General features: G+C 58.9%; 86 protein-coding genes and 1 tRNA gene. 19 read left to right on the forward strand and 68 right to left on the reverse strand.

Annotated features, from left to right (window positions below; all coding sequences use genetic code 11):
* Positions 1-206 precede the first annotated feature (206 nt).
* From FD02_RS09885 to FD02_RS09905, 5 genes are all read right to left on the reverse strand, one after another.
* Entirely contained in the window at positions 207-455 is a 249-nt protein-coding gene (locus FD02_RS09885) for a type B 50S ribosomal protein L31 (RefSeq protein ID WP_054721434.1), read from the reverse strand.
* Between the two features lie 76 nt (positions 456-531).
* Positions 532-1,824, reverse strand: coding sequence for a UDP-N-acetylglucosamine 1-carboxyvinyltransferase (locus FD02_RS09890; RefSeq protein ID WP_056952035.1), 1,293 nt, complete (start codon positions 1,822-1,824; stop codon positions 532-534).
* Positions 1,825-2,026: 202 nt separating this feature from the next.
* Positions 2,027-3,625, reverse strand: coding sequence for a CTP synthase (locus tag FD02_RS09895; protein WP_054721432.1), 1,599 nt, complete (start codon positions 3,623-3,625; stop codon positions 2,027-2,029).
* Positions 3,626-3,791: 166 nt separating this feature from the next.
* On the reverse strand, positions 3,792-4,406 hold the full coding sequence (gene rpoE, locus FD02_RS09900; RefSeq protein ID WP_156408293.1) for a DNA-directed RNA polymerase subunit delta: 615 nt from the start codon (positions 4,404-4,406) through the stop codon (positions 3,792-3,794).
* A gap of 48 nt (positions 4,407-4,454) precedes the next feature.
* Positions 4,455-4,901, reverse strand: coding sequence for a YwiB family protein (locus tag FD02_RS09905; RefSeq protein ID WP_054721425.1), 447 nt, complete (start codon positions 4,899-4,901; stop codon positions 4,455-4,457).
* Between the two features lie 122 nt (positions 4,902-5,023).
* On the opposite strand from FD02_RS09905, the gene FD02_RS09910 reads away from it, so the two are divergent.
* Positions 5,024-6,355, forward strand: a complete 1,332-nt coding sequence (locus FD02_RS09910) for an HD domain-containing protein (protein ID WP_056952037.1) — start codon at positions 5,024-5,026, stop codon at positions 6,353-6,355.
* Between the two features lie 10 nt (positions 6,356-6,365).
* Here FD02_RS09910 and FD02_RS09915 read toward each other — a convergent pair whose 3' ends face one another.
* Positions 6,366-6,809, reverse strand: a complete 444-nt coding sequence (locus FD02_RS09915; protein ID WP_054721423.1) for an NUDIX hydrolase — start codon at positions 6,807-6,809, stop codon at positions 6,366-6,368.
* A gap of 67 nt (positions 6,810-6,876) precedes the next feature.
* Between FD02_RS09915 and FD02_RS09920 the strand changes: the two genes are divergently transcribed.
* Positions 6,877-7,929, forward strand: coding sequence for a YdcF family protein (locus tag FD02_RS09920; protein WP_054721421.1), 1,053 nt, complete (start codon positions 6,877-6,879; stop codon positions 7,927-7,929).
* Between the two features lie 39 nt (positions 7,930-7,968).
* On the opposite strand, the gene FD02_RS11395 is transcribed toward FD02_RS09920, so the two are convergent.
* The gene (locus FD02_RS11395) at positions 7,969-8,370 is read right to left on the reverse strand and encodes a type II toxin-antitoxin system HicB family antitoxin (protein ID WP_054721419.1); all 402 of its coding nucleotides are present in this window, start codon (positions 8,368-8,370) and stop codon (positions 7,969-7,971) included.
* Positions 8,371-8,494: 124 nt separating this feature from the next.
* Between FD02_RS11395 and mscL the strand changes: the two genes are divergently transcribed.
* Entirely contained in the window at positions 8,495-8,860 is a 366-nt protein-coding gene (gene mscL / locus FD02_RS09930; protein WP_056952039.1) for a large-conductance mechanosensitive channel protein MscL, read from the forward strand.
* Positions 8,861-8,902: 42 nt separating this feature from the next.
* On the opposite strand, the gene FD02_RS09935 is transcribed toward mscL, so the two are convergent.
* Positions 8,903-9,877 carry a ribose-phosphate diphosphokinase gene (locus FD02_RS09935; protein ID WP_056952041.1) on the reverse strand — a complete coding sequence of 325 codons (975 nt, stop codon included), beginning with the start codon at positions 9,875-9,877 and terminating at the stop codon, positions 8,903-8,905.
* 240 nt (positions 9,878-10,117) lie between these two features.
* On the opposite strand from FD02_RS09935, the gene FD02_RS09940 reads away from it, so the two are divergent.
* Both FD02_RS09940 and FD02_RS09945 read left to right on the forward strand, forming a co-directional pair.
* Positions 10,118-11,053 carry a helix-turn-helix domain-containing protein gene (locus tag FD02_RS09940; RefSeq protein WP_054721417.1) on the forward strand — a complete coding sequence of 312 codons (936 nt, stop codon included), beginning with the start codon at positions 10,118-10,120 and terminating at the stop codon, positions 11,051-11,053.
* A gap of 16 nt (positions 11,054-11,069) precedes the next feature.
* Entirely contained in the window at positions 11,070-11,975 is a 906-nt protein-coding gene (locus tag FD02_RS09945) for a helix-turn-helix domain-containing protein (protein ID WP_056952044.1), read from the forward strand.
* A 43-nt stretch (positions 11,976-12,018) separates the two neighbouring features.
* Here the strand turns inward: FD02_RS09945 and glmU are convergent, their stop codons facing one another.
* From glmU to purR, 3 genes are all read right to left on the reverse strand, one after another.
* A complete protein-coding gene (glmU, locus tag FD02_RS09950) occupies positions 12,019-13,425 on the reverse strand; it encodes a bifunctional UDP-N-acetylglucosamine diphosphorylase/glucosamine-1-phosphate N-acetyltransferase GlmU (RefSeq protein ID WP_056952046.1) in 1,407 nt (468 codons plus the stop codon).
* Positions 13,426-13,513: 88 nt separating this feature from the next.
* Positions 13,514-14,653 carry a VanZ family protein gene (locus FD02_RS09955; RefSeq protein WP_056952048.1) on the reverse strand — a complete coding sequence of 380 codons (1,140 nt, stop codon included), beginning with the start codon at positions 14,651-14,653 and terminating at the stop codon, positions 13,514-13,516.
* The gene (gene purR, locus FD02_RS09960; protein WP_056952050.1) at positions 14,650-15,498 is read right to left on the reverse strand and encodes a pur operon repressor; all 849 of its coding nucleotides are present in this window, start codon (positions 15,496-15,498) and stop codon (positions 14,650-14,652) included. The genes FD02_RS09955 and purR overlap by 4 nt, the downstream gene beginning before the upstream one ends.
* 216 nt (positions 15,499-15,714) lie before the next feature.
* On the opposite strand from purR, the gene FD02_RS09965 reads away from it, so the two are divergent.
* The gene (locus FD02_RS09965) at positions 15,715-16,365 is read left to right on the forward strand and encodes an ABC transporter ATP-binding protein (protein ID WP_056952051.1); all 651 of its coding nucleotides are present in this window, start codon (positions 15,715-15,717) and stop codon (positions 16,363-16,365) included.
* Positions 16,362-17,120 (forward strand): ABC transporter permease, encoded by a 759-nt coding sequence (locus FD02_RS09970; protein WP_054721411.1) that lies wholly within the window; start codon positions 16,362-16,364, stop codon positions 17,118-17,120. The genes FD02_RS09965 and FD02_RS09970 overlap by 4 nt, the downstream gene beginning before the upstream one ends.
* A gap of 34 nt (positions 17,121-17,154) precedes the next feature.
* Here the strand turns inward: FD02_RS09970 and FD02_RS09975 are convergent, their stop codons facing one another.
* From FD02_RS09975 to FD02_RS10000, 6 genes are all read right to left on the reverse strand, one after another.
* Positions 17,155-18,030 (reverse strand): cation diffusion facilitator family transporter, encoded by an 876-nt coding sequence (locus tag FD02_RS09975; RefSeq protein ID WP_056952053.1) that lies wholly within the window; start codon positions 18,028-18,030, stop codon positions 17,155-17,157.
* 28 nt (positions 18,031-18,058) lie between these two features.
* Positions 18,059-18,907 carry a 4-(cytidine 5'-diphospho)-2-C-methyl-D-erythritol kinase gene (ispE, locus tag FD02_RS09980; protein WP_054721409.1) on the reverse strand — a complete coding sequence of 283 codons (849 nt, stop codon included), beginning with the start codon at positions 18,905-18,907 and terminating at the stop codon, positions 18,059-18,061.
* A 122-nt stretch (positions 18,908-19,029) separates the two neighbouring features.
* Entirely contained in the window at positions 19,030-19,284 is a 255-nt protein-coding gene (locus FD02_RS09985) for a Veg family protein (protein WP_054721407.1), read from the reverse strand.
* Positions 19,285-19,400: 116 nt separating this feature from the next.
* A complete protein-coding gene (gene rsmA, locus FD02_RS09990) occupies positions 19,401-20,297 on the reverse strand; it encodes a 16S rRNA (adenine(1518)-N(6)/adenine(1519)-N(6))-dimethyltransferase RsmA (RefSeq protein WP_054721406.1) in 897 nt (298 codons plus the stop codon).
* A complete protein-coding gene (gene rnmV, locus FD02_RS09995) occupies positions 20,294-20,848 on the reverse strand; it encodes a ribonuclease M5 (RefSeq protein ID WP_056952055.1) in 555 nt (184 codons plus the stop codon). Before rnmV ends, rsmA begins: the two co-directional genes overlap by 4 nt.
* Positions 20,835-21,620 carry a TatD family hydrolase gene (locus FD02_RS10000; protein ID WP_056952058.1) on the reverse strand — a complete coding sequence of 262 codons (786 nt, stop codon included), beginning with the start codon at positions 21,618-21,620 and terminating at the stop codon, positions 20,835-20,837. The genes rnmV and FD02_RS10000 overlap by 14 nt, the downstream gene beginning before the upstream one ends.
* Before the next feature lie 192 nt (positions 21,621-21,812).
* On the opposite strand from FD02_RS10000, the gene FD02_RS10005 reads away from it, so the two are divergent.
* Positions 21,813-22,583: a DeoR/GlpR family DNA-binding transcription regulator gene (locus FD02_RS10005; RefSeq protein ID WP_056952060.1), complete on the forward strand. Its 771-nt coding sequence runs from the start codon at positions 21,813-21,815 to the stop codon at positions 22,581-22,583.
* A gap of 13 nt (positions 22,584-22,596) precedes the next feature.
* Positions 22,597-23,784: an aminotransferase class I/II-fold pyridoxal phosphate-dependent enzyme gene (locus FD02_RS10010; protein ID WP_056952062.1), complete on the forward strand. Its 1,188-nt coding sequence runs from the start codon at positions 22,597-22,599 to the stop codon at positions 23,782-23,784.
* Between the two features lie 49 nt (positions 23,785-23,833).
* Here FD02_RS10010 and metG read toward each other — a convergent pair whose 3' ends face one another.
* The 3 genes from metG to FD02_RS10025 form a co-directional block, all read right to left on the reverse strand.
* Positions 23,834-25,864: a methionine--tRNA ligase gene (gene metG, locus FD02_RS10015; protein WP_268871602.1), complete on the reverse strand. Its 2,031-nt coding sequence runs from the start codon at positions 25,862-25,864 to the stop codon at positions 23,834-23,836.
* Between the two features lie 471 nt (positions 25,865-26,335).
* Entirely contained in the window at positions 26,336-27,166 is an 831-nt protein-coding gene (locus FD02_RS10020) for a DUF72 domain-containing protein (RefSeq protein WP_056952066.1), read from the reverse strand.
* On the reverse strand, positions 27,159-27,635 hold the full coding sequence (locus tag FD02_RS10025) for an NUDIX hydrolase (RefSeq protein ID WP_056952068.1): 477 nt from the start codon (positions 27,633-27,635) through the stop codon (positions 27,159-27,161). Before FD02_RS10025 ends, FD02_RS10020 begins: the two co-directional genes overlap by 8 nt.
* Positions 27,636-27,773: 138 nt before the next feature.
* Between FD02_RS10025 and FD02_RS10030 the strand changes: the two genes are divergently transcribed.
* On the forward strand, positions 27,774-28,922 hold the full coding sequence (locus FD02_RS10030) for an ABC transporter ATP-binding protein (protein WP_056952070.1): 1,149 nt from the start codon (positions 27,774-27,776) through the stop codon (positions 28,920-28,922).
* A gap of 85 nt (positions 28,923-29,007) precedes the next feature.
* On the opposite strand, the gene FD02_RS10035 is transcribed toward FD02_RS10030, so the two are convergent.
* From FD02_RS10035 to FD02_RS10050, 4 genes are read right to left on the reverse strand one after another with little or no spacing between them, the layout of a single operon-like run.
* Positions 29,008-29,595 (reverse strand): TMEM175 family protein, encoded by a 588-nt coding sequence (locus tag FD02_RS10035; RefSeq protein WP_054723530.1) that lies wholly within the window; start codon positions 29,593-29,595, stop codon positions 29,008-29,010.
* Positions 29,595-30,296, reverse strand: a complete 702-nt coding sequence (locus FD02_RS10040) for an NAD-dependent protein deacylase (RefSeq protein ID WP_054723531.1) — start codon at positions 30,294-30,296, stop codon at positions 29,595-29,597. The genes FD02_RS10035 and FD02_RS10040 overlap by 1 nt, the downstream gene beginning before the upstream one ends.
* A 9-nt stretch (positions 30,297-30,305) precedes the next feature.
* Positions 30,306-31,253 (reverse strand): hypothetical protein, encoded by a 948-nt coding sequence (locus tag FD02_RS10045; RefSeq protein ID WP_056952072.1) that lies wholly within the window; start codon positions 31,251-31,253, stop codon positions 30,306-30,308.
* A gap of 10 nt (positions 31,254-31,263) precedes the next feature.
* On the reverse strand, positions 31,264-32,037 hold the full coding sequence (locus FD02_RS10050) for a PHP domain-containing protein (RefSeq protein ID WP_056952074.1): 774 nt from the start codon (positions 32,035-32,037) through the stop codon (positions 31,264-31,266).
* 90 nt (positions 32,038-32,127) lie between these two features.
* On the opposite strand from FD02_RS10050, the gene FD02_RS10055 reads away from it, so the two are divergent.
* Both FD02_RS10055 and FD02_RS10060 read left to right on the forward strand, forming a co-directional pair.
* On the forward strand, positions 32,128-32,637 hold the full coding sequence (locus tag FD02_RS10055) for a YbhB/YbcL family Raf kinase inhibitor-like protein (RefSeq protein ID WP_054723532.1): 510 nt from the start codon (positions 32,128-32,130) through the stop codon (positions 32,635-32,637).
* A 56-nt stretch (positions 32,638-32,693) separates the two neighbouring features.
* Positions 32,694-33,233, forward strand: a complete 540-nt coding sequence (locus FD02_RS10060; protein WP_054723533.1) for a dihydrofolate reductase family protein — start codon at positions 32,694-32,696, stop codon at positions 33,231-33,233.
* Between the two features lie 32 nt (positions 33,234-33,265).
* Here the strand turns inward: FD02_RS10060 and FD02_RS10065 are convergent, their stop codons facing one another.
* From FD02_RS10065 to FD02_RS10125, 14 genes are all read right to left on the reverse strand, one after another.
* The gene (locus FD02_RS10065; protein ID WP_056952076.1) at positions 33,266-34,276 is read right to left on the reverse strand and encodes a glycosyltransferase family 2 protein; all 1,011 of its coding nucleotides are present in this window, start codon (positions 34,274-34,276) and stop codon (positions 33,266-33,268) included.
* 15 nt (positions 34,277-34,291) lie between these two features.
* Complete coding sequence (locus tag FD02_RS10070) at positions 34,292-35,266, reverse strand: DUF1002 domain-containing protein (protein ID WP_056952078.1); 975 nt, start codon at positions 35,264-35,266, stop codon at positions 34,292-34,294.
* 90 nt (positions 35,267-35,356) lie between these two features.
* Positions 35,357-36,286 (reverse strand): Ppx/GppA family phosphatase, encoded by a 930-nt coding sequence (locus FD02_RS10075; protein ID WP_054723543.1) that lies wholly within the window; start codon positions 36,284-36,286, stop codon positions 35,357-35,359.
* Positions 36,287-36,661: 375 nt separating this feature from the next.
* The gene (locus FD02_RS10080) at positions 36,662-38,809 is read right to left on the reverse strand and encodes an RNA degradosome polyphosphate kinase (RefSeq protein WP_056952080.1); all 2,148 of its coding nucleotides are present in this window, start codon (positions 38,807-38,809) and stop codon (positions 36,662-36,664) included.
* Positions 38,806-40,335 carry a Ppx/GppA phosphatase family protein gene (locus tag FD02_RS10085; protein WP_056952082.1) on the reverse strand — a complete coding sequence of 510 codons (1,530 nt, stop codon included), beginning with the start codon at positions 40,333-40,335 and terminating at the stop codon, positions 38,806-38,808. The genes FD02_RS10080 and FD02_RS10085 overlap by 4 nt, the downstream gene beginning before the upstream one ends.
* Positions 40,280-40,813: a hypothetical protein gene (locus FD02_RS11560; RefSeq protein ID WP_235806712.1), complete on the reverse strand. Its 534-nt coding sequence runs from the start codon at positions 40,811-40,813 to the stop codon at positions 40,280-40,282. Before FD02_RS11560 ends, FD02_RS10085 begins: the two co-directional genes overlap by 56 nt.
* 51 nt (positions 40,814-40,864) lie before the next feature.
* Positions 40,865-42,253, reverse strand: coding sequence for an MATE family efflux transporter (locus tag FD02_RS10090; protein WP_056952084.1), 1,389 nt, complete (start codon positions 42,251-42,253; stop codon positions 40,865-40,867).
* 151 nt (positions 42,254-42,404) lie between these two features.
* On the reverse strand, positions 42,405-42,746 hold the full coding sequence (locus FD02_RS10095; RefSeq protein WP_056952086.1) for a DUF2200 domain-containing protein: 342 nt from the start codon (positions 42,744-42,746) through the stop codon (positions 42,405-42,407).
* A gap of 15 nt (positions 42,747-42,761) precedes the next feature.
* Positions 42,762-43,631 (reverse strand): TPM domain-containing protein, encoded by an 870-nt coding sequence (locus FD02_RS10100; protein WP_056952087.1) that lies wholly within the window; start codon positions 43,629-43,631, stop codon positions 42,762-42,764.
* Between the two features lie 15 nt (positions 43,632-43,646).
* Positions 43,647-44,228, reverse strand: coding sequence for a LemA family protein (locus tag FD02_RS10105; RefSeq protein WP_056952090.1), 582 nt, complete (start codon positions 44,226-44,228; stop codon positions 43,647-43,649).
* Between the two features lie 231 nt (positions 44,229-44,459).
* Positions 44,460-45,479 (reverse strand): tryptophan--tRNA ligase, encoded by a 1,020-nt coding sequence (gene trpS, locus FD02_RS10110; protein WP_054723664.1) that lies wholly within the window; start codon positions 45,477-45,479, stop codon positions 44,460-44,462.
* A 290-nt stretch (positions 45,480-45,769) separates the two neighbouring features.
* The gene (locus FD02_RS10115) at positions 45,770-47,095 is read right to left on the reverse strand and encodes a dihydrolipoyl dehydrogenase family protein (protein WP_056952092.1); all 1,326 of its coding nucleotides are present in this window, start codon (positions 47,093-47,095) and stop codon (positions 45,770-45,772) included.
* Between the two features lie 38 nt (positions 47,096-47,133).
* Positions 47,134-48,075 (reverse strand): ABC transporter ATP-binding protein, encoded by a 942-nt coding sequence (locus FD02_RS10120; protein WP_054723503.1) that lies wholly within the window; start codon positions 48,073-48,075, stop codon positions 47,134-47,136.
* Positions 48,068-49,600 (reverse strand): ABC transporter permease/substrate-binding protein, encoded by a 1,533-nt coding sequence (locus FD02_RS10125; protein ID WP_056952094.1) that lies wholly within the window; start codon positions 49,598-49,600, stop codon positions 48,068-48,070. The genes FD02_RS10120 and FD02_RS10125 overlap by 8 nt, the downstream gene beginning before the upstream one ends.
* Positions 49,601-49,821: 221 nt before the next feature.
* On the opposite strand from FD02_RS10125, the gene helD reads away from it, so the two are divergent.
* The gene (helD, locus tag FD02_RS10130; RefSeq protein WP_056952096.1) at positions 49,822-52,104 is read left to right on the forward strand and encodes an RNA polymerase recycling motor HelD; all 2,283 of its coding nucleotides are present in this window, start codon (positions 49,822-49,824) and stop codon (positions 52,102-52,104) included.
* A 37-nt stretch (positions 52,105-52,141) separates the two neighbouring features.
* Here helD and FD02_RS10135 read toward each other — a convergent pair whose 3' ends face one another.
* The 3 genes from FD02_RS10135 to FD02_RS10145 all read right to left on the reverse strand — a co-directional run bounded on the left by FD02_RS10135 (position 52,142) and on the right by FD02_RS10145 (position 53,607).
* Positions 52,142-52,819, reverse strand: coding sequence for a type II CAAX endopeptidase family protein (locus tag FD02_RS10135; RefSeq protein WP_056952099.1), 678 nt, complete (start codon positions 52,817-52,819; stop codon positions 52,142-52,144).
* A gap of 35 nt (positions 52,820-52,854) precedes the next feature.
* A tRNA-Thr gene (locus FD02_RS10140) sits at positions 52,855-52,927 on the reverse strand.
* Positions 52,928-52,968: 41 nt separating this feature from the next.
* Positions 52,969-53,607, reverse strand: coding sequence for an HD domain-containing protein (locus FD02_RS10145; RefSeq protein WP_191980329.1), 639 nt, complete (start codon positions 53,605-53,607; stop codon positions 52,969-52,971).
* A 63-nt stretch (positions 53,608-53,670) separates the two neighbouring features.
* Between FD02_RS10145 and FD02_RS10150 the strand changes: the two genes are divergently transcribed.
* On the forward strand, positions 53,671-56,178 hold the full coding sequence (locus FD02_RS10150; protein WP_056952103.1) for an excinuclease ABC subunit UvrA: 2,508 nt from the start codon (positions 53,671-53,673) through the stop codon (positions 56,176-56,178).
* 44 nt (positions 56,179-56,222) lie between these two features.
* On the opposite strand, the gene nagA is transcribed toward FD02_RS10150, so the two are convergent.
* The 6 genes from nagA to FD02_RS10180 form a co-directional block, all read right to left on the reverse strand.
* Positions 56,223-57,383 (reverse strand): N-acetylglucosamine-6-phosphate deacetylase, encoded by a 1,161-nt coding sequence (nagA, locus tag FD02_RS10155; protein WP_056952105.1) that lies wholly within the window; start codon positions 57,381-57,383, stop codon positions 56,223-56,225.
* Between the two features lie 74 nt (positions 57,384-57,457).
* On the reverse strand, positions 57,458-58,024 hold the full coding sequence (locus FD02_RS10160; protein WP_082603387.1) for a GNAT family N-acetyltransferase: 567 nt from the start codon (positions 58,022-58,024) through the stop codon (positions 57,458-57,460).
* Entirely contained in the window at positions 58,021-59,046 is a 1,026-nt protein-coding gene (locus FD02_RS10165) for a zinc ribbon domain-containing protein (protein WP_082603388.1), read from the reverse strand. The genes FD02_RS10160 and FD02_RS10165 overlap by 4 nt, the downstream gene beginning before the upstream one ends.
* An 11-nt stretch (positions 59,047-59,057) precedes the next feature.
* Positions 59,058-59,753 (reverse strand): DUF4767 domain-containing protein, encoded by a 696-nt coding sequence (locus FD02_RS10170; RefSeq protein WP_056952109.1) that lies wholly within the window; start codon positions 59,751-59,753, stop codon positions 59,058-59,060.
* 17 nt (positions 59,754-59,770) lie between these two features.
* Entirely contained in the window at positions 59,771-60,733 is a 963-nt protein-coding gene (locus FD02_RS10175; RefSeq protein WP_056952111.1) for a serine hydrolase, read from the reverse strand.
* Positions 60,734-60,792: 59 nt separating this feature from the next.
* Positions 60,793-61,668: a metal ABC transporter solute-binding protein, Zn/Mn family gene (locus tag FD02_RS10180; protein ID WP_056952113.1), complete on the reverse strand. Its 876-nt coding sequence runs from the start codon at positions 61,666-61,668 to the stop codon at positions 60,793-60,795.
* 181 nt (positions 61,669-61,849) lie between these two features.
* On the opposite strand from FD02_RS10180, the gene FD02_RS10185 reads away from it, so the two are divergent.
* Together FD02_RS10185 and FD02_RS10190 are read left to right on the forward strand one after the other, a co-directional pair.
* Positions 61,850-63,859 carry a hypothetical protein gene (locus FD02_RS10185; RefSeq protein WP_056952115.1) on the forward strand — a complete coding sequence of 670 codons (2,010 nt, stop codon included), beginning with the start codon at positions 61,850-61,852 and terminating at the stop codon, positions 63,857-63,859.
* 51 nt (positions 63,860-63,910) lie between these two features.
* Positions 63,911-64,843: a DHH family phosphoesterase gene (locus FD02_RS10190; RefSeq protein WP_056952117.1), complete on the forward strand. Its 933-nt coding sequence runs from the start codon at positions 63,911-63,913 to the stop codon at positions 64,841-64,843.
* A 40-nt stretch (positions 64,844-64,883) separates the two neighbouring features.
* Here the strand turns inward: FD02_RS10190 and FD02_RS10195 are convergent, their stop codons facing one another.
* Positions 64,884-65,756 carry a helix-turn-helix transcriptional regulator gene (locus FD02_RS10195; protein WP_056952119.1) on the reverse strand — a complete coding sequence of 291 codons (873 nt, stop codon included), beginning with the start codon at positions 65,754-65,756 and terminating at the stop codon, positions 64,884-64,886.
* Between the two features lie 108 nt (positions 65,757-65,864).
* Between FD02_RS10195 and FD02_RS10200 the strand changes: the two genes are divergently transcribed.
* Entirely contained in the window at positions 65,865-67,802 is a 1,938-nt protein-coding gene (locus FD02_RS10200; protein ID WP_056952120.1) for a glycoside hydrolase family 127 protein, read from the forward strand.
* A gap of 50 nt (positions 67,803-67,852) precedes the next feature.
* Here the strand turns inward: FD02_RS10200 and FD02_RS10205 are convergent, their stop codons facing one another.
* The 17 genes from FD02_RS10205 to FD02_RS10280 form a co-directional block, all read right to left on the reverse strand.
* A complete protein-coding gene (locus FD02_RS10205; RefSeq protein WP_054722097.1) occupies positions 67,853-68,803 on the reverse strand; it encodes a beta-galactosidase small subunit in 951 nt (316 codons plus the stop codon).
* Positions 68,784-70,676, reverse strand: a complete 1,893-nt coding sequence (locus FD02_RS10210; RefSeq protein WP_056952122.1) for a glycoside hydrolase family 2 TIM barrel-domain containing protein — start codon at positions 70,674-70,676, stop codon at positions 68,784-68,786. Before FD02_RS10210 ends, FD02_RS10205 begins: the two co-directional genes overlap by 20 nt.
* Positions 70,677-71,103: 427 nt before the next feature.
* Positions 71,104-72,546 carry a glycoside hydrolase family 43 protein gene (locus tag FD02_RS10215; protein WP_225352416.1) on the reverse strand — a complete coding sequence of 481 codons (1,443 nt, stop codon included), beginning with the start codon at positions 72,544-72,546 and terminating at the stop codon, positions 71,104-71,106.
* Entirely contained in the window at positions 72,546-73,814 is a 1,269-nt protein-coding gene (locus FD02_RS10220; protein WP_056952124.1) for a glycoside hydrolase family 27 protein, read from the reverse strand. Before FD02_RS10220 ends, FD02_RS10215 begins: the two co-directional genes overlap by 1 nt.
* The gene (locus FD02_RS10225) at positions 73,811-75,421 is read right to left on the reverse strand and encodes a xylulokinase (protein ID WP_054722095.1); all 1,611 of its coding nucleotides are present in this window, start codon (positions 75,419-75,421) and stop codon (positions 73,811-73,813) included. The genes FD02_RS10220 and FD02_RS10225 overlap by 4 nt, the downstream gene beginning before the upstream one ends.
* An 87-nt stretch (positions 75,422-75,508) precedes the next feature.
* Complete coding sequence (araA, locus tag FD02_RS10230) at positions 75,509-76,933, reverse strand: L-arabinose isomerase (protein ID WP_056952126.1); 1,425 nt, start codon at positions 76,931-76,933, stop codon at positions 75,509-75,511.
* A gap of 108 nt (positions 76,934-77,041) precedes the next feature.
* On the reverse strand, positions 77,042-77,254 hold the full coding sequence (locus tag FD02_RS10235) for a hypothetical protein (protein WP_054722093.1): 213 nt from the start codon (positions 77,252-77,254) through the stop codon (positions 77,042-77,044).
* Positions 77,255-77,261: 7 nt separating this feature from the next.
* Positions 77,262-77,921: a hypothetical protein gene (locus FD02_RS10240; RefSeq protein WP_056952128.1), complete on the reverse strand. Its 660-nt coding sequence runs from the start codon at positions 77,919-77,921 to the stop codon at positions 77,262-77,264.
* A 27-nt stretch (positions 77,922-77,948) separates the two neighbouring features.
* Complete coding sequence (locus FD02_RS10245; protein ID WP_056952130.1) at positions 77,949-78,797, reverse strand: carbohydrate ABC transporter permease; 849 nt, start codon at positions 78,795-78,797, stop codon at positions 77,949-77,951.
* Between the two features lie 10 nt (positions 78,798-78,807).
* A complete protein-coding gene (locus FD02_RS10250) occupies positions 78,808-79,692 on the reverse strand; it encodes a carbohydrate ABC transporter permease (protein ID WP_056952132.1) in 885 nt (294 codons plus the stop codon).
* An 80-nt stretch (positions 79,693-79,772) separates the two neighbouring features.
* Positions 79,773-81,098, reverse strand: coding sequence for an ABC transporter substrate-binding protein (locus tag FD02_RS10255; protein ID WP_054722085.1), 1,326 nt, complete (start codon positions 81,096-81,098; stop codon positions 79,773-79,775).
* 33 nt (positions 81,099-81,131) lie between these two features.
* Entirely contained in the window at positions 81,132-82,616 is a 1,485-nt protein-coding gene (arfA, locus tag FD02_RS10260; protein ID WP_054722084.1) for an arabinosylfuranosidase ArfA, read from the reverse strand.
* Between the two features lie 100 nt (positions 82,617-82,716).
* A complete protein-coding gene (locus tag FD02_RS11565; RefSeq protein ID WP_082603390.1) occupies positions 82,717-82,971 on the reverse strand; it encodes a DUF6171 family protein in 255 nt (84 codons plus the stop codon).
* Entirely contained in the window at positions 82,964-84,418 is a 1,455-nt protein-coding gene (locus tag FD02_RS10265; protein ID WP_056952134.1) for an alpha-N-arabinofuranosidase, read from the reverse strand. Before FD02_RS10265 ends, FD02_RS11565 begins: the two co-directional genes overlap by 8 nt.
* 9 nt (positions 84,419-84,427) lie before the next feature.
* Positions 84,428-85,375, reverse strand: a complete 948-nt coding sequence (locus FD02_RS10270) for a glycoside hydrolase family 43 protein (RefSeq protein WP_056952136.1) — start codon at positions 85,373-85,375, stop codon at positions 84,428-84,430.
* A 172-nt stretch (positions 85,376-85,547) separates the two neighbouring features.
* The gene (locus FD02_RS10275) at positions 85,548-86,630 is read right to left on the reverse strand and encodes a GntR family transcriptional regulator (RefSeq protein ID WP_054722081.1); all 1,083 of its coding nucleotides are present in this window, start codon (positions 86,628-86,630) and stop codon (positions 85,548-85,550) included.
* A gap of 189 nt (positions 86,631-86,819) precedes the next feature.
* Entirely contained in the window at positions 86,820-87,788 is a 969-nt protein-coding gene (locus tag FD02_RS10280) for an aldo/keto reductase family protein (protein WP_056952138.1), read from the reverse strand.
* Between the two features lie 100 nt (positions 87,789-87,888).
* Between FD02_RS10280 and FD02_RS10285 the strand changes: the two genes are divergently transcribed.
* The gene (locus tag FD02_RS10285; protein WP_054722079.1) at positions 87,889-88,335 is read left to right on the forward strand and encodes a MerR family transcriptional regulator; all 447 of its coding nucleotides are present in this window, start codon (positions 87,889-87,891) and stop codon (positions 88,333-88,335) included.
* Positions 88,336-88,412: 77 nt separating this feature from the next.
* Positions 88,413-89,132, forward strand: a complete 720-nt coding sequence (locus FD02_RS10290) for an L-ribulose-5-phosphate 4-epimerase (protein ID WP_054722077.1) — start codon at positions 88,413-88,415, stop codon at positions 89,130-89,132.
* 53 nt (positions 89,133-89,185) lie between these two features.
* Here the strand turns inward: FD02_RS10290 and FD02_RS10295 are convergent, their stop codons facing one another.
* The 3 genes from FD02_RS10295 to FD02_RS10305 all read right to left on the reverse strand — a co-directional run bounded on the left by FD02_RS10295 (position 89,186) and on the right by FD02_RS10305 (position 92,671).
* A complete protein-coding gene (locus tag FD02_RS10295; RefSeq protein WP_056952140.1) occupies positions 89,186-90,493 on the reverse strand; it encodes an ABC transporter substrate-binding protein in 1,308 nt (435 codons plus the stop codon).
* Positions 90,494-90,503: 10 nt separating this feature from the next.
* The gene (locus FD02_RS10300) at positions 90,504-91,457 is read right to left on the reverse strand and encodes an ROK family protein (RefSeq protein WP_054722072.1); all 954 of its coding nucleotides are present in this window, start codon (positions 91,455-91,457) and stop codon (positions 90,504-90,506) included.
* Positions 91,458-91,654: 197 nt separating this feature from the next.
* Positions 91,655-92,671, reverse strand: coding sequence for an aldose epimerase family protein (locus FD02_RS10305; protein ID WP_056952142.1), 1,017 nt, complete (start codon positions 92,669-92,671; stop codon positions 91,655-91,657).
* Positions 92,672-93,332: the final 661 nt, after the last annotated feature.

Below are 93,332 nucleotides of genomic sequence, written 5' to 3' on the forward strand. Positions count from 1 at the left end.
GAGACGAACTACCGCCTCAATACAAATTCAGTATACCGCCGCGGCCACAAGTCCCCGACCAACTTCTGTAAATGGCATTTTGCGTTTTTGAACTGACCGCCTTGTTCGGGGCACTTTTGAGTGTTTGCAACTGAACCCGTTCGGCCTCAGCTGGAGGTTAAACAGAAGCAAAGAAAAAAGCCTCGAGCATGCTCGAGGCAATCGGTTTACTTGGTGAAGCCGTACTTCTTGTTGAAGCGGTCGACCCGGCCGTCTGCTTGGGTAAACTTTTGCTTACCGGTGTAGAACGGATGGGAGTCGGACGAAATTTCAACGCGGACCAATGGGTATTCGTTGCCGTCTTCCCATTCAACCGTTTCGCTAGACGTCTTGGTGGAACCGGACAGGAACTTGAACCCCGTGGAGGAGTCCAGGAACACAACTGGATGATAATCTGGATGGATGCCTTGTTTCATGATTTCTTCTCCTTTTGCCCTAAGTCATTGCCTGACCTAGAGATTGATTGATTCACAACCTCAAAATTCTACCATGTCACTGCGCAAGTTGCAATGACTTCTCGGCCTCATCGTCGACAATTGCAACGTCTGCGCCGAGCCCGCGCAGTTTTTGCACGACGCGGTCGTACCCGCGCAGGATGTTGCCGGCCTTGGTAATGACGGTTTGCCCATCGGCCATTAACCCGGCAATCATCAAGCAGGCGCCGGCGCGAATTTCCTCGGCGGTGACCTCTGTGCCTTGCAGGTGGTCGCAGTGGTGCAGGATGATCACGTCGTTTTCCACCGTGATGTCCGCTCCCATGCGCGTCAATTCAGGAATGTGACGCACGCGCTTGGGGTAAATCGAATCGACCACGATGCCTTCGCCCTTCGCCTTCAAGAGCAAGGGCGTGATCGGTTGCTGCAGGTCAGTGGCAAAGCCGGGATACGGCATGGTCTTAATCTGCACCATGCGCAAGTCGCCCGAGGGGTACACGTAAATCGAATCCTCACCGACGTCCATCACAACCCCCATTTCCTCGAGCTTCGCCAAAAAGGCGTCCAAGTGCTCGGAAATGATGTTGCGAACGTTGATCCCGTCACCCATGGCGGCGGCCAGCGTGAGGTAAGTGCCGGCCTCGATGCGGTCAGGAATCACCGTGTGCGCATTGTGCGCAGCTAAGCGCTCAACGCCTTCGATGCGAATCGTGTCGGTACCGGCGCCGCGAATGTGAGCACCCATGTTGTTGAGGTACGTCGCCAGGTCGATGATTTCCGGTTCCTTGGCGGCATTTTCCAACACCGTGCGGCCCTTGGCGGTGACGGCGGCCAAAATGACGTTGATCGTCGCGCCCACAGACACCATGTCGAGAAAAATCCGCGCGCCGTGCAGACCTTCCGGCGGTGCGGTGACGCACACCGCACCGTGGTCATTGCTGACCGTCGCACCAAGCGCCTCAAAGCCCTTGATGTGTTGATCGATGGGGCGCGGACCGATGTCGTCGCCACCGGGCAAGCCGACAATGGCGCGGCCAAAGCGGCCCAGCAAGGCACCGAGAAAATAATACGATGCCCGCAGGCTCTTGATGTTGCGTTTTTCTAGTGGCACATCGCGAATCTGGGTAGGGTCGATGTGCAAGACACAATCATTAAAACTCGATTCAACATTCATTTCACCGAGGATATCCATTAGGTTATACACATCTTGAATCTCAGGCACGGACTCTAGGGTCACAGGCGTGCGCGATAGGATCGCGGCGGGGATCAAGGCCACCGTCGAGTTTTTCGCCCCGCCGATGACGACCTCCCCTGACAGCTTTTTGCCGCCTCGGATCAGCATTTTCTTCATGGTAACATCCTCACTAAGTCACGGAATTATCAGCCGCGCCAAACTCGGCGCATCGTTCACAGGGAAATGGCCGCACAAAAGACTGCGACCGCTAGTCACTCATTGATTAATGATAATGAACTCAAGCGCAAAACACAAGCGCCCTCGGGCCGACCGCGGCAGCCGAGCAAAACAAAAGCCGCGGTGGCCCGCGGCTTCGCGACTAGAAGTTGCCGGCAGCCTTGATGAAGGCCTTGAACAACCCCTCCGGCTTCGTCGGCCGGGATTGAAATTCTGGATGATATTGGGAGGCCACGAAGAACTTGTTGCTTGGTAATTCGATGACTTCCATCAAGCGGTTGTCTGGGGATGTGCCGGAGAACACCAGGCCCTTGGCTTCCAGGGCCGCGCGGTACTTGGTGTTGAACTCGTAGCGGTGACGGTGCCGCTTGTTGATTTCTGGCACATTGTCGTAAGCCGCCGCCGCCACGCTGCCAGGCTTTAGCACGCATGGGTACAGGCCAAGGCGCAGCGTGCCGCCGAGGTTTTCGACGTTGACCTGATCGGCCATCAAATCGATGATGGGTGAGCCCACTTCTGGGTTCGTCTCGGTGGTGCCGGCGTCTTTGAAGCCGGCGACGTTGCGGGCGAATTCAATCGAGGCCATTTGCATCCCCAAGCAGATGCCGAGGAATGGGACGTCATGCTCACGAGCATAGCGAATCGCCGCAATTTTGCCTTCTAGCCCGCGGTCGCCGAAGCCACCTGGAACCAAAATGCCATCCGCGTCGCCGAGCAGTTCCTGAGCGTTGTCGTCGGTCACGTCTTCGGCCTGGAACGTCTTCAGGTTAATCTCGCTGTCCCAATAGTAGCCGGCATGCTTCAACGCTTCGGCCACGGAAATGTAGGCGTCTTTTAAGGCGACATACTTGCCGACCAAGGCGATGGTCACTTGGTGGTCGAGGTGCTGCACCTTCTTGACCAAGGCTTCCCATTCGCTCATGTCAGCGGCTGGGGTATCGAGGCCGAAGTGTTCCACCACGCGCTGATCCATGCCTTGTTCCTGCATCGCCAGCGGAATGCTATACAACGTCTTGGCGTCGCGGGATTCGATGATCGCGTTTTCCGGTACGTCGGTGAACAACGCGATTTTTTTCTTCATGTCTTCGGTGACCGGCATCTCGGTCCGCAGAATCAGCATGTTCGGCTGAATCCCGATGTTACGCAGTTCCTTGACACTGTGTTGCGTCGGCTTCGTCTTCATTTCGCCGGCCGCGCGCAGGTATGGGACCAAGGTGGCGTGGACGTAGTAGGTGTTCTCGGCGCCGACGTCGTTTTTCATTTGGCGAATGGCTTCGAGGAACGGTTGCGACTCGATATCCCCAACGGTCCCGCCGATTTCGGTGATGATCACGTCGGAATCGGTGGTCTTGGCCGCCCGCATGATCTTCTCCTTAATCATGTTGGTGATGTGAGGAATGACCTGAACGGTGGCGCCGAGGTATTCACCGTGGCGCTCCTTGGCCAACACCTCGGAGTAGATTTTCCCGGTGGTGACGTTGCTGTACTTATTCAGGTTGATGTCGATGAACCGTTCGTAATGACCAAGGTCAAGGTCCGTTTCCGCGCCGTCATCGGTGACGAAGACTTCCCCATGTTGATAGGGATTCATCGTGCCGGGATCGACGTTGATGTAGGGATCAAATTTTTGAATCGTCACCTTCAAGCCGCGGTTCTTCAACAGCCGACCCAGACTCGCTGCTACAATGCCTTTGCCCAGGGAAGAGACAACACCGCCGGTAACAAAAATATACTTGGTCATGTAATAACTCCTTTGTTTTTTTGTCGGGTAAAAACAAAAACAAGCTCCCTATTCCATCGAACAGGGAGCTTGTCGCCGTATGTGCTTTACGCAATCGTAAAGCGCCCAAACGTTATAATAGCGAATCTTGCCAACAGCGTCAAGGGGCAGTGTGCCCCCGTGGCAATTATTCGTCGTCGTCATCCGAATCGTCGTCATCAGGGGCCACAAAGCCTGCTGCGTCGGCGTCCGGATCGTCATCCGTGTCATCGTCGTCAGCAAACTCAGCGAGCTGGCCTTCGATGCCATCCGGCAAATCGTCGTCGGGATCATCGGTGTCGTCGGCGTCATCGTCGAAGGAATCCGGCGTCGCTGCCGCATCGTCATCCGTGTCGTCGAAGTCGTCGTCTTCCGGATCGTCGTCGTTATAATCGATGACGTCATCATCGGCGCCGGCGTCGGCCAGAAAGGCGTTGACCTTCTTGCGCTTCTTGCGGCGTGGCGCGTCTTCTTCGTCTTCGGGATGGTTGACCTCTTCGTCAACGGTGTCGTAAGCGTACCAGGACCGCAAGCCCCAAACGTTATCGCCTAAAGAAATGAAGCTCCCATCGTCGTTGAGGTCCGTGTAAAACTGCGGCAACCGGCCGCGAATCTCGCTGTCGCGCTTATTCAAAAAGTTCTGGATTTCGTTCACAATGTCCACGAAGGCCATCGTTTCGCCCTTTTCCTCAAGAATGGCGTGCGCCACCTCGATCATGGACAACTCAGCCTTGTTCGCATCGGCAAATACATCAAGTTTCAACCGGTACACGCCCTTTCCACAATACAGTCTACGCTAAACAATACTCGCTCACGCAGTAAAAAGCAACCGCAAGCGGTAATCCCCGAGGTGGGCGCCGTTGGCATTGAGCTGATACTCGACGTAGATTTCCCCGGCCAACGGCGAATCGGTGAGGCGGACGTCGAGCCGCGGCGTGATTGTTTCCACCGGGATGATGCCATACGGCGTGCGGTAGCGGGTCAACACGCGCCGCTCGTTGGCAAAATGCAACTTGAGCTGGGTGTCATCGGCGCTGCCACCGCGAGTCAGTTGAATGTCGCCGTCGCCGCGCAACTTCATCGTCACGGGATAATCCGTGCCAGCCGCTTCGTCGATTTCTCGGTAGCGGATGTACAAGGTGTCGCCGAGCTGCACCAAGGTGCCGGGCTCGTCAAACACATGCTTTTCCGTGCCGTCGTCTTGCGTCACGTAAGTTTCAAGGTGCAACGTGATCGGAATACCATGAGCCAGATCCATTCTCCTCATCCTTTCTGCGTCATCATTATACCTTAACCCCCACCGAATTGCCCGGCTGCTGGTACTGCCAGCCCAATCTCTTTATAATAGGTTTAACGATGTTTCATCGAAGGAGAATGCTGATGCGTGATGACCCACTCGCCCGGGAAAAAGTCTTTCGCGACCCGGTGCACAATTATATCCATGTTTCTGATCGCGTGATCCTCGCGCTGATCGACACCCCTGAGTTTCAGCGGTTGCGGCGAATCAAGCAACTCGGCGTGGCCAACTACGTGTTTCAAGGCGCCGAGCACACCCGCTTCACCCACTCGCTAGGTGTCTACGAGATTACGCGCAAAATGTGTGAAAGTTTTGCCACAAACTTTCCCAGTCGGGCGCCTGGCGATGGCTTGTGGGACGACAACGAACGGCTCGTGGCGTTGTGCTCGGCACTGTTGCACGACATCGGTCACGGCCCGTACTCGCATACCTTCGAGCACCTCTTTGGCACCGACCATGAGGCCATCACCCGGCGCATTCTCACGGATCCAAGCACGGCGGTGAACGCGGTGTTAAAAACGGTCAGCCCGGATTTTCCCGAGCAGGTTGCTAGCGTCATCGCCCACACCTACCCCAACCCGCAAGTCGTGCAAATGATTTCGAGTCAAATCGACGCCGACCGCATGGATTATCTGCTGCGCGACGCGTATCACACCGGCACGAATTACGGCTTGTTCGACTTGACGCGGATTCTGCGGGTGATGCGGCCCTACGCCGGGGGCATTGCCTATGAAGCCGACGGGATGCACGCGGTGGAAGACTACATCGTCAGCCGCTTCCAAATGTATCAACAAGTTTATTTCCACCCGGTCAGCCGCAGCATGGAAACCATTTTGGCCAAACTGCTGGCGCGCGCCAAAGTGTTGTACGAAGCCGGGGCCTTCGCCCAAGATGCGCCGCGCTTATTGGTGCCGTTTTTTGAGCACGACTTCACCTTGGCCGATTACCTCAGGCTCGACGACGGCGTGTTGAACACCTACTTCACCGCCTGGTGTACGGAAAGCGATCCGATTCTGGCCGATTTAGCCGGCCGCTTCTTGAACCGGCGGCCGTTTAAATCCGTCAGCTTCACCGCGGCCACCGCCGACCAACTGCCGGCCTTGCGCCAACTGGTGGCGGCGGCGGGCTTTGACCCGGCGTATTACACCGCCGAAAATGACAGCTTCGACTTGCCTTACGACCAATACGATCCCGAAGCCGCCAACCCCAAGACGCAAATCGAAATCATGCAACCTGACGGCACGCTCTCGGAATTGTCGACGCAGTCCCGCCTCGTCGCCGCCATCACCGGCCGCGTCAGCGGCGACAAGCGCTTCTACTTTCCAAAGGTGATGCTGGAGCCAACCAGCACGGACTTGTTCACGCCGATTTATCGTCAGTTTCAAGCCCACGTGGTGAACGGTCGGCTGAAATAACCAGCCGCGCTCACCGCGCGGCTAACCACCGGGCCACAGCCCAGCGGTGCGTCGGTCGTTTTAGTTCCGCGGCGGCAGCGGCAATCGGCATCAGCATTAAGGTGTTGAAATCTTCTAGCGGCGGCGCCACCAACTCGATGTCGCGGCAGGCGTAAAACGTCGCGGGATGATAATAGGCAGTGGCCCGGTGGTGCGAATAGAAATACTCCGCCGCCCGGCCTAGCTTGGCCCCCATGTGCACGCGAATGCCGAATTCCTCCAGCAACTCGCGGCTAAGCGTCTGGGCGTCGGTTTCACCGGCTTCGACCTCGCCGCCCGGCAAAAACAAGGCGTGGTTCGGGGCCTGTAACACCAGCAAGCGCTGGCCGCTGGCGTCCGGGATCACGCCATAGACGCCGACGCGAAGTTGATAATCCAAGTGTGGGTCCTTGCGCCCAAAAACCGGATCTGTCATCATGATCCTCCTTAGTGTTGGTCACATTATACACTCACCAAATCTTAATCGCTAGAAGGATGTGCTTATGTCTGCTCCCCTGATTTTTCTTTGTTTGCTCACCGCGGCCCTGGGCTGTGTCTTTGCTATTAGCGACGTGGTCGAACCGCGCCGCTTGCTCAACGGCGTTTGGTTTAACCTGTGGCTGCTGGCGCTGTTGCCGACGTTGGCCTTCGCCATTTTAAGTTCGGGGCAACGGCTGTTGATTGCCGTGTGCGCCACCTTATTCATCCTGGCCGTGCTGCTCATCTTCGCAGTGTTCGCTTTGCATTTGGTGTGGCTGGCGTGGAATGCCATCGTGGTGTGGCGGCGCGAACAGCACTCCTTGGGCAACATGCTGACGCTGGGATTATTTCTCGGCTTCGCGGTACTGGAACTCGGGGCAAGCTTTGGCCGCCAGTTCTTGCCCGCCTGGTTATACGCGGGGCTAGCCGTCTTCTTCGGCTTGGGCATCACCTATGTCTTGGTGACGCTGTATAATTTTCTCACGGCATTGGTGTTGTACAACCTGCGCGGCCACCGGTTGAACCAGGACTATTTGATTGTGCTCGGGGCCGGGCTCATCGATGGCCACCGCGTGTCGCCGCTGCTTGCCGCGCGCATCAACGCCGGCATCGCCTTTTACCACAAGCAGCGGCGCAAAACGGGCAAGCGAGCCGTGATGATTTTCTCCGGCGGCCGCGGCAGCGACGAGGCGTTAGCCGAAGGGGTGGCGATGCAGCGCTACGCTGTTGCCCACGGAGTCCCCGCCGCGGACACGCTCATCGAGGACCGGTCGACGACGACCTATGAAAACATGCGCTTCTCTGCGGCCATGATCCGTGAATACCGCGGCGACCAACGCTATCACGCCTTGTTCTTCACCAACAACTACCACTTGTTCCGCGCCGGCGTCTACGCCCGGCTGGCAGGACTGCCTGCCAATGGCAAAGGCGCGCCGACCTCGTTTTACTTCCTGCCCAACGCCGTGATTCGCGAATACCTGGCGATGGTGTTGCTGCACAAGCGCCGCCACGCCATTGCCGGCGGCGTCATCACCTTGCTAGCGGTGGTCACGGCGGTGGGCCAGGCCTTCAATTAACAACAGGCGGTGCCGATTGGGCACCGCCTGTTTAGTCGTTTAATCAAAGAATCGTTGCAGCGCGTGGGTCATGATCATCGACAAGTCGATGTGAAAAGCCGCAGCTTGAGCCGTGAGGTACGCCGGCACGGTGACTTGAACCGTGGTTTGGGCGGTTTGATCTGGCGGCACCGTCGCGGGGTGCCAGGCCTGCATGTCTACCGGCACGTTCACCAGCTGCTGATTGGCCGCCAACGCCCAGTGGCTCGGATCGCCTGGCGCCGGCGCCTCGCCAGCGGCATCGATGCGCGTCGCCAAGGCGTCGATGGTTTGCGCTAAGGCCGCCGTCCGGGTGCGCCCGGCGGTGACCAGCCCCGGCCAGTCCGGCGAGCTCACCGTTTCCAGTTGCCCATCTTCATCGCTTTGCGTTGTAAAAATCATCGGGTAAATCCACACTTGCATCCGCTTGCTCCATTCCTGGTTTGTCTGCGTTCATGTTACCGATGCCCGCACACGTGGTCAAGTCCGCAAGCAATTGGCCCGCTTGGCGACAAGTTTTGTATACTGAAGCAAAGGGGGCAACCACATGCTTAAAGAGTTCAAACAATTCATCATGCGCGGCAACGTCTTGGACATGGCCGTTGGGATTATCATCGGCAGTGCCTTTACGGGGCTCGTGACCTCGTTGACCAAAAATCTGATCAATCCGATCATCGGGGTGTTCACGCGCTCAACGAACCTCAGCAGCCTGGCCGTGACGGTGCTGGGCGCAAAGTTTACCTATGGGCAATTCATCGCCGACGTCATTAACTTCTTGATTGTGGCGTTTGTCGTGTTCCTGCTGGTGAAGGCGGCCAACCGTCTGTTGCCGCGGCCAGAGGCCAAAGCGGCGGCACCGAGTCCAGAGGTGCAACTGTTGACCGAGATTCGCGATAACTTGAAGCGAGACTAACTAAAATCGGCAGCGGGCCCAACGCCCGCCGCCGATTTTAATTTATTTATGGAACCGAGTCTCGAACAATGGGGAAACCGGCTTATTTTCTTGGATGCGTTTGATGGCGCGGCCGATGAGCGGGCCCACCGAAACGGTGACGAGCTTATCGAACTGGCGATCCGCCGGCAATTGAATGCTGTCGGTGACGACGACCTGCTCGATTTCACTTTTTTCCAAGCGTTCAACGGCTGGGCCGGAGAACACGGCGTGGGTGGCAGCGACCAGCACCTCGGTGGCGCCGGCGGCCTTCAACGCGGCGGCGGCCAAGGTAATGGTGCCGGCGGTGTCGATGATGTCATCGATGATGATGCAACGTTTGCCGTCGACCTTGCCGACGATGTTCATCACCTCGGCGACATTCGGCCGCGGGCGCCGCTTGTCGATGATGGCAATCGGCGTCTTAAGAAATTCGGCGAGCTTGCGGGCGCGCGTCACGCCGCCATGATCAGGTGACACGACGACGGTGTCTTCGCCGTTATATTGGTGGCGCAGGAAGTAATCCGCCAACAGCGGCGCGCCCATCAAGTGGTCAACGGGAATATCGAAGAAGCCTTGAATCTGAGCGGCGTGCAGGTCCAGCGCCAGGACGCGATCGGCGCCGGCGCGTTCGAGCATGTTGGCCACCAGCTTGGCAGTGATCGGCTCGCGCGAGCGCGCCTTGCGGTCCTGCCGGGCGTAACCGTAATACGGAATGACGATGCTAATGGTGTGCGCACTCGCGCGGCGCAAGGCATCGATCATGATCAGCAGTTCCATCAGGTTGTCGTTGACCGGCGCGCTGGTTGACTGCACGAGGTAAATATCATCCCCGCGAATACTTTCCTCGATGTTGATTTGAATCTCTCCATCGCTAAATCGTTTGACCGAAGATTTTCCGAGCTCGACGCCAACTTCCTCGGCGATTTTCGCCGCCAGCGGTTGGTTGGAGTTCAACGCAAAAATCTTAAGTTTTGGATCCGCATAATGCTCTGCCATGGTTTCCTCCGATTGAGTGAATTGATGTCCCGTGAAAAGATGAACGATACGCGCCGGAATTGGCGGGCCGTTCACCTAGTCCCCTGCCATACTGGCCCCATTATAGCAAATAACTCGCCTTTTCTGAAAGGGGTTAGCGGGAATCGGCGCATGAAAGCGATATTTAATGGAATGGCTTGAATTAATGGCCTATCCTCGATAGACTCAAGGAGAGTGACAAGACAAAAAAGGAGGATGGGCATGCAAGCTGGACAAGAAACCGTGGGTAGTGTGTTGCGGTTCTACCAAGCCGCCAAGGGACTAAGCACAGACGCCTTGGCCGAATCGCTCGGCATGTCGACGTCCACCTACCGGCGAATCCTAAGCGACGACACGGTGGTCAAAGCCCCTGCGTGGTTTTGCCTGCTGGATGGGTTGCGCCTGGCGCCAAGCGAGGTCGCACCGCTATTGCCGGCCGATTATTTTCCGTTGCAAAGCGCGTATGCAACCTTAAGCGACACGATTAGCCCGGCCACCCGGGCATTTTTACTCGATCACGAGGTCATTGCCGGCCCGACGCAAGCCTACCGCGACCAACTCGAGGCGACCTATCAGCGCACCGGCAACATCGGGTATCATCAATATGCCGAGCTCGCCGACATTTTTCTGGCCGAGCTGGCCCAAGACGGCGACGGCGTGCGCGCCAAGGCCGAGCAGCTGTACCAGGAGCTCATTGCCTTGGACAGCTGGGGCGGCTTCGAATGGCAACTGATCGCCAGCATCGCCACTTATCTGCCCTTTGCCCGCCTGCAGGTGATCTTTAACCGCCACCTGCGCCACGAAGCGGCCACGAACACCCACTGGGCGACGCTAGACGACCACCAAGTCAACTTGCTGTTCCGCTCGTTTTTAGACAACGCGATTCAAGAGCGCAACCGGCAAGACATCGAAACGGCCATCAAATGGATCCGCGACCGCCCGATCACCGACACCGATCTCGGTTATCGCGCCTTGTTGCGCCTGTGTGACATCGTCGTGTGCGACATGGCCGGCGACGTCACGCAAGCCACCACCTTGTACAAACGGCTGGTGGCGGCCTTGCGCCTGATTACCGACGAAGAGGACAGCCTGTGGATTCTCGTCGCCGAAGACCTGTGGATGAACCTGGTCAGTTTTCAAATCGATCAACTCGACTAGCAGCAAGGAGGTCGCTATGCCCACCATTGGAGAATTCGTCGGGGCCTTACGCGCCGATAAAAACGTGTCGGTGGCTCAGCTCACCAGCGAAACCGACATGTCAGAAGCCACCTACAATCGCATCCTCACCGGCGCGGCCGAACCGAAGTTGCCGACGTTTTTTGCGTTGTTGACGGCGCTGCGCACGCACATCGACGACTTGGCGACGCCGTTTAGCGACGCGCCGATGCCGTTTTATCAGGCGTGGATGAAAACGCGCGACCTGCTGGCGCAGTTTGCCGCCGGTCACGTCGACGTCACGGCCTTGAAAGCCTGGCAACGCTTACTCGCCGCCGAAAGCACTCGGCGCCAAAACGTCGGCTTAGCCCAACTCCAGCAGCGCGTCGACTTGGCGGTGGCCGAAGCCGCACATGATCGCACCGCCTGCACGACCATCGCCAGGCAATTATTCGATCAGCTGCGCGAGTACAGCGAATGGAGCGAATTTGAATTTACGCTGGCGGGACCATTGGTGGCTTACCTGCCGTTTGCCGATGTGCAGCTGATTCTCGCGCGCCTCACGCCGCTGACCACCGCCGAAGACGGCCCGCAGCTCAACATGCTGGAAGGCCCGCTCGACGATATTCTCGTCACCGCGCTGCGCAATGCCTTACTGTCCCACGTCCGCGCCAACGTCGACGCGGCCCTCACCGCGGTGGCCACGCGGGTGGTGCGGGCGGAAAATGTGTACTTCCAAGCCATTCAAAAAACCGCCACCAGCGTGATCATCCCCGCCTTAGCCGGTGACCTCACCACCGCCAAGGGCGCGTATGCCGATCTCATCGGCGCCTTACACTTCCTGATTGACGCGGAGCAAAACGCGGTGTACACCGCCCTCGGCCGACTGTGGGCGGCGCTACAAGATTATTTACAAGCCAACTAAAATACCGGCGGCACCTTCACGATGAAGGTGCCGCCGGTTTTGGTTAGTCCTGCGGGGTGGACTCATTCCACTCCGGCGCATCGGCCAGCGGCAGGCGCGCCCAGAAGTCGGGTTTGTTGGTTTGCCGCGCGCGGGCGATGCCCATGGCGTGAAACGGCACGTCGTCGGTAATCGTCGACCCGGCAGCCACGAAGCTGTGGTCGCTTAAGGTCACCGGCGCGATGATGTTAGAGTTGCTGCCGATGAAGCTGTGGTCGCCAACCGTGGCGTGCCACTTCTTGACGCCATCATAGTTGACGAAGACGACGCCGCAGCCGACGTTGATGTCGCTACCCAAGGTGGCATCGCCGACGTACGTCAAGTGGCCGACCTTGGTGCGGGCGCCCAGTGTCGCGTTTTTCACCTCGACAAAGTTGCCGATGTGCACATCCGGGCCGATGTCGGCTTGCGGGCGCAGGTGCGAATTCGGGCCAATGTTGCTACCGGCGCGCATGATGGCCGACTCAATCGTCGAGCTGGTGACGCGTACGCGGTCTTCCAAAGTCGCATCGACGAGCTCGGAATGGGTGCCGATCACGCAATCCTCGCCGATTACCGTGTGGCCCTTGAGGTAAACGCCGGGTTCGATGACGGTGTCGGCGCCGATTTGCACGTCGGCGTCGATGTAAGTCGTCGCCGGGTCGATCAGCGTGACGCCGGCACGCATGTGGGCCTCGTTGATGCGCTGTTGCATCACCTTGGTGGCCGCGGCCAGGGCCACGCGGTCGTTGACGCCCATGGACTCGTTGAAGTCCGGCATCTGGTAGGCGGCGATGACCGAACCTTGGCGCTTCAAGATCTCGATGACGTCGGTGAGGTAATACTCGCCTTGCGCGTTGTCGTTGGTCACCTGGTGCAACGCAGCAAACAGCGCCTGGTTGTCGAAGCAATACACGCCGGTGTTGATTTCAGAAACCCGGGCCTCTTCAGGTGTTGCGTCTTTTTGCTCGACGATTTTCTGCACGGTGCCGAGGTCGTTGCGAATGATGCGGCCGTAGCCGGTCGGGTCCGGGGCCTGGGCGGTGAGAATGGTCGCCTTGGCCCCTTTGTCTTGATGATAGGCGAACAGCTTCTCAAAAGTCTCGGCGGTAAACAGCGGCGTGTCGCCACTGGCAATCAGGGTCATCCCGGTTTTATCGCCTAACAGCGGCTCGGCCTGCAACACCGCGTGGCCGGTGCCGAGTTGCTGTTCTTGCACCACGTAATGCGTGCGGTCGCCTAGCGCGTCCTCGACGGCTTCGGCGCCGTGGCCGACCACCGTGACGATGGTGGCCGGGTGCAGGCGCTCCACTTGGCTCAGCACGTGATCCACCATCGGCTTGCCGCACACCGGGTGCAAGACCTTGTAGAGCTTGGACTTCATCCGAGTGCCCTTGCCTGCCGCCATGATGATCGTATATTTTCCTGCCATGTTTGAGACTCCAATCGTATTGGTTTTCCCAATCAGTGTAGCGCAAAACAGGCGGCTTGCAAAGAAGCCAGCCGCCTGAAGAATTGGTCTAGGGATTTTTGGTGGTGCTAATTTGCGTGGTGTCGGCCCAGACGTCGTAGAAGTAGCGATTGTCGCGGGTCAGCAATTCCCACAAGAAGTTAATGACGACGAAGGCCAGCGGCACGCCGAAGCCTGCCAGCAAGACAAAGTTGATTTCGCTGCGGTGAAACTTGGAAAAAATCTCGGTGAAGCTCCACAAGAAGCCGCGCAGCAGTTGCAACGCCACGCCATACAACAGAAACTCGCGCCACAGCAGGCGCCAAGCGCTCGCCGGTTGGCCATTCGCCCGCACGATGCGAATCCGCACCAACGCCTTGCCCGGCGTCGTGCCGCCGGTGACCACCGGAATGAAGCCAAAGACGATCACCAGTGGCACGATGGTACTCAGCTGCAGGTTGCGCGTCCAAGCGTCCCACCCCAGCAGGTGAAACAACAAGCTGGTGGCCGCCGTCACCAGGCCGAGCACCACCGTGTTATCGATGAGCCACGCGACGAACCGCCGCGTCCAGGTGACGCGCTGCCCCTTTTGGCGGGCGCGAGCATCCATGTCCTCGCGCGACGGAAAGGCCCGCATCAACGCCGGGGCGATCAAGCCGCCGAGCCAGCCGCCGAAACTATTGAGCATCAAGTCGTCGACGTCAAACATCCGGTATGGCCGCGGATAATAGCCGTACAACCCCGACAGCTGGGTCAACTCGAAGAACAGCGATAACGCCAGGCTCATGAGCCACACCTGCCACAGCGGCCGCTTGAAGTAATAACGCAGGTACACCCCAAACGGAATCGTCAACACGACGTTAAAGGCAGGCTGAATGAACCACGGCTGTTTCAACGCAGGCAACCACGTGGCGGGATGCAATGGCGAAAATACCGTCGACGCCAGAAACTCCCGCAAGGCATTGAAGGGGACGAGGTTGGCGCGCGGCGACACCAATGTCGCCACGGCCGCGCGACTCGGCAGCGGCAAGATAATCAGGAAATAGGCGCTCAGTATGTAGAACACAAATGTGTACACGACCACCGCGCGCCACCACACCAGGCTCCCGTAACGCCGGTACTGCGCCACCAAAAACGGCAACGCCAGCACCAAGGCCACCACGGGAAAGGCCAATAGCGCGGTTTTTAACGGTAGCAGGTAAATACTCATTGCGCTAATCCCGCCAGTGCCGCTTGGTTTTTGGTCAGGTAATTGCCTGCCACCGCGTGCAAGGTGTTGGCCTTCGTGTCGACGGTATCGACCCGCACGAGGCTGGTATAGTCGCTCACCATCCGGTCGCCGTCGAAGTTGCCTTCCGCAAAGACGGAAATGCCCACCAGGTGCGCGTCGAATTCGCTGATCAGGCTGCGCATCCCGTTGACGGTGCCGCCGCCTTTCATGAAGTCATCGACGATCAACACGCCGGACCCGGCGGCCAGCGAGCGCTTGGACAACTCCATCTTCTCGATGCGCGCGGAGCTGGCGGAGACGTAGTTGACACTCACCGTCGAGCCTTCGGTGATTTTCGAGTCGCGCCGGACGATGACAAACGGCACGTTGAGGTATTGGCTGACGCTTTGGGCAATCGGAATGCCCTTGGTGGCGACGGTCATCACCGCGTCGATTTGCTGATCGAGGTATTGCGTGGCGATGAGCCGCCCGATTTGCCGCAACACATCAGGCGTGCCAAGCAGGTCGGACAAATACACATAGCCGCCGGGCAGCAGCCGGTCGGTTTCAGACAGGCGCGCCGCCATCAAGTCGATGAACCGCTCGGCTTCCTCCCTGCCGATAATCGGCAGGTACCGCACGCCGCCGGCCGCACCGGGCACCGTTTCGAGGATGCCGGTTTGGCGCGCCGCAAACGTGCGCCGCACAATGGCGAGGTCCTCAGAAATCGACGACTTCGCCGATTCGTAACGCTTCGAGAAAAAGGTCAGCGGGACCAAGGTATGCGGCCGCTCCAAGAGATAGCGGGTCATGTCGATTAAACGGTCGCTGCGGCGAACTTTCATGTGATTTCCTCCTGTAAATTCCGAATATTCAGATTCACCGGGTTTCCCCCGGGTTAATCTTCTCAATTATATGAAATTGTTCGACTAATTCATAGTGAATATCAAAAAAAAGTCGCGAATGTTCGCGATTAATTCATTATCCGGTAGTCAATTCAGGGTTGACGAATATGATGTAATCGATTACATTAGAATCATTATCATTTAAGGAGGCGCCTCATGCCATCACCCCTATTGACGCTATCGGCGGTCGGCTACACGCCGCACGCCACCCCGATCTTGACCGACATTTCGTTTACCGTCATGCCCGGGGAATTCGTCACCATCGCCGGGCCGTCTGGTTCCGGGAAGAGCACCTTGCTGCGCCTGATCGCCACCTTGCTCACGCCGACCACCGGCACCATCACCTACGCCGGCCGGCCGCAAAGCAGTTACGAGAAAACGGCCTACCGGCGCGAGGTGTCGTATTGTTTCCAGCAGCCCAGCCTGTTTGGCCGCACGGTGCAAGACAACCTGACGTTTCCCTACACGATTCGCCAGCAACCCGCCGACCCCGAGCGCTTGACGGCCGCCTTGGCGACGATGAGCCTGCCGGCAGCAATGTTGACCAAGCCGATTACCGAGTTGTCCGGCGGGGAAAAACAGCGCATCGCCTTGCTGCGCAACCTGCTGTTTGAACCGAAACTGCTTTTGCTCGACGAGGTCACCACCGGGCTGGACGCGGTGACCAAGGACACGGTGCACCAGGTGATCGCCGAAGCAAATGCGCGCGGCGTCACGGTGTTAAGCGTCACCCACGATGACCGCGAACTCGCCCAAGCCACGCGCACGATTACCATCGCCGCTGGCCGCCAGGAGGTGTCGGCATGACCCATTTACTCGTGACCCCAAGTGCTCTGGTGTTTGCCGTGGCGCTGGTGCTGGTGGCGCTGGCCATCAGCCTGAAGGAAAAAATCGGCCTGGAGCGCGACTTGATCATCGGCGTCGTGCGCGCCGTGGTGCAGCTCACGATTGTCGGCTACGTGTTGACCTACATCATTCGGGTGAACCGGGCGTGGCTGACGCTGTTGATGGTGGCGGTGATTATCTTTAATGCCGCGTGGAACGCCCGCGGCCGCGCCAACGGGCTGCCGCACGCCTTTGCCATTTCCCTGTTAGCGATTTTCGTGGCCACCGGCGTCACCATTGCGCTGCTGGTGGCCGCCGGCGCTATCGCCTTTGTGCCGAGTCAAATCGTGCCGATTGCCGGGATGATTGCCAGCAACGCCATGGTCGCCATCGGCCTGGCCTACCGTAGCTTAAACACGCAGTTCCGCGATTTGCGCCAGCCGCTGCTGGAGCGTTTGGCGCTTGGGGCGACGCTGCGGCAAACCGCCATTCACGTGGTGCGCGAGGCGATTCGCACCGGCATGAGTCCCACCATCGATTCGGCGAAAACGGTTGGGCTGGTCAGCCTGCCTGGGATGATGTCCGGCTTGATTTTCGCCGGCATCGACCCGACCAAGGCGATCATGTATCAAATCATGGTCACCTTCATGCTGATGGCGGCCACCAGCATCGGCAGCACCATCGCCTGTTACCTGGCGTATCCCCAGTTTTTCAACAGCGACATGCAGTTACGCTAACCACAAAAAATGCCGGCCCGCGGGTCGGCATTTTTTAATAGGGATTATCCTTAAACCTTAGCGGCTGGTAGTCGCCGTATTCGACTTGAATGGTGACGTGGGCGATGTCGAAGTTCCCCCGCAGGCGCTCGCCAAGTTTTTCGAGGAATTGGTCGTTGGCCTCGTCGGTGGCGCGCATGACGTGGACGGTGAGCGCCACGTCAGTCGTGGACAGCGCCCAGATGTGCAGGTCGTGGCAGCTCATTACCGAGGGAAAATCGTTGATGCACGCGCGCACGGCCTCGGTGTCAATGGCCTTGGGGACCGCCGCCATCGCGAGGTTCACCGCGTCGCGCAACAGCCCCCAGGTGCCGACTAGCACCACCAGCGCCACGAGAATCGACACGGCCGGATCGAGCCACTCCCAATGCGTCGCCATGGTCACGCCGCCGGCAATCACGACGCCCAGCGACACGCCGGCGTCGGCCACCATGTGCAAAAACGCGCCGCGGATGTTCAAGTCGTGGCCTTGGCCTTTGTGGAACAAGACGGCGGTCCCGGCGTTGACCAGGATCCCCACCGTCGCCACCAGCATCACGATGCCGCCTTGCACCGGTTCGGGGTGGCTAAAGCGGCCGATGGATTCGACGATGATTGCGCCCATCGCCACCAGCAAGAACACGGCGTTGGTCAACGCCGCCATGATCGACGAGCCCTTGTAGCCATAGGTGCGCCGCAGGGTGGGGGCCTTGCAGGCCAGCCAGGCGGCAAACCAGGCGATGGCCAGGCCCAAGACATCGGCGAGGTTGTGCAAGGCATCGGCGACCAGCGCCAACGACCCGACGGCTAGCCCGGCGCCGACTTCCGCCACGATATAAATTGAATTTAGTAAGATGCCCCAGCGAAATGCTGGATTTGGTTTTGGCGCCATGCACACCCCTCCTTTCGTCAGTCTTCACTTAGCCGAGGACCCGCACCAGGTAAACCTCGTGACAAAAACCGTTCATGCTGTTGAACACACGCTGCGCCCGCGAGCGTTTTTCACACAGGCCAAACACCGTCGGTCCGCTACCGGACATTTGCGCCACCTGCGCGCCGTAGTGCAACATGCGCGCCTTCAAGGCGGAAATCTCTGGGTGGCGCTTGGCGGTGACTTGCTCGAGGCTGTTGCTCATCCCCGCCGCCATTTCGGCAAAATCATGATGGGCAATACCGGCCACCACGCGCTTGGTGTCGGGCCGGTCCAGCGGGTGGTCGTAGTCGATCGCCTTTAAAATCGACGGGGTCGACACGGACACCCGCGGCTTGGCCAGAATCACCCAGCAGCTCGGCACCGCCCCCAGCGGCGTAATCGTGTCGCCGCGCCCGGTGACCAAGGCGGTTTGCGAATACACGCAATACGGCACATCGGAATCGATGGCCAAGCCGACGTGGGCCAGCTGCGCGCGCGAATAGCCCAGGCCCCACAGCTCGTTTAACCCGCGCAACACGGCGGCGGCATCCGAAGAGCCGCCGCCGAGGCCGGCGGCAACCGGGATGTGTTTTTCGATGTAAATCTCTGCCCCAAGCGTCGTGTGAGCGGCCCGCTGCAGCGCCAAGGCGGCCTGGTACGCGAGGTTGCGCGGATCTTCGGGTAAAAACCCGCTATCCGTGGTGACCTGCAGGGTCGGACTCGGGGCGATGTGAACATAGTCGGCCAAGTCGACCGAGGTCATCACCATGCGCCATTCGTGTTCGCCGTCTTCGTGGCGGTACAGCGCGTCGAGACTCAGATTGATCTTGGCCGGGGCTTTTTGGACTAACGCCATGCTACCACCAGTCTTCTTCGTTTCCTCCAGTATACTGAATCACCGGCCAAGATACACTAGGGGTTTGTCAGTTTGAGGGCAACAAAAAAGCCGCACTGGCGGCTGATTTGGGTTCGCGTTGATTATGAAGCCTGTGAATCGGCATCTTCAAAGGTAATGGAGATGGATTTGGTTAACAGGTCGGCGTAACTATAAGAAACGCGTTCAAAGGCGTTCTCAGTTTGGTCAAGCGCCACCACAAACACAGCTGGATAGGTTTCTTTCAGCGTGCCCTTGCGGCGGATCACCTTTTTGCGTCCCGCCTGAGCGACTACCGTCATGGTCTCCCCGATTTTTGCGTCGAGTTGCTGCTTGATGCTAGCTAAAGTCATTGGCATGCATTTCACCTCTTGTGAAACATTTTAGCACGAATCGGGAAAAATTGCAATTATACCATTGATTTTCGCCCTGTCAAGGAAAATAACCCCATGAGGCCGCGGTTCTAAGCGTTTTCTTAAGATTTTGGCGAAACGGCAACGCCTTGTGCCCCCAACGCGTCGCTTAACCGCCCAAACTCGGCGATGCTTAAGGCCTCGCCGCGCGTGCTCGGGGCAATCGCGGCGGCGGCCAGCGCCGCAGTGAGCTTGGCCTTGGTTTCGGCGTCCTTGCCGTACAGATTGATCAAGTTGTTCCACAACGTCTTGCGCCGCGCGGCAAACGCGCCGCGCACCAGGCGATCAAAGCCCGCCTGGTCACGCACGGCGACCAGCGGCGCGCTGCGGCGAGTCAAGTTGACGATGGCCGAGTCGACATTCGGCGCCGGCACGAAGCTCTTGCGGCTGACGGTGAAGGCCGTTTCGACCTGCATGCGCTGCTGCACGGCAATCGATAGGCTGCCGTAATCCTTACTGCCGGGGCCGGCGGCGAGGCGGTCGGCGACTTCTTTTTGCATCATCACCGTGAGCTGGGTCAAAGGCGCCGGGCTGTTCAACAGGTGCAACAGAATCGGCGTCGTGATGTAATACGGCAGGTTGGCGACGACCTTGGCCGGCTGCCCCGCGCCGAATTGGGCCGCCATCAACGCCGGCAAGTCGACCTTCAAGACGTCGGCATTGACCACGGTGACGTTATCATGCGCGGCCAGCGTCTCGGCCAACACGGGAATCAGCTGCGCGTCGATTTCTAACGCCACCACGCGGCGGGCGCTGGCGGCCAGAAACTCGGTGAGCGCGCCGATGCCCGGGCCGATTTCGATGACATCGGTGGTAGCGTCGACTCCAGCGGCATCAACGATGCGCGTCAAGATCTTGGTGTCGGTGAGAAAGTTTTGACCGAGGTGTTTCTTCGGGCGAAAGCCGTGGGCGGCCATGATGGCCTGGGTGCGGCTGGGATTGGCGATGTGTGTGCTCATGATGCCTCCAATTGGGCGACGGCCGCGGCGAATTGCGCGGGAGTAATGGCAAACTGGCGCAGCCGTTTTTGCAGCTGCTTGCCGTTGGTGTAGCCGATGTGCAACAGCTCGCCGAGCCGCTCGCGGCGCGCACGGGCGGCTGGGCCGCCGATGAGGCCGGCGGCTTGAATGGCTTCCAGCGAGATCTGCACCGGCGCGTCGGGCACCGGCGTCACCAAGTTGGCCAGCGCGGCGCGCAGTGCTTGCGGGCTGGCGTGCTCGACGCCTAGCGACCCGGCGTGCGTCGGCGCCGCCTCGCTGCGGGGCAAAAAGGCGTGGGTGACGCCGGGCACCGCCTGGGTGATGGTCTTGCGAATCTTTTCACCGGGAAAATCGGGATCGGTCAACACGATCACCCCGCGCGTGGCCTGGGCGTGGGCGATGAGCGCCAGCGTCTCGGGCGAAATCGCACTGCCACGGGTTTCGATTGTGTCGATGGGGCCAAACGTCTCGGTGAGGCGCTTGGTGTCGTCGCGGCCTTCCACCACGATGATTTGCTTAAACTGACTCACGGGTGGCCTCCAATCCAAAGATGCGGTGCGCGTTGGCCCGGGTTTGCGCCGCGACTTGCTCAACCGGCGCGTCGCGCAACTTGGCGACGGCTTCGACGACATAGCGCGTGTAGCCGGGCTCGTTGGGCCGGCCGCGGTACGGCGTCGGCGTCAGGTACGGCGCGTCGGTTTCCACCAGCAGGCGATCAGGCGGGATCACCTTGGCACTTGCGTGTTCAGCCGGCGCGTTTTTGAAGCTGACGATACCGGAAAACGACACGTATAAGCCCAGGTCCAGGAACTTTTGCGCCCACTTTGGCCCGCCGGTGAAGCTGTGCATGATGCCGCCGAATTGTAAATCGCTGTGTCGCAAGATCTCGTAAGCATCAGCAAAGGCGTCGCGAATATGCAGCGAGACCGGCAGGTGCTGGTTGCGGGCAATCGCCAGCTGGCGGGCAAACACCCGGCGCTGCACGTCGCGCGGGCTGGTGTCCCAGTGATAATCCAGCCCGATTTCCCCGAGCGCCACCACCTTGGGCGTGGCGAGTTGCGCCATCAGCTCGGCTTCTGCGCGCGGCGAATAGGCCTTGGCGGACTCCGGGTGCCAGCCGACGATTGCATACAAATTGGCGAAGGTGGCGGCTAGGCGCAAGGCCCCGGCGTTAAGCTGCGAGTCCGAGCCGACAATGGCCATTTCCGTCACGCCGAGGCTGGCGGCATGGGCGACGAATTCCGCCTCGTGGCCGGCGTAAGGCGTGTCATTCAAATGGGTGTGCGAGTCAAAAATTTCCATATTTCTCCTTTTAATCCTGCGCTTCATTATACGCAGGCAAGCCGGCCACGGCAAACCGGCGGGCTGGGCGGCAAATACCAAGTTGTTGGCGGAAATTGCCGCGACGCATTGACGCCGCTTTCATTCGATGCTATGGTCGATTGTGTTGTCAACCGCACAAAAGTGCACAGGCGGTCGCAGGAAGGTGAGTTCATGCTGAAGCCCCAACGCTTACAAACCATTCAACAACTCGTTGCCCATCGCGGCAGCGCCTCGGTGACCGAATTGTCCACGCAATTGGGCTGTTCGGAAATGACCATTCGTCGCGACTTGGCGGCCTTGGCCCAGGCCAAGAAGGTCGTGCGGGTCCATGGTGGGGCCCAAACCTTCGCCTACCGCGAGAACAACGAACTCTCGCGCAACGAAAAGCGCAACCTGCACGTTCGCGAGAAAAAGCAAGTCGCGCGCGCCGCTGCGTCGCTGGTGCGCGCGGGGGATGTCGTGTACATCGGCCCCGGTACCACCAACGAGCTGATTGCCAACTACCTGCCGACGCTGCCCGACCTGCGCATCATCACCTCGAGCCTGCCGGTGTTCCAGTCGCTGCAAGACCGGGCCGCACAGTTGTCGCTGCAACTGATTGGCGGCGTGTACCGGGCCAAAACCGGCGTGTTTATCGGCAGCCTCGTGTACGAAATGCTGCAGCGGCTGCACACCGACAAGGCGATTATCAGCGTCAACAGCCTCGCCGGGCCAAACATGGCTAACGCCAATCCCGACGAAGGCGAGCTGATGCGCGTCGCCTTGACCAATGCCGACAAGAAATATGCCGTGCTCGATCACTCCAAGCTCGACAAGCGTGATTTTTACACCTTCTACTCGCTTAGCGACTGTGACGCCTTGATCACCGATCCCTGGATCAGCCAAAAAGACCTCACCGAATACAGTCACTACACCCGCGTCATCACCACCCCGCTCAACTGAAAGGACGTTGCCCATGCCGACTGCAAAACCCGGTTTATTGAACCAACTCAACCACAATTATGACGGCTTAGGCGCCAACCCGATCCGCGTGTTCGACGCCGAGGCCAACCAGGTGCCAGACGTCGTCAAGCTGACGCTGGGCGAACCCGACTTCAACGTCCCCGCTCACATCAAACAAGCGGCGATTGCCTCGATCAACGCCGATGAATCGCATTATGGCCCGTCCAACGGCTGGCCAAAACTGCGCCGCGCCGCCACCGGGTTTCTCAAGGACCGCTACGGCTTGGCCTACGACCCCGACCACGAGTTGGTCGTGACCGTCGGCGCCACCGAGGCGCTGCACGCCTGCCTGGCCGCCGTCTTGAACGCCGGCGACGCCGTGTTGATGCCTAGCCCGACGTTTTCGCTGTACGATCAACTCGTGCGCATCAACGGGGCCACGCCGGTGTATCTGAACACCGCCGCCACCGGCTTTAAGCTCACCCCGGCGCAACTGGCCGCGGCCATCGCCGATACGCCAACCGCCAAGGCAATTTTGCTGAACTTCCCGGCCAACCCCACCGGCGTGACCTACACGCGCGCCGAGGTACAGGCGTTAGCCGCGGTGTGCGCCCAGACCAACCTCGTGGTGATCGCCGACGAAATTTATTCGGAGCTCACCTATGGCTTCACGCACACCTCGTTTGCGGAGTTTCTGCCGGCGCAAACGCTGGTGGTCAACGGCGTTTCCAAGTCCCACGCCATGACCGGCTGGCGCATCGGCTTTGTCGCCGGCCCCGCCGCACTGATGGCGCGCGTGGCCTTGGCGCACGCCTTTGCCGTCACCGTCGCCTCGAATCCGGCGATGGCCGGCGCCACCGAAGCTTTAAGCAGTGAAGCCGGCCGCGCGGACACGATTGCGATGAAGCGCGAATACCTGCGCCGGCGCGATTACGTGGTCACGGCGATGCGCGCGCTGGGCTTTACCATGCCCACCCCCACCGGCGCGTTTTACGTGTTCGCCAAGTTGCCGGCCAGTTGCGGCCAAGACGACGTCGCGTTTTGCCACGCCTTGCTGCAACAAAACCACCTGGCGCTGATTGCCGGCAGCGGCTTTGGCCCCGGCGGCGAGGGCTATGTCCGCGTGAGCTACGCGGCCAGCCTCGAGACGCTGCAAGAAGCGATGCGGCGGCTAGGCGATTACGTCCACGCGCAAGCTTAGCCCAACAAAATAGCGGTGAGGCCAATTGGCTTCACCGCTATTCGTTTGCCTAGCCGATCAGGCTACCATTTTCCAGGCCGGCCGGGACTTCCACCAGCGTGACCTGGCCGTCTGCGGCTTCCGCCGACAGCAACATGCCTTCGCTGATTTCGCCACGCAGCTTGCGCGGCTTCAAGTTGACCACGGCCATGACCTTCTTGCCCTTGAGCTTGGCGTAGTCCGGGTAGAACTCGCGAATGCCCGAGAGAATCTGGTGCGTGCCTTCATCCCCGGCGTCCAGCGTGAACTTCAGGAGCTTGTCGGCCCCTTTGACCGCTTCGACCTCGAGAATCTCGGCGACGCGAATCTCCGACTGGTCGAAGGCCTTGAAGTCGATTTCCGGCTTGCGGGTGTCTGCTGCCACCGTCACCTTGGTTTGCGACGGCTTCATTTGCGCCTTGATCCACGCGACCTCTTCTTCAACGTCGAGCCGAGGGAAAATCGGTGTGCCTTGGGCGACGACTTGCGCACCTGCCGGCAAATGCCCCCAGGCTAAAGCTTCTTGGTCGTCGTCTTGATCGTCTAAGCCCAGCTGGCCGAAGATTTGCTTCGGCGCGTGGGTCATGACAGGCTGAACCAACAACGCAATCAGGCGCAGGCTTTCGGCCAAGTGCGCCATGACGCTGGCGAGCTGATCTGCCTTGGCCGGGTCTTTGGCCAGCGTCCAGGGCTCGGTTTCATCGATATACTTGTTGGCGCGAGCGACCAGTTCCCAAGCGGCGTCTAAGGCGTCGGAGAACTGCAAGTTGTCCATCAAGGTCGTGTAGCGGCCGATGACGTCCTTGGCCGTCGCTTCAAGGCTGGCGTCAAACTCGGTCACGCCATCGTGCAAGGCCGGCAGCTTGCCGCCGACGTACTTGTTGATCATGGCGATAGTGCGGTTCAACAAGTTGCCGAGGTCGTTGGCCAAATCGAAGTTGATGCGGTCGATGAAGTCCTCTGGCGTAAAGATGCCGTCGTTGCCAAACGGAATGGCCCGCATCAGGTAGTAGCGCAAGGCGTCCAGACCATAGCGCTCCACCAGCATCTCTGGATAAATGGCGTTGCCCTTAGACTTGGACATCTTGCCGTCTTTCATCACCAGCCAACCGTGACCGTAAATCTTCTTTGGAATCGGCAGACCCAGCGCCATCAAGATGATTGGCCAATAAATCGTGTGGAAGCGCACGATTTCCTTCCCAATCAACTGAATGTCAGCCGGCCAGTACTTGTCGAACAAGTCGTGGTTCTCGCTGCCGTAGCCGAGGGCGGTGATATAGTTCAACAGCGCGTCGACCCAGACATATACAACGTGCTTCGGGTTTTCCGGCACCGGCACGCCCCAGTTGAAGCTGGTGCGGCTCATCGCCAGGTCTTCGAGGCCGGGCTTGATGAAGTTGTTGATCATTTCTTTCTTGCGGGATTCCGGCTGAATGAAGTCGGGATGCTCGTCGTAAAACTTCAGCAGGCGATCGGCGTATTTGCTCATGCGGAAGAAGTAGCTTTCTTCCTTGACCAGTTGCACCTCGTGGCCGGATGGCGCCTTGCCGCCAATGACCTTGCCGGAATCGTCGCGGTAAACTTCGGCCAGTTGCGGCTCAGTGAAGTACTCCTCGTCTTCCACCGAGTACCAGCCGACATACTCGCCCAGGTACACGTCGCCTTGTTTGATCAGGCGCTCGACGATTTTCTGCACGGCCTTGACGTGTTCTTCATCCGTCGTGCGAATGAACTTGTCGTTGGTGATTTCCAGCAGCTTCCACAGCTGCTTGATCTGCGCCACCATGCCATCGACGTAAGCTTGCGGCGTGATGCCGAGCTTGTCGGCTTTTTGCTCGATTTTTAGCCCATGTTCATCGGTGCCGGTGAGGAAAAAGACGTCGAAGCCCATCAGGCGCTTGTAGCGAGCCAACACATCGGCCGCAATGGTCGTGTACGCGTTGCCGATGTGCAACTTGCCGGACGGGTAATAAATCGGGGTGGTGACATAAAACGTTGGTTTTGCCATGGTGCAACTTACCTCCTTGCCGGCGCAGAAATGGCCACGCCGACTGACGCTAATTTAGCGTAAAACGCTAGTCTGGATTAGTATAGCACAGAGGGCGCCGGCCCGCGGTTAAGCGGCGAACCAAGGATCAAAATCTCGAAAATGCCCATCGTGGGCACTTTCGCGGGGGCTGCATAAAAAGTGAATGAACAGACTGTGCACAGCCTAAAATATGCAGGATTTTCGCGTTTGCCAAGCCCGGGCGCACCGCCAAAAAATCGCGCTAGTGCTTCTGCCCCAAGCAATTGCGCGGCTACGGCCAAAAAAGCAGGCGCATTCTGACGCTGAATACGCCGCTTTGACCGATAATCCTACCTCTAACGTCGCAAAATCGCCGCGGAAATCCCCACCACAATCGCTGAATCCCGCGTCACATCAGCATTTACAGGCAAAAACCACGGTAGGTTTTCGCTTGGCAAATGGCTTTTTCTGTTCACGTTTCATGAACGCCGGCCACCATTCGTGAACACCTCAACAACGCCAAACTCAGTCCAATAAGCCTAACTGCCGCGGGCCGAGGTGGGGAAAATGCAAGCCTTCCTGCTTGATGAACGCCAAGGCGTTGGCCGCGGCGTCCCCGCCGCCATTATTATTGAAGATGACAATCACCCGCTTGCTGGCCAGCGCCTTGGCCACCGCGCCAAGCCCCTGCAGTTCGCTTGGCGAATAGCGGTAGTTCGTGCGCTGATTGCGCCAATCCGGGCCGGTACTGTTTTGCCAACCGGCGACGTTACGGCCGTGAAGTCGCATGATGGTCAGGTCGGCATTTGTCGCGCTTGCCACCAGCGGCACGCTGCCGCCGGCGGTTGCCGGCTCGTCGACCACCACGTGAATCATGGCCAACTCGCGCATCAAGGCCAACGTCGATTCGCGATAAGCCGGTGCGTACCAGCTGGCGTTGCGCCATTCGACGGCAAGCGGCAGGTGCGGAAACCGGCTGCGCAACCACCGCAAATATTTCACGTGGCCCGGCGTCACCCCGTAAAACGGCGGAAACTGCAGCAAAATCGCGGCCAGCTGGTGCTGGGCAATCAGCGGCTGCAGCCCCGCCTCTAGGGCCGCGGCGTCGGCCACCACCTGTTCCCGGGTGCTGCCTGGGTGCACCGTCATGGCGCTGGTGGCCTTGACGATAAACTGAAACGTCGCCGGCACCTGCGCCTGCCACTTGGTCACCAAGACGGCATCGGGCGCGTGGTAGAACCCCGTGTCCAGTTCCACCACCGGAAAATACCCCGCCAAGTCGGCCAATGTGCTGGGGCGGCCAGTCGGCGACAGGCTGGGGTGCTCCGCCACGGCGGTTAACCCCACCTCAATCATGGTGCGCCGCTTCCAAAGTCAGCCCGATAAACCGGTTGCCGGTAAACCGCGACGTCAACTCGGGCGCGTCACTGCCGAAGAAGTACGGCAACAGCGCGGGCAGGTCTGGCGTCAGCCCGAGATTATCCGGCGCCTGCAGCCACTCGCGCGACCACGCCGCCACGATGCCTTCGCGGGTCGCTTGCGGCGTCGCCACCGCAGCGGCCTGCGCGGCAAACAAGTACAAGTCGCCGCGCCACTGGTCGTCTTCAACCCAGTGCACCAACCCGCGCGCAAACAAGTTGCGCGGTTGAATCACCGCGCCGCTTTCTTCTTGCACCTCGCGCACCGCCCCGGCCGCCGGGGATTCGCCGGGCTCGACCTTGCCGCCAAGGCCATTCCACCGCCCGCGGTACGGCGGCTTCGCCCGATTGATTAGTAAAATGCCGGCCGGCGTTTGGCACAGCACCACCGTATAAGCTTGAGTCATCAACGTCACCTCGCAGGTATTTTACCATTTTGGGCACTCTGCCAAAAACCTCCCGGCGTTTTTGTGCAGATTAGTGGGTGCCCTCGCAATCGCTTTCACGTATACTTGAAAGCGTAAACAAGATAGGAGTGCAAAATTATGGTAGAAATTGATCTGGAACACATCTACAAGCGCTACCCACATGCCGACGAAGACTCCGTTATGGACTTCAACCTGCATGTGCGCGACAAGGAATTCATCGTTTTCGTTGGCCCTTCTGGCTGTGGTAAGTCCACGACCCTGCGCATGATCGCCGGGTTGGAAGACATCACCAAGGGGACGCTGGAAATCGATGGCAAAGTCATGAACGATGTGGCCCCAAAGGACCGCGATATCGCCATGGTCTTCCAGAACTATGCCTTGTACCCACATATGACCGTGTACGATAACATGGCCTTTGGGTTGAAGCTGCGCAAGTACGCCAAGGACGAAATCAAGAAGAAGGTCGATAACGCCGCCGAGATCTTGGGCCTGACCGAATTCCTGGACCGCAAGCCAGCCGACCTGTCTGGTGGTCAACGCCAGCGTGTTGCCTTGGGCCGTGCGATCGTCCGTGATGCGCCAATCTTCCTGATGGACGAACCACTGTCCAACTTGGATGCCAAGCTGCGTGTCTCCATGCGTGCCGAAATCGCCAAGTTGCACCGGCGGTTGAACACCACCACGATTTACGTTACTCATGACCAAACCGAAGCCATGACCATGGCCGATCGGGTGGTCGTCATGTCCGTTGGTAAGGTTCAGCAAATCGGCACCCCTGCCGAAGTCTATGACAACCCTCGCAACCAGTTCGTGGCCGGGTTCATGGGCAGTCCAGCGATGAACTTCATGTCCGTGCACTACAAGGACGGCCGCATCAACGACGGCAAGGGCTTGGATATCGCCATTCCAGAAGGCCGCGCCAAGATCTTAAACGACCGTGGCTACAACGACAAGGACGTCACGCTGGGGATTCGCCCAGAAGACATCCACACTGAAGAAGCTTTCTTGGAAACTTGGCCAGACCAAACCGTTAACGCCGTCGTGACGGTTTCCGAATTGATGGGCGCCACCTCTCAACTGTACGCAACGGTTGATGGGACAGACTTTGTGGCTACAGTCGATGCCCGCGACTTCCACAACCCTGGCGAAAAAGTCCAAATGGGCTTTGACGTCAACAAGGCGCACTTCTTCGACGTCGACACCACTGACGCCATTGTGACCGAAGAAGCCCAGACTGCGATGACCGAAGAGCAGGCTCAGGCTTAACCTCAGTAGTCCCGCGGGACTGAACCAAACTACCCCTTAATCTCGACAAAACCCCTCGAGTTCGCTCGAGGGGTTTTGCTATGCCTTATTGGCGATGATTGATGTGACGCTCGACGCGTCGTTCGGGGAGGACCCACAGCAACAACAGGCCGGTGTTCAAAATCACGACGATGGGTGGCCACACCCAGGCCAACGCTGTCGACACGAGCGCCCCGCCGATGGACACCAGCGGCTTGTAGTAGTCTTGCCCAAGCGTCAGTTGAATCGCCGAGGCGCGGCCGTTGGCGTGGATCAGCGCCAACAACAACAGGTAATACGCCAGGTCGCCAAGCGTCATCACCGCGCCGTAAAACACCGCCGGCGCCACCGCGGTGCCGAGGTGCTCGCCGATCCAGGCGGTGGCAAACGGAAACAGCGACAAGGCGAACAGGAAAAACACATTGGCCCACAAGACGACGCCATCGATGTGTTTGGCCAGTTGCAACAAGTGGTGATGATTATTCCAATACACCGCCAGAATCACAAACGACACCAGGTAAATCAAAAACTTGTCGCGCAGGCCCCACAGCGCGGTGAAGCTACTGCCGGCCGGTGGGGTCAACTCCAAGACCATGATGGTGATGATGATGGCCACCACGCCGTCGGTGAAGGCCTCGAGCCGATTTTTAGGCATTAGTCATCCTCCCGTAACTGACCAAAGGTGGCCGTGGCGTCGCCGACCACCATGTGCGCACCGCTGGGCAAGGCAATCGGCTCCTTGTTCACCGCCACCAAGGTCGCATCCGGCCGCGCGTAGCCGATCAAGCCGGCAAAGGGGTACACCTGAAAGCTGGTGCCGACGACAATCAGCAAGTCGGCCTGGCTGATGGCGCGAATCGCCGCGTCGGCCACGGCGTTGTTGATTGGCTCGCCGTACAACACGATGTCCGGGCGGTAAATGCCCCCGTCGGCCTCGTGCACGTCGCTAGCCAAATAGTGCTGGTAGTCGGTTTGCGCGCCGCAGGTTTGGCAATAGATGCGATACAAGTTGCCGTGAAACTCGACGACGTGCTTGGCGCCGGCTTGCCGGTCCAAGCCGTCGACGTTTTGGGTGACGATGGCGCCTTTTTGGTTGGTGATGGCCGCCATGCGCTCGTGAATCACGTTGGGCCGGGCCTCTGGGTGATACATGTTGGCGACGACCCAGTCATGAAAATGCTGGTGGTGCGCCTGCAGGTTATCGTGCGACAAGGCGTATTCGGGCCGCTCGCTGTCGTTGTCGTACAGCCCGCCCTTGCTGCGGTAATCGGGAATCCCCGAGGCGGTGGACACGCCGGCGCCGGTCATAAAGGTGACATACTCGGCCGCATCGATGGCGGCTTGCAAATCAAACATGGTTGCCTCCTACTCCCGCACGGTGTAGTCGAGGTGGTATTGGGTCAACACGGCTTGCACCGATTGGGTATACAAATGCTGGAAAAATGGCGCGCTGGGGTTGGTCAGCGGCAGCGTAAACGCGTTTTGCCCATCGGCCCCCAAGGCCACGTAGCCTTGGGCCTTGCTGTCGACGTCGCGGTAGTCGCTGTGCTTGAGCTCAAACACCTGGTTAAGCTGCAGGCGCAACTGGCGCTGAGATAACACCGGCGGCACCGTGACGAACTCGCCCAGTGGCAGCGGCGCGTAGCCGGCGGCCGCCAGCCACTGACTAAACGCGCCAAACAAGTTCACCGCCGCGCGCCGCAGGCTAAACGGCGAGTCCAGCGGCTTGGTCATCAGGCCATCATACAACCGCTTGGCCACCGGGTACGCCGCCGGGTAAGTCTTGGCCCAGCCGGCTTGTTGCGCCCCGCTGCCGCCACTGAGCGTCACCAAGAGGTCCAACAAGCTGACCACGCGAAACACCAGCAGCTGATCGCCGGCGGGCGTTTCTGCGGGCACGTTGGCGGCAAAGCCCGCCTCAAGTTGCGCAATCACCTGACCAGTCAACAAGCGGTGCGCCTGCTGCCACGCCACCACTGGCACGTGTAGCGCCGCGCCGTACAGCGCCGAGCTCACGGCGTACAGCTGGCGGTCTTGCGCCGGGTCGCCGGTGAGCAAGTGGTATTGTAGCTGCGGGTAGTCGTGGCTGGTCAGCCACATGTGCATCAATTCGTGGCTTAAGGTGTAGTCGACATTGGTCGCGTCGCTAATGGTGACGCGCAGGCTGCCGTCTGGTTGCAAGGTTTCTTGCGACTGGTCGTGGCTCAACTGGCCGCTGACGGTGTCGGCAATCTCAAGGGTGATCGGCATGGTGTAGCCGGCCTGCACCGCTTCGAATAACTGTTGGATGTCTGGGTTTTTAATTGTGGTCATGATTAACTCCTTAAAGCGCACAAGGCGTGGGTTGATGGTGCCGATATTCGACGATGTGGGTGACGCCATGCGCCTGCAACTGCGCCGAAGCTTCGGCAAAATGGTCGCGGTACAGCGTGGTGACGTGCGCGTCGGAACCAATCGTAAACTTGGTGCCGCCGGCGGCTTGATACCACGGAATCGCCAGGTCGTACAAGGCGGCGTTGCCCCAGATATACATCGACTTCGTGTTGAGCTCAAAAGCTAGCCCCTTGGCCACCGCCGCGGCAAAGATCTGCGTGAGCTGCGGCTTGGCCCAGGCAATCAGTTGCGCCGGAGTGACCGAGTGAATGCGCAGGCCGTAGTCAAAATGCGCCAAGACATCGGCGTAGTCGACGGCCTGCACCGCAGTTAGCATTTTGTCGTAATAGGTGTGCACCAGCGCCTGCAAGTCGGCTTGCTTGAAGCTGTCGTCGAGGTAGTCGTGGTGGCCGTCGTGGTGCACCGACAACAACACCAAGTCGTAGTCGTGCGCCGCCACGTATGCCGCTAAATCCGCCGCGCGCGGCGCGTAATAGCCCACCTCCACCCCGCGCAGCAGCTGGTTGGGGTATTGCTGGTGCAGCCGGTCGAGCTTGGCGACATAGGCCGCGTAATCCGGCATGTCGTCGCGCCCAGCGTCATCGGGGTTGGCCAGCTCCAGGTGGTCGGTGGTCACCAAGGGCGTGGTGGTTTGGCGCAAATAGTCTTCAAACTGCGCATCACTATCGAAGGAAAAATAAGTATGTAAGTGCTGATCGATCATGGCGACCTCCGTTTGCGAGTCGGGCCAAAAGCGTGGTAGGCTGAAGGCGACAGCGTCTTCAAACTCTACACTACAAGGGAGGAATCTAAAATGCAACTGTCTGTTCCGTTGACTGCGGGCCTGTTGCCCGACCAGTTTGGTAAGTACGCTACCGGTGCCGATTTGCACGCCGGTAAGCCCAAGCGCAGCTTTCCGATCACCATCGAGGCCGCGCCGGCCGGCACGCAAAGCTTGGCGCTGACTCTGGTGGATTTCGACGCGGTGCCGGTGTCCGGTTTTCCCTGGATTCACTGGTGCGCCGCCAACATCCCCGGCGATACCGTGCTGATTCCGGAAGACGCCAGCCGCAGCGGCGTCTTGCCCATGGTGCAAGGCCGCAACTCTAACGCCGGTGGCATGGTCCGCGCTAGCGACCCACTGGTGGCCCAAGGCTACGTCGGCCCGCAGCCGCCTGATCAAACCCACGCCTACACCCTGACCGTTTACGCCTTAGACACCACGCTGGCCTTAGACAATGGCTTTTGGCTGAACGCCTTGCGCCACGCCATGGCCGGCCACGTGTTAGCCACGGCGAGTCTCGACATTAATTCACGCGCATAGGCTGATAGCGCTTTCTCCTGTGGTAAAATAGAGCCAAACAGAAGGAGGACGCGCATATGCAATCGAATCGAAAAGTGATCTTGTACCTGGCCGAAAGTTTGGATGGCTTCATCGCCGAACGAGATGGCAGCACCGCTTGGCTGAGCAAGCTCAACGCCAGTGCCGCCGACTCGGCGTATCAGGATTTTTATGCGAGCATCGATACGGTATTGATGGGGCGCAAAACCTACCAGCGGGCGCTGAGCCTGGCCGGCAGTTATCCATACCAGGACAAGGAAAGCTACGTGTTCTCCACGACGCTGCACGACACGGATGATCCCACCACCGTCGTCACCGGCAACGTGCAAGAATTCGTGCGGCAGCTCAAGCGAAAACCGGGCAAGGACATTTGGCTCGTCGGCGGCGCGGACATCTTCACCGACCTGCTGCAAGACGACCTCATTGATGAACTCATCATCACCGTGGCGCCGGTGCTGCTTGGCGATGGCATTTCGCTGGTCGCCAGCAACCTCACTGACGTGCCGCTGACATTAACCCACACGCGCCAGCTCGACCAACTCGTGCAACTCACCTACCGCGTCGAAGCGGCCCATTAACGCAAAACCGGCGGCCCACGGGGCCGCCGGTTTTATTTGTCGTCGAATTGATCTTCGTGACGCGGCTGGCCGATCAGCGCCGACCAGTCGGCCAGCTGCTGGCGCAAGCCCGCGGCCAGCTGGTGTGGCCGCCGCTGCGGCAGCTCCAGCGCCGCGTGATCGGCGAGCTCGGCGGCGAAGTCTTGGGAATAATCCTTCAACACCGCGCCGAGTTGTTCGGCATAGCCCCAGTGCTGCAACAATTGCGCCGGGGTCATTTTGCTTAGCACCCATAGACTCAAGCTCGCGTACTTGCGCACCGCCAAGGCCTCAAGTACCGGCATGGTTTCGGCCACCTGCATGTATAGCGCCCCGAGCTGGTCGATGGCGCGCAGGTCGGCTTCGTGGAACTTGTCGTGCACCGTGCTGGCCGGATTGAGCCGGTAATCATACACCGCCTCGTCGTGAAAATTGATCTGCGTCACTCGCGGCAAGAGCTGGCCGATCAGGTAGGCGTCTTCCATCAGGTTGAACCCCGCCACCGGCAACGCCGGGGTGAATAACTCGGCGCGAAACAGCTTGTTCCACAGGTAGCCACGCAGCTCCTTGTCCTCCAGCCACAGCCGGTAGGTGTCCGCACCGCGCACGGAAAAGTCCGTGGCGTGATACGGCCGGGAAAATCGCGCCTGCGGGCCGGCGAGGTACGTGGCGTAGTTGACCTGCGCGATATCGGCGTCACCAATCGTCTCAACTAACGCGCTGAGCCAACGCGGCGTGGCTAAGTCGTCGCTATCCATGAAGGCGATGTACGCGCCGCGCGCCTGGGTCAACGCCAGCGCTCGGGCATGGGCCTGGCCGCCGTTGGCCACTCGGGTGACGTGTAGCCGCGAGTCGCGGGCGGCGAAGTCGTCAAGAATCGCCGGACTGCCATCGGTCGAGCCGTCGTCGAGCAAGCGCACCTCGAAGTTTGCATAGTCTTGGCCAAGCAGACTAGCCAAGGCGGCGGGTAAGTATTTCTCCGCGTTATATACCGGCATGATCACCGAAATCAAAGGTTGTGCCATCGCGGCCTCCCGGGGTTAAATCAGACTCTTCAACCAGTCCAGCAACCCGGTGAAAAAGTTGGCGATAGCGTCGCCGACTTTTTGCAGGAAGTTGCGGTTGGCCTTGGTGTTCAGCTGCTTAGACAGCTTGTTGAACAGGCCCTTGGCGCTATTTTGAATGCTGCTGGCCAATTGTTGGGCCTGGGCCTTGAAGTCGCTAGACGACAAGGCGCCGGAGTGTTGGACCTTCACCAGCAGGTTGATGATTTGTGTGCGCTGGTTGTTGGTGATGATGTTGGTGAGGTTGTTTTGCTTGAGCTGGGAGTCGACGATGTTGCCGATTTGGTTTTGCGACAGCGTCTGCTTGCCGTTGTTGCTTTGGCTGGCCATTTGTTGCTTGGCGCCGGCCACGGCGTTGTTGAGCTGCTTGTCGGAATAGCCGTCCTTGCCTTTGTTGGCACTGGTGATGCCGGACAAGGTGTTGACCTCGGACTGCGCGGCGTCGATTTGGCTGGCGTTGAGCTTGTCGCCGTTTTCGGCAAAGGCGGCGTACACTCCGGCCAAGGCGCCGGAGCCGTCGATGCGCACGGCGCTGGTGATGAAAATGTTGGCGTTGGTGACCCCGGCGGTCAACGCCGCATTGCGGTACTGATCGGCGGTAATCGTGGTGATGTTATTCGTGCCATTGTAGTCGACGATTTTCACGTTGATGCCACCGCTGCTGGTTTTTTGCACCAAGGCCGACGACCACACGCCGCTAGCGCTGGTGAACGTGCTGCCGCTTGGGTTGAGGTATTTCACCAAGGTGTCGCCGTTGACGGTGAGCTCGCTGGGATTGGTGACATTCGCCGCGGATTCCAGCGTCGACAGCGTGCCGCTTTTCTGCGTGGTCGTCAAGGACGTGCCCAGCGTCGCCACCGGCTGCCAGGTATCGGCGGCGTGCACCGCCGCGCCGCGGTAGCCGACGATGAGTGCCACGACCGCGGCCAAGCCGAGAATTAATTTCTTCATGAGGAAGACTCCTATCTGTGCGTTTATGCTTAAGTATGCCAAAAAACCGGCGCGCTGGCAGGCAGGCGCCGGTTTCTTCACTGAATCTTACTATTGTTGCGCGGCGTTGAGGTACGTGTACAGCGCCCCTTCGCGCAAGCCGTACTGGGAAAACAGCAGGCGGTCGGAGTCGAGGTAGCGAATCATCGTCACCACCGGCGCCAACCCGGCGACGATGATGTCGGCGCGGTACTTGGCCAGCCCCGGCACCGCCTTGCGCCCGGCGAGGTCCAAGTCGAGAATGCTGGCGAAAATATCATTCACCGCGGCGGTGCTCATGCGGTAGCCGTGAATATCCTCCCAGTTGACATCCTTGTCGCGCCGCCGCTGAATCTTGGCCAGCGTCCGGTTACTGCCGCCCAGCGCGATGATCGGCAGGTTTTGCGCCTTGCGCAGCCACCACACGGAGTTGAACAGCTGCTCGCAGCCGGAAATCAGGCGAAAGGCCTCGGCAGCGGTAATCACCGAGCCCAGCTGGTAGCGATCGGTCAGGTTGACGGAACCGAAGGGAATGGAAATCATGTGCGCCGGTTTGCGGTTTTGCACCAGAATCAGCTCCGTCGACGCGCCGCCGGTGTCCATAATCAAGGCGTTTTGAATCGGCAAGGTGTTGATCACCGCCTGGTAGTCGAACTCCGCCTCTTGGCCGCCATCGATCACCTCAAGCGTGATGCCGGTTTCGGCCTGGACGCGCTGCAGCCACAGCTGCTGGTTGCTGGCCTGGCGCGTGGCGGCCGTGGCCACGGCGCGTAGCGTCATGTTTGGCAGGTCGGCAAACGCGTCGTGGAAGCGTTGCAAGGCGGCAATCGTGCGGTTCATCGCCGCGGATTGCAGGGTCTTCGTGGCCCCCATCCCCTCGGACAGCCGCACCATTTCCTTGAGCTTAATAATCTGCGTGGCATCCCCGTCGTGCCCAATGCGCCAAACACTGAGCCGAGCAGAATTACTACCAAGATCGATAACGCCAAAATGACTGGACATAAGAACCTCCTAGTTGAGAGCGCTGCGGGTGGCGCTTAAGCGGCGTAGGCTAAGCCGCCAACTGGTGAGGGGCCGGGCTTTGGCCCATTGCCAGTTGGTGCTTAGCCCTAGCCGCTTGCCACCCAAAGCGCGTTTAGAGCGCGACCCGACGCGGGTTGATGCCGGAGCAGAAGCGCCGCCTGAGGGTTGGCCGGCGGTTTTGGCCGGGGGGCCATCAGGGGGACTTCTGTGCATGGCCGTGCGTTGGGAAGCGCGTTTAGAGCGCGACGGGTGGCGCTTAAGCGGCGTAGGCTAAGCCGCCAACTGGTGAGGGGCCGGGCTTTGGCCCATTGCCAGTTGGTGCTTAGCCCTAGCCGCTTGCCACCCAAAGCGCGTTTATTCCTCCGGTGCCTTCATCGGCGTAAACCGCCGGGGATTCTCATCCGCCGCGGACTCGGCCGCTTGCTCCTGACGGTGTTGCGCCGCGGTGGCTTCGGCCATGAACGTCGCCTGCGCCTCTTCCTTGGTGACCCCGCGCAAGTCGATGCGTTGCCAGGAATTGTCCGGCGCCAGCACCCGCGTTTTCACGTTGTCGGCCCACAAGACATCATAAATATGTTGCACCTGCGCCTTGATCTGCGGGTCGATCACCGGAAACAGCAACTCGACGCGCCGCGACAAGTTGCGCTTCATCAAGTCGGCAGAACTCAGGTACACGAGCTCCTCGCCGTCGGCATAAAACGCGTAGATGCGGCTGTGCTCAAGGAAGCGGCCGACGATCGAGTGCACGGTGATGTTGTCCGACACGCCGGGAATGCCGACTTTCAGGTTGCAAATGCCGCGAATCAACAAATCGACCTGCACCCCGGCGGCGCTGGCGGCGTATAGGGCCTCGATCATTTCCGTATCGCTGAGCGAATTCATTTTCATCTGGATGTGCGCCGGCCGCCCCGCCTTGGCGTGGGCGATTTCGGCGCGAATGTGCTCCAGCAAGAACTCGCGGATCCCTAGCGGCGCGATGACCAGCTTGTGGAAGTACGCCGGCTCGCTAAAGCCGCTGAGCATGTTGAAAATGTTGCTGGCGTCGGTGCCCATTTCCGCGTTGGCGGTGAACAAGCCGAGGTCGGTGTAGACATTGGCGGTGACGTCGTTGTAATTCCCGGTGGCCATGTGCATGTAGCGGCGAATCCCGGTGTCTTCGCGGCGCACCACCAGCGCCAGCTTGCAGTGGGTCTTCAACCCGACCAAGCCGTAAATCACGTGACAGCCGGCGCGCTCAAGCTCCTGCGCCCAATGCACGTTGCGCTCCTCGTCAAAGCGCGCCTTTAACTCGACGAGCACGGTGACTTGCTTGCCGTTTTCCGCCGCCTGCTTCAACGCGCGGATAATCGGCGACTTGCTGGAGACGCGGTACAGCGTCATTTTCACGGCGAGCACCTGCGGGTCGGCGGCCGCCTGGGCGATGAAGTTCACCACGGGCTGAAAACTGTCATACGGGTGCTGCAACAAGATGTCGTGGTCGCGAATCTGGGCGAACAGGTCCCCACTGGCCAACTCATTGGGCAGATACGGGGTGAACGGCGGGTACAAGAGCGCGTCGCAGCCGCTGGTGTGCTTGACCAGCTGGCCGAGCACGGTGAGGTCGATGGGTCCGTGAATCTCGTAGACATCATCCGGCTCGTCTTTGAGGCTGAGCCCCTTTAACAGCCGCTTGCGCAAAAACTTGCTCATCCCCGCGTCGATTTCCAGCCGCATTACCTTGCCGCGCTGGCGCTTTTTCAGTTGCGACTGAATCTCCTTCATCAAGTCGCTGGCGTCTTCTTCGGCAACGTCCAGGTCCATGTCGCGGGTGACGCGAAACAGCGCGGTTTCCTTGATGGTCGCGCCGACGAAGAGCTCGCCGACGAATTGCCGCACGATGTCTTCCAGCAAAATAAAATCGTTGCTGGCCCCAGGCAGGCGCAGCACCCGCGGGAACACATCCGGCACCTGCACCATGGCAAAGGAGCGCGTCTTGTCCTTGGTGCCGACGTCTTCCGGCCGCTGCAGGCGAATCGCCAGGTTCAACGAATTATTCGCCAAAAATGGGAACGGCCGCGTCGGATCGACTCCCATCGGCGTCAACACCGGGTACAACTCCTGGTGAAAATAGCGATCGACGAAGCCGCTTTGCTTGGCGGAGAGCTCCTCTGGGTGCAGCAGGCGAATGCCGTGCTCCACCAAGCGTGGCGAAAGCGACCGGCTCCAAGTCGTGTATTGCTTGTCGACCATGGCGTGCGCCTCAGTGGCGATGGCGTGCAGCTGCGCCGTGGGGGTCAGCCCCGCGGCGTCGGGTTCGGTGTAGCCCACGGTGACCATCTTGCGCAACGACGCCACGCGCACGTTGAAGAATTCGTCGAGGTTGCTTTGCGTGATGCCCAAAAAGCGCACGCGCTCCAAGAGCGGATTGTGCACGTCGCGGGCTTCTTCTAGCACCCGGTCGTTAAACGCCAGCCAGCTTAACTCGCGGTTGGTGAAGTACTGGGGATTATCAAATTGACTCATCGGCTGGTCCTCCCTTTTAACTCAATCGGCAAGCCGAACACCGCCGTGAAAAACTTACCCTTTTGCTGCAGCGTCCAGCGCTCCAAGGCGATGTCGTCGCTGGCCGTGGCCGTCAGCACCACGGCGTCTGGGCGCAGCGACACGCGCAGGGCCGTGATCTTCTGCTGGCGCGAGGCGTCGAGGCTGTCGGCCACGCGCAACAGCGCCGAGAGCTTGGCGATAATCAGCCGCCGCGCCGCGCCCATTTCCGGCAGGTCGCCGAGGTTGAGCTGCGGCAAGTCGCTGGAGTGGTACCGCGCGATGGTGGCGACCATTTCCTGCTCGGTGCGCGTCAGCCCCATCAGCTCCGAGGCGCGGATGATGTAATCGGAATGCTCATAGTGCTTGTGCGTGTCGACGTAGCTGCCGATGTCGTTGATCGTTGCGGCAATTTGCAGCAACAGCCGCTCACGCTTGCCCAGCCCGTGTAGCTTTTTCAGCCGGTCGAACAGCTGCAACACGAAGGTCACCGTGGCGTCGCGGTGGGCGACGTCGACTTGGTAGCGGTCGGCAAGATTTTGCGCGCTTTGAATGATTTCTTTGGTGGGATCAAGCGTCACCGGCCGGAATCCGGCGCCCCACGCCGCATCCGCCTCGAGCCCGTCGAGCAGCTTCAGATTCGAGATAAAAATCCGCTGGCTGTTCAGCGTTTTGACCAGGCGATACAGCAACAACACGGTCGGCAGCACCTGCTCGACTTGGTTAATCGGCAGGTCGTATTCCTCGGACAAATATTGGTCGGAGGAATGCGTCACCTCGCGATAAATCAAGTCGAAGCCGTCACGGTCAGTTTCCACCATCCGCTCGCCGGTGGGAATCAGCGTCTCGAATAGCGACAAGGCGCTGCCCATTAGAATCATGTTCGGGTATTGCTCGGCGTGCGGCAGCAAGCGCATGAAGTCCAGCAGGCGCGAGTCGATGTAATCTTGCATCACCTCGACGTAGTTGTTGACGGTGCGCTGCAGGTCGCTCATCACCTCGTAGACGCGCAGCGGGCCCAGCGACAAGTTGCGCGAAAACCCGAACTCGCCGTCAGTAAAGGCGGTGAGCTCCACGGACCCGGAGCTAATGTCGATCAGCACCGTGCCGGTTTTCGTGATTTCGCTAAAGTGCGGGAACCGCGCAAACACCGCCTGGGTGCGGTAAAACGATTCCTGCGCCAGCGTTTGCGGCTGCACGGCCCAGCCGGTGCGGCTCAGCAGCTGATCCCAGACGAACTGCGCGTTTTGCGCCTCGAAAAAGCTGTGGCTGCCGCTAACGGTGATGGCCTTGACGCCATAGTCGGCAAACAGCTGCTGAATCGCGGTGAAGGCCGCCACGATGGCGTCGACGGTTTCCGGCAAAATCTGGTGCGCGGCAAAAATGTCCTCGCCAATGGCCACCGGATACTTCCCGCGCTCTAACTCTTTTAATGTGCGCAGGTTGGTGATGCTAAACCCCACGCTTTGCGCTCCAATCACCACGAAGCCATGTTCCGTCGCTGCCATTGCCGCGCCCTCCTTCGGTTTGGTCCTCAAGGGTAATTTTAGCACAGCAACGCCACCACGCGGAGCAGGAAGCGGAAGCCTCGAACGAATCAATTTCACGAAAATGCCCACCGAAGGCACTTTGTTTTTCTCGCCGACCCGCATTGCATATTTTCTGCATGAACAGACTGTGCAAAAGGCTTTTTCTGCATATTGGCCACGGTTCGCCAAGCCCGGGCGAACCACGAAAAAATCGCGCAATCGCTTCTGCTCCAAGCGATTGCGCGGCCGATTGCCAAAACCGACGCGCCGTTAAACGCTGAATACGCCTGTTGCGCGGATAATCCTCCAGCTTGATGCCCCAAATCGCACCGAAGTTTTCGCCATCAATCTCGCTATCCCTTGGCGCCCAAGGGTTAGCGACCGCTTTAGCCGGTGCGCCCGGGCTTGGCAAATAGCCATTTCTGTCTACGAAACATGAACAGTGTCCACGACGCATCAACACGCCAAGCCACGAAAAAAGGCCTCGGCAGTGCCGAGACCCCAGTCATTATTCCTTGCCCACCGCCACCGGCTCGCTGAGTACGGCGTCGAGTTGGGCCTGTTCCTTGCGTTTGATGTCGCGCATGGTGCCGAGGTACACCGTGACCAACACGGCCACCGACCCGATCCAGGCCAGCGGGTTGGCCATCGACGCGCCGGCAAACCCCATGTGCATGTAGCGAATCAACACGATGCCGGCAAAGGCGCGCATGAACAGCTCGAAGAAGCCGGCCACCGTTGGCACCATCGTTTTGCCCAAGCCCTGCAAGAGGTTGCGCATCGTAAAGAGAATCGCCAACAGCCAGTACATGCTGGCATTGAAGTGGAAGTAGGTTTGCGCCAGCGCCGTGACCTCGGGCTGATTGTTGCCGAGGAAGAGATTGACTAACGGCTTGGAGAAGAGAATGATCACCGCGCCGAGCACGCCGGAAATCACGACGTTCAACAGCAAGGCCTGGTTGAAGCCGTGGCGAATCCGGCCGTACTCCTTGGCGCCGAGGTTTTGCGCGGCAAAGGTCGCCATCGCCACGCCAAACGAGCTCGCTGGCAACGTCGCCAGCTGGTCGATGCGCCCGGCGGCGGTGTAAGCCGCCACCGCGTCGGTGCCCAAGGTGTTGAGCATCACCTGCAAAATCACGGAGCCAATGGCGATAATCGACATCGAAAAGCCCATCGGCAAGCCGACAATCAGGTGATGGCGAATCTCGCCCCAGTCGATGACCAGGTCTTTTTTGCGAATGACCAACAACGGAATGTGCCGCTTGATGAAGCCCCAGCACAGCACCGTCGACAGCAATTGCGCCGTTACCGTGGCCCAGCCGGCGCCGGCCACGCCCATGTGGAAGCCGAGGATGAACAGGAATTCCAAGGCGATGTTGACCACCGTGGCGATAATCAGAAAAATCAGCGGCGTGCGCGAGTCGCCGAGCGCGCGCATCATGTTACTCAAGAGGTTGAAGGCCATCGAGGCGATGATGCCGATAAAAATCACGCGCACAAAGGCGACGGAATCGTCGACAATGGCCGCCGGCGTTTGCATCAGGTGCAACAACGGCCGCGTCAGCGTCACCGACAGCACCGTCAGAATCACGGAAATGGCGAGACTGATCCAGATGCTGGTGCCGAAGCTCTTGCGCACGGCGCGGTAATCATGGGCGCCATAGGCCTGCGCCGTCAGCACCGACAGCCCGGCGGTGGTGCCTTGCGCAAACCCGATGATCAAAAACGTGAGACTCCCGGTGGCGCCCACCGCAGCCAGCGCGTATTTGCCGATGGTGCGGCCGACAATCAAGGCGTCCATGAAGCTATATAGCTGCTGAAAAACATTCCCGATTAAAAGCGGAATCGTGAAGAATAGAATCAGCTTTAAGGGACTGCCCTTCGTTAAGGTGCGCACGGTCACCCCTCCTTCATTTTTACTCGTCTGATAACCTTAGCGCATTCGCGCGCCGTTGTCACCGGGGTACCCGCAATTTTGCCAAAGTTTTTGTAGCGGTTACACCCCTGGCCAAAAAACAACAGGCGACCGCTGCCGGTCGCCTGTGTCTTCATGCTTGAACGCGTTGAATCTTCGTCAATGCCTTGCCGCGCGCCAGCTCGTCGACCAGCTTATCCAGCCGGCGAATCTGTTGCAGTAACGGATCGCTGATAGCTTCTACCCGCACGCCGCACACCACCCCGGTAATCGCGGTGGCGACTGGCGGCACCTGCGCGCCAGCAAAGAAATCGCGCAGCGATAACGGCGAGTCGTGCAACTGCGCCGGGGCATACCCGGTAAACCAACCAATCACGGCATCGAGTTCGGCCTGCGTGCGACCTTTTTTCGTGACCTTGGCCAGATACAAAGGATACAGCCGATTAAATGGCATCGCATAGAGTCGCTCTGACATCACGTGCTCCTTTCGCTAGACGTCGGCGCCACCGCCGCCGCTTGAGCCGCCACCCCAACTGGAGCCACCGCCGAAGCCACCGCCACCGAAGCCGGAACCACCGCCGTAGCCGCCACCGCCCCAGCGGTTGCGACTGCCGCCGCTCATTAAGGTGCCCAGCAGCCACCACAGCCACCAGGAACCGCCACGCCGGCCGCCGCGGGGACCGCGCGGGCCGCCACCACCGAGGATGGCGATAATCGCCACGCCAATAAAGACCGACACGATGATGGTGAGGATGCGACTGCCGGTGTTACCGGAATTGCCCGTCCGCCGATAATCCGACATTTGCTCAGCCGGCACGGTGTTTTTGTCCGCCTTGAACTTGTACTTCTTGTCGACCACCGTGGCCACCGCGTTGAACACGTTGCGAATGGCGGTGTTGATCTTGGCGTGACTGGTGGCCTTAATGTCCTTGAGGTTTTGATTGAGGATATTTTTGGCCAAGACATCGGTGAGCTCGCCTTCTAGGCCATACCCCACCTCGATGCGCATGTTTTGCGCGCCTTGGTTTTCAGCGAAGACGATCAACACGCCGTTGTCGCGGCCCTTGTCGCCGATGCCCCACTTGCTGAAGAGTTTCGGCGCGTAATCGCTCAGCGCTTCACCGCCAGAGGACTTCACCACCGCCACGGCGATTTGTGGCTGTTGCTTGGTTTGTTGATAGGTTTGATTCTTGGTATCGATGAGTTGCTGGGACTGGCTGTCCAGCAGGTTCATGTCGTCATAATAGTAGTGGTCGCTGGGGCGCGCCGGCAGACTCGCCGCCGCCACCGGCCGGGCGCCACCCAGCCACACGCCCAGCGCCACCAGTAAGAGCCCAAGCCCGAGCCATTTCTTGCGCATCGCGGGCTCCTTTCGTTATTTGCCTGAGTCGAAGTCGACCTTCGGCGTGCTGCTGACCTTCGCGTCCGCCTTATAGGTATCATGCTTGTGCAACCCCATCAGGTTGGCAAAGAGATTCCGCGGGAAGGTTACGATCGCGGAGTTATAGTCCTGCACTGCGTCGATGTACCGGCCGCGCGCCACCGAAATGCGGTTTTGACTGCCTTCCAGCTCGGTAATCAAGTCTTGGCCGGCTTGCGAAGACTGCAGCTGCGGGTAGTTTTCCTGCAACGCGGTGAACATCGTGCCGATGTTGGCGCTGGCCTTGGACTTGGCAGCCGGCGTGCTGGCGGCGTTATACGCCTTGCGCGCATCGGCCAAGGCCGTGTAGATTTTTTCTTCGTGACTCATTTGGGCCTTTACCGTCGAGACGACGCTTGGAATCAGGTCGGCTTGGCGCTGCATCTTGTTTTCGACTTCGCTCCACTTGGCCTCCACGTTTTGTTCCTGCTTGGCCAACCCGTTATAGGTGCTGATGCTGAAAATAATCACGATCAGCGCGACGACCCCGATGATGATACTGGTCAGCGCGACGGGACTGAGTTTTTTATTTTGCATAGCGTTCTCCTTTAACTTGCGTTGGCTTAATTTTACCATAGCCGCCAAGCGGGCAATCGGTCCTGAGGCGGACAAAAGGGGCCGACCGCAGTCGTCCCCCAAGTGTTCAGCAATGTAACGCTTCGAGAGACTGGGTGCGAGCGGTTAGCTACGCCAGCCACCAGAGCCACAGTTCGGCCCTAGCGTCTGGCTAGGCTACCCGTCGCATCCAAACCGCCTTTCTCCGCAGCGCTATTTATCAAAATAATTAAACCCAATGGCGGCACGCACTTCGGCCAGGGTTTGGTTGGCGACGACGTTGGCCTTGGCGGTGCCGTCGATCAGCATTTGTTCAACGGCGCCCATGTCCTTGGCGTAGGCCTCGCGCCGCTCGCGAATCGGGGTCAACACCGCCTCCATCACGTCGACCAGTCGGCGCTTGAGCTTGACGTCGCCGAGGCCGCCGTGTTGGTACTGCGCCTTCAGTTCGGCGACCGCGGATTGGTCAGGGTCGAAGATGTCCAGATAGGTGAAGACGACGTTGCCTTCGACTTGGCCGGGGTCTTCGACGTGGATGTGGTTCGGATCGGTGTACATGCTCATGATTTTCTTTTGCACGACATCGGCGGAATCGGCGAGGTAGATGCCGTTGTTCAACGACTTACTCATCTTGGCGTTGCCGTCGATGCCGGGCAGGCGGCCCAGCCCCTTCGGCGGGAAGTAGCCCTCGGGTTCGACCAGCACGTCTTTGTTGTAGGTGCGGTTGAAGGTGCGCACGATTTCGCGAGTTTGTTCCAGCATCGGCTCTTGGTCGTCGCCCACCGGCACGGTGTCGGCCTTAAACGCCGTGATGTCGGCGGCTTGGCTGACGGGATAAATCAAGAAGCCCGCCGGCACGGATTCCCCGAAGGCCTTTTGCTTGATTTCCGTTTTCACCGTCGGGTTGCGGTTCAGCCGCGCCACCGTGACCAAGTCGAGGTAATACATCGTCAGCTCGGCCAAGGCCGGCACCGCCGACTGCACGAGAATCGTGGACTTCGCCGGATCGATGCCGACGGCTAGGTAGTCCAAGGCGACTTCCATCAGCGACTGGCGGATTTTCTCCGGATTGCGCGCGTTATCGGTGAGCGCTTGCGTGTCGGCAATCATGATGAAGTTGTCGTAGTCGCCGGAATTTTGTAGCGTCACCCGATTCTTCAGGCTGCCGATGTAATGGCCAATGTGCAGGCGACCGGTTGGGCGGTCGCCGGTAAGAACAACGTGTTTACTCATGGGTTAATCCTTTCTCGTGCTAAAAGTGACGGGGCCGCCGCGCACAAAAATCGCCCCATGCCGACACCGATTGTGTCAACATAGGACGACCATGCGCGGTGCCACCTAATTTGCCGGGAGAATCCCGACCGCTTAACGGCTTACGGCGCCGATACCGTTGCGTCCCTGGTGGGCCAAGGTGAGCGGCGGCCGGGTCGCCTTTTCAGTCCCGGCGACTTCCTGTACTGGCCTTACCCGCTCGCACCCCATCAGCATCGACGCGTTAATGTCAGTGTAAGGAATTCGCCGCGTTAAATCAAGTAGTGCAAGTCGCTGGTCACCGACGGGTAGGCGTAGATGCCTTCCTTGGCCTGGGCCACCGACACGCCGGCGTTCATCAGCAGCGTCACCGTGTTGATCAACTCGTCGGCGGTGGTGGACACCACCACGGCGCCGGCGAGTTGGCCGGAACGCTTGTCTTCAATCATCGTCACGCTGGCGTCGGTTTCCTGCACACGGTTATAGGTGTACCAGTGCGTCACGTCGTTGGTCACAATGGCGTAGCGGTCGGGCTGCGCCTGCGCGGTGGCCACGGGTACGCCGACTTGAGCCAGCTTGGTGGTGGAGAAAACAATTTCCGGCTGGGCCGGATACGCGATTGGACTCGTCTCCCCCAGCAGCTGGCGGGCCACATAGCGCCCTTCAAACCCGGCCACCGGCGTGAGCTTCGGCTGCGGCTTGTCGATCACATCCCCAACGGCATAGATGCTCGGTACGCTGGTTTGCAGGTGGTCGTTCACCGTCAGCCCCCGCACCGTGGCGGCGACGCCGAGGGCCTTGAGGCCATTAGGCAGCGCGGGCACCCGGCCGATGGCAGAAAAGGCTCGCGCCACGGTGAGGGAAAAGTCGCCGCCGCTGAGCCGCACGCCAGTTTCCGCCGCGGCAATGGCCGTCACGTTGACGTTGTCGTGGAACTGCACGCCGCGCTTGATCAACAGCGCGCGCAGCTGCGCCACCGCCGGCTCCGGAAAGGCGCGCAACGCCCGCTCGGAGTGGTTGATGATGTGGACCTGAGCGCCGGCAGCGGCGGCAATGTTGGCCAGCTCGAGGCTGACGAAGCCGGCCCCGAGAAAGGCCATGGTGTGCGGCAATTGCGGCATCGCGAGAAAATCGGTGCTCGTGCCAAGCAGGTAGGCGCCTGGCACCTGCGGCATGGCCGGTGTGCGGCCGGTGGCGATGATGATGGCTTCGCCGCGGTAGCGTTGCCCCGCGACGCGCACCGTGTGCGGGCTCACCAGCTCCGGGGCCCCGGTAATCGTGGTGACGCCTTGCGCCTGCAAGCCGCGCTCGGTGCCGCCGGGGACACTGTCGGTGTAGCGCTTTTTAAACGCCATCAAGGCCGGCCAGTCGATGTGCGGCGCGCCGGTGATGCCCGAGCCGGTCATGCGCGCGGCGTAATCGCGCGCCTCCACGGCACTATACAGCATCTTCTTGGGGTCGCACCCGAAGTTCGGGCAGGTGCCACCCCACAAGTTCCGTTCAATCACCAACACGTGCTTGGTGGGTGCCAGCTCGCTGGCCGCGGCCAATCCGCCAGGCCCCCCACCGATAATAATCACGTCATATGCTTCTGCCATGCTCGTCTCCTCCGTTTCCAGGTTGCGACTGTGCAAGATTAATTCGTGCTTGTGCGCGCCGCCAAGAAGCGCATCACCGCTTGGCGACTCAGGGTAAAGGGACCGGCTGCCCCGCGCACGATCACGGTGTCGGCCTCGGTTAACTGCGCGATGACCTGACTTAATGGCAAGTCGGCGGCGAGACTCACGCCGTCGTCGCAAGGCTCGCCGAATTCGGCCAGCTCCCCCACCGGCGTGTCCAGCAAGTCGCGCCGGGCGCCGGCAAAGAAGTCATCGACAAAACTCGACGCCGGCGACTCGGCGATTTCCTGCGGCGTGCCGATTTGCACCAGCTTGGCGTGGTGCATCACCCCGATGCGGTCGCCGAGCCGCAGCGCCTCGGTCATGTCATGGGTGACAAAGACAATGGTGGTGTTCAGCTGCGCGTGCAACTCGAGCACCAAGTCCTGTAGCTGCGTGCGCACCAGCGGATCCAGCGCGGAAAATGGCTCATCCATCAAAACCACCGGCGGCTTCGAGGCTAACGCGCGAATGATGCCAACGCGTTGCTGCTCGCCACCGGACAGCTGCTTAGGCAGGCGGTCGCGATACTCCGCCGGCGGCAGCTTCACCGCGGTCAACAAGTCATCGACGGCGGCTTTCACCTGGGCTTTGGGCCAGTGCTTCATCTCCGGAATCAAGGCGATGTTTTGGCCCACGGTCATGGTCGGAAACAAGGCGATTTGCTGGAGCACATAGCCGATGTCCCACCGCAGTTCGCGCAGCGAGTAGTCCGTGACCGCCTTGCCGCGCATGCGAATCACGCCCGCGTTTGGCGTCACCAGCCGGTTGATCATCTTCAGCGTGGTCGTTTTCCCACCACCAGACGGACCGACCAAGACGAACAACTCGCCTTCTTCGATGTTTAAGGTGAGGTCCGCCACCACCGGCGTGTCGTGATATTCCTTGGTGACGTGGTCAAATTCGATTAGATTACTCATGCCGCGCCTCCAGCAAGCCGTGCTGTTGCAGGTACGCCTTGGCCACCTTGGCCGCGGACTCCTGCTTGACGCCGACTTCATAGTTCATCTCCTGCATCTGCTTCTCGCTGATGCGCCCGGCCAACCGGTTCAAGGCCCGCACCAGCCGCGGGTGGGCCTTGGCAAACTTGGCCTTCATCACCGGCGCCCCGCGGTAAGTGGCAAACACGCGCTTGTCGTCGCGCAACGCCACCAGGTGATACTGGCGCAGCTGAGCGTCGGTGGAGTAGCCATCGGTCACCACCACCTGGCCCTTGACGATGGCCTGATAGCGCAGCGAGGCATCCAGCGTGCTCACCGCCAGGTTCAACCCGTACGCCTGCTTGAGGCCCTTGTAGCCATCGGCGCGGTCGTTGAACTCCAGGTCGAACCCGGCGCGCGTACGGCCGAGCTTGGTCAAGTCGCTGATGGTGGTCAACCCGTGCGCCTTAGCAAAGCTTTGCTTCACCACCAAGGCGTAGGTATTGTTGTACTGCATCGGCTTGAGCATCGTCAGCCCGCTTTTGGCCAGCAACGCCTTGGCAATCGGGTAGCTGTCGGCGCCGGCATCGATTTGCCGTTGCTGGGCCTGAGACGGCTTGGCCAAGGCGGTGACCACCGTGCCGGTAAACTCGGGATACAGGTCAACCTTGCCGGACTTTAACGCGCTAAACAAGAAACTGGTTTGGCCAAAGTTTGGCTTCAAGGTCACCGTGACGTTGGGGTCGGCCTGCTCGATGAGCTGCTTGTACATGTTAATGAGAATCTCCGGCTCGCTCCCGAGCTTGCCGGCCACCACGATTTCTTCTTTAGGCTGCTGCCAGGCGTGATACCCTGCCGCGCCGCCGCCGAGGACGACGAGGATGGCCGCCAGCCAGCCGAGCTGGCGCCACTTCAGGCGCTGCACCACCGCCAAGCCGGCGCTGAACACCAGCGCCAAGGCGGCCGAGGCAATCGCCCCGATCAAGGTCAAGGCCGGGTCGTTACGGTTGATGCCCAGTAGGATGAACGTCCCGAGGCCCCCGGCCCCAATCAAGGCCGCCAAGGTGGCCGTACCGATGATCATCACGGTAGCAGTGCGAATGCCGCCGATGATCACCGGCAGCGCCAACGGCAACTCGACGCGCAGCAGCTGCAGGTAGCGCGGCATGCCAAAGGCGCGCTCCGCCTCACGGTACGCCGGGTCGATATCGGCCAGCCCCACGTAGGTGTTTTGAAAAATCGGCAGCAAGGCATACACGACCAAGGCGATGATGGCCGGGACGTTGCCGATGCCGACAAAGGGAATCAACAGGCCCAACAACGCCAGCGACGGAATGGTTTGCAACACGCCGGTGACTTGCAGCAAGACGTTGGCGATGCGCTTGTGCGGCTGCACCCAAATCGCCAAGGGCACGGCAATCACCACCGCGATGATCAGCGCGATCAAAGATATCTGTAAATGCTGGCCAAGGGCGACCCACAAGTCACTGCGCCGCGCCAAAAACGTCTGCCAAATCGTCTGCATCGTCAATCCTCCGTAGGATAAACATAACACAATTGCAGCCGAATTTGCTTACTCGGCGTCAGTATTTACCCTTTGAAAAATAGGCGATAGTTGCGGCACATGGCCGGGCGCCGCTGCTGCTTTCAGCATACCAAACCGGCGCCTTGTTCGCCTCACGCAAGGGTTGCAACCGACCCGCAGGCGCTATAAACTAGTCTAACTACGAATGAAGGAGGCGCGTCATGGAAAATGCCACCCTAGCCGCCGAACAGCGGCGTGTCGCCCGCGTCGACGCCTTAATCGCCGCGCGGCTGGCAACGGTCAAGCAGCAGCGCACCATGGCGATGCGCGACCTGACCGAAATCGAACAATCCTACGGCGATGCCACCAAGGTCAACATCACCGAAGTCGACGACCGCATGGAAACCAACGCCGCCGTCCAACAACAAAAGATGATGGTCGCTCGCGCCGCCGAAAATGAAACGATCCTCGGTCACGAAGAAGCGCGCCTACAGCTGCTACAAGGCAGCCCGTATTTTGGCCGCATCGACATCAGTGAGGCCGGGGAGCACGACACCTTGTACATCGGCCTGGGTACCTTTCAACACGGCGATGATTTTCTCGTTTACGACTGGCGCGCCCCGATTGCCTCGATTTATTACAATGGCACGCTGGGGCCGGTGAGCTATTCGGCCCCCACCGGCGAGCAAACCGTCACCTTGGAGAACAAGCGCCAGTTCAAGATCGAACACGGCCAGATCACCAACATGTTCGACACCAACGAAACCGTCGGCGACGAGATCCTTCAAAGCGTCCTCGGTGAACAAAGCAGCGACTACATGAAAAACATCGTCGCTACCATTCAACAAGAGCAAAACGACATCATTCGCGACACCACCAGCGACCTGTTGGTGGTGCAAGGCGTCGCCGGCTCCGGCAAAACCAGCGCGGTGCTGCAGCGCGTCGCCTACTTGCTCTACCACTCCCGCAGCCACCTGGCCGCCGACCAAATGGTGTTGTTCTCGCCCAACCAGCTGTTTGCCAATTACATCTCCGAGGTGCTGCCCAGCCTTGGCGAGAAAAACATGCGTCAGGCCACGCTCGCCGAGTTCTTCGCCAAGCGCTTCATGGGCTTGCAGGTGGAGACCTTGTTTGACCGCTTCGAAAAAGACGCCACCGGGCTGCCGGAGCCGGCCGCGGCGATTCGCCGCATCAAGGAGGACCCGGCGTTTCTGGCCGCCATCGACCGCTACGTCTCCGTGCCGCCAGCCACGCCGCTGTTCGTCGACGTGACCCTAAACGGCGAAGTCTTTTTCGCCGCCAGCACCATCACCAAGATCTACCAAAGCCAGCCTGTATCGATGACCGCCACCGATAAGTTCCTTGCCACCAAAAACACGCTGATCAAGCGGCTCAATCAGCGCATCAAGATGGCCACGTTTGAAGACTGGGTCCAAGACCGGCTCGGCTTGTTGAACCAAGAAGAGGTGCGCGACATCGTTGGCGATCAGCGCTTCGACTCCGGCGACGCCGAGCAGCGCTTCGTCGCAGAGCACATCGTCGCAGAGGCCTTTGCCCCGGTGTATGACGCCTTGTACAACGACTACTTCTTCGACGCCTATGCCGAATACTGTCGCTTCCTGGCCACCGTGCCGGCACCGGCCATTGACCCGGCGGTGTGGGCCACCATGGCCGATAGCGTCACCGCCGGCATCGAGCGCCACGAGTTGCGCCTCGAAGACGCCGCCCCGCTGTTATACCTGCGCGACCGCGTCACCGGTGGCGGCACCAACGACGCGATTCAATACGTCTTCGTCGACGAGATGCAAGACTATAGCGCCGTGCAACTGCGCTACCTGCATCACGCCTTCCCCAAGGCTAAGCTCACCTTGCTGGGCGACAGCCGCCAAGACGTGTTCACCGCCGGGTATCACCCTAGCGACTTCATTCACGAGATTCGCGCGATATTTCCCGGGAAAAGCGTTCGCCTCATCACGCTGAACAAGAGCTACCGCTCGACGGCGCCAATCACGGACTTCGCCAAGGCGTTGCTGCCGACACACGACCACATCCAGTCCTTCAACCGGGCCGGCCACAAGCCGCGCGTCGTCACGCTGACGCCGGAGACGGCACTCACCGGCGTCACGCAACTGGTCAGCGCCTTGGCCGCCACCAACGACACCGTCGCCATTCTCACCCGCGACGCGGCCAGCGCCGCCCAGCTGTACGCCAGCCTGCGCCTCGATACGCCGACGCACCTGCTGTCCGCAGGCGACCACACCTTACACACCGGCTGCCTGATCTTGCCGGTGTACTTGGCCAAGGGGTTGGAATTCGACGCCGTGGTCGGCTACGACGTGTCGGCCACCACCTACACACAAGCCGCCGACTGCGACATCTTATATACCCTCGCCTCGCGCGCCTTGCACGAGCTCGTGCTGGTGGCCATCGGCGCCGTCAGCCCGTTAGTCGCTGCCTTGCCTGCGCAGCTATACGACACCACGCGCACCACCGTGACTCAATAACGCAAAATGGGACCCCGCTGCGGGGTCCCATTTTGCGTTACGGCAGAAACGTCGCGACGAGGTTGTTGAGAAAGTGCAACCCAATGTCGTAGCGAATGTCTTTGGTGTACGCATAGGTGGCGGTAAACACCGCACCCATGCCGGCGTACAGCAGCCAGTTCCAGAAGTCGGTGGGCATCGTGTGCGCCGTGGCAAAGGCCACCACCGACACCACCCCGGCCAGCCAGCGCCAGCGCACGGTGGCTTGATGTGGAAAGGCGTGCATCAACAAGCCGCGGAAGATGAATTCCTCCACCGGCGGCGCGCCGAGTACGGTCAACAGCACCATCGGCACCGTCGCCGTTTTCATCAGCTTCATCAGCTCGATTTGGTTCTCGGCTTCATGGGTGATGCCGGTGCGGACTAACACGTAATTCAGCGCCTGCACCACCACCAACGCGAGAATCATCAGCACCAGGAATTTCACGCGTGAGCGATTCAGGCGCTGATTGTGATACACCCGGGGTACTTCCGAGCGCAGAAAATAGTGATACACCGTGACGCAGAAGTAGATCAAGGCGCCAAACACCAAGAGAAACAAGATGCCGTCGAGCCACCAGGCGGTATGGCCGTCACTGACCAGCGCCGGCATCAAGACGATCACCTGCGCCAAGCTATACAAGAAGAACATGCCGACTACTGTTGCCAGCCGACCAAGGATTTTGCCAATGTGCATGCGACCCTCCTGCGTGCTTGACCCATGACTCATGCAGCCGTCTATCGGGTTTGAACCGACGACCTCAGCCTTACCATGGCTGCGCTCTACCTACTGAGCTAAGACGGCATTAGGTTAATCATATCTGATGCGCCGCCGGCAGGCAACCGTTAGCGCAGGCCGGCCCACTCGGCCTTGAATTCCGCGACGAACTCGCGCATCACCTGCTCCCGCGCCGTCGCCAGCTGCCGCCCCGCCGCCGTGTTCATCTGGTCCGCCAAGTGAAACAGCTTTTCTTCAAAATGGTTCAGCGTCGTCGTGTCCTCGCGGTACGTCGCCGCCGTTAACGTCTGGCGCGGCGGGATGGCGGGATCATACAGTGCCGTGGCGTGGGCGCCGCCATATTGAAAGGCGCGGGCAATGCCGATGGCCCCAAGCGCATCGAGGCGGTCGGCGTCTTGCACGAGCTGACCGGCTAGCGACAGCGGCTGGTGGTGCGCCAGATTGGCCTTGAACCCCATGTGATCGATGATGGTGAGAATTTCCGTTTGCATGGCGGCATCCGCCCCGGCCGCCGCCAACGCGGCCTGCGTGCGGGTTCGAGCGGCCGGCACCAAGGCGACGAGTTTGTCGTCATAGGTGTCATGCAGGGTCGCCGCGGCCAGTACCACCGCTCGGTCCACGCCAGGCGTCAAGTCGCACAACCGCCGCGCTGTCGCCACCACGCGGGTGATGTGATCAAAGCCGTGGCCCGAGCCGTCACCGGCGGCCACCTGTCGGGCAAATGCGGTTAACTGTGCCAGTTCCATCACGCGTCCTCCTTGAATTGCTGTGGTACGATGAACCTATTATGACACAAAGAAGGTCACCTCATGAATCCTACTCACATTGAAGTCCGCGGCGCGCATGTCAATAACCTCCGCCACGTGGACGTCGACATTCCGTTGCACCAGTTGGTCGCCATCACTGGGCGGTCCGGTTCCGGCAAGTCGTCCTTGGCCATGGGCGTCTTGTACGCCGAGGGCATGCGCCGCTATGTCAGTGCCTTGTCCACCTATACGCGCCGGCGCCTCGGGCAAACCGGCCACGCCGCCGTCGACCGCGTGCGCCACATCCCCAGCGCCATCGCGTTGCGGCAACGCCCCGTGGTGCCAGGCGTGCGCAGCACCGTGGGCACCACCACCGAGGCGTTGAACGTCGTGCGCCTGATTTTCTCCCGGCTCGGCTCGCCGCGCTGTCCCAACGGTCACCAGGTGCCGCCGACGCTGGCCATCGCCCACGCGATGGATCAGCCCAACGATGGCGAACACGACATGGGCAAGATTGTCTGTCCCGTATGCGGCGTGCACTTCGCCGCGTATGGCGCCGAGGACTTCGCCTTTAATTCCACCGGCGCCTGCCCCACCTGCGACGGCACCGGCGTGGCCAAGACGCTGGCCGAAGCCCGCCTGATTCCCGACCCGACGAAAACCATTCGCGACGGCGCCGTGGCCTCCTGGCGCCTGCCCGGCCGCAACTTCATGCACATCGTTGCCCAATACGCCGGCATCGACATCGACACGCCGTTTCAAGACCTGCCGCAGGCGCAACAGGACATGGTGCGCCACGGGCCCAAGCGGACCTACGCCATCAACATTCCCAGCAAAAGCGGCAAGATTTTCCACATGGATAACGCCGTCTACGAAAACGCCTATAACGCCGTCACCGACAGCATGGCCACCACCACTAACGAGCGCGCCATCGCTCGGCTGAACCGCTTCTATGAATTCAGCGTGTGCCCGACCTGCCACGGCTCCCGCTTCAAGCCAGAATTGTTGACCCAACAGTTGGTCGGGTTGAACATTGCCGAAGTCAGCGACCTGTCGCTTAGCGAGCTGGCCGCCTTCATTCCGAAGATTTACGCCTGGCTGCCGGACGACATGCAAAACCTTGCCCATGACTTGCTGCGGGAGCTCAGCCAGATTCTCACCCCAATTATCGACCTGGGCTTGGACTACTTGACCCTGGCGCGCGCCGGCAGCAGCCTGAGTACCGGCGAGTTGCAGCGCATTCAGCTGGCCCGCACCTTGCGCACCGAAACCACCGGCGTCTTATACGTCCTCGACGAGCCGAGCATCGGCTTACACCCAGCCAACGTCGCCGGGTTACTCGCCGTGATGCGCGGCCTTGTGGCGCAAGGCAACTCCGTGGTTGTCGTCGACCACGACACCGCGATCATCGAAGCCGCCGACACGGTGCTAGAAATCGGGCCCGGTGCCGGCAGTGCCGGCGGCCGCATTCTGCATCTCGGCTCCCCCGCTGCCGTGGCCGCCGCCCCCGACTCGCCAATCGGCCCGTTTCTCACCGGCCAGGCCCCGCTGCGCGTGCGGCCAACCCTGCCGACCGCCGAAAAGCGCTTCGGCTTAACGGTGACCAACCGCTACAACCTCCACGACCTCGCCGCCAGCTTCCCGATTAATCGCCTCAGCGTGGTCACCGGATTCTCCGGCGCCGGCAAGTCGACGTTGGTTCTGGACGCCTTGGTGCCGGCGCTAGCCGCCACCAAGGCAAAGCCCGCCCCGAGTTTCGTCCGCGACTTGCACCGCGGCGGGATCCGCCGCGTCGTGGCCATCGACGCCACGCCGGTGGGCAAAAACGTCCGTTCCACCGTGGCCACCTACACCAACATCCTCGACCACTTGCGCGAGTTATACGCCAGTCAGCCGGCGGCCCAAGCGGCGGGCTATACCGCCAGTCATTTTTCCTACAACGTTGCCGCCGGCGCCTGCCCGACTTGTGGCGGCACCGGCACCATCGGGCTGGATATTCAATACCTGCCCGACATGCAAGAGGTGTGCCCGACCTGCGGCGGCCGCCGGTACAATCAGGCCGTGCTCAAGTTCCGTTGGCACGATTACACCATTGCCGACCTGCTCGACCTCAGCGTTGACTCGGCCATGCCGGTGCTGGCCAGCCAACCGGCGATTGCCAGCACCTTGCAGACGCTACACGATATGGGGCTGGGTTACCTGCACCTCGGCGAGAGCACCCCGGCGCTGTCCGGCGGCGAGGCCCAACGCCTGCGCCTGACCAGCCACATGGGCAAGACGCAGCGCGGGACGCTGTTTGTCTTCGATGAACCTAGCATCGGCTTGCACCCGCTGGACGTTCAGGTCTTGTTGCAGGTGTTCCAACGCCTCATCGACCAAGGCGGCACGGTGCTGACGATTGCCCACGACCTCGACATCATGGCCAATGCCGACGAGATTCTCGACCTCGGCCCCGGCGGTGGCGCGCACGGCGGCCGCATCGTCGCGCAAGGCACGCCCGCCCAAATCGCTGCGAGCGACGGCGAAACCGGTCACTACCTCGCCGCCCACCTCGCCAAGTTTCAACATTAAAAAAATCTCCTCGATCGCGCTGATCGGGGAGATTTTATTTTGCCCTAGGCTTGGTAGCGCGAAACACCATCGAGGTAGGTTTCGCTCAGGCTCATGTCTGGGTTCAACACCAGGAAGTCGGCGGCGCGGCCAGGCAAGATGCTACCGCACTTGTCGCCAATCTTGCTGGATTGCGCCGGCACGTATGCGGCCATGTTGATGGCTTCTTCAGGTGTCGCCGCGTTCCACTTGACGACGTTGGCCACGGCGTCTTTTAGCTGCAAGATGGAGCCGGCCAGGTTGTGCGTCTCGTCCTTGAGGCGCGCAGTACCATTCGCCACGACAACCGGGAATTCGCCCAGCATGTAGTCGCCATCCGGCTGCAAGCCGGCGGACATGCAGTCGGTGACTAAGGCCACGTGTTCCGGCGTCTTTTCGCGGACGAGGACGCTGACGACTTCCGGCCGCACGTGGTGGCCATCGGCAATCAATTCATCGTCGACGTTTTTCATGTACATGGCCGCGCCGACCATGCCAGGTGCGCGGTGGGTGAGTCCACTCATCGCGTTAAAGGTGTGGCAGAACATCGTGGCCCCGGCTTCGATGCAGGCCTTTGCCTGTTCGAACGTTGCGCTGGAGTGACCGAGGGCGACGACCTTGCCGTCTTGCGTCATGTGCTCGATGAATTCTACCGCACCATCACGCTCGGCGGCCAGAGACATCTTTTGCAGCAGCCCCTTGGCACTCTTTTGCCACTGATCGTATTCGGCAATCGACGGGTCACGGAAGTACTTCGGGTTCTGGGCGCCCTTGTGCTCCTCGGTGAAGTACGGACCTTCAAAGTGAATCCCTTGAATCTTCGCGCCAGTTTCTTCCCCGGCGTGCTCGCCAATGGTTTGGCAAACCGCGTCGAGTTGCTCAAACGAGCCCGTCAACGTCGTCGGCAGCCAGCTCGTGACCCCAGTTTGCAGCAAGCCAACGGACATGGCGTCTAAACCGGCCCAGTCGTTATCCATCACGTCATGCCCCAGCAAGCCGTGAATGTGCGTGTCGACTAGCCCTGGGGCGATCCATTGCGTACCGTAGTCCTTGACCTGACCAGCTGGCCGCGGCGCATCCGCCGGCAGGTAGCGGCCGAAGCGCCCATCATCGGTGACCTCGAGATAGCCGCCGATTTCGGTGTTATGCGGGAAAAAGAACTTCGCAGCGTGAATATAATAGCTCATTTTGTGCACTCCTTTTTTGGCTGTTGAACTGCATTCAGTGTAGCACAATCAGCGGTATTGGTCTAGGCCACGCCCTAATTGGTCAAGGTCTGCGGCGCCAGCGGGACGAGTTGCGGATAAGCCACGACCGGCGCTGGCAGTGTCGGCGCCGGCATCAACTGCTTTTCCAGCCACACGATGCCCAACCAGCGCCCAAATTTGTTGGCGATGGTGGGAAACGCGGCGACTTGCGTGAACCCCAAGCGCTGATGAAACCGGATGCTGGCGAGATTTTCCGCGGTGATGCACGCCGTGACGGTGACCACGTGCTGGCGCATCAGCTCCTGCATCAGCAACGCGTAAAGCTGCCGGCCCAGCCCTGCCCCGGTCGCTGCGGGGGCGAAGTAGATGCTGGTTTCCACGGACCAATCATAGGCCGCACGGCTGGCGAAGTCATGCGCGTAGGCATACCCGACCACGCCTGCCGCGGTGGTCGCCACCAGATAGGGAAACCGCGCCTGAATCTCGGCTTGTGCCTCCGCAAACTGCCCAACACTCGGCGCCGTCAGGTCAAACGTGGCGGTGCTGGTTTGCACATAGTGGGCATAGATATTCCGCAAGCGCGGCGCGTCTGCCGGGGTGGCCAGGCGAATCGTTGTCATGGATTCAACCGCACCGTTTTAGTCGTGGTGCGGTCGCTACCGGCAATCTTCAGCGTGTACAATCCCGGCAACTGAGCAGGTAAAATGTACTCGCCGGCCCCACCGGCAGCTTGCACCTTACTGCCGGCCAGGGTAAAGCTCGGCTTCTTCACCGTCGTTTTCACCTTCAACTGGCGGGTCGCCACCTGCACGCGGTACTTCGGAAACACGCCGAGAATCTTTCCAGCGGTCACAACCTTCATTTGCCCGTAGTTGCTGGCGGTGCGCACCGACTTCGCCACGCCGGCTGGAATCGACGGATCGGCCGTGTACAGCTTGCTTAACGGCAAGACCTGGCCCGCAGTAAGCGCCGTGCCGTTGCGGTCCACCATGGCACTGGCAATCACGGCAGGTTTGCCGGCACTCGCGGCGTCGGCCAGGCGGCTGAGCTGTTGCGGCTTGGCGAAGTACCAGGCCGACCCGGCCCCAGCCGCGACGACCAGCACCAAGACGATGATGCCGATTACCATGCCGACTTTACTGTGGTGCTTTGCGCGAGTGGGCTGGGCGGCTGGCGTCTGTGGCGCTTGGCGCAACGCTTGGGGACTTGGCCCCGGTTGCGAGATTCCTTGCGGCTGCACGGTGGCGGCCGTGGGTCCAGGAACCGGGCGCGCCGGCTGGGTCGACGCAGTTAGACTCGCCTGAACGGCAGTGCTACGGCTGGCTGGCGCCGCCGGGGTGGCACTGACGCTAAGGCTTTGCTGAGGCGCCGACGTGGCACTGACACTCGGCTGTGGCGTGGCACTGACACTGGCACTCAAGCTCGGCTGAGGGGTGGCGCTGGCGCTCACTGGTGCTACTGGCGGTGGCGTCGTGCTCCCGACGGCGGTGCCGGTGGCATCGACTGCCGGTTGCGTCGCGGCTAGCTTGGCGGCCATTTGCGCACGAGCCTGCACGAGATTAAACCCGCAACGCTGACAAAATTTATCGTTGGGCGTGACTGGTGCGCCGCAATGCGGACAAAACTTTAATTCTACTGCCATCGCTTTTCCCCCTAGTCGCCGTTGATGATCTTGGTAAAGCCGCCGCTTAATTGCGTGTTGGCGGTCGTGTGGAAGTACAGCAGATGCTTGGCATTACCTTGGGTCTGCTCGGTAATCAGCACCTGAGGCGTGCCCTTGTGCAACACAAAGAAGTACAAGTGCGGGCCACCAGCGCGATCATCGTCTTCGGCGTCGGAATAAATCGTCAACAACGCGTAATCGGCCTTAGTTTTCCCATCGGTCGACCAGGCGATGTTGATGGCCTTCGTACCGACGGCGGGTTTCATGTCATCCAAGTCGCTAGGCACGTCCACGCCGTTAAAATTGACGTCATCTCCAGGCCCATATTCTTGATACTGCTGATTCATCGTGTCGCCCCAGCTACTCATGAAGTCGCTGAGGGCATCGCTTTTGCTTTGATTCCACACGGCGTTGTCGTCATCAGTCGGCGTGGCGTCGGCGTCTGGGTCGGCGATGTTGGACACGGACTTGGAATCGGCCTGAGCCTTCGCTTTGGCCTTGGCGACGCTGGCACTGGTTGCCTCAGCTTCTGCCTTGGCCTTGATGGCGCGACCAGACTTCGCCTCCGCGGCGGTTAAGGTGGTATTGACGGTTGCTTTTGTCGGCGTGGTGGTGGCATTGGTACAGCCTGCTGCTCCCAAGAGTAACAGCCCCCCTACCGCGACGCCGAGCCACTGTTTGTGCATAATGATCCCCCTAATTCTCATTGTAATTGTCCTGCGACCAGCCGACCCACGGCGTTAAACGCCGGGATCTGCGCCGAAAGCGTACCGCCTTGCGACATCATCACGATGACGCGCTGACGTTGGCCGCGGCGAAAAATCGCCGCATCGTTTTCGACGCCATACTGATCGTACTCACCGGTTTTATTATAAACCGTGATCCCGCTGCCGGCACCGGCGGCAAGCTTGCTACGATTAGTTTGTCCGGCCAGCATGGTCAACATGGCGCTGTCGGCACTGGCGGACACGAGGCGGTGGTTAGCCAGCTTGGTCAAGAGCAACCCGGTGTCGGCCACCGTGGTGCGATTGTCGACGCCCCGCGCCAAGGCGGCGGTGTCGAGCATCTTCCGGGCGAGCACGGTGTGCGTCGCCCCGATGGACCGGGCGAAGGCGTTGACCACGCCGAAGCCGCCGAGTTGCGTGATGATGATATTCGTAGCGGTGTTGTCGCTGACTTGAATCATCTTCGTCAACAGCGCCTGCCGCGTGAGCGTCGTGCCTGCTGGCAACCCTTGAATAGTGCCGGTGCCGCCGACCTTGTCGCTGGCCTGCAAAACATAAGTGGCATTCAAGGCAAAGCGCCCGGCCTTGGCCTGAGCAAACGCGGCGCCAAGCACGAAGAGTTTAATCGTGCTGGCCGAGCGTTGCGGGCCGTTGTGATACGTCCACGTCTGCCCCGTTGCGGGATCGCCGAGGTACAAGCTCGTGGTGCCAGCTAGCCCCGCCACCGCTTGCGTTAGCGGCGTTGTCACCGCGGGCGCAAATGTCGGCGGTGCGGGCTTTGCTTTCGGCTTCGGTGGTGGCGACGAGCGCTGAGCCACCGGCTTGGCGGCCCGGGCGCTGCTGGCGTGGTGACTGGCTGTTGGCGGTGCCGACCGCTTCGACTGGCACCCGGCTAAGGCAACCAGCAGTAGCGCTGCCAGTGCCGCTTTTCCCATGTGCATGCTTGCCACCCCCTAAACGTTGCTAGTATACCGCAGCAACACTGCCTGCGGGTGATGCCTTACTGTTGTGCCGCCTGCACCCGCGCGACGGCTTGGTATTGTTGGAGCATCCAAGACGTGTAGGTGTGCTTGGCCGGCAGCGTCTCGGTGACGCGCACGATTGGAATATCGGCGGCCTCTGCGGCTTTAACCAGGCTAGCGATGATGTTGCTTTGCACCTGCGTGTTCACGACGAAAAACTGTACGCGATGCGCGGTGAAGTCCGCGCGCAGCTGACGAATGTCTTCGGGGCTGGGATCCGTCCCTTCTTCGATGGCCTGGGCGAAGTGCTCGTTACTGATGCGGTACCCCATCGCGGTGAGGGCATTGTTGAACACCGGCTCCGACACCGCGACGCGCGCATTATGACTGCCGTGCCGCAGCTTCATCACCAGGGTGGAAATCGGCTTGAGGCGTTTGTTGTAGGCCGCAGCATTGGCCAGGTATTGGGCCTTGTGCACCGGATCCAGTTTACCGAGCTGTTTAGCTAAGGCGTCGGCCATCGCCGGCACGGCACTTGGCTTGTACCAAATGTGCTCGTTTTCGCCGGGTTTGACGCCGACGACCTTGGCCGCCGACACCACCTTGGCCCGGTTGCCGTTGGCGGCCACTAGCTTAGGCATCCAGCTGTCATACCCGGCACCGTTTTCCACGACGATGTCGGCGGTGGCGACGGCTTTACCCACCGCCGTGGTCGGCTCGTAATCATGCGGGTCGACGGCCGGGTCGGAAATGACGCTAGTGGCGGTGCCGTACCGCCCGACCACCGCCTTGGCCATTTCGCCGTAGAAATCGACGGTGCTGACGACGCTGACGCCAGTTTTTTGCGGGGTAGAACACCCGGCTAGGCTCATGAGTAGGCCGAATAAAGCGGCCAACCAGATTCGCTTTTTCACTGTTTTCTCCTTATTGTGTGGTCTATCTTGTAGCCTACCTGCCAGCCGCGCAGGCGTCAAGGACGGGGCCCAGTCCGGTTGCGGCAAACCCGCGCTATTCTCCACCGTGAAAATGGTGTACGCTTGTCTTGGACCGGATTACGTTAATTTACATTGAAATAACTTTCAGGAGGCATTTTATATGAACGGTGGTATCGCCTACCATTTGAAACAAATCATGACCACGGAGCAGCTCAACTTGACTCAAACCGCCAAGCTAATCGGCATCTCGGTCAGCAGTCTGCGCAAGGTCTTAAAGGATACGCCGCTAAGCCAGCCGATCATGTTCAAGATCAACCGGTTCATCGATGAGCATCGCGCTAGCGCAGCGACGCCGGATATTCACCCGATCAACAAACCGAGCTTCACCATCACCCAAACCAGCGAGCACCAGCCTGGCCAACAGCCGACCGAGGTGATTGAACCTGGTAATGCTGCCGCAAACCGCAACCAGCGCACCAGTCAAACGACTAAGCGCCAAGCGGCCACCGAGCAGTCGACGAGTCGGCAAGCCAATGCCGGCCAGCCGGCGCGCGGGCGGCGCGGCCAAACCAGCAAAGCAAGCGACAACCAGCAACAACCGGCTCGCCGGGGCAAGCAAGCGGCCAATCGCCAGAACCAAACCAGCGAGCAGGCTAAGCCGAATCGCCAAAGCAAAGCCAGTGAGACCAAGCAGGCCACAAGCCAGCAAGGCAAGGCTAAGGCTGATCAGTCCACCAGCCAGCACCAAACTCAGTCGACCAAAACCACCAGCAAGCGCGGCCAAGGTCGCAGCAAACAAGGCAGCCAAAGCCAAGCCGCTAAGGCCGAACCTAAGCGCGGGCGCAATCCCCGCAGCCAAGGGAACCAACGTGGCCGGCGCAACCAGGCGAATAGCGAATCCGCAGCAAACCGCACTACCGGAACGCAGACAACTAGCCAGAGTCAAAGCCAAAGCGTAACCAGCCAGGTGGCTAGCCAAAGCACCGCTAGCCAGACCCCACGCAGTCAAAGCACCCGGACTCGGCGCAACCAGCGCAGCCAAAGCCTTGCCAGTGCCACCGTCGCGGAATCGATGAGCCAAAGCCTGGCCCCACACAGTCAAAGTCAGGCCCGCATCGACGCGCCGGCGACCAGCCAGGCGCCACGCCCTAAGGCAGTGGAAACCACCTTGCAGCTGTTCATCGACGAGTCCTTCGTCCATGGCAACAGCTACAACCGCAACATGTACATCGGCTTAACGGCCTTAGATCCCGATGACGGCCACGCCTTGGATCAGTTCAGCCACACCTTGTACCCGTTTGGCTGGCAGCCAGGCGATGAGGTCAAGGCCCGCGGCAAGGATCAGCAACAAGTCGCCACGTTGCTGCACGACGCCGCCAGCGACACCACCCATAACTTCGTGGTGTACTCACCGGTATCAGACGCCGGCAACTTCTCCATGGGCTTTGGCGTGTTGTACCCTTACCTCGCCGCCGTCTTGCGCGTACTTGATGCGCTGGACACCGTGCCAGACAAGGTGCGCATCGCCATCGACAAGCGCAACGAAATCGAAGGCGAACAACTCGGCATCGCCGCGCGCATTTTGAACAGCTACCTCAAGTCCGCCACGGGCAAAAGCGTCATCTTCATGCTCCGCACCGCGGATTCCAAGGAGGAGCTGGGCTTGCAGTTCAGCGATTTCGTCGCCCACTCCGCCTTGGCCTTCGACCAACCGGCACTCGCCGGTTTCGGCATTCAACGCCTCGCCGACATCGGCAGTGCATTAGGCGATGAGCTCATGATGTATAGCATGATTGGCCTGCAAAAATACTTGCTGGACGACCACGCCGCTGTCACTGACTCGCATCAATACCGCAGTCCACTGCTGGTCGCCGCTGATCGCTTATTCCGCTTGACCAGCAAGGCCGTCAGCCTGCGCGAGATTCCGGCCGAGGCCTTGGCCCAAGCCAAGCTCGTGTTGAACCAGTTGCTGCAGGTGGCGCCAAGCTCCGTGTCTGGCGGCATCAATAACATGCCGTTCCAGAATTGGTACGACATGGTCGCTCGTAGCGCCGCGTTCCTGCACTACACCGACGAGTCGTTGCCAAACGCCGAAATCGATCCAGACGCCATGCAAATTGCCAACGACGCCTTAAACAACATCGCCAATTTATTAGCTTCAGCCAAATAACTCGTTGACAGGCGTGACTGCAGTCGCGCCTGTTTGCGTACGGAGGACCGCATGCCCACAACTTTTACTCAACTACGCGCGACCTTTGCCGCCTACGACACGATCATTATTCACCGCCACATTAACCCCGACCCCGACGCATTCGGCGCGCAAATGGGCTTGGCCGCCTTGTTGCGGGCCGCCTACCCGAACAAGCACGTCTACACGGTAGGGGAGCCGGTAGCGACGTTAAACTGGATTGGCCGCCCGCAAACCATCCCCGACTCGGTATACGCCGGCGCCTTGGTGGTGGTCATCGATACCGCCAATCAGGCCCGCATCGCCGACTCGCGCTACACGCTGGGCGCCAAGCTGATGAAAATCGATCATCACCCGGACCGCGAGCCCTTTGGTGACATCAGCTATGTCGACACCAGTGCCTCGAGTAGCGCCGAAATCGTTGCCTTACTGGCAGCGGCCAGCCCGGACTGGCCGCTGGATCAAACCAGTGCCGCCGCGTTGTACGCCGGCATCATCGGCGATACCGGCCGCTTCTTATACGACCTCGCCACGGCCCGCACTCACCGCGTCGTGGCCGACCTGATGGCCACCGGCATCGACGCGCCTGCAATCGGTCGCCAGGAAGAAGAAATCAGCCTGGCCGAAGCCAGGCTGATCAGTGACGCCTTGCAAACCGTCACCGTGACGGCCGGCGTCGGTGCCCTCACCTTCACCCAGGCGAAGCTCAAGGCCTTGGACCTGGCGCCCGGCGAGGAACAACTCGCGTTAAGTTACATCGGTCAGCTGCGCCCGGTGCGCGTTTGGGCCCTGTTTACGCAACGCCCAGACGGTCGCTACCGCGTCGAGTTGCGCAGCAAAGCCGCCAACATCAACGGCATCGCCGTCGCCCATGGTGGCGGTGGCCACCCGTTAGCCAGCGGGGCCGTCGCCGAGAACGCGCAGGAATGCGCGCAAATTGTTCGTGAGCTAAGCGCCTTAAGTTAAATTTGCCGCGTCACCGTCACTTGCTTGGCGGTGGCGTTTTTTACTGGCGAACCTGCTCCAGCGCCGCGACTTGCGAATGCACATCGATGCCCGGGTCCACCTGCTTGTTGTTCAAAAACGTGTGCGTGTAGGCCAACCGGTACTGGCGCGGACTCAGCGCGACCTTGGCCTTAAACAGCCGCGAGAAATACTTCTCATCGGCAAAATAGGCGCGGTGGGCCACCTCTTGCACCGGCCGGTCGGTGGTCAACAACAGGTACTTGGCGTAATCCAGCCGCACCGCGTTCATGTACCCCTTCACCGTGAGGCCGGTTTGCTGCCGGAACTGGCGCGTCAGGTAGTCGGCGTTGAGGTGAAACGCGGCGGCCACCTGCGGCACCGTCAGCGGCTGCGCCATGTGCACCCGAATCCACTCCTTGACCTGATTGATCGTCGATTGTTGCTGGCCCACTCCCGCCGCCTGGTTGGCCGCGTCGTTGGCAAGCTGCAACACCGCCACCGTGGCCTGATAATCGGCTAACGCCGCCAAGCGGTGCTCACCATGCGCGATATCTAAGAGTTGCTTGGCGGCAATCACCGCCTGCGCCTGATCCGCTAGGTGGAAAAACCGCGGTAGCCGCACCGGCCGCTCCACGCTGGTCGGCACCACATGAAACCAGATGAAGGCGCTGGGCACCAACGTCGGCCGCGTGCCGCGAATCGTTTCGTGGGGAAACACGGTGAGCACGTCACCGGGTTCGACCTGATAGCCTGCCGCGCCTACCGCCAGCGCCACGCTGCCTTGCAGGCCGATGATGAGCTCAAGGTCAGCCCCATGTGTCATCACGTGATGTTGCCAGCCGAGGTCCGCGGTAAACTGGCCGCTGCGTAAATAATGTACCGGCGTCGCGACGCCGAATTGCCAACTCGTCATCAATTGCTCCTTTTACGAAAAAGTCCACTTTATCTATCAGTATAGCAGTTTGTTTCCCTGCGGTCAGCGCTTACAATACAGTAAAGCGAATCTATAGGAGGTCCCAAGATGTCCAAGACTACTGTAACTGACCCATTTTGGCAGGGCTATCGCCAGCTGGTGCGCGAGCGTATGATTCCGTATCAGTGGTCGGTGATCAGCGACGAAGCCGACGTGCACATCGAAACGGAAAACGACAACACGCCGATCGCTGCCATCGAGCACAGCCATGCCATTCAGAACCTGAAGATTGCCGCCGGCCAGGCCACCGGGGATTTTTATGGCTTCTGGTTTCAAGACTCCGACGTCTACAAGTGGCTGGAAGCCGTCGCCTACACGCTGGCCGATGAGCCAGATGCCGCCTTGCAAGCCAAGGCTGATGGCGTTATCGCCTTAATTGCGGCCGCCCAGGAACCTGACGGCTACCTCGACACGTACTTTCAGATTCGCGCCCCACAGCGCAAGTTCCAACACGTGTCCGAAAGTCATGAATTATATTGCATGGGCCACTACATCGAAGCCGGTATTGCTTACCACGCCGCCACCGGCAACGAGCAGGCGCTGACCATTGCCGTGAAAATGGCGGATTGCATCGACGCCCACTTCGGTCCAGAGGCAGGCAAGCTGCATGGCTACCCCGGGCATCCCGAACTCGAGCTGGCCTTGGCCAAGCTCGCCGACGTTACCGGCGCCACGAAGTACAGCCAGCTGGCCAAGTATATGCTCGATCAGCGCGGCACGCAGCCGAACTTCTTCGCCCAACAAGCCAAGGCAGCGACGCACAGCGGCGATAGTTACTGGGCCGGCGGCGAGCCAGCGGCGGCTTATTTGCAAAACCGGGTGCCGGTGCGCGACCTTGACCACGCCGAGGGCCACGCGGTGCGCATGGTGTATTTGTTGGTGGGAATGGTCCACGTGGCGCGGCAAACCGGCGATGCCAGCCTGCTGGATGCGGCCAAGCGGCTGTGGCAAGACATCACCCAAAAGCAGATGTACGTCACTGGCGGCGTCGGGGCAACCAGTGCCGGCGAGGCGTTCACCTTCGATTATGATTTGCCAAACGATACGATGTACTGCGAAACGTGTGCCAGTTGCGCCATGGCGTTTTTAGCCAAGCAGTTGCTGCTCACCGAACCCAAGGGGGAATACGGCGACGTGCTGGAGCGCGAACTGTATAACGGCACGATCAGCGGCATGGCGCTAGACGGCGAGCACTTCTTCTACGTCAACCCACTCGCCGTGAACCCTGAAGCCAGTGCCAAGGACCCAACGAAGTCCCATGTGAAAGTGACGCGGCCGGCTTGGTTTGGGTGTGCCTGCTGCCCACCCAACCTCGCGCGGCTGGTTGCATCGGTAGATCAGTATATTTACACCGAGTCGGCCGACACCATCTATAACCACTTGTTCATCGGCTCGACGCGGCAGTTTGCCAATGGGTTAACGATTACGATTGACGGCAACTACCCGTGGTCCGGCGACTTGACCTACACGTTTGCCGCCGAGCAGCCAGTGGCCACCACGCTGGCGATTCGCATCCCCGCCTGGTCTCAGCACACCACCGCCACCATTAACGGAACGGCCGTGCCGATTCAGACCGAGGACGGCTTCTGGCGCATCACCCGCCAGTTTGACGCGACCACCAAGATTACGCTCCACCTCGACATGGCGCCACGCCGCGTGGTCGCCGATCCGCGGATTACTGCCGACCTCGGTAAGGTCAGCGTGATGCGCGGGCCCGTGGTCTATTGCCTGGAACAAGCCGACAATGGTCCCCACCTGCCATGGCTGAGCCTGCCCACGTCCGCACCGCTGACCACGCAGGTCGACACGACGACGTTTAGCGTACCGGTGACCACCATTACCGCCCCAGGCAACCGGCTGGCCGGCCCGCAAGCCGCACCATACACCGCCACAGCCAGTGCGCCGACTCTGACCTTCATCCCCTACTTCGCCTGGGCTAACCGCACGCCTGGCGAGATGCAGGTGTGGGTCACCGCTAACGCCTGACTCGCCACCAATCAAAAATGGCAACCACCCACTGGTGATTGCCACTTTTTTTATGGATTGATCACGAAGGCAAATTCGCAATCTTGGTCGCTTGGAATCGTGTAGGCAGGCTGCACTGGCGCCCCCCAGCTATCGATACCGCCAACGCCGCGCACGGCGCCGTATACCGTAAACACGGTCCGCCGCACCGGCGGTAGCTCTTCTAGGTGCGTGGCGTTTTCCAACTCGCTGGGCAGATACGGCAGGCAACTGAAGGCGAATGGCCCGTCAGCACCGCGCACGGTGAGCGTGTACGGCGTATCCGCGTGGTCGGCGTTATTCAGCGTCGTCTCACGGGTCAGGCGCACCCAGTCGCAACTCATGTGCATCCCGCATTCCTGTGGCACCAGGTACGGCGTCACTGGCATGCCTTGCACCGTGCAGACTTGCTTGCTGCCGCTGCGGCGATCCGGATAGGTTTCACCGGGCAAGCCGGCGTAGTCGAAGCGCGTCGTCGGCGTCGGCATCACCAGCCGCAACCCGAAGGCCGGCAGCTGGGGTAACCCCGCGGTGCCGAGGTAGCGAACGCGCACGGTCAACGCGCCACCGGCCGCCACCGTGTAGCGGACGATGACCTTGGCCACGGGATTCGTCGGCGTTTCGTAGGTGTAGCTGACGCCCACCGTGTCGGCGGTCGCACCGGGGCCAAAATCGTTATTGGCCGGTGCCAGCGGCTGTGGCACGGTTTGACCATCAGCAGTGATGCTCATGGCCACCACGTGACTGAACAGGTCTGCGCCTAGCCACTGCGCTGCCGAACGCGAGAAGCCATTGCCGCGGTCGTTATCCGTGGTCGCCCGCCAAAATGCAGGTTGCGGCGCACGATACAGCCACTCCTTGCCGTTAATCACCAAGGAAACTGGTCCCTGACCGTAATCAAACAAGTAGTCAAAGCCAGCACCGTGCAGCCCCAGCTGCTCTTCGCCATAAACGACGCGTAATTTAGTCATCGTATCGGGCATAGTCTTCACTCACCTCCTGCAGTGCCGGTTTCGGCGTACCATCTGCAAACACAAGACCATCGCCGGAGAATTCATAGGCGGATGGCCGATCATCGAAATCGCCGCCATAGCGAACTACCGGTTGGCCGGTAATCGGATCCGTCACCGTCAGTGCCTGGTCCTTGAAGTCCCAGATGAAGCCGCCAACATAATCATCGAAGCGGTCGATGAGATCCAGGTACTCATTCAAGCCCCCGACGGAATTGCCCATGCTGTGCATATACTCACACAGCAGAAACGGCTTCTTCGCCTCGCCACTGAGGTACTCGGCCACCTCTGCCGGCGGCGTGTACATGCGACTTTCCAAGTCGGAAATCTGGTCTTCATACTGGCGGTTATGCACGACGCCTTCGTAGTGCACCAAGCGCGTCGGGTCGACGCGCTTATAATACGCGTTCATCGCCGCGATGTCGTCACCAGCATAAGACTCATTACCCAGCGACCAGAACAGAATCGACGGATGGTTTTTCAGCGTCTCGTATTGCGTCTTCGCGCGATCGAGCACCGCCGCTTCCCACTGCTTCACCGAACCTGGCACATTGTAAGTCGGCTCGATGCCGGCCGGTGTTTGCCAGGTGCCGTGAGTCTCTAAGTTGGTCTCTGCCATGACGTAGATGCCATTCGTGTCGCACAGGCGGTACCACTCCAGCTGGTCGGGATAGTGACACGTGCGCACCGCGTTAATGTGATGCGTGCGAATCGTGGCCATGTCCGCAGCCATGTCAGCCTCAGTGATCGCACGGCCGCGCAGATTGCTCCACTCGTGGCGGTTGACGCCATTAATGATCAGCCGCTTGCCGTTGAGTAACACCATGTGGTCCGGCGTCACCTCGATGCGGCGAAAACCAGTGGCCGCCGTTGCGACTTCGCACACCGCGCCGGTGTCGTCGGTTACGGTCACCTGCACCTGGTACAAATACGGGTTGTGGTGGGACCACAGATGCGGCTGCGGCACCGTTAGCGTTGGCCAAGTCGTCGTGGCCTGCGCCGCGGTGACCTGGGTGGCTAAGACTTGGCCGCTAGCATCGGCCAACGTGACCGTCGCCTTGGCGTGGTTGGCCACCGGCGACAACTTCGCCGTCACTGCCAGCGTGCCGGCGGTAAAGTCAGCATTCGGCCGTGCGTCTAGCGCCAGGTCCACCACATGCGTGGCCGGCAACGACTGCAAGGTCACGCTGCGAAAAATACCGGTAAAGCGAAAGAAGTCTTGATCCTCTAACCAACTTGCCGTGCTGTGGCGAAATACTGCCACAGCAATGAGGTTTTTCCCGCGGTGGACGTATGGGGTTAAATCAAAGGCACTAGGGGTGAACGAATCCTCCGCGTAACCGACGAACTCGCCGTTACACCACAGATACATCGCCCGCTCGACACCGGCGAATTGAATCGTCAGTGGACGGTCGGCCCAGTCGTCGGTCAACGTGAAGGTCTTGCGATACAGTCCCACATAGTTGTCACTTGCCCGAGAAAACTGGCCCACCTGCGGGTTCGTTGCCGGCGTGGTGTACGCCGGCCGCCGGAACTCATGCCCGTCCCAGGGGTAAGACGTGTTGGTGTATTGAATCTTGGCGTAACCCGCCAATTCGATATGCCCCGGTACGGCTATCGGCGCAAATCCTGCCTCATCAAACGCCGGCGCGTAAAACCCAGCGGGAATCAGCTCCGGGTCGGCGGCAAAGGCAAACTGCCACTGACCATCCAGCGACCGGGTCAAACTAGACGACCCGGCCGCCGCCTCTTCGGGAGAGGCAAAAAACTGATGATCAGAATGCGCAGGCAATTCATTCACCCGAAACGTCTCGGGCTGATCCAACCAAGCTAAAGAAGCTTCCATGGAATTCCTCCTGTTCAAGTTGTGAGCCGGGGCGGGTAGAAGACGGAGCACAAGCGCCGCCTGAGTGCTTGAAAGGCGCTCTTGGCCTTTCGAGTGCTCAGGTGGACTTGTGCGGAGTCTTTTGCCCCGGCGAACACGATTAAGTTGTGAGCGAAGGCGCTTAGCGGACGGAGCGTAGGCGCCGCCTGAGTGCTGAAGCACGGGCTTTGTGCTTCGGTGCTCAGGTGGTCCTACGTGTAGTCCGCTGCCTTCGCGAACACGATTAAGTTGTGAGCCGGGGCGGGTAAGGGGCGGAGCGTAGGCGCCGCCTGAGGGGTGACTTGCGCACTTTGCAAGTCGGCCATCAGGTGGTCATCTGTGTAGTCTCATGGGCTCGCGAACACGATTAAGTTGTGAGCCGCGGAGTCTTTTGCCCCGGCGAACCCGATTACTTCACGTCCCGCACCATCAGCACCGGCTCGCCTTGCGCATCCGTACCGGTGAAGCCCATCGTCTGGGCCTTTTGGTTCGGGTCCCACTGCGAGATAAAGAAGCCGTGATACAGCTTGTCGCCAAGTTTCAGCTCGCTTTCCTTGCCGCTGGCGTTGAGCTTCAGGCTCGCCTTTTGCCCGGCCATCTTCACATTACCGTTGCCGCTGATGGTCAGTGACTTCGGCGTGGTGATCTTGTCGGTGATGGTCTTGTTCATTTGAATCACCTTGTACTTGCCCAGCACCTGCTTTTGGCTGTACTTGGCGATCGTTTCGCCGCCATAGCGCAACGGCGTGGCAACCGGCCAGCCCGCCTTGGTCCAAAACAGCTGGTGGACGCGGTCTTCATACGCTTCGCCAGTTCCAGGGAAGCGAGAATGGAAGACCATGAAGGTTTTGCCCGTCTTGGCATCCATGATGGCCGAGTTGTGGCCTGGGGAAACATAGCCGCTCTTGTACGGCTTCTTCGTGTCCCAGGTGTGGTTGCCCATCATCTTGACGCCGTACTTTTGAATCGCCTTGTCGTCAAAGGTCGACCCAACTGGCCCTTGAATCTTGGTAAACTTCTGGCCTTGCGCATCGACGAATGGGCCTTCCGGGTTCTTGCTGCGGCCGACGCGGATGTTGTAGCCGCCATTTGCGTCCAGGCCCCCGAAGGACAAGAACAGGTAGTAGTAATCCGTTTGCTTGTTGTACAGCATGTACGAGCCTTCGATGCGCACGTGATTGCCGCCTAGCAGCCGCTTACCATAACCTTGGCCAGGTAACGGCTTACCGGTTGCCTTGTCGAGCTTCAACGTGAAAATCCCACCGGAATAAGAGCCATAGACCATGCGCAGCTGACCGGTTTTGTCGAAATACACCTGCGGATCGATGGCGTTTGGCATGATGGTGGCGTCGTACGCCACGTTCGGGTCGGTTTGCGCCTCGCCGGACTTCAATAAGACGCCTTGGTCGGTGTACGGGCCGGTGATTTTGTCGGCCGTAGCCAGCCCCAACACCGCCGTTGGGTTAGAGCCTTGGCAGGCGCAATAGTACATGTAATACTTGCCGCCCCAATGCTCGATGTCCCCCGCCCAAAACGTGTCACTTTGCGCGGCGGTGAAAACGTCGGCGAGTTCGGTATGAATATCCTTGAATAATTTCTGATCGTCGACGTTGTTGGACACCTGCGTCCATTTGATCAAATCCGTCGACTTGGCCATTTGCATATGCGACCCAAAGGTATAAAAGGTGTTGCCGTCCTTGACGATGGACGGATCATGCACAGACACCTCGGTGAATCCCGGATCCTTGAGCTTTTGTTTGACCGCCGCCGGTTTCTGTTGGCAAGCCGCCAACGCCACTAGCATCGTCGTTCCCGCCACCACTGTCAAGCAGCGTAATAGCCACCGTTTCACTAATCTTCTCCTCCTTCTTCACTGTGACAACGAATTAAGGCCACCCCGTGCGCCGGCACCACCAACTGACTCGCCACCGGAGCCTGCCCCCAAATGGACCAGCCGCCGCCGCTGCCAATATCCGCTGCGGTCAGCGCAACCGCAGCATCGGTGAGATTAAACCGCGCCACATAGCGCCGATTGGCACTGGTGGCCTGCCAAGTAATCGCCGTTGGCGTCGCCTGAGTTTGCCGCGCCCACGTGATGGTCCGCCGCATCGCCAGCCAGTCGCGGTTGGTTACCAGCGGCACCACCGCCTCACTGGCCGGCAGGTGCCCGCCGAGCATCAACGGCGCGCGCATCAGGCCCCACAACGTCAACATCGTTTGTTGCTCCGCCACCGTGAAGCGGCTGTATGGCTGCGCCGTCGCGGCATCAACGGCGCGCTGGCGAATCGCCCCCAGCGGCAACATGTCGAGATCCGGCCAGGTGCCGGGCTGGACCAGTGGCGCCCACTTGGCCGCCACCGGAAACATCCCCGCCAGCTGTGGCCAGGCATCCCAAAAGTCATCGGTCAGGCGCCACATGTTGGCGTGCGCCTGCAAAAACGCCCCGTGTTCCAGACTCGCCGGGCCTGGCGACAAGCTCAGCACAATCGGCCGGCCGCAGACATCGATGGCCCGGCGCAGCGCCGCGATCTCCGCGGCATGGATGCCGTACAACGTCGAGTGGCAAATGTCGTCGACCTTTAAGAAGTCGACTCCCCACTCAGCATACTGACGCACCAGCGAGTCGTAATACGCCTGGCCTCCTGGCGTGTCGGCCACGCCGTACATGTCGGCGTTCCAAGGGCAGATGTTGTTCACCGCCACGTCGCGTGCGTGCAGCTTCGTCCCCAAGATTGGGACGTTAGCGGCGACGGCTTGGCGCGGAATGCCGCGCATGATGTGCAGGCCAAACCGCAACCCTAACGCGTGAAGCTCACGCGCTAACGGGCCAAATCCAGCCCCGTTGGCCGCCGACGGGAAGCGATTAACGGCCGGCTGCAGCCGGCCGTAATCGTCCATCGTTAATGGCGCAAACGGGTGGTACTGCGTGGAATCGGCGGTGGGTTCGCTCCATTGAATGTCGACGACGACGTATTCGTACCCGGCCGCCTTCAGGTGCGCGGCCATGTACCGGGCGTTGGCCAACACTTCCGCTTCGGTCACCGAGGCGCCGAAGCAGTCCCAGCTGTTCCACCCCATTGGCGCAACCGGTGCCCAAGTGGCAAACGCCGGCGCGGTCATGCCTGGTAGTCGGCGATGGCGCTGCCGGCCGCCTGTTCAGCCGCCAAGCCGTTTTGATACTGGGCGATGTAGCGATCAAACCCGGCCACACCAGCCGCAGCTGGGGCCAGCGTCGTGCTTTCAGCCGTCTTGAAGACCTGCGCGTCGAGGTAGTCGGCGAGGTTGGCGGCACCGGCGCGATCACGCGTGTAAGCCGCCAGCACGGCCATCCCCCAAGGACCGCCTTCGCCAGCCGTGGCCATCACGGTGATCGGTGTGTTCAGCGCGTCGGCGAGCACCTGTTGGGCAATCTTTGGCGTGCGGAAAATGCCGCCTTGGGCAATCATGGAATCGGCTTGAATGCCTTCTTCTTTGACCAGGATGTCGTTCCCGATTTTCAGCGGGGCAAAGCTGGAGTACAGCTGCGACTTGATGAAGTTGGCCAAGGTGAAGTGGGAATTCGGCGTGCGCACGACCATTGGCCGCCCGGCTTCCACGTCGGTGATGTTTTCCCCGGACAGGTAAGCGTAGTTGTAGATGCCGCCACAGTCGGCGTCGCCGTTTTGCGACTCGTCAAACAGCTTGGCGTACAGCGCGTCGGTGGACAGGTCGGCGCCTAAGGTCGTGGCAACCTGTTTGAACAGGCCGACCCAAGCGTTGATGTCGCTGGTGCAGTTGTTGGTGTGCACCATCGCCACCGGGGCCCCTTCAGGCGTGGTGACGACATCGATGTCGCGGTGCACCGCCTTCAGCGGCCGATCGAGCACGATCATGGAAAACGCGGACGTGCCGGCGGAGATATTCCCCGTGCGTTCGCGCACGGCGTTGGTGCCGGTCATGCCGGTACCAGCATCGCCTTCAGGTGGGGCCATTACCGCGCCGGCCTGCAATGCCCCGGTGGGATCCAGTAACTTGGCCCCAGCTGCCGTCAGCGTCCCGGCTGGCGTGCCGGCCACTAGAGGCTGCGGCAGCAAGTCCAGCAGGTGCTGACTCAGGCCCTTTTGCTTCAACTTGGCGTCGAATTGTGCCACCATGTCCGTGTCGTAGGTCTTGGTTTGCGCATCGATGGGGAACATCCCCGAGGCGTCCCCGACGCCGATGACCTTTTTCCCGGTGAGCTGCCAGTGCACGTACCCGGCTAGCGTCGTGAAGAAAGCCACGTCGCCGACATGCGCTTCGTTATTCAAGATCGCCTGATAAAAATGGGCAATGCTCCAGCGCTGCGGTATGTTGAAGTCAAACAGCGTGGTGAGCTCCGCGGCGGCGGCAGCCGTCGTGTTGTTCCGCCACGTGCGGAACGGCACCAGCTGCTTGCCGGCGGCGTCAAAGGCGAGGTAGCCGTGCATCATCGCGCTGACGCCAATCGCGCCGAGCTTGGTCAAGGCCACGCCGTACTGGCTTTGAACGTTGGCCGCCAGCTGTTGGTAGCTAGCGGCAATGCCAGTCCATACCTGCGTCAGCGGATAAGTCCAGTTGCCGTTTTCAAATTGGTTCTCCCAGCCGTAGCTGCCACTAGCCAAGGTGGTAAAGTCGCTGCCAATCAGCACGGCCTTAATGTTCGTCGACCCCAGTTCGATGCCTAACGACGCGGTGCCGGCGGTAATCTCTTGTTTCGCATCAATTGCCATCACGTTCACTCCTTTATTCAAAAAGCGACCCGATTCGACCCTTACGAGCCGAACCAGGTCGCCAGAAAGTTCAATTATTCAACCAGACTATTCGATGTTGACGTACTTCAAGTTGAAGAGTTGGGCCAAATCGGCCAGCTGAGTCTCGGTGAGCTTACCGGAGAAGACGGTGTGGTGACCGCCGCCTTGCTGGATCCACTGGGTGGCCCCAGCCTTCAACCCAGCCTTAGGCGTCCAGAGTTGCCGGGCAACCGGCAGCTTTGGTGCAGGGGCTTCAGCCTTCTTGGCGTCAACGGCGTAAGTGATCATGTGGTGCGCGTCGCCAAAGTCGGAAATCGTCACGTCAACCGCGTCGCCGACGATGCCATCAAACACCAGCCGAGCTGGGTCTTCGCGATCGCCGATGCCCAATGGGTGCACTTCAACGCGTGGCTTGGTCGTGGCCAAGGTCGGGTCAACTTCCAGCATATGGGAGCCGAGGATGACTTCGTGGCCCTTGCGCAGATCCAAGGTGTAGTCTTCCATGAAGCCCGTCTCTTGGTTATGCGAAACGATCTTCAACAAGCGATCCAACGCCGCGGTCTTCCAGTCGCCTTCACCGGCAAAGCCATAGCCTTCGCGGTTGAGCAGTTGTACGGCCAGGCCAGGCAGTTGCTTGATGCCCCAGAGGTCTTCGAAGTTGGTGGTGAAAGCAGAATACCCGCCGCGTTCAAAGAAGCGCTCCATGGCAATCTTTTCCTTCAACTGGTAGCGCACATGTTCCTTGAAGAACTCGGGATCGTTGTCGCCCACGACCAGGTCATAGCGGCTTTCCAGATCCGCGTATTCCTTGTCGATGTCGGCTTCGGTGACGTGCGACATCTCTTCGACTAAGTCGCCGATGCCGTAGTAGTCAACCGTCCAGCCCAGTTGAATCTGCGCTTCGATCTTGTCGCCTTCAGTGACGGCCACGTTACGCATGTTGTCACCAAACCGAGCAACCTTGATGTTGAAGCTTTCGTTGTAGCCCACGGCCACGTCCATCCAGTCGGCGATTTCTTGTTGCACATCCGCATCGCCCCAGAAGCCGTACACGACCTTGTTGTGCTTGCGCAGGCGGGCATTGATGAAGCCGTATTCGCGGTCACCATGCGCGCTTTGGTTCAGGTTCATGTAGTCCATGTCGATCGTGGACCACGGAATGTCGTTACGGAACTGCGTCGCCAGGTGCAGCAGCGGCTTTTGCAGCAATTTCGTGCCGCGAATCCAGTTCTTGGCTGGCGAGAAAGTGTGCATCCAGGTGATGACCCCGGCGACGGAATCGTCGTAGTTGGCGTCCTTCATGCCTTGGGTAATGGTCGCCGCGTCGATGGCCACTTCCTTGAATTCAACTGGGTATGGCAAAGTGCCGGCTTCATTCAAGGCCGCGACAATCTTTTCCGCGTCAGCTTTGACCGCTTTGAGGTCATCTTCGCCGTACAGCGCTTGGCTGCCGACGATGAACCAAAACTTGTAATCTGGTGTTTTCAACATAGTTATCGTTACTCCTTTAAGAATAGATATTGCAATGCGGCTTTAGAATACCGCAGTGGTGCTGTTTGAAAAATCAACGAAGCCACAACTTTGGTTGATTTTATTGACCTACTTCACGATCAGCCCCAAGACCAGTAGCACGACGCCGACCAGCAACACGAAGTTGGTGGGGTTCGACCGCCAAGTGCCCTTGGGCTTCACCAGGTTGCGGAAATCCTCGCGCTTAGCCACCGGCATGCGGAAAATCTGCACGACGTAAAGCACGATGGCCAACACCGCGAGAATCAACCCGCCGGTGGTGAATAACAACGCCCGGTTCATGACTCACCTACAAGCGCAGCTGGGCACGCACGGCCCCCAGCGGCTTTTTCGTCACCAGAATCAGCCCTTCTAAGGCGACCGGGGCGATGATGAACACCATGAACTGCGGGATAAAGCTCAGACTCATGTACAACAGGAACAACAACGCAATAATCAGCAGTGAATGTAAGGCGTAGCGCGGCAAGGCGTAAGCCATCAGCCGCAGCGAGTTCTTCACGTCAATCTTGAAATACGCCTGAATCGCGACGATCCAACCGAGGCTGATCAACGCAAGCAGCGAGATCAACAAGACCACCGGCGTGAACAGCGAGCTTTTCATGATGACGTTCACCGCATACATATCGAGGAACAAGAAGACGAACACGAACGCGTAAAGCACGCCGATTTTCAAGTAAGTCTTGAAGTTCTTGCGCCAGTACTTTGCGTATTTACGCAAGCCGAGCACGAACTCCGTCGACCAGCTCTGGTCCTTCAACAAGTCCGCCAACGCCCCGATGGCTGGGAACGCCAGCACCAAGGCAATGGCATAGAATGGCAGCGACAACCAAGTCAGCGGCACGAACAGTAACAAGCCGATGCCTAAGAGGTTGCCGAGGTAGAAGAAGACACTCCCGAGCACGAACTTCCAAAAAATCGTGAGCACGTGATAAATCAAATTGTGTTTCATGTTCTTGCTCCTTTACGCAGCACTTGGTTAACCCTTGACCCCGCCGACCGTCAAACCTTCGATGAATTGCTTCTGGTTGAGCATGAAGACAATCATGATTGGCACAACGGACATCACGGAACCGGCGAACAGCAACTTGTAGTTATTCCCATAAGGGGTCATCGCTGACATCAACCCGGCTGGGATCACGAAGTTGCGGTCCGACTTCATGACAACCATTGGCCACAGGAAGTCGTTCCAAGTGTTCATCGTTTGCAGAATGGTCATGGCGCCAAACGCGGGCTTCATCAGTGGCACATAGATCTGCCAGAAAATCCGGAACTCGCCGCACCCATCGATGCGGGCGGATTCGGCGTATTCAGGCGACAAGCCCATGGCGAACTGCCGGAAGAAGAAGATTGACCCGGCTGGCACAATCCCCGGCAAGATGACCCCAAGGTAGGTATCCATCAAGCCCAACTGCGTGAACAGCTTGTACTGTGGCAGCAGCAGGATGGAACCTGGGACCATCATCATGATCAAGACGATGGCGAAAATTGCGTTGCGGCCCCGGAAGCGATACAAGGCCAGACCATACCCAACCATCGAGGCGAAGATCAAGGCGAAGACGGTTTGTAACACGGTGATGATCAAACTGTTTTTGAACCAGGACCAGTAGATCCCGTCTTGGTTCGACCACAGTGACTTGTAGTTATCCAGGTTCATCTTCGAGATCTCAAGCTTGACGTTCAAGCCGTTAGAGAAGATGTTTTGCACGTCCTTGAAGGAGCCGACCACCATGAAGTAAAACGGCACCATGACGGCAATCGTCAGGAAGATCAACAGAACGAGGCTGAGGGCGATCTTCACACGATTGGTTTGTTTAATGCTATGCATGTGTGACCTCCTAGTCTCTGAACAGGCCCATGATGCGGGTCTGAATCAAGTTGACAACAACGACGATGACGAACAGCGCCACCCCTAAGGTACAGGAGTAACCGAAGTTCCCGTTGGTGAACGCGGCCTTATAAATCAAGGTCACCAGCGTCGTCCCGACGTTGTTCGGTGACTGCGCGCCCCAGTATACGTAGGACTCGTTGAACAGTGAGAAGCCAGCCATGATGGAAATGGTCAAGACGTAAATGGTGATTGGCTTGAGCATTGGAATCGTGACGAACCAGAACTTCTGCCAGGAATTGGCGCCGTCCATCGACGCTGATTCGTAAAGCTCAGGCGAGATGCCTTGCAAGCCCGACAGGAAGTAAATCATGTTCGTCCCTAACCAGCGCCACACCGCGATAATGACCAAGGCGAACATCGCGGTATGCGGGCTGTTCAACCAATCCACTGGGCCGATATGCAAGACGCTCAGCCATTGGTTGAACACACCGGTCTTTTCAGAAGAAAAGGCGTAGCGGAAGATCAACCCGGCGATCACGGAACTGGTCAGCACTGGTACGAAGTAAACGGAACGGAAGAATCCTTTGAACGGAATGCCCTTTTGGTTCAGGACATAGGCCACCAACATTGGCAGCGGGATTAAGATCAGTAATGTCCAAAAGGTGTACCGAGCCACGTTCCACAACGCGGCGTAAAAGTCGCCGTCTTGGAACAGCGTCCGGTAGTTTTTCAGCCCGACGAACGTCGCGTCTTGGAACCCATTAACTTGCTGGAAACTCATGACTACCGCGCTAACGAACGGATACAGTGAGAACACCAGGAAGGTAATGACAAATGGCGCCACGAATAGGTAAGGGGCAATCTTTTGGGAAGAGAATTTCTTTTTTTGCATTGTCTGCACTTCCTTTAAATAAAGAATTCTTAGAAAGCTTCAGGTACGGCTCCCTAAGAATTCCGGTGACACTATCTGCCTTACTGGTTAGACTGTTGCTTCTTCAACGCAGCTTGCGCTGTATCCAAGGCTTTCGTCGGCGTCATCTTATCCTTCAAGATGGTGCTTGGCAGTGTGTTCTTCAGGATGTAGTCGTTGATCGTCGGCGCAAAGGAGTCGGTCTTCGTCACAACGTGCACCTGATCGGACAGCTTGCTGTAAATGTCGAAGATGTCTTTACCGAAGTATTCGGTGTAGTCATTGTCGGCCTTCATGCGGTCCGTGCTCCAGATGTCGGTCCGAATTGGGTCGAAACCAAGGTTCTCCCAAATCTTGTAAGCCTGGCCCTTAGAAGCCTTAGCCCAAACGACAAACTTAGCAGCGAGCTTCTTGTTCTTGGCCTGGTTGGTGACCATGGTCCCAGTACCGCCACCACCGGCAGTTTGGTAGTCGCCTTGCTGGAAGACAGGCATTGGCGCAATGGCCACCTTGTTCTTCAGCTTAGGCATGTGAGCAACCATCCGTTGCATGTACCAAGCAGGCATCGTGACAGAAGCCACGTTGCCTTTATTCATTTCAGCGAAGAATTGGTCGTTATCCAGGTTGCCACCAACGGCACTCCGGGCAATCTTGTCCTTGTAGATCCAGTCATGCTGCATCTGCAAGGCGCGCTTAACAGCGGCGTTGTTCACGTCAACCTTGCCGTCCTTGTAGTAGTCGGCTTTTTGCTGAGCGACCATGGAATCCAGCTGGAACATCCCGGCGTATTCGAGCTCGTTCATGTACTTGCCCGTCTTCGCCTTAAGTTGTTCGCCGGCCTTCGTGTAGTCGGCCCAGGTCTTGATCTTGGTGTAGTCGATGCCGGCCTTCTTCAACAAGTCGGTGTTGTAGTAGGTCACAACTTCACCAACGTGGTAGTCCAACCCATAAGTCTTGCCGTCTTTAGTGAAGTTATCCAGACGAGACTTCTGGAGCACGCTGCGGTATGGCTTCAAGGCGCTGTTCAGGGAGTAGTACTGAGGCGTCCCCTTCAACTGAATGGCGGCTTGGCCCAGCTCGACGTCGACAATGTCAGGCGCGCCGGAACCGGACTTCAAGGCAACGGTCAGCTTCTGATTCTCTTGGTCGAAAGGCAAGACGCTAACCTTCAAGTTGATCTTCTGCTTTGGGTGGGACTTGTTCCAGGCCTTGGCGGCATCCTTGAAGAATGTCCCTTGCCCATCGACGAAAGTCCAGAAAGTCAAATCAGTGGAGCCGTCAGAATTCTTGCCGCTGTCTGAGCTACCCTTGCCGCAGGCGGCCAACACGACCGTCGAAGCCAAGGCGATGGCGCCGAACGCAAGCTTCTTACTAAAACGCATGTTCATTATTTTCACTCCTTAGGCGAAATGGTTAATTAATTAGTATGTGACCCGAATGACGTTCCAAGAGAGCGGTTCAAGTTTTGCGGACACCCCGTTGTCAACAGTCACGTTGGCATTGTCCGTAATCTTCATCTGGCCGTTCTCGTTAGTGGCCTTGACGTCGTAGCCGGCGAATTGCGTCGCGAAGACTTTGCCAGTCAGCGCGATGCCGTCGAAGTCGACGTCGAGGTCGAGTGCTTCATCCTGCGACCGATTGACCGCAAAGATGGTAATGGTGCGACTATCCTCATCAACCGTGGCGATGCTTTCGAGGTACGGCACTTCGTCGAATGACTTGGTGGTGTACGTCGGGGCTTGCACGGTGGTGTTCAAGGCGACCCCGCGGCCGTACTCGGACACCTGCATGAATGGGTAGAAAATCGACTGGAGCCAAACGCCATCTTTGGTGGTCATGATCGGGGCGATGACATTGACCAGCTGAGCCAAGCACGCGATCTTCACGCGGTCGGCGTGGCGCAGCAAGGTGATCAACAATTCCCCAACGAGCAGTGCATCTTCAAAGTTATAAATATCTTCCAATAATGGCGGTGCTGACTGCCAAGGCTCGATTTGCTTGTCTTGGTCATTGGAGTGGTACCACACGTTCCACTCATCCATGGACAAGTTGATGGTCTTCTTGCTGTGCTTGCGGGCTTTCACCGCGTCGCAGATGGCAATCACACTCTGGATGAAATCATCGAGATCCAGGGACTGGGCCAGGTAGTTGCCTAAGTCGTTGTCCTGGTTGCCATAGTAACGATGCAAGGATAAGTAATCGATGTTGTCATAGGTTTCATCGAGTACGGTTTCTTCCCAGCTTCCATAGGTGGGATTCTCTTTACTCGAGGAACCGCAGGCAACCAACTCAATACTTGGGTCGACCCACTTCATGACCTTCGCGGCTTCGTTAGCCAGCCGGCCGTATTCATACGCCGTCTTGGCCCCGATTTGCCACGGGCCATCCATTTCGTTGCCCAAGCACCAAGTCTTGATGTTGAATGGTGCTTCCGCGCCGTTTTGCCGACGCATATCGCTGTAGTAGGTACCCTTAGGAAAGTTGCAATACTCGACGAGGTTCCGTGCGGCATCAACGCCGCGAGTACCAAGGTTCACCGCGAGATTCACACTCGTGTTGGCCTTAGCCGCCCAATCGACGAATTCGTGTAACCCGAACTCGTTGGTTTCCTTACTGCGCCAAGCGAGATCCAACCGGGTTGGCCGTGATTCTTTCGGGCCGACCCCATCTTCCCAATTGTAGCCGGAGACAAAGTTGCCACCGGGGTAACGGACGAGCGGGACGTTCAGCTTTTTCACGGCCTCAATCACGTCTTGGCGGAATCCTTGCTCATCCGCTTTAGGACTGTCCGGATCATAAATCCCCTCATACACCGCACGGCCGAGATGCTCAATAAATGAACCGTACAACCGTGGGTCAATGGCTGAGATCCTAGAATCCAGGGCAACTTTGACGCGTCCTTTCAACTACATCACTCCCTTCAAAAGTTTGCTCACTTGATTACGTATCTAGTTATACCGCCAACATGTAATCGCTGTCAACGATTTGTCCGGTTTAATTTCAAAATTAATATTTTTGCCACCGGCCGATCGGACAGTTTTTGTTCTTTAAACTCGCGCGAAACCGGGTATAACACCCACATTGCTGACACAGTCCGTTCACTAAAAAAGGACAACTCGAACAAATCTCGAGGCGGGCATCGCGAATGGTATTGGGGACAATATTGCGGACTTCCATGGCCAACTGCGCTTCAATCAGCGCGTCGGTGTCTTGTCGCCCTAGGTCCTCGAGCTCATCACACCGCTCGCAGCCATTACGCATTCACCCGCACCTGCAACGTCACGACGCTTTTTGGTGGTAGCGTAGCCCGCACAGTTTCGGCCGTGGACGTGACCGCGGAAAATTGGTCCGCATGAACTGCGTCTGGGTGGTCGAAATCGTTGTGCGCATCCATGGCGTCAGCGGTCAGCACCGTCCCGGTGACCCCGGTCACGGGCTGATCGAACGCGATGGCCAAGTCATCGGCGGCATCCAGCCCGAAGTTGCACAACGAGACAAAGTAGCCGTCAGCCGTCTTGGATACCGAGGCGCTGGTCGTGCTGCTCAACTCATCCACCGTATCCATCGCCACAGCGCCTTGGTGCGGTACGAACATCTTGAACACGTCATAGGTCGGCGTCTTCACCATTTGGTCGCCATCGGTCAGAATCATCGCCTGTAACACGTTGACCATTTGCGCAATGTTCGCCATGTGCACGCGGTCGGTGTGGTGCTGGAAAATATGCAGCGTCACCGCCGCCACCATCGCGTCCCGCAGCGTGTTTTGCTGGTACAAGAAGCCTGGGTTGGTGCCAGGTTCAACATCGAGCCAAGAACCCCACTCGTCGACAATCAGGCCGACGCGCTTGGCGGGATCGTATTTATCCATGATGGTACTGTGCTTCGTGATCAGCTCGTCCATCTTCTGGGCGGACTTGATCAGCGAGAACCACTCTGCCTCTGGAAATGCGAGCGCCGGACGCTTGTCTTCCCACTTCGAGGCCAAGGCGTAGTGATGCAGGCTGATGCCATCCATCAAATCGGCAGCCCGGTCCATCAGCACATCCATCCAGCGGTAGTCGTCGATATTTGGCCCAGAGGCGATCTTATACAGCGGGTGTTGCGGGTCGTAGTTTTGGATGAAGGTTTGGTACTGGCGGTACAAGTCGGCGTAATACTCCGGCCGCATGTTGCCTCCGCAGCCCCACGACTCGTTGCCGACGCCGAAGAACTTCACCTGCCACGGGTCGGCATGCCCGTTTTGCTTGCGGCGGTCGGCCTGCGGCGACACGCCATTGAAGGTCATGTATTCGACCCACTCGGCCATTTCCCGCACGGTGCCACTGCCGACGTTGCCGTTGACATAGGCCTCCGCGCCGATTTGCCGCAGCAGCTCGAAGTATTCATGGGTGCCAAAGTGGTTGTTTTCCACTACGCCGCCCCAGTTGGTGTTGATGATTTGTTTGCGCGTTTCGCGTGGGCCGATGCCGTCTTCCCAGTGGTAGGTGTCGGCAAAACAGCCGCCTGGCCAGCGCAGCACCGGCACGTGCAGGTCACGCAACGCTGCCACGACGTCGTTGCGCAAACCGTTGGTGTTTGGAATGTCTGAGTCCGGGCCGACCCACAGCCCGCCGTAGATGCAGCGGCCAAGGTGCTCGGCAAATTGCCCATAGATGTACTTACTGATTGGCGCGTTGGTGCGCGCCGCATTCACCGTGATTGTTGACATGGTTGCCTCCTAGTTGTCCCCTGGTTCGCCAAATTGTGGAAAGCCGTCGTCAGACCAGCCAAACGTCTGCGCATAGGCGTGGCGGTCTGGATTCGCCAGCGGATCGCCGTCGATACCGGCGTTGTCGTAAGGCCGCGCATGGTACACGATGACATCCGTCCCGTCTGGTAAGGTGGTAAAGCTGTTGTGCCCTGGGCCATACAGGTGATGCGCCGGCGAACTCTTAAACACCGGTTCGCTTGCCTTGTGCCAGGCAAACCCGTTAAGCAAATCGGCATCGGCGTCGGCCCATAACAGCCCCATGGCGTAGTGCTCATCCGTGGCACTAGCCGAATAGGTGACGAACACCTTGCCGTTGCGCTGGAGCACGGCCGGGCCTTCGTTCACCGCAAAGCCGATGGTTTCCCAGTCGTACTCCGGCACCGACAACAACGTCTGCTTGCCAGTCAACGTCCAGGGGTTGGCCATCTTGCTGAGGTACAAGTTGGAGTTGTTGTGAATCGCGGGCTCCAACTGGGCCCACAGGTAATATAAGTCACCGTTGTGCTCAAACACCGTCGCGTCGAGGCTGAAGCTATCCTGGGCGGTGACGATTTGCCCTTTGTCCGTCCAGTCCGTGGTCATCGGATCGGCCGCCGCGCATTCCAGCACGAACATCCGGTGGTGATGCGCCGCGGTGCGCTCGGTGGCACTGTCCGAAGCGGCAAAGTAGATGTACCACTTGCCGTTAATGTAATGAATTTCCGGCGCCCAGATCAGCTGGCTTTGCGGGCCGCTGGCGTGCGCGTGCCACACGGTCAGCACCTCGCCATCGGCCAGTCCGGCCAAGGTCTTGGCCCGCCGCAACTCGATCGTTTGGTAGCCCGGCACCGAGCCGGTGAAATAATAATAGCCGTCCGTGTGCCGATAGGCGCGCGGATCGGCGCGTTGAAGGACGATTGGTTGTTTGTCTGTCATCATGTCGCTCCCTTTTATTCGAACAAATCGAGATTTTAAAAATGTGTCTGTATAAATACTACCGTGGAAGCGGATACGATTCAAGCCCAACTTCATTCGGTGCTCTCACTGCACTTGTTGATTGCTACACAAACGCGGGCAAAAAAAAGCGCGGCTACTGCCGCGCTTGGCGTTACTGCTTCAAGTCCACCACCGACTCGCCGATGACGAGCTCCGGGGTGTAGGTCTTACTGTCACTGAGAAAATCCTTGGTCGGGTTTTGAATCATCCGCAAAATCAACTCCGCGGCGTCGCGCCCCATGTTGGCCTTCGGGTGGTTGACCGAGGTGAGGTGCAAGCCGTAACTGCTGGCCAGTGATGAATTATCAAACCCGATAATCGACAACTGCTCCGGCACCTGAATGCCCATCGTCTGCGCGATGTTATACGCAAGCACCGCGATTTTGTCGTTGTAGCAAATCATCGCCGTGGGCCGATCGGTTTGGGCAAATAACTTACGCAGCCGGTCCCCCATGTTGTTCTCGGACTTGCCGGATTGATACAAGAACGTCGTTGCCACCGTCGGCTGGTTCGCCTTTTGCAAGGCATATACGTAGCCGTTCATGCGGTCGACGCCTTGTTGGTCATCGGTTTTGAAGATGCCCATGATGTGGGTATGGTGGTGCTGCAAGACGTATTCGGTGGCCATCTTGCCGCCTTCAAAGTCATCCATCACGAAGTACGGCACCTGCAGATCCTTGAAGCGGGCGTTCATCGTCACGATTGGCACGTGGCTTTGCGCCAGCTGGGCGTACATCGCCTCGTTTTTCACGGTAAACGCGGAGCGGGTCGGCTCGACGATCAGCCCATCAATGGCGCTGTTCATCAGCTTGCTTAAGTTCTTGGCCTCAAGCTCCTCGCTGTTTTCCGTGCTGCTGAGCATCAGGGACACCGATTGCGCCGACAACACCCGCTCGATGCCGGAGATGATGGCGGGGAAAATGTAGTCGTTGATATGCGTGGCCATGACCGCCACCGACTGCATGGTCGACACCGGCTTCAACCGCCGCTCGGCCACGTAGGTTCCACCGCCTTGAACGCGGTAAACGTAGCCGTCGGACTCGAGGTCCCCGAGCGCCTTGCGCACGGTGTGACGACTCACATCAAACTGGGCCATTAACTCAGATTCAGTCGGCAATTTATCATTCTCATGGTATTGGCCCGACGTGATCCACCGTTGGATGGTATCCGTGACCGTTTGATATTTCTTTTCCATCCGCGTTCTCCTTCATGTTTATCCGTACGAATTGTACCGCCGTTCGCGCCGGATTGTCAAACCAACGATTGATATTTCGCGGATTTTGCGGTTTTTCGGCAATTCGTCAAAATCATCACCTGTCTAGACCGAAGGCAGCGATGTTGTCCGGTTTCGCGGCTGACCAACTGTTAAACCGGGAACAAATTTTCACCCGACTTGGCGGTGAAACTTCTTAAACCCGAAGAGTTCGTCGATTTGGGCACACTCTTCGGCCGACAACGTGAGGGTTTCGGCTTTGAGGTTGCTGGCCAACTGACTCGGCTTGCTGGCCCCGGTGATCAGGCTGGTCACTCGGGCATCCCGCAACGCCCAAGCCAAGGCGTAACTGGCGAGGTCCGTGCCGGCGTTTTCCGCCATTGCGGTGAGCTTGGCGACCTTGGCCAAGTTGGCATCGGTCAGCATGGCCTTGATTTGGCCTTGATACGTAGCCCGAGACCCGGCTGGAATCGGCTTGCCCGGTTGGTACTTCCCAGTTAATAACCCTTGGGCCAACGGCGAGAAGCAAACCACGCCCCAGCCGTGCGCCGCGCAGACATCGAGCAATTCGTGTTCGATGTAGCGATCAAACATGTTGTACTGAGGCTGCACGACACTTAATGGGTGTAACCCGTGTTCCTCGATGACGAGCTGCGCCTCCAGCAACTGCACCGGCGTCCACTCGCTGACGCCGTAGTAAAGGATCTTACCTTGGTCCACCAAGTCGCTTAGCGCCGTCAACGTCTCGACCAGCGGTGTCTCGGGATCGAAGCGATGGCAGAAATAGAGATCCAAGTAGTCGGTTTGCAGATTGGTCAACGACTGGTCGATGGATTCCATGATGTGCTTGCGTGACAAGCCGCGGTCGTTGGGGCCCTCACCAGTCGGGAAAAATACCTTGCTAGACATCACCAGTTCTTTGCGCGGTAGCTCATGCAGCGCCTGCCCGAGGAAGCGTTCCGCCGCCCCGCCGCTGTACGCATCCGCGCAGTCGAAGAAGTTGATGCCGTTATCGTATGCCTCGCGAATACTTTGCGCGGCCAGCTCTTGCTTGCTTTGATCACTGACGTCGGTCATCCAACTGCCCAGGGCCAATTCGCTGACGCGCAGCCCCTGATTGCCTAATTGACGATACTTCATGTGAAATCCCCCTTTAATTTGTCCGGATTACCTTGACGAAATTCAGCCTAACACTTAAAGTTGGCTTGAAGTAAAGCGCTAACAGGAGGTTTTTTTCAAAATGTCTTTTTATTCCATGCAAACCATTGCGACCAAGTATGATTTGGCCCCTTCCACTCTGCGTTACTACGAACAAATCGGGCTCTTACGCCATGTCCCGCGGCAAAGTACCCACCGCGTTTACACCCAGGCCCATGACGATCGGCTGGCCGCCATCACCTGCTTCAAGCAAACCGGCATGAGCCTCGACGAAATCAAGGCCTTCTTCCAATACGAAGACGAAGGGGGTGACCTCGACGCCGTGGTGGCCCTACTGGAATCCCACGAAGCTAACCTCGAGGCGCACATTGCAGAGCTCAAGCAAAACCAGGTGCACATTCGGCGCAAGGTGCAATTCTACCGCGATATCGCCGCGGCGGCCGCGGCAGGCAAACCGGCCCCAGACTGGGCCAATTATCCCCTCAGCAATTTTACGGATGAAGCGTTGGCACACCGGCATTCCAATTGACTTGTCCGCACAAATGTCATAGACTTTGAGGGACGGAAACGCGTTTGCGTTTACCCATTATTTTGGAGGTGGAGCCAGTGCTAGAAGCGCTGAAGCAAGAAGTTTACGAAGCAAACATGCAACTCCCAAAGTTGGACCTGGTCACGTTTACCTGGGGCAACGTTAGCGGGATCGATCGCGAGAAAGGGCTGTTTGTCATCAAGCCCTCTGGCGTTGAATACGACAAGTTGACCCCGGACGACATGGTCGTCGTCAACTTGAAGGGCGAAGTCGTGGAAGGCAAGCTCAACCCGAGCTCCGACACGCCAACCCACACCGTGCTGTACAATGCCTTTCCTGACATCGGCGGCATCGTGCACACCCATTCGCCTTGGGCCGTCTCGTTTGCCAGCGCGCAAATGGACATCCCGGCGCTGAACACCACCGCGGCTGACACATTCTATGGCGACATTCCGGTATCCGAGGCCTTGACCAAGGAACAAATCGAAACCGCCTACGAAGAAGAAACCGGCGAAGCCATCGTCAAGACGTTCAAGGACCGCGGCATTGATCCAGAAGCCGTTCCGGCGGTTTTGGTGGCGCAGCACGGACCGTTTGCCTGGGGCGCGACGCCAGCCAAGGCCGTGTACAACGCGAAGGTCATGGAAGTCGTTGCCGAGATGGACTACCACGCCATGACGCTCACCACCCGCGACTCGCATGTGCCGCAATACTTGCTGGATAAACACTATTACCGCAAGCATGGTAAGAACGCCTACTACGGACAGGACAATCCAAAGTCCGCAGATCACAAGTAAACTCAAAATTGCCTTGATAGCTGATTGGCAGCCATCAAGGCAATTTTTTATTGCTATTGATTCAATGCAGCCGTAGCTTTCTTTAACGCTGTAGCCGCTGATTCCTTATCATGCATGATTGTGCTTGGCAGGACGTTCTTTAACAAGGCGTCATTCACGTCTGGCGACAAAGGCTTCGTTTGCGATACAGATGTCGTTTGATCTGCCAACGCAGAGAAAGTGTCGAAGATGTTCTTGCCAAAATATTTCGTGTACTTATTGCTGGATTTCATGACTGGTTCCGTCCAGATATCTTTTCTAACTGGATCGAAACCCAGTTTAGTCCAAATCTTCACCGCCTGATTGCGGCTGGCCTTTGACCAGACGACGAACTTCGCAGCTAATTTCTTATTACGTGCTTGCGTTGTGACCATTGTACCCGTCCCACCACCACCGGCAGAGCGAAGGTCATTGGACTTAAACACAGGCATAGGCGCAATTGCAATCTTCTGGCTGAGCTTTGGCATGTGATCGGCCATCCGTTCCATATACCATGCCGGCATGGTTACGGAAGCAACATTGCCTTTATTCATTTCAGCGAAATATTGATCGTTATCCAGGTTCCCGCCAACTGCTGCACGAGCAATTTTATCTTTATAAATCCAATCTTTCTGCATCTGCAACGCGCGCGTCACCGCTGCATTATCTAGGTCAGCTTTTGAGCCTTTGATATAGTCTGCGTGTTGTTGCGAAGTCATGGCATCAAGTTGGAATGATGCAGAGTACTCTAATTCTGTCATATACTTCCCGGTTTTCGCCTTGACCTGTTCGCCTGCCTTGGTGTAATCCGCCCACGTTTTAATCTTTGTGTAATCAACACCGGCCTTTTTAAGGATGTCCGTATTGTAATACGTCACCGTTGTCCCAACGTGATAGTCAAGACCATAGTAATTCTTGCCTTTTTTGTAGTTATCCAATCGAGACTGAACCAGTTTGTTCATGTATGGCTTTAATTCTGCGTTCAGAGGATAATACGTTGGATTTTTCCCTTTCAATTGCGTCGCAGTTTGGCTCAGCTCGACATCGACTATGTCCGGTGCCCCTGATCCGGAGCGAAGTGCAACAGTCAACTTCTGGTATTCAGTAGCATACGGTAGCACGCTCACCTTCAGTGCAATCTTTTGCTTATGGGTCTTGTTCCAAGCTTTTGCGGCATCTTTATAAAAATTTCCTTGTGCATCAACAAAGGTCCAAAACGTCATTTTAGTCGCACCGCTGGCAGTTTTTTCAGACTCATTGTTGCTACCACAAGCCGTCAACATCATCACGCTACCAAGTATTAATGCGCCAGTTACTATTGTCTTTTTCCTGCCGATTCTCATGTCTATCCTCCTATTTTTGTTCATCCACGATACGAAAGCCAAGAATCGCCGCGCCAAGAGTCGCAATTCGGCGTGGATCCAGGCGGCTAACTCTAATCCCATAAGGCAAAAATCTGGTCGAAATAGGGTCAATCAGTGGCAGTAAGTGATTCATAAACCAACCATCACTGACAACTCCCCCACCCAAGACAATCGCTTCAGGATTGGAAACCCGTATTAAGCTAGTTAGCAACGCGGCAACCGCGCGCAGTGCGTTTCCGACAACCTGCGTAGCAACTGGATCGTGGTGGTCATATGCCGCAAATAACTTATCTGCATCAATCCGACCAGTGGCATTAATTTTTAGTTGAGAGGTTTGGCCAGCCTGAATAGCCTCGCAAGCACGCTCACTCATTCCAAGGCCAGATGCTAGTGGTTCGACACAGCCGTATCGGCCACAAAGGCAGAGAACCTTACTATTCATGTCTACGGTCATATGACCGATTTCGCCACCGTTATACTGCGAGCCGTTCACAATATGGCCCTGATCAACAATTCTACCTGCAATCCCGGTACCAATATTTAAAAAGATAAATGAATCCGTCTCTTTACCCACACCATCTTTTTGTTCAGCCACCGTTGCACAATACACATCATTGCCAATTGCAACGGGAAGCCCGAATCTTTTGCTTAAGATGACCGCCAGCGCCGTCGGTTCAGCTCGGCGAACATCAATCTCCTTCCAGATCCCCGTCTGTGGGTTTACGATGCCAACAATACTAATTGCAATGGCTTCAACATGACCAATCGAACCACTGGTCAAGTATTCCTCTATCCCAGATTCAATTAATGCTGTCGTCGCACTTTGGGATTTCATTGTCGATGGTAGCCTCAATGAATGCAACACCGCGCCAGCGCGATCCACCTCACTAACAAGCACTTTTGTCCCGCCGACATCCACAACAAGTACAGTTTCTCTTGTCACAGCCTCGCCCCCTTACAACTAGACTGTAAGCGCTATATTAGGGACAAATCAAACGCTTTCATTGCTAATTTGTACCTTTTCTTACGTAAACCGTAATAATACCGGGCAAATTTTTACATTGATAAATATTTTCTCGATCTTTACCATGAAAAAAAGCACCGCCTCTAGCGATGCTTTTCTCGGTATTATTCGTCTGTTTAATAGCTGAAGTGATACCGAATCTGTTCGTGCCGTGGCTGGTCCGGGCTCAGCGTGATATCGCCGAACTTTGGGTCATCGATGGCACTCGGTGCGGTTTGTGCCTCCATCGCGATGCCGATGTAAGGCCGCGACGTCTTTTCGCCAAAGTTGAGCTCTGTACCGAACTTGTTGGCCGTAAACACGACCAAGGCGTTACGATCGGAGAATTCCTGAACCGTGATGGCGCCTTGTGTCAGCGTTGCCACTGGCTCATCCGTCGCATGGGCCGGGATCGCAAAGATGTCGTCGAAGCCCTTTTCCTCAGTCCATTGCATTTCAGCCAAGGCGTCGCCAAGGTTCGTCACGCGACTGAAGTCAAACCCGCTGTGCAAGTTTGCCAGCAACTCCCCGGTTGGCACCTTGTTGGCCTGGACCTCGTAGTGCTGTGCGGAATTCAGCGTCAACAGGTGGTTTTGAATCGTGTCATCGCCGGCGTTAAGGTTCCAATAGGCGTGGTTAGTCGGATTAAACAGCGTTGGTGCCGAACTGGTAGCGGCGTAGTCAATGGTGACAAAATCGTCTTCACCCAGCGTGTAGGTCACCGTCACATCAACGTCACCAGGAAACCCGTCGTCCGCGCTGGTCACGTGTAGCGTTAGCTTCACCGTGTCCGCGCTGGCGTCGGCTTGCCACATTCGGGTGCTAAACCCGTTTGGCCCACCATGCAGTGTTGTCGTGCCTTCGTTGGCAGGCAGGTTCACTACTTGCCCGTTTTGCTTATAGTGCCCCTGACCAATTCGCCCGGCCACCCGGCCAATAGTCTTGCTGTGATAACTGCCCGGATCCGCATAACCAGAAATATCCGGGGAGCTCAACAACAGGTTTTGATGCCCTGCCGCTGTTGGCACTTCCAACTTGTACCACGTTGCCCCATAATCGAGCACCGTCATGCGCACGCCATGCTTGTTCTCAATTGTATACGCGGTGACGGCAGCGCCGCGCACCGTCCCAAAAGCTTCTGTTGTTAATCCCATCGTGTCCTCCTTGTTCATTGCCGGTAAAATTTGTCCGGTCATTACCGTTTATGTTAGGCGACGCACCAGCGATGGTCAAGCGCTTTCAGTGCGCAAATTTGCGTAAATCCTCCGAGCACGCCAAATGCCCTGCCGACTCAAACTGAGTCGCCAGGGCATTTTGGTGCCACCGGGCAAGTGATCTGCTTGCCCCACTCGGTAGCTTGCCGGCCTGCTACCGAGGGCCCCCCCCGCGCGTTCGCGACGGACGCGGCGGGGCAATGATTGTCATGGGATGTAGGCAAGCGGCTGGGGCCAAAGACCTGGCGTGGTACGGGTGACACACCGCCGAAGCAGTACGAGCCAGTAGCACATGTGGCGCAGCCTGTGAGCGCCGCTTGCAATTTACATACCCATGACGGACAAGGGTGACGGGCAGCAGCCTCCTCGGGAAACGGCCAAAGACCTGGCGTGGTACGGGTGACACGCCGCCGAAGCAGCACGAGCCAGTAGCACATGTGGCGCAGCCTAATTGAGGAGGGTAAAGCTCACCAAAGCGTTTGAGTCTGTAGCCCACAAGCTTGGATCAGCCACAGATTCGCCGGCTCCGGTGAGTAGGTCAAATTGCTTGTGTTGGATCATTTGCCCTACACCCATATAAAGCGCTCAGCTCAGAAAAGTG

This window comes from Lacticaseibacillus nasuensis JCM 17158 (genome assembly GCF_001434705.1).
In the GTDB taxonomy this organism is placed as follows: domain Bacteria; phylum Bacillota; class Bacilli; order Lactobacillales; family Lactobacillaceae; genus Lacticaseibacillus; species Lacticaseibacillus nasuensis.

Bases quoted from the DNA above. Each gene is read 5' to 3' on its own strand.
- FD02_RS09885 (WP_054721434.1), bottom strand. From the start codon at position 455: ATGAAACAAGGCATCCATCCAGATTATCATCCAGTTGTGTTCCTGGAC.
- FD02_RS09890 (WP_056952035.1), bottom strand. From the start codon at position 1,824: ATGAAGAAAATGCTGATCCGAGGCGGCAAAAAGCTGTCAGGGGAGGTC.
- FD02_RS09895 (WP_054721432.1), bottom strand. From the start codon at position 3,625: ATGACCAAGTATATTTTTGTTACCGGCGGTGTTGTCTCTTCCCTGGGC.
- FD02_RS09905 (WP_054721425.1), bottom strand. From the start codon at position 4,901: ATGGATCTGGCTCATGGTATTCCGATCACGTTGCACCTTGAAACTTAC.
- FD02_RS09910 (WP_056952037.1), top strand. From the start codon at position 5,024: ATGCGTGATGACCCACTCGCCCGGGAAAAAGTCTTTCGCGACCCGGTG.
- FD02_RS09915 (WP_054721423.1), bottom strand. From the start codon at position 6,809: ATGACAGATCCGGTTTTTGGGCGCAAGGACCCACACTTGGATTATCAA.
- FD02_RS09920 (WP_054721421.1), top strand. From the start codon at position 6,877: ATGTCTGCTCCCCTGATTTTTCTTTGTTTGCTCACCGCGGCCCTGGGC.
- FD02_RS11395 (WP_054721419.1), bottom strand. From the start codon at position 8,370: ATGCAAGTGTGGATTTACCCGATGATTTTTACAACGCAAAGCGATGAA.
- mscL (WP_056952039.1), top strand. From the start codon at position 8,495: ATGCTTAAAGAGTTCAAACAATTCATCATGCGCGGCAACGTCTTGGAC.
- FD02_RS09935 (WP_056952041.1), bottom strand. From the start codon at position 9,877: ATGGCAGAGCATTATGCGGATCCAAAACTTAAGATTTTTGCGTTGAAC.
- FD02_RS09940 (WP_054721417.1), top strand. From the start codon at position 10,118: ATGCAAGCTGGACAAGAAACCGTGGGTAGTGTGTTGCGGTTCTACCAA.
- FD02_RS09945 (WP_056952044.1), top strand. From the start codon at position 11,070: ATGCCCACCATTGGAGAATTCGTCGGGGCCTTACGCGCCGATAAAAAC.
- glmU (WP_056952046.1), bottom strand. From the start codon at position 13,425: ATGGCAGGAAAATATACGATCATCATGGCGGCAGGCAAGGGCACTCGG.
- FD02_RS09955 (WP_056952048.1), bottom strand. From the start codon at position 14,653: ATGAGTATTTACCTGCTACCGTTAAAAACCGCGCTATTGGCCTTTCCC.
- purR (WP_056952050.1), bottom strand. From the start codon at position 15,498: ATGAAAGTTCGCCGCAGCGACCGTTTAATCGACATGACCCGCTATCTC.
- FD02_RS09965 (WP_056952051.1), top strand. From the start codon at position 15,715: ATGCCATCACCCCTATTGACGCTATCGGCGGTCGGCTACACGCCGCAC.
- FD02_RS09970 (WP_054721411.1), top strand. From the start codon at position 16,362: ATGACCCATTTACTCGTGACCCCAAGTGCTCTGGTGTTTGCCGTGGCG.
- FD02_RS09975 (WP_056952053.1), bottom strand. From the start codon at position 18,030: ATGGCGCCAAAACCAAATCCAGCATTTCGCTGGGGCATCTTACTAAAT.
- ispE (WP_054721409.1), bottom strand. From the start codon at position 18,907: ATGGCGTTAGTCCAAAAAGCCCCGGCCAAGATCAATCTGAGTCTCGAC.
- FD02_RS09985 (WP_054721407.1), bottom strand. From the start codon at position 19,284: ATGCCAATGACTTTAGCTAGCATCAAGCAGCAACTCGACGCAAAAATC.
- rsmA (WP_054721406.1), bottom strand. From the start codon at position 20,297: ATGAGCACACACATCGCCAATCCCAGCCGCACCCAGGCCATCATGGCC.
- FD02_RS10000 (WP_056952058.1), bottom strand. From the start codon at position 21,620: ATGGAAATTTTTGACTCGCACACCCATTTGAATGACACGCCTTACGCC.
- FD02_RS10005 (WP_056952060.1), top strand. From the start codon at position 21,813: ATGCTGAAGCCCCAACGCTTACAAACCATTCAACAACTCGTTGCCCAT.
- FD02_RS10010 (WP_056952062.1), top strand. From the start codon at position 22,597: ATGCCGACTGCAAAACCCGGTTTATTGAACCAACTCAACCACAATTAT.
- FD02_RS10020 (WP_056952066.1), bottom strand. From the start codon at position 27,166: ATGATTGAGGTGGGGTTAACCGCCGTGGCGGAGCACCCCAGCCTGTCG.
- FD02_RS10025 (WP_056952068.1), bottom strand. From the start codon at position 27,635: ATGACTCAAGCTTATACGGTGGTGCTGTGCCAAACGCCGGCCGGCATT.
- FD02_RS10030 (WP_056952070.1), top strand. From the start codon at position 27,774: ATGGTAGAAATTGATCTGGAACACATCTACAAGCGCTACCCACATGCC.
- FD02_RS10035 (WP_054723530.1), bottom strand. From the start codon at position 29,595: ATGCCTAAAAATCGGCTCGAGGCCTTCACCGACGGCGTGGTGGCCATC.
- FD02_RS10040 (WP_054723531.1), bottom strand. From the start codon at position 30,296: ATGTTTGATTTGCAAGCCGCCATCGATGCGGCCGAGTATGTCACCTTT.
- FD02_RS10045 (WP_056952072.1), bottom strand. From the start codon at position 31,253: ATGACCACAATTAAAAACCCAGACATCCAACAGTTATTCGAAGCGGTG.
- FD02_RS10050 (WP_056952074.1), bottom strand. From the start codon at position 32,037: ATGATCGATCAGCACTTACATACTTATTTTTCCTTCGATAGTGATGCG.
- FD02_RS10055 (WP_054723532.1), top strand. From the start codon at position 32,128: ATGCAACTGTCTGTTCCGTTGACTGCGGGCCTGTTGCCCGACCAGTTT.
- FD02_RS10060 (WP_054723533.1), top strand. From the start codon at position 32,694: ATGCAATCGAATCGAAAAGTGATCTTGTACCTGGCCGAAAGTTTGGAT.
- FD02_RS10065 (WP_056952076.1), bottom strand. From the start codon at position 34,276: ATGGCACAACCTTTGATTTCGGTGATCATGCCGGTATATAACGCGGAG.
- FD02_RS10070 (WP_056952078.1), bottom strand. From the start codon at position 35,266: ATGAAGAAATTAATTCTCGGCTTGGCCGCGGTCGTGGCACTCATCGTC.
- FD02_RS10075 (WP_054723543.1), bottom strand. From the start codon at position 36,286: ATGTCCAGTCATTTTGGCGTTATCGATCTTGGTAGTAATTCTGCTCGG.
- FD02_RS10080 (WP_056952080.1), bottom strand. From the start codon at position 38,809: ATGAGTCAATTTGATAATCCCCAGTACTTCACCAACCGCGAGTTAAGC.
- FD02_RS10085 (WP_056952082.1), bottom strand. From the start codon at position 40,335: ATGGCAGCGACGGAACATGGCTTCGTGGTGATTGGAGCGCAAAGCGTG.
- FD02_RS11560 (WP_235806712.1), bottom strand. From the start codon at position 40,813: ATGCGTCGTGGACACTGTTCATGTTTCGTAGACAGAAATGGCTATTTG.
- FD02_RS10095 (WP_056952086.1), bottom strand. From the start codon at position 42,746: ATGTCAGAGCGACTCTATGCGATGCCATTTAATCGGCTGTATCCTTTG.
- FD02_RS10100 (WP_056952087.1), bottom strand. From the start codon at position 43,631: ATGCGCAAGAAATGGCTCGGGCTTGGGCTCTTACTGGTGGCGCTGGGC.
- FD02_RS10105 (WP_056952090.1), bottom strand. From the start codon at position 44,228: ATGCAAAATAAAAAACTCAGTCCCGTCGCGCTGACCAGTATCATCATC.
- trpS (WP_054723664.1), bottom strand. From the start codon at position 45,479: ATGAGTAAACACGTTGTTCTTACCGGCGACCGCCCAACCGGTCGCCTG.
- FD02_RS10115 (WP_056952092.1), bottom strand. From the start codon at position 47,095: ATGGCAGAAGCATATGACGTGATTATTATCGGTGGGGGGCCTGGCGGA.
- FD02_RS10120 (WP_054723503.1), bottom strand. From the start codon at position 48,075: ATGAGTAATCTAATCGAATTTGACCACGTCACCAAGGAATATCACGAC.
- FD02_RS10125 (WP_056952094.1), bottom strand. From the start codon at position 49,600: ATGCAGACGATTTGGCAGACGTTTTTGGCGCGGCGCAGTGACTTGTGG.
- helD (WP_056952096.1), top strand. From the start codon at position 49,822: ATGGAAAATGCCACCCTAGCCGCCGAACAGCGGCGTGTCGCCCGCGTC.
- FD02_RS10135 (WP_056952099.1), bottom strand. From the start codon at position 52,819: ATGCACATTGGCAAAATCCTTGGTCGGCTGGCAACAGTAGTCGGCATG.
- FD02_RS10145 (WP_191980329.1), bottom strand. From the start codon at position 53,607: ATGGAACTGGCACAGTTAACCGCATTTGCCCGACAGGTGGCCGCCGGT.
- FD02_RS10150 (WP_056952103.1), top strand. From the start codon at position 53,671: ATGAATCCTACTCACATTGAAGTCCGCGGCGCGCATGTCAATAACCTC.
- nagA (WP_056952105.1), bottom strand. From the start codon at position 57,383: ATGAGCTATTATATTCACGCTGCGAAGTTCTTTTTCCCGCATAACACC.
- FD02_RS10160 (WP_082603387.1), bottom strand. From the start codon at position 58,024: ATGACAACGATTCGCCTGGCCACCCCGGCAGACGCGCCGCGCTTGCGG.
- FD02_RS10165 (WP_082603388.1), bottom strand. From the start codon at position 59,046: ATGGCAGTAGAATTAAAGTTTTGTCCGCATTGCGGCGCACCAGTCACG.
- FD02_RS10170 (WP_056952109.1), bottom strand. From the start codon at position 59,753: ATGCACAAACAGTGGCTCGGCGTCGCGGTAGGGGGGCTGTTACTCTTG.
- FD02_RS10175 (WP_056952111.1), bottom strand. From the start codon at position 60,733: ATGCACATGGGAAAAGCGGCACTGGCAGCGCTACTGCTGGTTGCCTTA.
- FD02_RS10185 (WP_056952115.1), top strand. From the start codon at position 61,850: ATGAACGGTGGTATCGCCTACCATTTGAAACAAATCATGACCACGGAG.
- FD02_RS10190 (WP_056952117.1), top strand. From the start codon at position 63,911: ATGCCCACAACTTTTACTCAACTACGCGCGACCTTTGCCGCCTACGAC.
- FD02_RS10195 (WP_056952119.1), bottom strand. From the start codon at position 65,756: ATGACGAGTTGGCAATTCGGCGTCGCGACGCCGGTACATTATTTACGC.
- FD02_RS10200 (WP_056952120.1), top strand. From the start codon at position 65,865: ATGTCCAAGACTACTGTAACTGACCCATTTTGGCAGGGCTATCGCCAG.
- FD02_RS10205 (WP_054722097.1), bottom strand. From the start codon at position 68,803: ATGCCCGATACGATGACTAAATTACGCGTCGTTTATGGCGAAGAGCAG.
- FD02_RS10210 (WP_056952122.1), bottom strand. From the start codon at position 70,676: ATGGAAGCTTCTTTAGCTTGGTTGGATCAGCCCGAGACGTTTCGGGTG.
- FD02_RS10220 (WP_056952124.1), bottom strand. From the start codon at position 73,814: ATGACCGCGCCGGCGTTTGCCACTTGGGCACCGGTTGCGCCAATGGGG.
- FD02_RS10225 (WP_054722095.1), bottom strand. From the start codon at position 75,421: ATGGCAATTGATGCGAAACAAGAGATTACCGCCGGCACCGCGTCGTTA.
- araA (WP_056952126.1), bottom strand. From the start codon at position 76,933: ATGTTGAAAACACCAGATTACAAGTTTTGGTTCATCGTCGGCAGCCAA.
- FD02_RS10235 (WP_054722093.1), bottom strand. From the start codon at position 77,254: ATGAACCGGGCGTTGTTATTCACCACCGGCGGGTTGATTCTCGCGGTG.
- FD02_RS10240 (WP_056952128.1), bottom strand. From the start codon at position 77,921: ATGAAACACAATTTGATTTATCACGTGCTCACGATTTTTTGGAAGTTC.
- FD02_RS10245 (WP_056952130.1), bottom strand. From the start codon at position 78,797: ATGCATAGCATTAAACAAACCAATCGTGTGAAGATCGCCCTCAGCCTC.
- FD02_RS10250 (WP_056952132.1), bottom strand. From the start codon at position 79,692: ATGCAAAAAAAGAAATTCTCTTCCCAAAAGATTGCCCCTTACCTATTC.
- FD02_RS10255 (WP_054722085.1), bottom strand. From the start codon at position 81,098: ATGAACATGCGTTTTAGTAAGAAGCTTGCGTTCGGCGCCATCGCCTTG.
- FD02_RS11565 (WP_082603390.1), bottom strand. From the start codon at position 82,971: ATGCGTAATGGCTGCGAGCGGTGTGATGAGCTCGAGGACCTAGGGCGA.
- FD02_RS10265 (WP_056952134.1), bottom strand. From the start codon at position 84,418: ATGTCAACAATCACGGTGAATGCGGCGCGCACCAACGCGCCAATCAGT.
- FD02_RS10270 (WP_056952136.1), bottom strand. From the start codon at position 85,375: ATGACAGACAAACAACCAATCGTCCTTCAACGCGCCGATCCGCGCGCC.
- FD02_RS10275 (WP_054722081.1), bottom strand. From the start codon at position 86,630: ATGGAAAAGAAATATCAAACGGTCACGGATACCATCCAACGGTGGATC.
- FD02_RS10280 (WP_056952138.1), bottom strand. From the start codon at position 87,788: ATGAAGTATCGTCAATTAGGCAATCAGGGGCTGCGCGTCAGCGAATTG.
- FD02_RS10285 (WP_054722079.1), top strand. From the start codon at position 87,889: ATGTCTTTTTATTCCATGCAAACCATTGCGACCAAGTATGATTTGGCC.
- FD02_RS10295 (WP_056952140.1), bottom strand. From the start codon at position 90,493: ATGAGAATCGGCAGGAAAAAGACAATAGTAACTGGCGCATTAATACTT.
- FD02_RS10305 (WP_056952142.1), bottom strand. From the start codon at position 92,671: ATGGGATTAACAACAGAAGCTTTTGGGACGGTGCGCGGCGCTGCCGTC.